Below are 81761 nucleotides of genomic sequence, written 5' to 3'. Positions count from 1 at the left end.
CCCCCGCCCCCCCCCCCGCGTCGGCGCCCCCCGCCCCGCCACAACGACATCCAATCGCCCCCCTTGCGGGGGAGATGTCCGGCAGGACAGAGGGGGGTGTGAAGGATCACAGCGCTGACAATCTGCGTGGTTGACCTAATCAGTCATCCAGCGGATAGGTCCGGCCCAAATATACCCGCCCGAGAAACTCCGATGACCACAGACACCAAATTCCACCCCGACACCGCCTGGCAGGCCGAAATTCGCGCCGGCGTGCGCCACGTGCGCGATCTTGCCTCCCTGCCGTTGTCGCCAGCTGAGCGCGCGGCGGCGCAAGCGGCGGCCGCGAACCACAAGGTGCGCGCGCCCAAAGCCTATCTCGACCTGATCGACTGGAACGACCCCGCCGATCCGATCCGGGCGCAGGTCATCCCATCACCGGGCGAACTGGAGGAGGTGGAAGGCGAGCTCGACGATCCGATCGCCGACCATGACTTCAGCCCGGTGCCCAGGCTCACGCATCGCCATGCCGACCGGGTGCTGTTGTTTCCGACCTATCAATGCGCGGTCTATTGCCGGTTCTGCTTCCGCAAGGAATCGCTAACCTCGATCGGCCGGGGCTATACGCGTGAGGCGCTGGAGCCGGCGCTGGCCTATATCGCCGACCACCCCGAAATCCGCGAGGTGATCCTGACCGGTGGCGATCCGCTCTCCTTGCCCGACAAGGCACTGGCCGAAATCTTCGCGCGCATCGAGGCGATCCCGCATGTGCAGCTGTTGCGCATCCATACGCGCGTTCCGGTGGCACTCCCGTCGCGCATCACGCCGGGGCTGGTCGATGCGTTGCAGGGCCGGCTGATGGTCACCGTCGTCACCCATTTCAACCACGCGCGGGAGATCACGCCCGCGACCGAGATAGCCTGCCGCACGCTGCGCCATGCCGGCTTCGTGCTGCTCAACCAGAGCGTTCTGCTCAAAGGCGTCAACGACACGGTCGAGGTGCTGGAGGAGCTCTGCCGCGAGCTGATGTACCGCCTCGGCGTCAAACCCTACTACCTGCACCATGGCGACCTCGCGCGCGGCATGGCGCACCGGCGCACGACGATTGCGCAGGGACAGGCGCTGACTGAAGCGCTGCGCGCGCGGCTGTCGGGCATCTGCAACCCCGTCTATGTGCTCGACCTGCCGGAAGGGGGCGGCAAGGTGCCGATCGGGCCTTGCCATGTCGAGGGACGGGACGGCGAGAACTGGCGGCTGCGCGGGCTCGATGGCGAGGTGAGGGCGTATACGGAGGTCGTTGGCCAATAGGGCTGCGCGCTACCGTGCGTTTTTCTCGACAAATGCCAGCACCACCACGCGCGGGGCAACGCAGTAGGCGAGGCTGGCCTTGCGGCCCGTCTTCGTCGTCGCGCAGCCTGCGTTCAGGTCGATGGTGATGTCCTCATAGCCCAGCACCTTGCGATCGAGCGGATAGACGGCCTTGTAGACGGCTTCCTTGGCGGCAAAGAGGATGCGGCCGGCAAGATGCCGGTCGGCTGCGTCCGTGCGGTCCGCGGGCGTTGTCACGAGCGCCAAAATGTCATCCGGGAGAGGCTGCGCGGGCTCGACGTCGATGCCGAGCGAGGCGATATCGCCAATCGGGGCAACCGCCGCCACGGCCATGTCGTCGTCGTGCGCGAGCGAACCGGTTATTCCGTCAGGCCAGACCGGCGCGCCGGTTGGCGAGCGCAGGATGGCGACGTCGCCAACGCCAAGCTCCGCCAGCAGTCCGTGCGCGATCCACCGGGCCGCGCCGCTGGCGCGCCGCATGCCAGGCTGACGCGCGGGGATGGAATGCGCTTCCCCAGGCAGCAGATGGGCGTCGTCGCCGTCGCGGATCATCCGGCATCCGATCCGGACTCCCGATGGTGCGATGGCGGCGATCGCTTCGGCCAAGGCGATTTCCTCGAGCAGCCGCGTCACGGCCCTTGCATCCCTGCCGGCAAAGCGAGATCGGCGATCATCTCTCCGTCCTCGTCGAGCCCTTCTTCGATGAAACCGGCGCTGCGATAGAGGTTTCGCGCGGCCTCATTGTCCGGTTCGTAGCAGATCGAGACGTGGCTGATGTGGCCGAGCCCCTGGATTTCGTCCAGCACTTCGCGCAGCGCGGCCTTGCCGTAACCTTTGCCTTGAGAGGCGCGGTCGATCATGAAGCGGTAGATGCGCGCCTCGTCGTCATCCTCGGGCGCCTCGTACATGAGGAAACCGACGACACGGGTCCCGGCCATGACGACGCGTGGCCGCGCGTCTTTGTCGGTTTCGGCTTCTTCCAGCGACTCCGCATTGCCGGCGACGAAATCCCTCTGCTCCGGAGCCAGTTCCAGGGCCGTGACCAGGGCACGGTTGGCCTCGGTCACGGCAACCAGACGGATGTCTCCGGTGTTCAAGCCGATACCCTTTTTCAAGCCGATGCCCTGGCCTATGCCTTGGAGCCATCGTCGGTGATCGGTTCGACGAAGCGATGCAGCTTGGCCGGGTTGCCACGCCATATGGAGTTGGGCTCCAGCTCTTCGCCCTTCATGACGAAGGAGTCGATATCGACCACCGAGCCTTCGCCCATCACCACGCCGTAATGGACAAAGGCTGAAGGTCCGAGCGTGCAGCCCTTGCCGATGCGGATGAAGTCGGACTTGAACGCGCCTTCCTCCAGCGAATGGGCCTGGATGACGCAGCCCTCGTTGAGGGTGGCGTCGTCGCCGATCTCCACCAGCGAGCGTTCGGTCAGATTGCTGCCGCCGTCATAGACACGGCTGCCGATCTTGACGCCCAGCATGCGCAGGATCATCGGGCGGAACGGCGTGCCGGCGAACAGGCGCACGATCGGCGAATCCGCCAGCTTCCAGTGGCGTTCGTGGCGCCAGAACGTGACGTCGTAGATCGTCGTCATCTGCGGCTTCAGCCGGCCGAAACCAAGGCTCGCCCGTTCCACGAAGATGTAGAACGGAATGGTGATCGCCGAGGTCAGGAGCACGGCGACGAACAGTGCGACTTCAGCCCATTCGGTATAGTAGTTCAGCGCCCGGTCCCAGATCGCTAGCGTGGCGAACAACATGATCCATTGCGTTGCCACGAACAGCAGGATCGTCACCAGATTGTGGCGGTTCTTGTGCGGGATGCGCCGGCGCCGGTCGTCCTCGTCGATGCCGGCGATGAGTTCCTTGTCGCGGTTCACCATGCGCGGGATTTCAAAGGCAGGCGAACCCAGAAGCCCGACATTCTCGCGCAGCGGCCCGTCGATGGGGATCATCACCTTGGTGCCGAGCAGGACGTTGTCGCCGGTGCGTCCGTCCGGCGGATAGTAGATGTTGTTGCCGAGATAGTTGCGCTCGCCGATCCTCGTCGGCTCGAGCCGGAAGGCGGAGGCGGATTTGTGCATGTTGATCATGAACAGCCCGTCCGACACCATGGTCTCGGTGCCGATCTCGCACAGAAGCGGGTTTTCGTGCTGCTGGTTGGAACCGAAATTGGAGCCGGTCTGCACCACCTTGTTGAGGTTCCAGCCGATGGCTCGCATGTAGTGCACGATCGCCGAGCTGTCGCCGGCCAGCAGGCCGAGCACGCGGGAGTTGCTCGAGAATTCGGCGACAGTCTGCAGCCAGTAGCGGAAGCCGTACAGCGTGTAGGTGCGGCCGGGCTTCAACAGCAGGCTGACTAGGCGCGGCACCAGCGTCGCCGCCAGAAAGGATGCGGCCATGTAGCCGAACAGCGTAACCGTGGTGCCGATCGCGACGACGCCGATGGTTTCCTGGTAGTCGTCGCCGACATTTTCCCAATAGCTGTGGAACAAGAGCGGCAAGGGGGTGACGATGGCAAACAGCCCGATCAGCTGAACCGCTTCGAACAGGAAGCGCCGGATGTTGGACGGATCGACATTGCGCACCTTGCAATAGTCGGCCGTGGTCGGCACGGCCGGCGACCCATGCCAGCGTTCGCCGTCGGGGATGCTTTGGCCGCGGTGCAGCGAGGACGAATGGCCGAGCTGGGCGCCGTTGCCGATCCGGGTGTCGATGTCGAGCGTGGAGCCGACGCCGACAAAGGCGTCGCGGCCGATGGTCAGCGGCCCGGTGTGGATATAGCCGGACTGCGCCCGGAAGCCGAGAATCATCGATTCCTTGCGCAGGATAGTGTTGGCGCCGATCGAAATGAGATCCGTGCAGACGGGCACGGATTTCGATTCGATGACGGCGTTCTTGCCAAGCTTGGTGCCGAGAAGCTGCAGATAGATGCTGTAGAGCGGGCTGCCGCGGAACAGCACGACGGGCGCGGTGCGGATCAATGTCTTGACCACCCAGAAGCGGAAGTAACGCACGCCCCAGATGGGAAACGCCTCCGCCTTCCAGCGGCCGACGAGCACCCATTTGGCGATGACGGCAAAGCCCGACATGCCGAAGAACACGGCGGCCGAAAGCGCCACGCACCTGATGTACAGCTGCAGCGGATCGTCGAGCGCGTCATACATCCAGTTGAGGCCGTCATTGACCGCCCACAGGGCGCCATAGCTGTAGAGCGCGTAGAACAGCAGCTGTGCGGCGCCGCAGGTCCAGTAGGCGAAATTCGAGGCCCGGCGGGTGAGGACGGGCTCGTTGGTGGCCGTCGTCATCTCGTCCGCCACGCCCAGATGCAGCGCCAGCCGCGCCACGGTCGGGTGGAGATAGATGTCGCGCATCGACGCCGTCGCCCATTCCTTCCTGGTGCGCAGGCGGGCGCAGAAATGCGCCATCAGCAGCGAGTTGGCGCCGAGATCGTCGAAGAAATTGTCCTCGACGGACACTTCTTCGAATTTCAATACGGCGGCCAGCGCGTCGGCCAGGAAACGCTCGTCGTCATTGCCGGGCGCGACCATGGCGCGATCGCCCGAAAGCCGCACGCTTGTCGGCTTCGGCAGCTGGCGCAAATCCACCTTGTTGGAAACCGTCATCGGGATGGCCGGCAGTTCCTCCAGATAGGAGGGCACCATGTAATCGGGCAGGCGCCGCTTCATGGTCCTGGCGAGGTCCGCGCGCGAAATCGCCTTCTGGCCGGCCTTCGCTGCGAAATAGGCGACGAGTTCGACGCGGCCGGGCTCGATCTCCCAGGTGGTGACCGCGGCCTGCGCGATTTCGGGCTGGTCGAGCAGCACCGCCTCGATCTCGCCGAGCTCGATGCGGTAGCCGCGGATCTTGACCTGGGTGTCGATGCGGCCGTTATATTCGATCTCGCCCTGGTCGTTGATGCGGCCAAGGTCGCCGGTCCGGTAGATGCGCTTCGACGGGTTGTTCGGCAGGCCGACGAAATCGGCGATGAATTTCTGTCCGGTCAGGTCCGGCCTGTTGAGATAGCCGACCGCGAGCCCGATGCCGGCAATGCCGATCTCGCCCAGTTCGCCCGGCTCGGCGAGCTGCGGCAGCGAAGCGTCGAGGATGACGATGGAGTAGGTCGGCAGCGGCGCGCCGATGGTGACGGGACTGTCCGGCGTCAGCGCGCCCATTGTAGCGGTGACGGTCGCCTCGGTCGGCCCATAGGTGTTCAGGATCTGCCGCCCCGGCTTCGACCAGCGCACCACCAGATTGTGCGGGCAGGCCTCGCCGCCGACCAGCAGCGTGCGCAGGCTGGGCACATCCGATGTCATCGACGACAGCAGCGTCGGGCTGCAGGCGATGCAGGTGATGTCATGGAGCCGCAGGAAATCGGCCAGCTCCTCGCCCACCAGCGGCATCTGGCCCGGTGCCGGCACCACCGTGGCGCCGGCGACGAACGGCACCCAGATCTCTTCGGAGGAAAAGTCGAAGGCGATGGTCATGCCCTGGTAGACGCGATCGCCCGGCCGGTAGCCGTAGGAGGCGGCGGCGACGCGGATGAAATTGACGAAACTCTGGTGCTTGATGACGACGCCCTTGGGCTTGCCTGTGGTGCCCGAGGTGTAGAGGATGTAGCAGGTGTCGTCTGATGAAGCGGCCTTCGCATTCGGCTTCAGCGGCGCGCCGGACTCTTTGGAGATCTCGGCGGCCGCGCTGTCGATCAGCAGATGCGGAACCGGCAGCTGACCGGCGCGCGACGCATAGGCGGCGATGGTGACGATCAGGCTGACGCCGGCGTCTTCGATGATGAGCGCCATCCGCTCCTCGGGAAAAGCGGTGGCCAGCGGCACGAAGGCAGCGCCTGCCTTCATCACGGCGAGCAGCGCGACATAGGTCTCCGCCGAGCGGTCGAGGATGAGCCCGACGCGGTGGCCCGGCCGCACGCCGCGCTTGACCAGCAGGCGGGCGAACTGGTTGGCCCGGCTGTCCAGTTCCCGATAGGTCCAGACACGCCCGTCGGAGATCACCGCCGGCAGCGCTGCGAACATTTCGGCGAGCTGCTCGAAGACGGTGTCGAGCCGCTCGCCGGGCAGGCCGTGCCGGGCAAAGTCGGCGCCCGTCAGGATCTGCCCGCGCCTGGCTGTCGCGGGGGCCGTTCTTACCAGCGCATCGACACCTGCCAGGCCGCTTTCCAGCCCCGATCGTTCCGCGTCCAGTTCGGCGATATCGACACCGTGATCCATTTCCATACTTTCCCGTCCAGGCCGGGCATCGCCCGGCACGGCCATTTTTCCAGTTGTTGTGGGAGCTTATGCCATCCGATCTTTTCGGCAGTTTTTCCGAACTGTTGAATATTGTTTCTGAACTGTGTCTGGGCGCTCTTTTGAGCCTCCCTTGGCGGCTCTCGCCGGGCGCGCTCGGCGGCACGCGAGGGCGTGCACCCGGCGTTTTTCTGGAACCAGCCTTGAGGCCCCGCATTCTATGAGCAGGGACTTAAGGAGCGTGTCGTGAAAGCGGTTTTGGGACTGGTCTGCGGCTTCGTGCTGACCCTTGCGGTCTTTGGCAGCGGACTGGGCTTCGCCGCTTGGCTGCTTGCCGCGAAGCCGCCGCGCCAGGCAACGGCCACCGTCAGCGTGGCGGAGCTGTGGACCAAGAAGGCGCGGCCGGTGAACAAAGCCGGGCAGGGCCTCCAACGCCTGCCGGCCAAACAGTCCGCGCCGCCCGACATCCCCGCCAAACCGCAGGAAACACCGCCCGACCCCACCGTCACCGGCGCCATCGCGCCCAAGACGACCGAATTGCCGCCTCCGCATCTCGCCTGGTGCGCCAGCCGCTATCGCTCCTACCACCCGGACGACAACAGCTATCTCTCCTACAGCGGGCAGCTGCGCCCCTGCATCTCGCCCTATCTCGAAGCCGCCGGCCAGCTCGTCCAGCCCACTGCCGACGATGGCGACGAAAACGGCGCCGGCCTGGGCGTCTATGTTGCCGACGATGGCGGCGCCGCACTTTCGGCCGACCATGTCGATTACTGCTTCAGCCGCTACCGCTCCTATCGCCCGGAAGACAACTCCTACCAGCCATACTCCGGCGGGCCGAGACGGCAATGCCAATAGAGCCCGCGCGCCGCAGGCAGGCGATCCGATCGCGCGGATTTTCCGGAGCGTTCGCATTGGCGCGACGTTCAACCCTGACCTAAGGAGGACTGACCATGAGCGACGACCGGGACGACAGAATTCGTGAGCGCGCCTACCAGATCTGGGAACGGGAAGGCCGCATGCAGGGCGACCCCGAACGGCACTGGCACCAGGCCGAGGCGGAGATCGACCGCGAGGCGGCCCTGCCGCTGACGGCGGACGATGCGCTGCCTGAGACTGGCGAGGTCGCCAGCACCGACGTGCTGGAGGTCGAGGCGCTGGCGGTGCGCACCGGCATATCGGGCGACGAGGCACAGGAACTGCTCGACCGCCTCGGCAACGACCGCGCCGCGGTGGAGCAAGCCGCCCGCAGCCTCAAGGCCAAAAGGCGGCGAAACCCCGATGAGGGACTGGCCAAATGATCGAAAGCTGAAGGACGGAAATACCGGCTCCATTCACTCAAGAAGGGCGAAAACGGCGACGCCTCATCATCTTCGGCTCTGTCGCCAATCTTTTTCGCCATGGCCAGAGCCTTGGACTGGTCGTGAGCACGGCCCGCCAACGCGGCTTCTCGAAACGCTCAGGTTGCGACGGGCTGGTCGGTCATCACTTGCGCTGGACCGCGAAAGCGAAAGCCCGCGCCTCTGGCGGAGGACGCGGGCCGATCGGACGGCCGATCTTCGGCAGGCGGTGGAGGGCACCACCTGCCGCACACATCAACAATTAGCTATGACTAATGTTCCGTCAAGCTGGATCTACTTTCGTTCAAATGTCGGCCTTGACTGCGATTGCGCCGCTGGCCTGGGAATGCATGCGTCCGGCGGGCAGCTTGCGCCAGTGACGATAGGAATTTATTCTTGACCCGTGAGGGCAGTTATGCTACATTTCTATCTATGGTGCTGATTTGCGCCAGTGACCCGCCGCACAGGTGGGTTTTTTGCGTTTTGGCTGGCGCTGCGCCAATTTTCAATGTTGCCAGCGCGAGGTGATCGTAGTTGCGCAACATCGCGAGCACAGAATACCCGGCACTAGCGTAGAGCGTTACGGCGACCCAGCAGCAGAGCGATGCCCAACGCCGGAAGCGTCGCCACCGCGACGGCGAAGAAGACGAATTGCAGCCCGGCCGACGCGGCGACCAAGCCGAGCGCTGGACTGCCGAAGCCGAGCGCCACGTCGAGGAAGACGGTGTAGAGTCCCATGGCCAGGCCGCGGCTGCGCGACGGAAGATGGCTTACTGCCTCGGCACCGAGACCGGGATAGACCAGCGAGTAGCCAAGGCCAGTGAGACCCGCTCCAATTGCGGCGACAACAGGCCCGGTCGCAAGCCAGATCAGCATCAGCCCTGCGGCCTCGACGGCGACGAAGATCACAGCGACGCGTGCGCCCCCAAGCCTGTCGGGCAGGTGGCCGAAGCACAGCCTTGCCACGATCAGCGCCGCGGCATAAGCCGTGAAGGGAAGCCAGATCGGCTGCCATCCCCGTTCGGCAAAGAGCAACGCGGCAAAGGCCAGGATCGCGCCATAGCCGAGGCTGCTGAAAGCTGCTCCCACTCCGGGAAGCCAGACCGCTTGAGCCACGCTCGTCCATGACTGCGGCACGCTGCTCGCGGCGGTGCTGGTGCCACGCATCGGCAGGATGGCAAGCAGCGTCGCAAGCGGCAGGACGATGGTCGCGAGTGCGATCGCGGTGAAACCGCTCGCCGCATAAAGCGCAGATCCGACCGGCGCTCCAAGCGCGAGCGCCGCAAACATCGCCGTGCCCACCCAGGCTATGACTTTTCCGGAGTTCTGTCCGCCCGCAAGGGAGAGGCCCCAGGCGACGCCGCCGGTGATGATGAAGCTCTCCGACGCGCCCAATACCGCCCGGCCGGCGAAGAGCGCCGATGCGGACGCTACCGGCCGGTCGAGCAATGCCAGTGAGCCGAGGTAAAATAATCCCGCCAGGGCAGCGGCAATGAGGCCGACGACGACGGCCCGCTTGCCGCCGCGCCCATCGGCATAGTTTCCGGCCCCAATGCGCGACAACATCGAGGCGACGAACTGGCTGCCCGTCACCAGTCCGACCGCGAAGGGGCCGAAGCCGAGTTGCTGATGAAGATGCAGCGGCAGGACGGGTAGCGCCAAGCCGATCAGAAGGAAGCCGGCGAAGACAGCCGCCATGATTGGCACCAGTTCCGCCATCGCTCCATTTCGGTCTGAAGTCCCCGCCACTTTGGCCATCGGCAACACCTTGAACCCAACAGTTCAGATCAGTAGCGTTCGTAGGTCACACGCCAGCCTTCGGCCGGATTGTCCGGCGTGAGGACCAGTTTGTTGTCCGAGACTTCGAATTTGCGTTTCATGCTCTTCCCGACAAGGTTGCGGACTAGGGAGGACTCGATCGTGATGACGAAGGTCTTGTCCTGGTCGTTGATGGCGACGGGCCCGTAATAGGCTTCGTAGCCATTCGCTGTGTAAGGCGTGTCCGGCGCCTTGGCGTCGGGGTTCTGGGCCTGCACCGAGAGGGAGCCGGCCTCGGTGAAGATGACCTGGCCGGAATACGGCACTGGCTTGAGGTTTCCCTCGGCACCGGCCTCGAGCGACCTCATGCGCCATGCGCCAATGATCGGGGACTCTTGCGAGAACGCCGGCGTGGCAACGGAAAGCGCAAGCGCAAGGGCGGCGATCTTCGATCTCATAGTCATATGTCGTTGTTCCTTTTCTGATTTGGCGGGGGGCGGACAGGCCGTCCGCCCAATCTTCGCTCACACGGAAAGCATGACCTTGATGGCACGCCGCTCGTCCATGGCGCGGTAGCCTTCAGCGACCTCTGCCAACGGCAGCTTGAGGTCGAAGACCTTGCCGGGCTTGATCCTGCCTCGCAGTACACGGTCCATCAGGTCGGGCAGGAAGCGGCGCACTGGCGCTGGGCCGCCCATCATGCGCTTTTGGCCGAAGAATAGTTTTTGGCCGTCGAAGCTCACGCCATGCGGCACGCCGACATAGCCGATGGTGCCGCCGGGACGAGAGCAGGCCAGCGCCTGGTCGAAGGATTCTCCCGTGCCGACGCATTCCAGCACGGAGTCCGCGCCGACGCCCTTGGTGAGTTCCTTGATGCGCGTGACGCCTTCCTCGCCACGCTCGGCCACAATGTCGGTGGCGCCAAACTCGCGGGCGAGCTTTTGGCGGCTGGCGTGCCGGCTCATGGCGATGATGCGCTCGGCGCCCATCTCCTTGGCCGCAAGCACGCCCATCAGGCCGACCGCACCGTCGCCGACCACCACCACCGTCGATCCTTCTCGGACCTCGGCCGCGTCGGCCGCATACCAGCCGGTGCCGAGCACATCGGACACAGCCAGCAAGTCAGGGATGAGTTCGGCCGGCGGCACCTCGGCGGTGGCGACCAGTGTGCCATCCGCCAACGGCACGCGAGCGTAAGGCGCCTGCGCGCCCGACATGAACTCGCGCTGCACACAAGACGACTGGAAGCCGAAGCGGCAATGCGGGCAGGTATTGTCGGAAAGGCAGAACGACCCGACGACGAACTGGCCGGGACGGACCGTGCGCACCTCTGCGCCGACCTCGACGACGATACCACAATATTCGTGGCCCATGTGCATCGGGCCGTCGACCGGCTGCAGCCCGCGATAGGGCCACAGGTCCGAGCCGCAGATGCAGCTTGCCGAGAGCTTGATGATTGCGTCCGTCGGCCGCATGATTTTCGGATCGGCGATTTCCTCGCAGCGGATGTCGCCCGGTTTGTGAAGAATGGTTGCGATCATTTTGGTTCCTTTCGAGTGGAGAGAATCAAGCGCCGTAGTCGGCGTCGCTGACATGTTCCAGCCAGTCCACGACCTTGCCGTCCTTGACCTCCTGGAGGGCAATGTGGGTCATGGCGGTCAGAGGCGACGCGCCGTGCCAGTGCTTCTCGCCGGGCGCGAACCAGACGACGTCGCCGGCACGGATTTCCTCGACCGGACCGCCCTCGCGCTGCACGCGGCCAAGGCCGGAGACGACGATCAGCGTCTGGCCGAGCGGATGCGTGTGCCAGGCGGTGCGGGCGCCAGGCTCGAAGGTCACCTGTGCGCCTTGGACTCGCCCGGCATCGAAGGGATTGAAGAGTGGATCGATCCGCACCTTTCCGGTGAACCAGTCAGGTGGTCCCTTGCCGGAAGGCCTCGTGCCAGCGCGAAGAATGTCCATGGTGATCTCCTTTGCGTCCTCAAATGCGTTCGATGCGAAGCGGGAACTCGCCGCGAATGTGCAGGGCCTGCTCGCCCTCATCGAAGCGGCCGATCCTGATCAGCCCGGGATGGCGATAGTCGGCGTGGAACATGGCCAGATTGCCCCAGGGCATGAAATAGCACAGGTCGTAGGGCTGCTCGTTGGCGAACGGGCCACTTCCCTCCTCAGTCAGCTTGCGCGGCAGATAGGCGATCTTCTCGTTATGCGCGTAGTCCTCGATCTTGAGGTCGAGCGGCAGCATGGAGAAGAAGTCGCGCGCTGAGGGATTGTCGTAGAGCGTGGCGGTCATGATGCGGCCGTTGAAGGCCATCCTGATCTTCATGTCGGTTGGCTCCTGGCTGATCGAGGCTTTGCCTTCTTGGCTGGCGGCTGCGCGAGGCAGGGCCGCGACCGCGAGCGCGGCGCCGAGCAATGTCCGGCGGCTGAGCGGCGCACGCTCGATGGTCATGGCAAAGACTTCCGGGTCATATGCGATGCGGCAAGGGCGGCGAGCGCCGATCCGCAGAGCAGCACTGCGCCTAGAGTGAACGCTCCCCACCAGCCGACTGTATCGAAGAGCGTGCCGCCGATTGCGGCGCCGCCGGTGATGGCGAGCTGGATGACGGCTACCTGCAACCCGCCGCCGGCCTCTGCGTCGTCCGGCAGCGTTCGGCTGAGCCACGTGCCCCAGCCAACGGGCGCGGCCGTGCCGAAGAAGCCCCAGGCAACCAGCAGCAGTGTTGTGGGACCCGGGAGTGCACCGAAAGCGATGAGTGCAGCGGCCAGCGCGGCCATGACCAGCGGGATAGCGATGAGGATGCTGAACAGGCGCGTGCGCAAAAGCCGGCCGACGCACCATGTGCCGAGCACCCCCGCCAGCCCCATCGCCAGCAGGACCGCCGAGAGGGCAGCGATGTCGAGCCGGGTGACGCTCTCGAGGAAGGGCCGAAGATAGGTGAAGAGCGCGAACTGGCCCATGAACAGCATCATGATCGACGCCATGCCGATGGCGACTGAAAGACGACCGAGCAGCGCCAGCGGATTGCCAGGACGCTTCCTCCGGCGCGGGGGCAGCGCCGGCAGGCTGGTCCACTGCCAGGCCAGCGCCAGGAGCCCAAACGGCACGACGAGGAAGAAAGCGCCGCGCCAGCCGACATAGGCGCCAAGAAAGCTGCCCAGCGGCGCCGCGATGGTGGCCGCAATGGCATTGCCCGCGTTTAGCATGGCGAGACCCTTCGGAACCATGTCTTGCGGCACGAGGCGCATGACGATCGCGGTCGACATCGACCAGAACCCGCCGATCGCGATGCCGAGCAGTGCCCGGCCGACCATGAGGAACGCGTAGTTCGGCGCGAAGGTCACAGCCAAACCGGACACGATGAGGAGGAGGGTGAAGCCAGTCACGACCAGTCGGCGGTCGATGCGGCGCGTGAGACCGGCGACCAGCAGGCTGGTCACGACAGCGAAAACGCCCGAAATCGAGATCGCCTGTCCCGCGTGGCCCTCGGTGATGCCGAGATCGGACGCTAGCGGCGACAGCAGGCTGACCGGCATGAATTCAGACGCGATGAGCACGAAAACACACAGCGCCATCGACAACACCGCGCCCCATGCGGCGCGGTCTTCAACAAGCCTTGTGTCGTACGTCGTTTCCACAATCGGCATCCTTGCAAGGCGACCGGGTGGATCAGCCGCCAATCCCTGTCGCGATGCCAGAAGATATTGCAGAGGAACCCATTTTATTAGGCTAAGTAATCCGCATGGACTTATCTGTTCGTGATATAAATGCCCAACGGGAGGTGCCCTATGCAGCGCGATGGCATGAAGGATCTGCTATGGTTCGTGGCGGTCGCGCGGGAGCGCAGCTTCACCAAGGCGGCGGCCAAGCTCGGAACCTCGCAGTCGACCCTGAGTTCGACAATCAAGGAGCTTGAAGCTCGTCTTGGCGTCCGTCTGCTGACACGTACGACGCGGAGCGTCGCACCAACCGAGGCCGGCGAGCGACTTTTCCAGTCTCTTGTTCCCCGCTTCGAGGAAATCGAAGCCGACCTTGCAAGTCTGGTGGCCTTTCGCGACAAGCCCTCCGGAACGGTCCGTATCACGCTGTCCGACCATGCGCTCCAGACGACCGTCTGGCCGAAGCTGCAGCCCTTGCTCAGCGACTATCCTGACGTGTGCGTCGAACTCTACAGCGACAACGGCATGAAGAACATTGTGGAGGAGCGCTTCGACGCGGGCGTGCGGCTAGGTGAGAGCATCGACAGGGATATGATCGCGGTTAGGATCGGGCCGGATTGGAGGCTCGTGGCCGTGGCTTCGCCGGAGTACTTTTCCCGCCATCCGGTTCCGACCGCGCCCCAGGACCTGGTCGATCATGACTGCATCAATATGCGGCAGGCGACGTTCGGCGGATTATATGCCTGGGAATTCGCCAAGCAAGGCCGCGACCTTCGTGTGCGGGTGGAAGGCCAGCTCACCTTCAATTCGTCCATCCCCATGATCGAGGCTGCGATAAGCGGTTTCGGGATCGCCTATGTCCCGGAAAACCTCGTCAGCCACCATATCGCCACGGGATGCCTTAGGCTCGTGCTTGACGATTGGAGTCCGCCATTTGCTGGCTATCACCTGTACTACCCGAGCAGGCGACAGCTCTCGCCTGCGATGGCGATGATCGTCGACGCGCTTCGTCATCGCATCTGACCCCCAAGATTGCGCATTGGCAAATGGGGTCCCGCGCGCAAAGCTTTCGTGGCGCGCTGCTGCCTCAAAAACCCGCAGCGCATTGAGTGAAGGAAACGGATCGACTGTCACTGCCTTGGCGTTGGCTGACCTTCCAACTTCTCGCAAATTGGCCCTCATCCCCCTCCCATTAACCTTTCATTAACCATTCCCTCGCTAGCGTTTACCTCTCAGTAAGGATTCGCCAGCCGTGACCTTTGCCGCCCCCCTCGAGGCCAAATCCATTCGCTTTCGTGCCCGTTCTTTCGTCGCTTTCACGCTGACGCCCGAAGCGCCTTTGGACGTGTGGCTTGAGGGGCTCGATCACTGGATCGGCAACTCGCCCGGCTATTTTGCCGGGCGGCCGGTGGTGCTTGATCTCAACACCTTGAAGCCCGATGTCGCCGCGATCGAATCGCTGGTCGACGTGCTTGGCCATCGCGGCATTCGTGTCTATGCCATCGAGCTCGACGGCCACGCCGCACTCGCGCCCAACCTGCCGCCGGTTTTGGTCGGTGCCAAGGAGGCGACGACGGATGGGTTGCTGCCCCGCGAGGCGCGGGCGGAGGGTTTCGACAAGGCCGAGGGCAAGGCGCCTGAACAGCACGCCGATGCGGGCAGCGCGGGCAAGGCCGGCGTCGGCAAGGTTGACGCAAGCAAGGCGGGCGATAGCGAGCCGCAGGTTGAAGCTTCGGGCACGCTGATGATCAAGGCGCCGATCCGCTCGGGCCAGGCGATCGTGCATCCGCATGGCGATGTCATCGTGCTCGGTTCGGTCGCTTCCGGGTCGGAGATCATCGCGGCGGGCTCGATCCATGTCTACGGCACGCTGCGCGGGCGCGCTTCGGCGGGTGCGCTGGGCAACAGGGGCGCGCGCATCTTCTGCCGCAAGAACGAGGCGGAACTTCTGGCGGTCGACGGCTGGTACGTCACCGCCGAGGAGATGGAAGGCGTTTCGCGCGGCAAGCCGGTGCAGGCGTTTCTCGACGGCGACGCCTTGCGGGTTTCGACGCTGAGCTGACATTCGTTTCGATATTGGGGCGGCCGATGGTCGCTCGACCAAAAACAAATGAACAACAACGGAGGCTTTTCAATGGGCAAGGTAGTGGTGGTCACCTCGGGCAAGGGGGGCGTCGGCAAGACGACCTCGACGGCGGCCCTTGGGGCGGCCGTGGCCAAGACCGGCAAGAGGGTGGCCTTGGTCGACTTTGACGTCGGCCTGCGCAACCTCGACCTGATCATGGGCGCCGAGCGGCGCGTGGTGTTCGACCTCGTCAACGTCATCCAGGGCCAGGCGAAACTCTCGCAGGCGCTGATCCGCGACAAGCGGGTCGAGACGCTGTTCCTGCTGCCGGCCTCGCAGACGCGCGACAAGGATGCGCTGACCGAGGAGGGCGTCGGCGAAGTCATCGACAAGCTGCGCTCGGTGTTCGACTACGTGTTCTGCGACAGCCCGGCCGGCATCGAGCGCGGCGCGCAGCTCGCCATGCGCTTTGCCGACGAGGCGGTCATCGTCACCAACCCGGAAGTGTCGTCGGTGCGCGATTCCGACCGCATCATCGGCCTGCTCGACGCCCGCACCTTGCGGGCCGAGCAGGGCGAGCAGATCGCCAAGCATGTGCTGGTCACGCGCTACGATGCAGCGCGCGCCTCGCGTGGCGAAATGCTGTCCATCGATGACGTGCTGGAAATCCTGTCGGTGCCGCTGCTCGGCATCATTCCGGAAAGCCAGGACGTGCTGCGCGCCTCCAACCTCGGTTCGCCGGTGACACTGTCAGAGCCGCTCAATGCGGCCGCCAAGGCCTATATCGACGCTGCCAGGCGGCTGGAGGGCGAGGAATTGCCCGTCATCGTGCCCTTCGAGCGCAAGGGCTTCCTCGATCGTCTTTTGGGAAGGAGGGCGGCATGAACCTGCTCGACATCTTCAAGCGGCGCTCCAGCGCCCCGGTGGCGCGCGAGCGGCTGCAAGTGCTGCTCGCTTACGAGCGCCGCAACCGCAGCCAGCCAGACCTCGTCTCCATCCTGCGCGAGGAGATCATGGCCGTCATCGCCAAGCATGTGCAGATCGACCAGGATTATCTGCAGGTCTCGATGGACCGCGGCGAGACCATGTCGACGCTGGAAATCGACATCCAGATCCCCAACAAGAGCGCCGTGCCGCTGGCCATGGCGGGGTGACTTTACCTCCCCCTTGTGGGGGTCCGAAGGACGGGCGAGACCGGTGGCTCGCCCCGGCAAGTCGATCCGCAAAGCGGATCGGGGTGGGGGTTGGCGCCAGCACCCCCACCCGGACCTGCGGTCCGACCTCCCCACAAGGGCGAGGTGGGGAGCCCAGTCCGCTCCCTCCGCGTGTGGAGCGGCTTCGCCTGCCATCGTTAGGACGTTGATAAGCATTTGGTAATAAAAAGCCGGAAATGAGATGCTGGCTCGATTTGACATGCGCAATGCTGTCGTTCTCGGCGGAGCCATGACATGCGTATCAAGAGCCAGATCATTCTCTCCATGGTGGCCGCCGCGGCCCTGATCGGGCTGGTCGGCGGCGTTGCGATCTTTACGCAGATAGCGGCGACCAAATCGTTGGGGTTGACCGAAGCGACCAACGTCGCGCGGGAATTGGCCGACACCATCGTTTTCAAATCATCCGATGGGACGCCTTCGCTGCTCGAGCGGCCCGAGGCGCTCAAGCAATTAATGGAGCACCAGCACCGCCGCCTGCACCGGGATTTCCTGGTCCTCGACAACAACAAGACCATCCTTGCCCATGCCGCCGACGAAGAGCACCAGGTCGGCGACAAATTCGGTCACGACCCCGGCAACGAAATAGGCCAGACCTTGGCGGACGGCATTCCGCGCAGATTTGTCGACCCGGAGGAAGTGAACGCCATACTGGCCGTTCCGATCGAAAATCCCGAGGATACGATCATCGGCGCCGTGCTGCTGGAATATGACCCCGTTCTGCAGGCCGCCGAACAAAGCACCAACAGCCTGCTCTGGCTGGTTGGCCTCAGCGCGACGGCCGCCGTGCTGGTCGCGGTCGGCTTTGCATGGCTGCTGCTCCGTCGTTTCAGCTCTGGCCTCGGGGACATGATGCGCGGCATGGAAGCGCTGGCGAAAGGCAACGCCATGACGCGCATCAGCCACGCCCGCAACGATGAATTCGGGCAGCTGGCCGATGGTTTCAACACGATGGCGGACCAGCTTGCATCGGCGCGTGCGCATGTCGAGGACATCGTCGAGACGGCTGCCGAAGGCATCGCGGTTCTGAACGGCGACGGCCGCGTCGCCAGCGCCAATCCAGCGGCGGCAACGATGATCGGGCGGCGCGCCGACAAGATCGTCGGGCAGCAATGGGATTCGGTGCTGACGGTTCGCGACCCCAGAGGCGGTGCGTTCGCCGCTGGCGCTTCTCCCATCGAAATGGCGTTAGCCACGGGCCGGCAACACCAGGGCGAAGTGCGCCTGACCAGATCCGACGGCTCGCATCTGCCGGTCATCGCCAGTTGCAGTCCGCTCAGCAGGTCCGAAGGCGGCCTGGTCCTCACGCTCAACGACATCAGCGAGCTGCGCCGCGCGGAAGGAGTGGTCAACGAGCGTGCCGATCAGCTGGCGCTCCTCAACCGCGAGCTGCACGACAAGTCCGAGACCACGACCCGTCTGGTGAAGCTTGGCGAACTGCTGCAGGCCTGCGTCACCTTCCCGGAAGCGTTCTCGGTGGTCGGCACGGCCATGGCCGAGTTCCTCGGTGGCTTGAGCGGAACCGTCCACTTGACCAGCGCGTCGCGCAACCTGGTGGAAGAGATGGCGCATTGGGGCGACGTCCGCTCGAGCGCCACGCAATTCGCGCCGGAAGACTGCTGGGCGCTCAGGCGCGGCCAGGAACATGTCGCTGGCCCCGGCATGCTCACGCCGCGCTGCGCGCATATCACCGAGAACGGCAAGAAGGGCTATGTCTGCATGCCTCTGGCGGCCCAAGGCGAGACGCTGGGCATCCTTCATCTGTGCGAGCCGAATGCGGCCGAGAAGCCACAATGGCTGACTGAAAGACAGCAGATCCTGCGCGGTGTCGTCGACACGCTGGCGCTCGCCCTGGCCAATCTGCGCCTGCGCGAGACGCTGCGGCAGCAGTCGATCCGCGATCCGAACACCAGTCTGTTCAACCGGCGATATCTCGAGGAGACGAGCAGCCGCGAACTGCGCCGGATGGAGCGCTCGGGCCAGCCGCTGGTGATCATCATGCTCGATGTCGACCATTTCAAGCAGTTCAACGATACGTTCGGCCACGAAGCCGGCGATCTCGTCCTGAAGCAGGTCGCCGCCACCTTGATCGAGCACGCCAGGGATAGCGATGTCGTGTCGCGCTACGGCGGCGAGGAGTTTGCCCTGGTCATGCCGGGAAGCTCGGTCCAGGAAGGTGCCGAGCGGGCGGAAGCGCTGCGCCAGGCAATCAGGAAGCTTCATTTGACGCATCGCGGCCGAACGCTGGGCACCGTCACAGCCTCGTTCGGTGTCGCCGCCTACCCCGAGCATGGCGTGGGCTGGGCCGAATTGACCAACGCCGCGGATCACGCGCTCTACGAGGCCAAGGGTAGTGGGCGCGACCGCGTCGCCATCGCGCTGGGCAACGCGTCCGGCGAGCGACCTCCGATCCAGTTGGTACCAGCCCCGAAAAGCAGCTGAAACCGTTTGGGGTAGAGACTCGGCCCGGCCCGCGATAGTCATCCTGCGCCTGCCAAGAGGGATCAGGCAAGTTCTCTCTGCCCTCGAGGTCTCGCGCGCGGGCTCTTCCTGAGCGGCCGCGGTCTTGCCGTCCTTCAGACCTCCACACTGTCAGAGGATCCGGCTCTTTTCGGCTGCGGCATTGGTTGTTCGGGCTATTTCAACCCCCAAATGTCCCAAATTTACCTTTGTGCCGACGGGGCTTCCCCTGCGCAAGCAGCGGATGTAAGGATATATTAGCAATTTGTTAAGTTCGAAGCGAGGTATGCGTAAGGGGAGTTTGGTGATGAACTTCAGAGGCCTGATCAAGCGTGCTGAAGACGTGGATAAAGCGATCCAGGACCTGCAGATCGATTTGGCGGACGCGCTGGATGCAAGTCTCGACGCCAACGACCTGGTGCCGTCGGAGAGCGACGATGTGCCGGATGCCCAGGCGGCAGCTGATGACGGGCCACCCCAGGCCGACGCGGCAAATGACGACAACGCCAGGAAGGCCGACGCTGCGGGCGATGCGGACAGTTCCGAAACCGCGCCACGACTGACGGCCCATACACAGACCCGGCTGGCTGCATTGAGCGCCTTCGAAGGTCTCTTCCATGACGCCAGGGACTATCTGGAGGAGATCAACGACAAGCTGTCGGAGATCGGCACCTCACACCATCTGACGCGTGAATTCCTCAACATCCTGCACAGCGACATCCTGCGCGCCAACGAGCTGGAGGTTGCCAATGCCGCTCTGGCCGCCGAACAGAGGGCGCTGTCGGAGAAGCTGCACGATGCGACGAGAAAATTGCGCGAGCGTGACGGCGCTTTCGAAGCGCTGCAGCAGCGCGAGACAAGCCTGGTTCAGGACCGGGAGACGCTTCGTGCGGCACTTGCCGCGGTAAGGCTGGAACTGGTGGAGACAGCCAATGCGAGCGCCAAACGTGAAGCGGAGTTCGGCGACATCGCCAAGCGGCTGACCGCCAGGACGGTCGAGGCCAACAGGCGCTTGCGCGAAAGCAAGATGCTGCGCGAAAAGCACGTCAACCTCTCGATCGAACTCGACAAGGCGCTGAAGCGGGAATCGCAGGCGCGCCACAGGCTCGACGAGCTCTCGACGATCCATGCCAGCGAAGCAGCGCGGCTGGCGGAGCTGCTGGCCGCGCTCGGCAAGAGCGACAAAGAGGAGATGCGGCTCCAGAAGTCGCTCGAGGCCGCACAGGCGAAGCTGTCGGAAACGAACGAAGCAGCACGCATGATGGAAGGCGACAAGGAAGCCGAGCTGGCTCGCAGCCAGGCGGAAATGCGCGGGTTGAGCTCGGAGATCCAGAACCTGCAATCGCGGCTGGAGCAAACCTCGACCGAAAACAGCGAAGCCGCAGGCGAGATCGCCAGGCTCAAGAGCGAACTGAACGATGCCTTGGCCGAAAAGAAGATCGCCGATGAAAGATTGTCCGCGCTGACCCAGGAGAGCGAAAGCGACAAGATGAGTCTTTCCAAGGTGAACGCCAACCTTTCTCAGCTGACGCTGCAACAGGCGTCCGAACAGATACAGTTCGACGTGCAGAGGCAGGAATGCGAGGACCTCAAAGCTGAAATCGCATCGCTCAATGCCCGCATCAAGGAACTGCTGCCCTACGAGCGGCTCCACAAGGCCACCAATGGCAGGCCGCGCGAGGACGGCGTGGTCGAGATAGCCGGGGCGATGGCGAAGAAAGCACGGACGACGGGCAGGCGGCGCATGCGCAGGAATGTTGGCGCCGCTAGCTGAAGTGTGGCGCTGAAGGGCTTCAGGCGACCCGCTTCAGGTCTTTGTTTTTGTGCATGGGAGGCCGGCACCTCACCCGGAGAGTAAGCCCAATGGGGCACCGGCCAGGCGGATCGACAGGTCCGCCGCACAGACAAGGTAGCGCGCCTCGGTCCTGCACGGCATTGGTGCGATCACGGAAGGTGCCAGCGGCACTTCCCGAAGCTTCTGATTCGAACCTTTGCGACGACCCGCCGGCCGGAGGCTGCAAACACGCCGGGAAACGATCGCGGCCGGCCCGGTGCCTCCTCAGTCGAGCGGCTCGTGCTGATAAAGCTCGTCCATGCTGAGCGAGGCCAGGGCGCCGAAAGGGGCCTGCTTTTTCACGCGGCCGCCGCTCAGGATGACCACGTCGTCGCAGAACGAGATGGTGCTGTGGTGGTGGCTGATGACGATGGTCGTGCGGCGGCCGGCTCTCGACTTCAGGGTCTCGACGATGGCCGCTTCCGACAGCCCGTCCACCGCATTGGTGGCTTCGTCCAGGATGAGGAGATCGGGATCGCGGACCAGGGCTCTCGCCAAGGCGATCCGCTGCCTCTGTCCCGCCGACAGATTGACGCCCCTGTAGCCGACCAGCGTCTCGTAGCCCTGAGGCAGCCTTTCGATGAACTCGTGCGCTTCGGCCAGTCTTGCGGCGGCCTCGGCGTCGCCGGCTGTCGCCGTATCCTGCCCGTAGGTTATGTTTTCAAAAATGCTGCCATCGACCAATTCCAGTTCCTGACTGGCCAGGGCGATGTGCCGTCGCCACTGGCTGGCGTCGATCCCGTCGAGCGGCGATCCATCGACGAGGATGCTGCCAGTGTCCGGTTCGACGAAGCGGCACAGGAGATTGACGATCGTCGTTTTGCCGGCGCCCGAGCGGCCGATCAGCGCCGTCGAGCGGCCGCCGCGGATTTCGAATGTCGCCGCATGCAGCACGACCTCGCGCCGGTCCGTACCGGAATAGGTGAATGTCACATCGTCGAACTTGATGCCCTGGCGCAGGCCGTGGAACGGCTCGTCGCCTTGCGGCGGTTGCGGCTTGCCGGCGGGATCCAGCAGCCATGTCACCTCTTCGAGCGATCCGCTCAGGCCCTGCAGCTGGCTCCACGACCCCTGCAGGGCCCGCATATGCGGCTGCAGCCTGTAGAGCAGGATGACGAAGGCGATGATCAGCGGGAAACTCACCTGCGCCAGCCAGGCGCCGATCACCACCGCCAGGAACAGCATGGCGTGGAGAACCTCCGTCAGCGGCGGCAGCGCTCCCTGGCGCACGAGCAGCGCGAAGGAGGCGCGGCGAACCGCATCCGACGCCGTGTCGAATATCGCCCTTTCCCGGTTCTCCTGTCCGAAGATGCGGATCAGCCGTCCGGCATGCACAAGGTGAAGCATCTGCGAGGCGAGGTGGCCGTTGCGCGAAGCGACGCTGCGGCTGGGCTCCTTCAGATTGGCAGAGAGGATGGCGTGCGCGATCTGGACGAGCGCCAGTCCGAGCGTGACCAGCAGCGTCATGCGCCACGAAAGCAGCAACAGGAAAGCCAACAGGATGATGGCGGCCGATGCGCTGACGATGGCCGACAGCATGATCTGGATCGCATCGGAGGCCCGCCAGGACTCGTTGGAGATGATGTTGAGCAGGCGTCCGGGGCTTTGCCGCAGGAAGAATGGGTAGCCGACCCGCAACAGCTGCTCCGACAGGGCGCCACGGATGGAATGGCTTGCCTTGCCGGAGATGAAGGTCGTCAGCAGCGTGTTGGCGAAGGCGAAGACGTTCTTCAGGATGATCGAGCCGAGGATGGCGACCGAAATGACGATCAGCCGGTCGCGCTCGCTCAAGCCCGATCCGACATGCTGGAGGACAGCGGAGAAGCCGCCCATTCCGGCCGCATCCCCATGTCCCATGATGATGCCCAGCAATGGGATGATCAGGCCGATGCCGAACCCTTCGAGGACGGCGCTGAGCAGGCCGAGTACCACCACCGCCGGAAGCAGGCGCAGTTGCCGCTTTCCGAACGCCCGGAACAGCATCGGCAGGTTTGGCGGCAGCATTGGCATTATTGCGTTTCACCTCGCCTGGGCATTGGCTTGCTGATCTTGCCGCACTGGCTCGGCCCGCGGCCGTCTGGCCAGCAGGAGAACCGCGAACCTGGCCGCGCCGAGCAAATTCATGGCGACGATCGGCCAGTGCGGCAGGTTGAGTTCACGATCGAAGGCGGGTCCTCCCGCCAATTCCCTGATAGCCCCTCTTGCGGCCCAGTAGAAATGGCGAAGCAGCCAGGGCGCGTGGCGAACATGCTTCAGGCAGAGTCCGCCATTGCCCAGGCTGTAGTCGCGGTGCAGCTTCTCGATGGCTTTGCGATCCCGCCGGCCATGATGATGGAATATCGTCATATCAGGCACATACTCGACTGCGATGCCGAGCAGCATCGCGCGCACGAGATAATCGGTATCCTCGGCCGACCGCAATGGTCCGCCGGCGCCGAAGCGTTCGTCGAAATAGCCGATGCGGGCCGCGACATCGCGGTGCATCGTCATGTTGCAGCCCAGCACGAAGCCGCCGGGATGAACATCTGGCGTCAGCCGCTCGCGCGCCCACGACCGCTTGATGGTGAACGGCAAATCCCTGGCATCGCCAAGCTCGACACGTCCGCCCCGGATGAGCCATTGTTCCCCGGACGCATAGTGTCGCTCCAGATCGCGCAGGTAATCGCGATGGACCGCGCAGTCATCGTCGACGAAGACCAGCACACGGCCGCGCGCGCGCCTCAGCCCGGCGTTGCGCGCGGCCGCCAGCCCGGGGCGCGGCTCGCAGACCGGCGTGAACGGAATGTCCGACGCAGCGGCGATGCTGGCCAGGCGTTCGGCCGTGCGGTCGCTCGAACCGTTGTCGACGACCACGAGTTCGGCGGCGAAGCCGGCATGTGCGCGGCACGCGGCTTGCACCGACTTGATACAGGCATCGAGCACGGCGACGCGGTTGCGCGTGCAGATGATGAAGCTGACTTCCGGCGCCGATCGTTCCGGGCGGGGACCGGCCGGGGCAGGGCCAAGCGCCGTCGAACGATCGCGCTGCAGAGGTTGGTTGGCTTTGACGATCATGCCTTTAACTCAACCGATGAGACGCCAGAACCGCCGCGGCGGGCGCGGATTTGAAGAAGTACGCCATGGCATCGGCTTGTCTGGCGGCCGACAGCGAGGCGAGGCTGAGCCAGGGCGCCCAGGCGCCGGGCCGCAGCGCATATTGCTCGCGGCGCCGGATGACGTTCCATTTCGCGGTCCGCGTCAGCAATTCATGCGTCAACGCCGGCTGCTTTTTGTCGGCGACGAGCTGGTAGAGGAAATAGAACAGGTTCAGCGCGCCAGCCTCGAAGCTCGGCCGCGTCGCCGCCGGCAGCGAGCGGATTTCCTCCTCCAGCGCGACGATGAAGCTGGCCGCACGGGCGACCGTGTCGTGGCTGACCGCATCGCCGATGTCGCGCAGGTCCCGCGTGGCCTGCGCCAGGCCCTCGCGCTCGAGGTTCTCGGCCACGATGCGCAAATGCGTCCTGCGCATCTCCTTGACGTGCCGGCTGGTCACGCTTGCCTCATGGACGCGGTAGACGACCAGGTTTTCGGGCATCATGGCTGCCGGGTAGCGGCTGGCCAGCCGCCTGAAAAGATCGAAGTCCTCGGCGTGCCTGTAGGTCTGGTCGTAGTGGAGAACGCCGTCGTCGATGACCTTCCTGTTGTAGACGACCGTCGGGTGCATGAAGATCGTGAAGAACATCGCCAATACAGGGATGCGGCCGAACTGGAACACCGGATCCGGCCTGCCGATGGCGATGCGGCCGCGGATCAACATGTCGACGCCGGCGCCGCAGAAGCCCAGTTCGGGCCGCCGCTCGAACAGCGCCACCTGGCGCGACAAACGCCAGGGATAGGCGACGTCGTCGGCGTCCATCCGCGCGACCAGTTCGCCCCGGGCGAGCGCCAGCCCTTCGTTGAGCGTCGCGACAAGGCCGCGGTTTTCACGCGAGACGATCGAAATGCGGCTGTCGGCCTTTTGGCAGCGCTCGAGTATCTCGAGCGAATTGTCGGTCGAACCGTCATCGATCGCGATGATCTCCAGGCGGCCGTAATCCTGCCGCAGGATGCTTCCCAGCGCGGCGGCGAGATAGGGGCCGGCATTGTAGACCGGCAACAGGACGGAGACGAGCGGCGCGGCGGTCATCGTCTTGTATCCGTGCGCTGGAGTTCGAGCGCCGGTGTGCGGTCATCCGGCGGTCCGACGGCCGCCGTCGCGAGCCAGCCGCCATGGCTGCCCTGTGCGGGGCGGGTGCGCGCGACATAGGGGAAGTGGCGCTTGAGGCTGTTGAGCGGCCTCTCGAAAACCACCCAGGAAATCCAGGCCGCGACAATCGTGGCGGCGCCCGCGACCAGGAATCGCCCTGGCCCTTGCTCCGAGACGTTGAGCGGAATCCAGGGCTGCGCCTTGACGGCGAGCGACAGCAATATCGGATGATAGAGATAGACGCCGTAGCTGATGCGGCCGAGGCCAAGCAGCGGCGGCAGTTCGGCAAGCCTGCCCAGGATGCCGCCAAGGCCGCGCGAACAGGCGGCTACGATGACCATCAGTGGCACCAGGGGCAGGACTTCTCGCAGCACCCAGCGGGCCCATTCCAATGTCGGATCGGCGGGCTCTGGGACTAACCACTCAATCGCCAGGAATGCGGCGGCGAAGGCAGGCCAGCCCAGCCGCATCCAGTGCGGCAGGCCGGCGCCCCTAAAATGCCAGCAGGCAAGCAGCGCGCCCGAAGCCAGCGCGTCCATGGATGCCGGCGGCAGCAGGTCGCGCGACAGCGCCGGCGTGGCAGTGATCGGCCAATAGAAGCGATAGGCCAGCGACAGTGCGATGACGGCGATGCAGATGGCCTCGAAGCGGCGGCGTGGGGCCAGCAGGACGACCAGCGGCCAGGCAAGATAGAACTGCTCCTCGATGCTCAGGCTCCAGAAATGGCCCAGCACCCAAGGGTTCCAGTTATTGTGCTGCGCATACCAGAAGTTCGACAGATAAAGCGCATGCCAGACCAGCGATCCTCTGGATTGATCCAGGTCAACCAGCCAGACGAAACCCAGGACGGCAAAATAGGGCGGGAATATCCGCAACATCCGCCTGATGTAGAAGGAGCGCAGCGCGGGGCCGGTTTCGAATTCGGTGGCCGAACGCGCCTCCAGCAGCAGGCGCGTGATCAGGAAGCCGCTCAGCACGAAAAACAGCCGCACGCCGATATGGCCCCAGAACGAAGGTCCCTCCGCGAAGAAATGGGAATACAACACCATCGTTACGGCGATGGCTCTCAACGCATCAAGTTGGATGTCACGGGCGCTTCCCATCAGCGGCTTCCGCGGCATTGATGTCCGCGACGTATCCGCCAGCCGGTCGTTTCGGGCACCAGGCGGACGAGATCCGCCAGGGCACCGGCACCGTCAAACCTTCGCTTTGCGGGTCCGATCGCGGCGAGTCCGATCGGGCCGGGCTCGAAATCGACGGACGAACAGCACAAGTTGGTCAACGTGCCGGAATCCTCCACAGCGTATGTCCAGTCGCAACGAACCCCAAAGGAATGGTTCGGCCACCCTATTGTGCGGCGCAACACAAAAAATCTACCGGGATGAAATACTTATGTGAGCAAGCGCTAAAGATTCCTGCTTCGGCTGATTGGGAGGACGTCGTAGGCTGACGCAATAAGATAGGCCTAATCATTTGTTAAACCAGGCGAAATTTCGGAGTCTGTATTTTTTGCCGAGTGGATTGGCTCTGGTTGCGCCGAGAAATGGGCTGGAACCATTGGCTTTGCGCGGTGCAGCATCGTCGCCGTCTTTTTCTTGCCGCAAGGCTCACTGCTCCCGAGGCAGGCCTTCCGTCCAACGGGAACTCGCACGTAACGCCCCTCACACTGCCTCGAACACCACCGTCTGCTCCAGTCCGCCGCCCCGGCGGTTTTGCAGCGTCACGATGCCGCCGTAGCGCTCGATGATTTCCTTGGCGATGGCGAGGCCAAGACCGGCTCCGGGAACGGATTGCAGGCGGCCGGGGTCGACGCGGAAGAAGGGCTCGAACGCCTTGTTCAGGAGTTCCGTGGGTATGCCCGGGCCATGGTCAGATATGGTCAGCACGGCGCGATTGTCGGCTGCGGCCAAGTCGATGCGGCACGCCTTGCCATGGGTGGCGGCGTTGACGATCAGGTTGCGCAAGGCGCGGCGCAGGCCAAGCGCGCCGGCCCGCACGCAAACCTTGTCCAGGTGCCCGATCGAGACGGCATGGCCGAGCGATACCATCTCGGCTTCGATATCGCGCACCGTCTTTGCCAGGTCGACCGGTTCGACGGCGTCCTGGTTCACTTCTTCGCGCACCAAGCGGATGGCGCTATCGGCGATGCGGTCGAGTTCGTCGAGGTCGTGAAGCCATTTGTCGCGTTCGTCGTCGAGGAATTCGGCGCGCAGCCGCATGCGCGTCATCGGCGTTCGCAGATCATGGCCGGCGGCGGCGACCAGCCGCATTCGGCTTTCCATGGCGGTCCGCAGCCGCGACGAGAGCTGGTTCAGCGCATGCGCGGTGGCCTTGACCTCGGCCGAGCCCACTTCCGGCACCGCCGCCAGGACGCCATCCGATCCGATCTTGGAGACGGCGGCCTCCAGCATCTCGAGCGGGCGGATCAGCACCGAGGTGAAATAGACCGACACCGCCGTGGCGCCGGCGACGATCAGCGAGATCCAGCCGGCCAAGACCAGCCATTCGCGCCTTGGGGGCTTGAGATGCGGCACCTCCATGATCGCCCAGCGGCGGTCAGGCAGGTGCATCGATGCGATCTGGCCGGGTTCGTCCGTCTTCTCGTTGACGACCGCCGGAAAGTCGAGGCCACGGCGGTGCAGGATGTCGTTGAGCATCGCCGTTTCCGCACGAGCCACCTTGCCGCCCGCCGGATGGTCGGCGAATTGCACCCGCAGGACGTCGGGGATCGGCCCCGGCAAAAGCCGCACCACCAGTTCCATCTGTTGGGCAATCCAGGGCACGGTCAGTTCCGGCGGCGGTCCGCCGCCGCGCACGCTGATGACGGCGGCCGTCGCCAGGCCGACGACGCCGACGATCGAGGCGACCAGCAGCAGGATGAGACGGCGGCGCAGCGAGTTCACGCGTGGCTCTCCACGGTCTCGACGCGCGCGGTGAGTTGGTAGCCGCCATTGCGCACGGTCTTGAACAGCGGCCCGTCGCCGGTGTCGGAAAATTTCCGGCGCAGCCGGCTCACCAGCACATCGACCGAACGCTCCAGCGGGTCGCGCTCGCGGCCTTGCGTCAGGTCGAGAAGCTGGTCGCGCGATAAAAGCCGGCCGGGGCGGTCGAGAAACACCTGCAAGAGGTCGAACTCGGCGCCCGTAAGGTCGACGGCCACGCCTTGTGCATCCGTCACCTTGCGGGTGTCCGGCTCCAGCCTGTAGCTGGCGAAGCGGTAGATTCGCGCGCGGGGCGAGGTGGGCGTCTCCTCGGGCGTCGAGCGCCGGAGCACGGCGCGGATGCGGGCAATGAGCTCACGCGGGTTGAACGGCTTGCCGAGATAGTCGTCGGCGCCGAGTTCCAGGCCGATGATGCGGTCGACGTCTTCTTTCAGCGCCGTCAGCAGGATGACCGGGATATGCGGCTTGCGGTCACGCAAGACCCGGCAGATATCGAGCCCCGAGCCGTCCGGCAGCATGACGTCGAGCACGATCAGGTCGAACTGGCCCGCGCCCAGCCTCTGCTCGCATTCGCGCCGGTCCGCCGCAGCTGTGACACGAAAGCCCTGGCTGTCGAGATAGCGCTGGAGAAGCGTCCTGATCTCGCGGTCGTCGTCGACGACGAGGATATGGGGTTGTGACTGCATGACCGTGCCCTTGCCTTGGCCGCGATTATAGGGAGAGCCGCATCCAAGCGGCACGGAAAATTGCAACTGAATGTTTCCGGCAGGCCGTGGGAAACATTCAGTTACAAATTGCCCTCTTGCGGAAATCTTCGGCAATACGCCGACGCGAAGCGGACAAACACGCTTCCTATCCTCTCATTTGTCCGAAGCATGAGAGAAAGGAACACCGTCATGCGAAGCAGACTTCTTGCGCTCGGCCTGTTTTCCGTCGCCGCAATTCACCCCGTGCTGGCGGCACAGCGCGATCCGGGTGCCGCCCCCGGCGAGCCGCCACCGGTCATGGCCCAGCAGAGTGGGGCAATGCAGGATGGACCCGATCATGGCCCGATGGCCGGACCCGGCCCGCACGGGCCGATGCGGCATGGTCCGCAGGGTTTTGGCCCGCGAGGTTTTGGACCGGAAGGCTTTGGCCCCCGCCGCATGGGTCCGCCGCCGGAATTCATGCTGGCCGCCCGGCTGGCCGCGCTCGAGACCCGCGTCGGCATCCGCTCCGAACAGCTCGACGCCTGGCGCGACTACACCAGCGCGCTGCAGGCCGTGCTGGCGCCGCCACGGCCCGATCATGGGCGGCCCGGTGGTCCTGATGGCTCCGGCGGTCCTGAAGCGAAGGGCTCCGACTCAGCCGGCCCTGACGGCAAGCGCGATCCCTTCGCCTTCCAGGAAAAACTGGCCGACGACGTCACGGCCCGCGCGGTTTCGGCCGGCAAGCTGAAAGACGCGATCGCGGCACTGCGCGCCAAGCTGACGCCCGAACAGCTCGAAATCCTCGCTTCGGCGGAACGTCCCCACGGACCACCCCCCGGTCCCTGGGGCGGTCCGCCGGATGATGCAGCCGGCCCCCGAGGTCTGCCCAACGATGGCAGTCCGCCGCCCCAGCCCGGGAACGGCTGAGAACTCTGACCGGCTGCGCCGGCCGGCCCGGTACCCAACCCGTTCTCGGGCCGGCCGGTCTCTTTCAGGGATGGCGGGCGTATCTTCGCCATCCCTGTTTTTCAAATCATGCCCAGTTCAAATCAACGGAAGCACGACAATGTGGGAAGCCATGATACTGCTGCGGCTGCTCGCGTCCGCCAGCCCGAGATTGTCACTCGACCATGCCGGACGCGGTCTTCCGCTGTCCGGACGCGGTCTTCCGCTGTCCGGACGCGGTCTTCCGCTGTCCGGACGCGGCCTGCCACTGGCTCTGCCGGCCGACACGCTGAAGGGCGCGATCCGCCTGCGCTTCGCCGCCTGGCGGCTGTCGCTTCCGCTCTCGCAGCCGCTCGACAACCATGGACATCATGACCGCAAGATCGCGTGAACTCCGGCAAGGCGCTTGGCATGTCCTCGCTGATCGGCATAATGATGTTGGTGGGCATCGCGGCCAGCTACTCGACCTTCGAGCAGCTCCGGCCGACGAGAAGGAACGCGACATGAGCCGCTTCGAAGCATTGCTCGTCGCCGCCCGCCGACGGGTGCGGCCTATCATCATATGGATCGGCATGCCCTCGACCAAGCGGTCCATTGCCAGCGCGTACGCAACTCCAGGGAAAGATCCAGGCCATGATTTCAAAGTCTAGCCAGCCTCGTTTTTCGGCGCGCCGTCTGGCGCCCTGGGCCGCGATGTTCGCCGCCACTCTTCTGCTGGCGTCCTGCTCGCAGGAGGGCAGCGCCCCCGCCGGCATGGGCGCGCCCGGCAAACCGGAAGTCGGTGTCGTCACCTTGCATCCGCAATCGGTGGCGATCACCGCCGAGCTGTCGGGACGCACGGCGGCCTCGCTGGTTGCCGAGGTGCGCCCGCAAGTGAACGGCATCATCCAGCAGCGCCTGTTCAAGGAGGGCAGCGAGGTGGCGGCTGGACAACCGCTCTACCTCATCGATCCGGCGAGCTACAAGGCGTCGTATGACAGCGCGGTCGCCGCACAGCAGAAGGCGCAAGCGGCGGTGCCCACCGCACAGGCCAAGTTCGACCGTTATGCCGGTCTGTTGAAGCAGAACGTTGTTTCCAAACAGGATTATGACGATGCCGCCGCCACGCTGGCACAGGCGCAAGCCGATGTCGCCTCGGCCAAGGCCAGTGCCGAGACCGCGCGCATCAGCCTCGACCGGACCTCGATCACCGCGCCGATCGCCGGGCGCATCGACAAGTCCACGCTGACGCCGGGTGCGCTGGTGACCGCCAACCAGGACACTGTGCTGACGACCATCCGTGCCCTCGATCCGATCAATGTCGACGTCACACAGTCGAGCACCAACCTGCTCAACCTGCGCCAGGCGATCTCGGAAGGGCGGCTGAAGTTCAGCGGCCCCAATGTCAGCGTCAAGCTGAAGCTCGAGAACGGCACCATCTACACACAGACCGGCAAGCTGGAATTCGCCGGCGCCAATGTCGACCAGACCACCGGCACCTTCGCGCTCAGGGCCGAATTCCCCAATCCAGACCGCCTGCTTTTGCCCGGCATGTATGTGCGGGCGCTGGTCGAGGAGGGCGTCGCGCAGAATAGTTTCCTGGTGCCGCAGCGCGCCGTCAGCCGCAACACCAAGGGCGAGGCCACCGCCATGGTCATCAATGCGCAGGGCAAGGTCGAGACGCGCGTGCTCGCAGTGCGCAACAGCGTCGGCAACAACTGGCTGGTGGATTCGGGTGTCGGCGACGGCGACCGCGTCATCGTCGAGGGCATGCAGCTGGTGCGCCCCGGCGGCGACGCGACGGGCGTCGAAGTGACGATCGACGAGACGACAGGCGAGGTCAAGGACCGCGGGCAGGGCACTTCCGCCGCGCCCGCCGCGTCCAACGCTGCCAAACCGGCGCCTGCCGCCGCGGCCGGGAACTGAGCGATGTCCGTATTCTTCATCAACCGGCCGATCTTCGCCTGGGTGATCGCCATCGTGATCATGCTGGGCGGGCTTCTGGCGCTCACCTCGCTGCCGATCTCGCAATATCCGCAGATCGCGCCGACCACGGTCAATATCAGCGCAACCTATCCGGGCGCCGACGCGCAGACCGTCGAGAACTCGGTGACCAAGGTCATCGAGCAGGGCATGACCGGCATCGACAATCTCGACTACATGACGGCGACGTCGACCTCGACCGGTTCGGCCTCGATCACGCTGACCTTCACCACATCAGCCGATCCCGATACCGCCCAGGTGCAGACGCAGAACAAGCTTCAGCTGGTGCAGTCGCAGCTGCCGCAGGTGGTGCAGAGCAACGGCATCACCGTCTCCAAATCCTCGACCGGCTTCCTGATGGTCATCGGCTTCGTGTCGACCGACGGCAAGATGAACTCGACCGATCTCGCCGACTATGTCGATGCCACCGTCAACGACACGCTGAAGCGCGTCGAGGGTGTCGGCTCGACGCAGCTGTTCGGCTCCGGCTATGCCATGCGCATCTGGCTCGACCCCGACAAGCTCGCCAAATACGCCCTGATGCCGAGCGACGTTGCCTCGGCGATCGAGGCGCAGAACACGCAGGTTTCGGCCGGCCAGCTCGGCGGCCTGCCGGCGCGCAAGGGCCAGCAGCTCAATGCCACGGTGACGGCCAAGAGCCGGCTGCAGACCGCCGAACAGTTCCGCAACATCATCCTGAAGAGCCAGACGGACGGCTCGCTGGTACGCCTCAACGACGTCGCCACCGTCGAGCTCGGCGCCGAAAGCTATACGACGCAGGCCAATTACAACGGCAAGCCGGCGGCGGGCGTCGCCGTCAATTTGGCGACCGGCGCCAATGCCATCAACACCGCCGAGGCGGTGCGTTCGACGATCGCCCGGCTGAGCTCGACCTTCCCGCAAGGCGTCGAGGTCGTCTATCCCTACGACACTTCGCCTTTCGTGCGGCTGTCGATCGAGGAGGTGGTCAAGACGCTGGCCGAAGCGATCGTGCTGGTGTTTCTGGTGATGTTCATCTTCCTGCAGAATTTGCGCGCCACCATCATCCCGACGATTGCCGTGCCGGTGGTGCTGCTCGGCACGTTCGGCGTGCTGTCGCTGTTCGGCTATTCCGTCAACACGCTGACCATGTTCGCCATGGTGCTGGCGATCGGCCTGCTGGTCGACGACGCCATCGTCGTGGTCGAGAATGTCGAACGCGTGATGCAGGAAGAGGGCCTGCCGCCGAAAGAGGCGACGCGCAAGTCGATGCACGAAATCACCGGCGCGCTGATCGGCATCGCCACCGTGCTTTCGGCCGTGTTCGTGCCGATGGCTTTCTTCGGCGGTTCGACCGGCATCATCTACCGGCAATTCTCGGTGACCATCGTCTCGGCGATGGTGCTGTCCGTGCTGGTCGCACTGGTGCTGACGCCCGCACTTTGCGCCACGATCCTGCGGCCGCCCAAGGACCATGCGACGCAGACCGGTCCGTTCGGCTGGTTCAACCGCGTCTTCGATCGCGGCACGCTTGCCTATCGCGACGGCTCGCACGGCATCATCAACCGGTCCTGGCGCTTCCTCGTCGTGTTCCTGGCCATCGTCGTTGCCGTGGGCTGGATGTTTGCCCGGCTGCCGAGTTCGTTCCTGCCGGAAGAGGACCAGGGCATCCTGATCACCAGCGTACAGCTGCCGGTCGGCGCGACGCAGGATCGCACGGAGCGCGTGCTGGGAGAGGTGACCGATCATTATCTCAATCAGGAGAAGGACGTCGTCGACGGGGTGTTCACCGCCTCCGGCTTCGGCTTCGGCGGCGCAGGGCAGAATGTCGGCATCGCTTTCGTGCGGCTGAAGGATTTCGACCTGCGCAAATCGCCGGCTTCGGCCGCGCAGGCAATCGCCGGCCGGGCGATGGGCGCGTTTTCGAAGATCAGGGATGCTCAGGTCTTTGCGCTTGCGCCTCCCGCCATCCAGGGGTTCGGCAACACCAACGGCTTCGACTTCTACCTGCAGGACGTCAACGGCGCCGGCCATGACGCGCTGATCCAGACGCGCAACCAGCTTCTGGCCCTGGCCGGGCAGAGCAAGGTGCTCGCCAACACAAGGCCCAACGGGCAGGAAGACCAGCCGCAATTCTCGGTCGACATCGACCAGGAAAAAGCCAGCGCGCTGGGCGTCAGCCTGGCCGACATCAACAACACGCTTTCCACCGCCTGGGGCAGCGACTACGTCAACGACTTCATCGATCGCGGGCGGGTGAAACCGGTCTATCTGCAGTCGGACCCGAACTTCCGCATGCAGCCGGAAGATTTGGACAAATGGCAGGTCCGCAATGCCAGCGGGGCAATGGTGCCGTTCTCGGCCTTTGCTTCCAGCCATTGGACATTCGGTTCGCCCAGGCTGGAGCGCTACAATGGGTCGGCGGCGGTCGAGATCCAGGGCGCGGCGGCCACGGGCATCAGCTCGGGTGCCGCCATGGACGAGATCGACAAGCTTGTCGCGCAACTGCCCGCCGGCTATTCCCACGAATGGACAGGGCTGTCGCACCAGGAGAAGCTTTCCGGCAACCAGGCACTGTCGCTCTATGCGATCTCGGCACTGGTCGTGTTCCTGTGCCTGGCAGCACTTTACGAGAGCTGGTCGATCCCGTTCGCGGTCATGCTGTCGGTGCCGATCGGCATCTTCGGCGCGCTGCTGGCGGCGAGCCTGTTCGGCCAGTCCAACGACGTCTATTTCAAGGTCGGCCTGCTGACCACGATCGGCCTTGCCGCCAAGAACGCCATCCTCATCGTCGAGTTCGCCATCGAGCGGCAGACCGCCGGGATGGGTCTCGTCGAGGCGACGCTTGAGGCGGCGCGACAACGATTGCGGCCGATCCTTATGACGTCGCTGGCCTTCATCCTCGGCGTGCTGCCGCTGGCGATCGCCAGCGGTGCGGGCTCCGGCGCGCAGAACTCCGTCGGCATCGGCGTCATGGGCGGCATGATCGCGGCGACCGTGATCGGCGTCTTCCTGGTGCCGCTGTTGTTCGTCACCGTGCGGCGCATCTTCAAGGGCAGGGCGGTCAAACCAGATACGGGCGAGACGCCGGTGACGGCCAACCAGCAATAAGGAAAACTTCACATGACAGGCTTGGAACGTGGCTCGGTGGCCGCGAGGCGGCTCCTTGCGCCTATGCTTACCACTGTCCTGCTCGCGGGATGCGTCGTCGGTCCGGATTATCAGACGCCGATATTGGCGATGCCTGCAAGCTGGAGCGGCCAGAAGCCGACAAAGCCTGCCCAGCCGGCGCAACTGTCGAAATGGTGGCAGCGGCTGCGCGATCCCGAGTTGAACACGCTTGTCGAGGAAGCGGTTGCCGGCAATCTCGATGTCGCCACCGCCAAGGCCAGGATCCGCGAGGCGCGCGCCAGCTATCGCCAGAGTGCAGGCACGTTGCTGCCGTCGGCCGAGGGCTCCGGCTCGGTCTCCCGCAACAAGTCGTCAGAAGCCACGTCTGGCTCTGATGCCACCTACAGCGAGTATCAGGCCGGCTTTGACGCCAGCTGGGAACTCGACCTGTTCGGCGCCAACCGCAGGGGCGTCGAGGCCGCGCGCTACGGGCTGGACGCCTCGCAGGAGGAACTGCGCTCGACGCTTCTCACCCTGGTCGGCGATGTCGCTTCCTATTATGCCCAGGCGCGCGGCTACCAGGCCCGCATCGCGCTCGCCCGGCGCTCGGCCGCGTCGCAAAGGCAGACCGCCGAACTTACCCGCACCATGGCGCAGGCGGGCACGGCGACCGCCGCCGATGTCGCCAAGGCGATGGGGCAGGCAGCGAGCACCGAAGCCGCGGTGCCGACGCTGGAGGCAAGCTATGCCCAGGCCGTGCATCGTCTCGCGGTGCTGGCCGGCCGGCCGCCTGCCTCGCTCAGCGAGCGGCTGAAGCGGGTCGCCCCGATCCCTGCACCACGCCTGCCGATGCCCACCGGAATTCCCGCCGACCTCCTGCTTTCGCGGCCCGATTTGCGCATGGCGGAGCGCCAATATGCGCAATACACCGCCAAGATCGGCCAGGCAGAGGCCGCCCGCTATCCCTCGGTCAGCCTGACGGGAGACATCAGCACGGCGGCGCTGAAGCTTGGCGATCTCGGCAAGAATTCGTCGATTGGCTGGTCGTTCGGGCCGACGCTCAGCGTGCCGGTGTTCAATGCCGGCCAATTGCAGGCCGCCGTCGAGGTCGCCAAGGCGCAGCGCGATCAATATTTCATCGCATATCGGTCTTCGGTGCTGACGGCGCTCGAGGATGTCGAGAATGCGCTGGTGCTGTTGTCGCAGGAGCGCATCCGGATCGGCAAGCTCGCCTCGTCGGCGAGGTCCTATGGCGAGGCGGCAAGTCTCGAAGGCACGCTCTACAAGGCCGGCGAGACAAGCCTTCTCGATGTGCTCGACGCCCAGCGCTCTCTCTACTCGGCCGAGGACTCGCTGCTGCAAAGCCGCGTCCTGCTGGCGACCAACTACATCGCCCTCAACAAGGCGTTCGGCGGCGGTTGGGACGGCGCGGTGGACAGTGCCAAGCCTGAGATCGTCGACGTCAGGACCGCGCCAAGGCTGGCGTCGAAGCCGGCCTCCTGAGCGGGCCTCGGTCAAGTATTTCGACGCGGCTACGCAGATTTCGAGATTGTGCGACACACCGCTCGTGGCGGCGCGTGAAATGCCGGCTCGTGCTTTGGCGATGGCGGGGAGATCGCATCGCTGTTATTGATGGTGATCACACAGCACAGGCGTCGCAGATGACATCCGATACACAGAAGGCCGAAGCGGTCGGGCAGCTGCTCGAAACGCCGGACCTTGCCAGCGCGCTGGAAAGCGAACAGTTCAAGAAGTTCCTCGACCAGGTGCCGATCGCCATTGCCGTCTCCGACCTCGGTGCGAAGGAGCGTGTCGTCTATGCCAATCCGGAATTCGAGAAACTGTCCGGCCTCAAGGCGGCGACGCTCGCTCGGCAACACTGGGCGGCGCTTTCCGGCACCGGCCTGCACAAGCAGAAGGGCCGGCCGCTGTTCGAGGCCGTGGTCGAGGACACCGATTTCATCGGCACGTTCCGGCTGGAGCGGAAGGAAGACCAACAGGCGATCGTCGACGTCTATTCCAATGTCATCGAGGACGACAATGGCAAGGCCTGCTTCCGGCTGGTGGCGCTGGTCGACGTCTCTGCCCATGGCGAAACCGAAGATGCGCGATCGATCGATGAGCGCATCCGCGAGAAGGACACGCTGCTGCGCGAACTGCAGCACCGGGTGAAGAACAATCTGCAGATGATCACCGCACTGATCCGGATGGAGACGCGAAACGCGGCCGAGCCGGACCAGAAGCGTTTCGAGAGGCTGGCAGGGCGCGTCGACGCGCTGGCGATCCTCTACCAGACGCTGTCGGGGGACGATGGCAAGGATGAGGTCGATCTCGGCGTCTATCTCAGCCAGATCGCGTCGGCGGTGATGAACTCGCATGCGGTCGAGGGCATCCGCCTCGACATGAAGGTCGACACCTATCCGGTGTCGATCAATGTCGCCATGCCGACCGGACTGGTGGTGAACGAACTTTTGACCAATGCGCTCAAACATGCCTTCCAGGGGCGAGACGGCGGCACGATCACGCTGCACAGCATCGTCGACGGTGATGGCTGCCGCATCGTGATCGCCGATGACGGCATCGGCCTGCCGGACGGCGAGACCTGGCCCAAGAGCGGCAAGCTCGGCGCGCTGATCGCCCGCTCGCTAACCGAGAATGCCAGGGCGGAGTTCGACGTGAAGTCGAGCGCTGCCGAGGGTACGCGGGTCACCATCGTCTTCAAGCGCTCGGCTGCCACCGCCTAAAGCGTTGTCGTTGCGCTCTCACACCTACAGGATCATCTCCAGCTATTCCTTGTCCGCCGCGGCAATGAACGCTTCGCGGCCCGGGAGGCTCATAGCGTGCCTGCAGTCCTTGCCCCAGCAGCCAGTTGCGGCTGCCTCACGACAGGTCGGCCGGTTCGCCCTATCTCCATGCCGCCGGTCGGGTTTGGACCCGGCGGTATGGAGGATGGGATCACGTGACATCGACGCCGATTGCCAGTCGCGAAGCAGCGCCCTTGCCGGTCGCGGCACTGATGGGCGCCATGGTGTCGATCCAGATCGGCGCCACCTTCGCCAAGGGCCTGTTCCCGCAGATCGGCGCGCAAGGCACGACGACGCTCAGGCTGGTCATCGGTGCGCTGATGCTGATCGCGGTGCTGCGGCCCTGGCAGATGCGGCCCTCGCGTGCCACCATGCCGTGGCTGGTCGCCTATGGGGTGACGCTCGCCGCGCTCAATCTCCTGTTCTACGCAGCGCTGGCCAGGATTCCGCTCGGCATCGCGGTGGCGCTGGAGTTTACCGGCCCGCTTCTGGTGGCGACCTTGAGCTCGCGGCGCGCCAGCGACTTTGCCTGGATCGCGCTGGCGGTGGCCGGCATCCTGCTGTTGTCGCCCTTCGTTCATTCCCTCGCGCCGCTTGATCCGATCGGGGTGATGCTGGCGCTGGCGGCCGGCGGGTTTTGGGCGCTCTACATCGTGCTGGCCCAGAAGGCCGGCGCGGAGCTTGGCACTCGCACCACCGCCTACGGCATGGCGATCGCCGCCGTGCTGGTGCTGCCCTTCGGCGTGGCACAGGCGGGAACCGCGCTGCTGGCGCCGTCGATCCTGGTCAGCGCGCTGCTGGTCGGCCTGTTTTCCAGCGCGTTGCCATTCTTCCTTGAGATGGTGGCGCTGACCCGCATGCCGGCGCGCATCTACGGCACGCTGACCTGCCTGGAGCCGGGGCTGGGCGCACTGGCCGGCTTCCTGTTCCTGCATGAAAGCCTGACCGCAACGCAACTGGCCGGGATCGCAGCCGTCGTTGTCGCCGCCTTCGGCACGGCGCTGACATCACGGCCGCCGGTTCCATCGCCGGAGTAGGGTGGGGCGGAGTAGGGTGGGAGGGATATGCGGAATCGTGCCGTAAAGCCGGTCCCGTCGCCGACCGCCGTTCGGGCGTTGCCTTTGTCCGGCCGGCGCGCTTCGTTGCTGTTCAGAACTTGATGCCGAGATCGACCTTGGCGCCCTGATCGACCGTGCCGCCACCGAACTGGCCGGAATAGGACACACCGAGCGTCGCGTTGGCCGACATGTTGAAGTCGAGACCGGCCTCGATGACGGCGCTGTCCCTGGCGATCGGCACGCCGGCGATGCTGAATTGATCGCCGCCGGCGAAGGCGAAGCTGGAGGTCGGCGTGACGTCGCCGAACGCGTGGCGCCAGCCGAGCATGCCGCGCGCCGTGGCGTTCATGCCGCCGAGCGCGAAATCGGTCGAACCGCGCAGGCCCAGCGTGGTGAAGGTCGCATCATCGTTCGAGCCGGCGCTGGCCAGTGCCGCATCGCCACCGTCTTCGGTGAAGCCATCGGTATGGACGCTGACATAGGCCAGATTGGCGAAGGGCTCGAACTTGAATTGTCCGGCATCGGCCCGGTAGGCGAGTTCGCCGAACATTTGCGCGGTGCCGGCATCATAGTCGGCCGACAACCCATCCGTGAAGCCGTTGAAAGCAACCGAGCGTTTGGTCGAAAGGCTGCTCCAGCTGTAGGCAGCACCGGTACGGAAAGCGATGGCGCCCCAGTTGGTGCCACCATAGAGGCCGAGATGATAGCTGTCGCTCTTGCCCGAAGAGTTGCGATCGTCGGCGTCGAAGCTCGAATGGCTGTAGCCGCCGAGCAGGCCGACGCGCCAGCCGCCCACCAGCGTGTCGGCGCCGGCCAGCAGGCCGCCGGTCGAACGATCGAAGGCGGCGGCGTTGCCGTCGCTGTCGGTATTGCCCCACGACCCAAAGGCCTGGCCCCAGACGGCGAAACGGTCGGTGTCGGCCGCGACCATTTCGGGGCCACCTTCGCCATAAGCCATGACCGGCAATGCGGCCGCGCCAACATCGCCGAAAGCGGACATGATACGATTGGTGACTGCGTCGCGAACGAAGCGGCTGTCCTCGACCAGCATGCCCTTGGCCGAGGCGTGGATTTCGCCAGACAGCTGGTCGAAAGCAGCGCGTGCAGAAGCTGCTGTCGGCAGCGCCAGAAGGGCGTCATGGATAGGATTGCCGGCCTCAAGGCTTTCAGCGCCGCCGCCGGTGGCGATTTGGTTGGGTGTCAGCCCGATATCGGTGAAGCCGTACACCAGCACATCGAGATAGGCATTGTTCAAGTCATAGGCATCCGTCACCGACAGGAACGCGGTGCTGGTGATCCCCGTCACAGAGGCGAACTCGCCGGTGAGTCCCAGATCGGCGGTCAGCACGGTGTAGCGGCCGGCGGTGATGCCTTGCGCCGTCACCGCCAGGGTCGAGCCGGTGATGGTGGCAGTGCCGGTGGTGTGAAGGAGATCCGACTGAAGTGCGGCGTTGATGTCGACGGCGTAGGTCGAACCGGCCGCCAGAGCCACAGTGGCGGCAAGCTCCGTGCGGTCGCCGGCGCCGCCATCCTGCATGGTGAGACGTCCGGCATTGGACAGCAACTCGAGCCCGCTGAAGGTGGTGGTCTCCTGCGTTGCGCCATTGCTGGCGGTTCTGAGAGAGGCTGCGGCTGTATTCGTCACGGTGTCGATGCCGGCGCCGAACAGGCTGGTGCCGCCGGTTGTCCAGGTAGCGTGGTTGGTCAGGAGGTCGGCATAACCGCCAAGCTCCACCCGGCCGGTCAGTGCACCGCCATTGAGAATTGTCGTGGCACCATCAGAGGTAGTGATGGCCAGCGCCGCGGCCGTCAGGGCGGTGTTGTGCGTCGCGCCGGAAAGGGTGATGCCGATCGCATTGCCGCTGTTCGATTGCGCCGAAATCGCGGCGATATCGCCTTCGACCGTGCCGTTGGTGATGATGCCGATCGCGCCCGTGCCGTTGTTGAGGGTGCGGATGCCGGTGGTCCCCGAGACATCGCCCGCGGTCACGTTGACCGCACCCGAGCCCGCTGCCTTGGTCTGCCGGGCGATGATGGCCGTGTTGCCGGTGGACGCCACGTCGCCCGCCGTTATGGTGACGGCGGCGCCGGCCGACTGCGCATAGATGCCGTTCCCGCTGGTCGCGGTGACCGGACCGACCGTGGTCACCGTGGTCGAGCCCGATCCGAAGTTCTCGGCGTCGATGCCGAACCGGGCGTCGATGGAGCCGTTGGCGGTCACGTCGATGTTGCCGGTCCCCGAAGCGTTGAGGATCGCGGCCACCATGCCGGCATTGCCCGCCTGGAGGTTGCCGTTGGCGACCTCCGTGATATCGGCGGTCGTCGACTGGGTCTGGACGTCGATGGCGTCCTTGCCCGCGGTGAGTGCGGTCACCGCGCCCGTGGTGACGCTGATGTCGCCGCCGGCCGCCGTATCGCGCACGACGAAGCCTTCGCCGCCGGTGGAGCTGCTCGCGCCGGAGATGTCGACCGTGACCGTGCCCGAGCCGTTGTTCTGGATGGTCGCAGCGTTGCCGGTCCCGCCGACGAACCCGCCGGCGCCGGTGACGCTGATGTCGCCCGCACCGCCGGTGCCGCCGGTCAGCGACAGGCCGATCGTGGCGCCGGTCACCGTGTCGGCGACGCTCACGCTCACCGCGCCGTTGCCGGTCGCCTTGATGCCCTCGGCAAGTGTGCCGGTCACCGTGCCATTGGCGGTGATGCCGATCGCGCCGGTGCCGTAGTTGGTTGCCTCGATGCCGGTCGTCCCCGAGACATCGCCCGCGGTCACGTTGACCGCACCCGAGCCCGCTGCCTTGGTCTGCCGGGCGATGATGGCCGTGTTGCCGGTGGACGCCACGTCGCCCGCCGTTATGGTGACGGCGGCGCCGGCCGACTGCGCATAGATGCCGTTCCCGCTGGTCGCGGTGACCGGACCGACCGTGGTCACCGTGGTCGAGCCCGATCCGAAGTTCTCGGCGTCGATGCCGAACCGGGCGTCGATGGAGCCGTTGGCGGTCACGTCGATGTTGCCGGTCCCCGAAGCGTTGAGGATCGCGGCCACCATGCCGGCATTGCCCGCCTGGAGGTTGCCGTTGGCGACCTCCGTGATATCGGCGGTCGTCGACTGGGTCTGGACGTCGATGGCATCCTTGCCCGCGGTCAGTGCGGTGACAGCGCCCGTGGTCACCGAAATGCCGGTGCTGGTCGCGACGTCGCGGACAGTAATACCTTCGCCTGCCGCCGAAAAGATATTGCCGGAGACGTTAATGTCTATCGAGCCGACACCGCCGGTCTGCGTCGCATCGAACGCGTTGCCGCGCCATGGTTGATGATGTTTCCACCCGTGTAGGTGATGGCGCCGCCAGCCGCCGAGACCGACAGGGCCGCCGTGCCGCCCGCGGTCGGCGTGTTGCCGGCATCGACGCTGATCGTGCCATTGTTGGTGACGGTGACGCCGCCGGTGTCGGCGTTGGAAACCGCAAGGCCATAACCGCTCACCGTCGTTCCCGGATCGACGGTGACGATGACTGGTGTGGGCAACAAGTTCTGATAGTTGCGGTCGTTGGGTGCGTCAGCGGGAAATGTCGTGTCGGTGGTGGAGGTCGTGTCGCATTGGACAGTGACGGCACCGACGAGACAATCCGCCCAGGCTTGGCCGGACGCCAGCAGACTCACGCCCGCGGCCGCAGCAATCCCGATGGCGGATCGCAGCGCAAGCTGGCTCGCCTGTGAACGCAGGTTGCTCTGTCGGGCTGAATTCGAGGGGGTCTGGCTTAGGTCCGAAGGCCTAAGACCGGCGGAATCTTGAACACGCCCCATGATTTGCCCCTCGCAGCCAATTCATGCGACCCCGGATCAGTCCGGGGCTGACTTGCCTGATAGAAATCTCTAATGTGATGCTTGGAGTTATGTCAACTGAGTACCTGAGAAAATACCAAATACAAAACGTTCCATTCCAAACTCTTCTTCGAGGAACAACTAGCAACGCTATCGTGCAGACGTCACTGTGAGCTTCTCAAATTTCGATTTCGAATCGCTGAACGTCGTACGGGAGTGGTTCAGTTGCGAGGGCGGTGTTTTATTTCTGGAATCAACCGGCCAAATCTAAAAAACTTAAGTCAACCCTTGTCCAGGGCGGCACTGAAGTTGTCACCTGGCGCACAAGTATTTCCGGCTCTGGACAGATCGTGATCTGGTCCAATACGGTGCGTGTCGAAATGAAGACTGCGATTCTGGAAAAGGCCGGTCGTCCCTTGCAAAAGAACGTCTTCTCATCGGCGGATTTGCCGTCGCATCTGGATTATCGCGCGCGCTTCGCGCTTGGCAGGACATTCGCCGGCGATGGTGAAGAGATCGCCGCCGGCAAAAGCGAACGTCGAGGTCGGCGTGACATCACCGAAGGCATGGCGTCAGCCGAGCATGCCGCGCGCCGTCGCCTTGATTCGCCGAGGCCCAAATCGGTGGAAGCACGCAGGCTGAGCGTGATGAAGGTGGCGTCGGTGGTTGAATTCGCGCTGGTCAGCGCCGCAGATCCGCCCGTTTCGCTGAAGCCGTCGATCGGCCATCGCATTCGGAGGCGCCATTGATCGCCGCCGGATCTCGGCTTTTGACGGAGAGGTAATCGGAATCGAGTCGTGTGTAGGTTTCCGGGTCTCCGGTTCTATCTGGCGCTCGTCGGCGTGTAGCCGAAGCGGCGGCGAAAGCAGCGATTGAAGTACGACACATCGCTGAAGCCACTGGTCATGGCAATTTCGCTGACGCGCATCTCGCCATTCTGTCTCTGCGAAAGCATTTTGTGGGCCGTCTGCAGGCGCAGTTCGAGAACGCGCTCGGAGAAGCTGATACCCGACTTCTGCAAAAGATTGTGAACATAGCGCGCCGACAGGCCGAGTTCCTGTGCGACGCCTTGCGCCGAGATGCCGGGCTTGGCGAAATTGTCCGCGATCTTCACCAGGACCGCTTGCAACCTGGCTGCCCGCAGACCGCGCAAGCCGGCCAGTTCGGCAACCTCACCCTTGGCACCTGTCACCAGACCGATCAGATCGACGATCGTTTCCGTCGCGTGCGCAATAAGATCGGGCGAGATGAGAGGGCGGCCGGTTTCAAGAAGTTGGCAATAACGCTTGAGAAGATCGAGAGCTTCGTTCTCGGCGCCGATCTTCAACGCCAGCCTGTCGTCGATCTGCGGGAAGGCCCGTGCGAGGACGCTGCGCGGGACCACCACGTTTGTCCACACATTGCTGTCGGCGCCGGCCATTTTCAGCGCTTCCGATGCTGTGACCAGCACCGCTTCTCCCTGCCCGACATCATAGTCGCGGCCGGCCTGGACGCCGGTCAACAGTGTGTCGGATTTGTTGATCAGCAGGAGATAACCGCCGTTGCCGTCATCGGCGATATTGCTCGCGTTCCTCGTCGCATGCTTGATCGTTCCGGACATCTGGCCAAGAACCAGTGATCCGACAGCTGTGGCTTCGATCGCAGTTTCGAAAGGCAGGTTGTCCGACATGCCGTATTCGACCGACCATATCTGCGCGACATGGATGTCTTGCCAGAGGGAAAATCGATCGCGATCATTGAGATGCGACGGCAGTTGAGCCGATGAAAACACCGTCTTTCGTGACAATGGAACACCCCGATACCCACAGCTTCAGAGAATATCGAAACGAAATGTTTCCTGATCCTGGAACATTGATCGTTTGGCGTTCAACTGATCGAATTAGATATATAATCCAGCATGATCACGCATGGCGTCACCCGAAAGTATGACGCGGCAAATCCTCCGAGGTGAGATTGCCTCTTTTACAACGAACGGCGGCCCGCCCATCCGGGGAGGTGGGCACGTCAGGAAACTGGGGGCGTGGTGGAGAGACTGAGCAGCGAGGTCCTTTCGTCGATCATCGGCGATATCTACGATTGCGTTTTGAATCCGGAAGGCTGGGCCGGGGTAATGATCCGGATCACGGAGGCTGTAGACGCAGCCTATACCACCGTCGCGCTTGCCAGTACTGCCGGCAATCATGGCCGCTTCGCGGCCCAATCGCCCTGGGATCCCGTGCAAATGCGCGTGCTCCAGGAGGACTATGACTTTGACGCAATTCCCGGACTGAAGGCCGCGGTTGTCGGCGACATCGACACACCCGTTGCGACGCTGTCGCATATGAGCGAAGCCGAACTCCAGCAGACGCCATTTTTCCAGAATTGGGCCAAACCGCAGGGATTGCGCGAAGCCTGCATCACCAAATTCGTCCATACGCCGGACCGGATCGGGCTCATGGGCTGCACTACGCGGGCCGACAGGGGAATCATATCAGCTGAAGAACAGCGCTTCCTGGCATTGCTCTCGCCGCACCTGCGCCGTGCGTCGCTGATTGGAGATCTGCTCGATCAGGCCCGCGTTACCGCCGACCTTTACCGCCAGGCGCTCGATCATCTCGCCGTGCCTGTCGTGCTTACCGGCGCCAACGGAGCAATCCTCCATGCGAATGGGGCTGCCGAACGGATGTTTTCGCTGCAAGGGCCCATTTTTTCCAGGAACGGTCTGCTCCAGGTGCAGAATTTGGCGGTGGCCCGCGCCCTGCTGGATGCAATCGCCAGTGCCGCGAGCGCGGATGCCTCGCTTGGCTCCCGCGGTATAGGCCTGCCCATTTCGGCCCCAGGTCAGCCGCCCGCCGTCGCCTATATATTGCCGTTGACCGAAGGAACCGCTCGCGCTGCTTTCCGGCCCGCATGTGCCGCCGTCTTCGTTTCGACCACGACGTCTTCTTCTCCACTCCCGGAAGCCGTTCTCGCCACTCTGTTCGACCTTACGCCCGCGGAGGCGCGGGTCCTGCTGCGCATCGGCAGCGGATTGTCCGCGTCCAAGAGCGCGCTGGCGCTCGGTGTCGGCGAAAACACTTTGAAGACCCACCTCAACCGCATCTTCGCCAAAACCGGCACGAGACGCCAAGCCGATCTCGTCAAACTCGTTTCGGAGATAGGCACGCCGCTGGCAGCTCAGTGAAGGGCGCCGATCGCCGGGGACCCAACATCCTCGTCGACGCGCACCTCGATGAACGCGCGCCAGCCGTAGCGGGAATGGTTGCCGTCAGGCTCCGCGCTGGGCAGTGCCAGCTGGTGTCATTCGACTGAGGCTGAATGGCCACACCGGCCGAAAAAGCGTGGCATTGCATTTCAGGACAATTCGCGTGCGGCCCAGCCCAAGACACGTCCGACGGACAATGCGACATCGGGGCGGCGACAACACCGGATCTCCGCGAGGCATTCGCGGCGGGGACCACAACATTCTTGGGGCGGTAGACAACAATGAAAACTCTTCTTCTCGCAACGGCCTTGATTCTCGCGCCGCTCGGTATGGCGTGTGCGGCTGATATCAATGAGGTTTCGCCTGTTGCATCCGGCTACGACTGGTCCGGACTCTATGCCGGCGTCGACATCGGCTACGCGGCCGGAAAATCCAATCTGTTCATCGCCGGCGGCGGACTGGGCGGGGCCACCGATCTCAATGTCTCCACCGATCCGAACGGATTTATCGGCGGTGTCCATATAGGCGCCAATTACCAGATGGAGAACAGCTTCGTGATCGGCGCCGAGGCCGACATTGTGTACAGCAATATAGATGGGCTGACGGCCCTCGACGCCGGCGGCGGCGGTGTCACCACCTTGCTCAAGAGCGAACTCAAATGGTCGGGGTCGGCGCGGTTGCGGGCCGGCTATGCTTTCGATCGGACCTTGCCCTACATCACTGCCGGCGTCGCCGCGGCCAAGTATGAGCTTATTGCGGTCAGCGCCGGTGGCCCTGCCGCCGAAGTAACGCTCCACAGCGACAGCCATGTCGGCTGGACCGTTGGCGCCGGCATCGAGCACGCCTTCACCGACAAGTGGATCGCTCGAGCCGAATATCGCTACTCGGATTTCGGCAGCCAGGACCTCTCGGTAGCCGCCGGCCTGCCCACGGAAACCCATGTCGACCTCCAGACGCAGGATATCCGGGTCGGGCTCAGCTACAAGTTCTGATTGCTGGTGCTACAAATCTCCCTCGGGAGATGGCCGGCAGGCCAGGGGCGGCGGGGCTCGGCCTGCTGCCGCAGACGGGGTCGGCGCACTACACGCGGCGACCCCCCTCTGTTGCCTCTGGCGACATCTCCCTCGAGTGGGAGATCAGCCACCGCCCTCAGATTAGCTTCTCCAGTGTGATCGGCAGATCCCTGATCCTCTTTCCCGTCGCATGGAACACCGCGTTGGCAATCGCCGGCGCCACGCCGACAATGGCCAGTTCGCCGACGCCTTTGCCGCCGAGCACGGAGGAATGCGGGTCGGGGATGCCGACCGAGATCACCTCGATGTCGGGAATGTCGGCGTTGGTTGGCACGAGATAGTCGGCGAGGTTGTTGTTGACGACGCGGCCGTGGCGGCGGTCGACGATGCCCTCTTCCAGCAGTGCCTGGCCGATGCCCATGATGATGCCACCCTTCCACTGGCTTTCGGCCAGCTTGGGATTGTAGAGCCGGCCCGAATCCAGTGCCGACACCACGCGTGACACGCGCACCGTGCCGAAATCCTCGTCGACCCGCACCTCGATGAAATGCGCGCACCAGGAGTGGCGGGAATAGTCGCCCTCGGTGTGCGGCACCGACATGGCGATGGTGGTGTAGTTCTTGTAGCGATCCTCTGGCGTCGAATTGGCCGGCATGGTGTCGCCGGTGGCTTCGATGTGGTCGCGGCCGACGCTTTTGAGCAGTTCGGCGATCGAGACATCGGGACCGTCGCCGCGCGGCGAGGCGATGCGGCCGTTGGCGACGACCAAGGTGTTGGCCTGCAGCGCATAAAAGGGCGAGCGCGGATCGCTGATGGCGAGGCCGATCAGCTGGTCGAGCGCCGAGGTCGCCGCCTTGTAGACCGCACCCGTCATGACGCCGGCAAGCCGCGAACCGCCGGTGACGCCGGCGCGGGGGAAACGGGAGTCGCCGAGCTTCACCACCACGTCGTCGGCTCGCACGCCGACCGTTTCGGCGGCGGTCTGCGCCAGGATGGTGTAGGTTCCTTGACCCATGTCGATCGACGAGCTTTCGACCTCGACCGAGCCGTCGGCCAGGATACGCACGATCGCCTCGCCATAGGCGCGCCGAACCGGATAGGTGCCGGCTGCGACTCCCCAGCCGATCAGCTGGTTGCCGTCGCGGATCGAGCGCGGTTCGGGCGAGCGCCTGGCCCAGCCGAAGCGCTCCGCGCCTGCGGCAAAAGCCTCGCGCAACTGTCTGGTCGACCAGGCTTTCTTGGCATGCGGGTCCTGTTCGGCATAATTTCTCAGCCGAATCTCCAGGGGGTCGATGCCGACCTCGTAGGCGAGTTCGTCGATGGCGCTTTCGATGCCGAAGGCCGAAGGGTTTTCGCCCGGCGCGCGCATGGCGCCCGGCACTACCGAATTCACCCGCACGACATTCTGCCTGGAGGAGAAATTCGGCGTCGCGTACATGATCGAGATGACCGATCCGAGCGGCTCGACCCACATGCCGTCCATCGACGTCTCGTTGATGCCACGATGCACGATCGACTGGATTTTTCCTTGCGCGTCGGCGCCAATCGTCACCGTCTGGCGCGTCGCCGCGCGGCCACCATAGCCGGTAAAGGTCTGCGGCCGCGTCATCACCAGGCGCACCGGCCGGCCGAGCATTCTGGCGGCACATGCGGCCACCGCGCCATGGCTGAGCGCCAGCGCCTTGGAGCCGAAGCCACCGCCAATATAGGGCGAGACCAGCCGCACATTCTCGAACGGCACGCCGAACCATTCGGCATAGGTGCGCGCCATCCCGTCCAGCCACTGGCTCGGCTCCCATACGGTGAGCTTATCGCCTTCCCAGCGCGCGATCAGCCCATGCGGCTCTATCGGCGCCTGGTATTCGCGCGGCGTGTTGTAGGCGGCGCAGATGCGGACCGGTGCCGACGCGAACGCACCTTGCGCATCGCCCCATTCCTTGGTCATGGCGTCGATCGGGATGCCGTCGCCGGCCTTGACATCGCTGAGGTCGACGATGGCGGGCGTCTCGTCATAGCTGACCTTGACCAGTGCTGCCGCCGCCACCGCCTGTTCGAAGGTCTCGGCGACGACAGCGGCGACATGCTGGCCCGAAAAAGTGATGTCGCGCGCAAGCGGGCAATAGGGCTTGTCGGGCGGCGGTGTGCCGAACCAGTCCGCCGCGGTCCTCAGGCTGATGATGGTGTCCGGCGTCAGCACCTGCAGCACGCCGGGCGCCGCCTCGGCGGCCTTGGTGTCGATCGCGCGCACCTTGCCGGATGCAATCGTGCTCTCGACCAGTACGGCGTAGGCGAGGCCTTCGAGCTGCTGCTCGACGGCGTATTTGGCCGCACCCGTGATCTTGGCCGGGCCGTCGACGCGCGACAGCCGGCCGCCGACGGCTTCGGCAAAAGCGCCGTCGGACGCATCGCCGTGTCTTCCGACGTGAACGGTGCTTGCGATGTGAACGGTCATGCCGTTTCTCCCAATTTGAGGATGGCGCGCGCGACGACGCGCGGCGCGAGCTCGATCTTGTAGTGGTTGGCGCCATGGTCGACGGCGCCTTCGACAGCGAGCAGGCTGGCGGACCGCACGGTTTCCGGCTCCAGCGCCTTGCCCTTCAGCGCGTCTTCCACGGTCCGCGCCCGCCATGGTTTCGTCGCGACACCGCCGAGTGCGACGCACAAATCGCGGATCGTTCGGCCGTCAGGTTCGAACTCGATACCGACCGCCGCGCTCGCGGCGGCAAACTCATAGGATTGCCGGTCGCGGATTTTCAGGTAGGTCGACCGCCGGGCAGCGGCCGAGCCGGGGATTTCAATGGCGGTGATCATCTCGCCCGGTTCAATCGCATGTTCCCTATCCGGCGTGGTGCCGGGCAGCAGGAAAAAGTCGTCGACAGGATCTGGCGCTCGCCCAGATGCACGATCGCATCGAAGGCGACCAGCGCCACGGCCAGGTCACCCGGATACATGGCGATGCAGGCCTCGCTGGTGCCGAGTACGGCATGGCCACGGGTAACGCCGCCGATCGCCGAACAGCCAGAGCCGGGCTCACGCTTGTTGCAGGCAGGGAAATTCGCGGGATCGCGGAAATAGGGGCAGCGCGTGCGCTGCATCAGATTGCCGCCGATGGTCGCCATGTTGCGGATCTGCGCGGAAGCCGCCTGCCACAGGGCTTCCGACACCGCAGGAAAGCGGCTCTTGATGTCGGCATGGTCGGCGACATGGCTCATCCTGGCCAGCGCGCCGATGGTGGCGCCGCGTTCGTCCACCTCGATGCTGTCCAATCCCTTGAGATGAGCGATGTCGACCAGTGTCTCGGGCTCGGCGACGCCGCATTTGGCGAGATCGATCAGCGTGGTGCCGCCGGCCAAGAGCATGGCGCCGGGCAGGGCGGCCGCCTGGCGTGCCGCATCGACCGAGCTGGCGCGAAAATAGGAAAGGTCCCTCATGATGCGACCTCCAAGGCGGCTTGGCGAATGGCGGCGACGATGTGCGGATAGGCGCCGCAGCGGCAGAGATTGCCGGCCATGTATTCGCGGATCTCGTCGTCGGAGCCGGCATGGCCTTCCCGGATGCAAGCGACCGCCGACATGATCTGGCCCGGCGTGCAATAGCCGCACTGGAAAGCGTCGTGCTCAAGGAAGGCAGCCTGCACGGGATGCATTTCGCCCTCCCGTGCAAGCCCCTCTATGGTGGTGACGGTGCGGCCCTCGACCTGAGCGGCCAGCGTCAGGCAAGCCAGTACACGCTCGCCGTCGATATGCACCGTGCAGGCGCCGCACTGGCCGTGGTCGCAGCCCTTCTTGGTGCCGGTCAGGCCGAGCCGGTCGCGCAAGGCGTCGAGCAGCGTGACGCGCGGCTCGAGTTGCAGATCGTGATGATGACCGTTGATATCGAGATGAACTGGGATCGTTGTTTTGGTCATGGGCGTCTGGCTCCAGTGCTTGACGCGAAGTCGGTTGACTCATGTTGGCCGGCGGGACCTCGCGCCGGCTGTGCGGCCCTTCGCTGCCGCTCCCTGTCCTTCGGGCGTTCAGCCCCTTAAAAAGGTCCACTGGACCTTTTGATCCGCCCGAAGGCAGACCGGGCTTTCACCGTTCGTCGGACGGGAGCCAAGCAATTGGCTTCCCGTCCGCTAGGCGGACCACTCCTCACCCCAGCAGGTCCTCGATGCGGATCGGAAAGCGCCGCGGCCGCACGCCGGTCGCATGCCAGACTGCATTGGCGACGGCGCCGGCCGTGCCGGTGATGCCGATTTCGCCAACGCCCTTGATGCCGAGCGCGTTGACATGAGGGTCGTCCTCGTGGACCAGCAGCGCCTCGACCGACGGAACGTCGGCATTCACCGGGACATGATATTCGGCGAGGTTGGCATTCTGGATCCGGCCCGAGCGCCGGTCGGTGATGGCTTGCTCATTCAGCGCGAACGAGACGCCCCAGATCATGCCGCCATAATACTGGCTGCGCACCAGCCTGGGATTGATGATCCGCCCGGCGGCGAACGCGCCGACCAGCCTTGTGACGCGGATCTGGCCGAAATCCGGATCGACCTTCACCTCGGCAAACACGGCGCCGTGCGCGTGCTTGGCATAGGTCTCCTGGGATGCCGGGTCGGGAGCGCCTTTGCCATGGCCCTCGATCTCGGTGAGGCCCGCGCGCTTGAGGATCTCGGCATAGCTTTCACCGCGGCTTTCATCGTCGCGCCGATAGAGGTGGCCGCCGCGCGCCAGCACGCCTTCATTGCCGGCGCCGAACAGCGGCGAGGCCTCGTTGCCGGTGGCGAGATCGGCAAGCCTGGCGATGACGGCGGCACCCGCATTGTGGATCGCCATGCCGGCCGTCGCCGTGTGGCCGGAGCCGCCGGCAATGCCTGCATTGGGCAGGTCGGAACTGCCGGCCCTGAAATCGACCTGGTCGATATCCAGTCCCAGTCCGTCGGCCGCGATCTGGGCGAAGGCGGTCCAGGCGCCTTGCCCCATGTCCTGCGCGCCGGTCTCCATCAGGCCGCTGCCATCGGCCCTCAGCACCGCACGCGCTTCGGCCTGGAACATGAGCGCTGGAAAGGTCGCCGTGCCCATGCCCCAGCCGGTGAGGAAACCGTCGGCGTCGCGCATCAGCCGAGGCTGAAGCGGGCGGCTCGCCCAGCCGAACGTCTCGGCCGCTTGCCTGTAGCACTCGCGCAGCGCCTTGGAGGAAAACGGCTTGCCGGTCATCGGCTCGACCTCGGCATAGTTCCGCAGCCGGAACTCCAGCGGGTCCATGCCGCAAGCGTGTGCCGCCTCATCGATGGCGCTTTCGAGTGCGATCGAGCCGGTGGCTTCGCCGGGCGCCCGCATGAACAGCGGCGTACCGGTGTCCAACCGCACCGCATCGTGCGAGGTGGCGATGGCCGGGCTGGCATAGAGCGTGTGCGAGGCATCCGCCGCCGGTTCGAAGAAATCGTCGAACGTGCTCGACGCAGTCTTGGCGTGATGGTCGAGTGCCGTCAGCCGCCCTTCGCCATCCATGCCCATGCGCAGCGTCTGGCGCGTCGGCGCACGGTGGCCGACCGGGCCGTACATCTGCTCACGCCGCAGCACCAGCTTGACCGGACGGCCGACGAGGCGCGCCGCCAGAATGCCGAGCACCTGCGGCCCGGAGATCATGCCTTTCGAGCCAAAGCCGCCACCCAGGAACGGGCTCCGGATGTGGACGTTTTCCGGCGCGATGCCGAACAGGCCGGCGATGCGGCCCTGCGCCATGGCAAGGCCCTGACTCGGCGTGTCGATCGACAGTGTGTCGCCATCCCAGGCGACGACGATCGCATGCGGCTCCATGGCGTTGTGGTACTGGGCCGGCGTCTCGTAGGTGGCCTCTATCCGCGTCTTTGCGGATTTGAGGCCGGCCTCGACATCGCCCTTGTGCTGCACCGCCGGACCGCCGACACCGACACCGCGCGGCACGAAGCTTTCAGCGCCGTCGAGGCCAACGCGCGCCGGCAGCACTTCATAACGCGGCGACAGCAGCGCCGCCCCCTCGGTCGCCGCCTCCAGCGTCTCGGCGATCACCACGGCGATGCTCTGGTTGGGGTAGCGGACCTGATCGTTTTGCAGCAGGTCGAGCCGGAACATGAAGGGATGGTCCTTGGCATCCGGATCGGCGGCGAGCGCCGGCCGGTTCTTGGGCGTCATCACCTCGACCACGCCCTGGTGCGCCTTGGCCGCCTCGATATCCAGCGCGGCAACGCGGCCGCGCGCGATGCTAGAGACAGCGAGCACGGCGTAAAGCATGCCGGGCGGATGGTTGTCGGCGGCATAGCGCGCGGCTCCGGTGACTTTCAGAAAGCCGTCGCGACGGGTCAGCGGCTGGCCGATGCTGGAACCCTGCCGGGCATGGGCGGGTTGCTGGTTGAGGCTGAGTTCAAGCGTCATGGCGCGCTCCGGGAATGTTCGAGAACGGGGAGGCAGGAAGGGCAGGCAGCCGCTCGGGCGTTCCCGCCTGGGCAGACATCAGCGCCCTGACCACGATGCGTCGGGCAAGCTCGATCTTGAACGCATTGTCGCCGGATGGGCTGGCATCGGCCAGGGCGGCCTCCGCCGCACTGGCGAAGTTCACCTCGTTGGCGTCCGCGCCAAGCAGGACGGCTTCCGCCGTTCGTGCCCGCCACGGCTTGGCCGCGACGCCGCCCAGCGCCAGCCTTGCGGCGCGGATCTTGCCGTCATCGACGACGAGCGCTGCCGCGGCCGATACGACGGCAAAAGCATAAGAGGTGCGTTCGCGGACTTTCAGGTAACGGGCATTGGCGGAGAAGGAGGCCGCCTCCGCCGGCAGGCGCACTGCCACGATCAGGTCGCCGGGCTCCAGCGCATTCTCCCGTTGCGGCGTTTCGCCGGGAAGCCGGTGGAATTCCTCCAGCGTCACATGGCGCCGGCCCTTCTTGCCCTCGATCTCGACCACCGCATCGAGCGCCACCAGCGGCACGCAGAAGTCCGACGGATGGGTGGCGATGCAGGCATCGCTCCAGCCGAGCACGGCGTGCAGGCGGTTCTCGCCTTCCAGCGCGTCGCAGCCGGCGCCAGGCTCGCGCCTGTTGCAGGCGCTGGCGGTGTCGTAGAAATAGCTGCAGCGCGTGCGCTGCAACAGATTGCCGCCGACGGTCGCGGCGTTGCGAAGCTGAGCCGAAGCGCCCGACAGCAGCGCCTCGGCCACCGCCGGATAGGATTTGGCGAACGCCGGATCGTAGGCAAGGTCGGCATTACGGACCAGCGCACCGATGCGCAGGCCACCATCGTCCAGCCGTTCGATGCGGTTGAGCTCCGGCAACCTGGAAATGTCGACGATACGCTCGGGACTGGTGATGCCGCCTTTCATCAGGTCGAGCAGATTGGTGCCGCCGGCGAGATAGGCCGAGCCCGGCTCGGCTGCCGCGGCGATGGCGTCGGGGATGGTGGCGGGCCTGATGTAGTCGAAGTCTCTCATGCCGCGGTCCTCCGGTCGGCTTTGACAAGCTGTTGCTGGGCTTCCAGGACGGCCTCGACGATGCCGCCATAGGCCGCGCAGCGGCATATGTTGCCGCTCAGCCCCTCGCGGATGCGTTCGGGATCGTCGCCGGCCTGTCCCTCGGCGATCAGGCCGAGCGTGCTCATGATCTGGCCGGGCGTGCAGAACCCGCACTGGAAGCCGTCATGGGCGATGAAGGCGGCCTGCACAGGATGCAGTTCCTCGCCGTGGGCGACGCCTTCGATGGTCAAGACTTGGGCGCCGTCATGGCTGACCGCCAGCGCCAGGCACGAGTTGATGCGCTTGCCGTCGACCAGCACCGTGCAGGCGCCGCACTGGCCGCGATCGCAGCCCTTCTTGGTGCCCGTGAGATCGAGCCGCTCGCGCAGCAGGTCGAGCAGGGTTACGCGTGGATCGACCTCCAGTTCGTGTTTGTGTCCGTTGATGGTGAGGGTGATGGGAAGGCTGGTCATGGGCGTCTGGCTCCAGTTGCTTGACGCGGATGGGATTGAACTGGTGCCTTGCCGCAGAAGGGCAAGGTAACCGTTCGGTCAGGTCTTGACGGCGAAAGCGGAGATGGCAGCGGGTCTCCCGCGAGGCAGGCGGGCAGGGGAGATGTCGGCTTGCGTGTTCGAAAGACGTGACATACCGGTTCCCCTGATTATATGATAAAGGTGCTCCACTAAAACGGAGGCGCCTCCGTTTATTACGTGGTGGCTGACCCGGCCGGGTTCAAGCCCCCTGACACGATGTGGAGAAAAATTGGCCAGCGAGCCGTCCGCCATTGCTGAACAGAAGGCCGAGGCCGTAGACGCAAAGCCGCTGCGCGCCGATGCGCGGCGCAACCGCGACCGGCTGGTCGAGGTGGCGGTGTCAGTCTTTGCCGAGCGCGGAATCGATGGCTCGCTGGAGGAGATCGCGCGCCGCGCCGGCGTCGGCATCGGCACGCTCTACCGGCATTTCCCGACGCGCGAGCATCTGGTCGAGGTGGTCTATCGCCGCGAGGTGGAGGCGCTGTGCGCGGCCGCCGGCGAGCTTGCCCAAAAACATCCGTCCGATGTCGCGCTGGAACAGTGGATGCAGCGCTTCGTCGACTACATCGCCACCAAGCGCGGCCTGGCGACCAGCCTGCGCATTGTGCTCACCACCAATTCGACGCTGTTTTCCGACACGTTCGGCCGGGTGTCGCAAGCCTTGCGACGACTGGTCGAGGCGGCGGTGGCCGACGGCACCATCCGCGGCGACGTCGACGCTTCCGACGTGCTGCACGCGCTGTCGGGCATCTACTCGGCACCCGACACCCCGGAATGGCGCGACCGTTCGCGCCGGCTGGTCAAGCTGCTGATGGACGGGTTGCGGTTCGGGGCTGCAAAGGCGCAATGAGGCGACGAGATTCCGGCGGTGCAAAACCACACCTGTCGATAAGTTGAGGGGACCCGATGTATGTAGGCCGTTCCTACAAAATAGTGGATTTCGCGCTCTGGTCGCGGCGCAGCGTCATCTACATGGTGGTGGTGAGCGGACTGGCCGTGGCGGCCTACCGTTTTCCGGGCATCGCCGGGTTCTCGGTGCCATGGTCGGTGGTGCTGGTGCTTGGCACCACCGTATCACTCGTTGCCGGGTTCAAGAATTCGCAGGTGTTCACCCGCAGCAGCGACGCGCTGCAGGCTTTTACGCAAATTACGGCCAGCAGCCGGTTGTGGTCCAATTTCTGCAGGGATTTCCTCGACGCGCCGACGGCCAGACAGCTCATCTATCGCCACATCGCCTGGATGACGGCATTGCGTTTTTCCCTGCGCCGGCCGATGCCATGGGAATCCATGGCGCGGGCCGCCAATATCGAATACCGGCGGCGCTACCGTATCCATGAGGATGCGAGCTCGGTCGCCAACGAGCTGGCTCCACTGCTCGCCGAACAGGCCGAGGACGTCCTGAAATCGCCCCAGCCGGCGATAGCCCTGCTCGAACTGCAATCTGTCCAGGTCAATGCGCTGTTCAAGGACACAAAGCTCCCTCCTCAGATCTATGGCGAACTGACCAAGCTGATCCGCGACTTCCATGACCAGCAGGCGCGCTGCGATCGCATCAAGAACAATCCCTATCCCAGGCAATACGCCATCGTCAGTTCGATGTTCGTGATGATCTTCTGCACGCTGCTGCCATTCGGGGTCGTTCCCGTCTTTGCCGATATGGGCAAACTGGGTGGCGCGCTCGGGTCGATCGCAATCTGGCTGACGATCCCGTTCAGCACGCTGCTGGGCTGGGCTTACATGTCCCTCGACCAGGTCGGCGAAAGCAGCGCCAACCCATTCGAGGGCAACGCCAACGACGTTCCGATCTCGCAGATATGCCGCGACATCGAGATCGAGTTGCGCAGCGGGCTCGGTGAGGCCGACCTTCCCAAGCCCCTGCTGCCGGTCAACGACATCGCGACCTAGGCAGAATCACGACGAAGGCACGGACCCGACGGTCCCCTTCATCGTGCTGCTGGTGGAGAGTGCTCAAACTTCAAGGCAGACCTTGCCGAAATGCTTTTGGGATTCGTAGTGCGCGAAGGCGGTGGCGATGTCCTGCAGCGGAAAATGGCGGTCTATGACGGGCTTCAGCCTGATAGCCTCTATCGCCCGGATCATATCCTCCTGGTCGGCCCGGCTGCCGATGGAAATGCCGCTGATGCGGATCTGGTTGGAAAACAGGGCGGGGATAGACACTTCCGCCGCAAAGCCGGTCAGGACTCCGACCAGCGCGATGTGACCGCCCGTTCTGCAGGCCGCAATGGACTGCGCCAGCGTGGCGGGTCCGCCGACCTCGATCACGTGATCGACGCCGCGTCCGTCGGTCAAATCCCTGGCCTTGCGGCCCCAGTCCGGGACGGACTTGTAGTTGATGATGGCGTCGGCTCCGAGGCGCTTGAGCCGCTCCAGCTTCTGCTCGTCGGATGAGGTGGCGATGACCCGGGCGCCGGCGGCTTTGGCGAATTGCAGCGCGAACAGCGATACGCTGCCCGAACCGAGGACCAGCACCGCGTCGCCCGGCCTCACCTTGCCGCACACAACCAGGCCGCGCCAGGCAGTAACGCCGGTGCAGGTGAGCGACGCCGCCTCGACATGCGTATAGCCTGTCGGTGCCCTAGTGAAAGCGTGCGCCGGCATGCAGACATACTCGCTGGCGAAGCCGTCGAAACTGTCTCCCGGAATATCGCGCCGGGTCGAGGGCATCATGTCGCCGCCCAGCCACCAGGGATAGAAGACGCTGACGACGCTGTCTCCGGGCTTGAGTGCATCGACACCGTCGCCGAGGGCAATCACTTCGCCGGCGCCGTCGGAGAGTGGAACGCGGCCGTCGGCGAGAGGCATCTTGCCTTGCACGGCAAAGTCGTCGCGCATGTTCAACGCGCAAGCCCGGATCCTGACCAGCACCTCGCCCGGCCCTGGCTGGGGCGGATCTTCCTCGACCAGGTCGAGATTGCCCAAGCCGCCCGGCGCTCTCAGCCTGACCAGTCTCATTGTCTTCTCCGATTTGTGGGGTGTTTGGAATTGGAACGGCGCGCTGCGCCTAGCGGACCTGCCTGCCGGAAATCACCCGCAGCCAGGGCGCCAGATGGAATGCGCTCATCAGCAGATACATCGCGGCCATACCCGTGAGCGGCGAGGCGTTGGTGCCCATGCACTGCATGGCCGCATCGCCGCAGAAGATGCAGGTGAGCAGCGCCATCACGGCGAAGGTCGGTGCCGCGGCAAGGCAAAGCCAGTCGGCCAGCCCGAGGGTGGTGGCTTCCGGGATCGCGCTGCCGGCACCTGTGTGGATATCGCTCATGGTCTTGATCCCTGATGATTATGCCAGCCCCGACTGGTTCCTCTCCTCACGGAGCGGGGACAGGAACCCAGGCTGGACAACCGTTACTGCTCGCCCTTGTCGCGGAATGCAGCTTCGCCGGCAGCAGACACTTCTTCCCATTTCTTGTCGGCCCCGGCGTCGTAATTGTCGTGCCAGTTCCACCAGGAGTAGAGCGGAGTCTGTGGATAGCCCTCAGGCGAGTCTTCCCAGATTTCCTGGCGGCCGAGCGGCGTCGCGTCGAGATAGCTCCAGACGGTGCCCATCGCCTCGTCGCCGCGGCTGTTGATCAAGTAGGTGCGGAAGATGCGGTCGCCGTCATGGATGAAGACGTTGTGGCCGTGCCATTCGTCGACGCCGAAGTCCTTGTCGAAACTGTCGGTGATTGTGTACCACGGCATCTCCCAGCCCATCCGCTGCTTCAGCCGCGCAATGTCGGCCTGCGGGGCACGTGAAGCGTAGGCAAGCGTAGTGTCGCGGGCATTGAGATGGGCGAGGTGGCCGACCTGGTCGGCGCCAAGGGAACAGCCGCGGCAGGCGTGATCTGGCCAGCCATGCACGCCGGGCTCGAAGAAGGCGCGGTAGACGATCAACTGGCGGCGGCCTTCGAACAGATCGAGCAGGCTCGCTTTGCCGTTCGGCCCCTCGAACACATAGGCCTTGTCCACTTCCATCCAGGGCATGCGCCGGCGCTCGGCGGCCAATGCGTCCTTGGCGCGCAGCGTTGCCTTTTCCTTCACCAGCATCTGTTCGCGGGCGGCTTCCCAGTCCTGCCTCGAAACGATCGGCGGGGTCTTCATTGCGATGTGCTTGGTCATTGGTCGTCTCCTTTGCCAGTCTGTTGCCGCGCGGTTGCGACGTGTGGTTGCTTGCCGTGAGCTAGAATAGGGCGGTCAATCGCGGGGATGGGAGTTACAAGTGTGACGGGATTTGAAAGAGCCGGCCCGCCGCAGCAGGGGTGGCGCATCCGCTCAGTGCCCCCGACAGTGTCGTTCATCGCGTGGTTCTCCCTTGTTGTGCCGCTGCCGATACGGCTTGCTGGTTGGCGGCCATGACTTAAGTTAGGGCGCTGAGCGCTGGGGGTGGGAGTTACAAGTGTGACGGGATTTGAATGGATTCGCTGATCACCGCCGCGGCACTGGCGCTGGCCGGAGGCGATCCGCTCGGCGCGCTGGACCGCGTTGCCTTGCGTGAGGATGCGCCGGCGCTGGCGCTGCGCGGCATCGCGATGGCGCAGCTCGGCGATCTTGATCGCGCCAAGGCGCTGCTGCGGCGTGCCGCGCGTGGCTTCGGCTCCAAAGAGGCGGTGGCGCGCGCCAGATGCGTCGTCGCCGAGGCCGAGATCGCGCTGGTTTCGCGTGACCTCGGCTGGCCCGCCAAGGCTTTGGATGCGGCGCGGGCGACGCTGGAAAAGCATGGCGACCGGCTGAACGCCGCGCATGCCGGCCACCTCAAGGTGCGGCGTCTGCTGCTGATCGGCCGTCTCGATGAGGCTGAAGATGTGCTGGCCGGGCTCGATCCGATGCCGCTTCCGCCGGCCTCGAGGGCCGCGCACGAGCTCGCCGTCGCCGGCATCGCGATGCGGCGCCTCAAGACGAAGCCGGCGCGCAGGGCGTTGGAGTGGGCACGCCACGCCGCCCGCCGGGCCGGCATTCCGGGCCTGATGGCAGAGGTCGACAGCGCTTTCCTGGCGCTGGACACGCCGGCGGCGCGGCTGATCGCGGCTGGCAATCAGCGCCCGTTGCTGCTTGAGGACGTCGAGGCGTTGCAGGCGTCGCCGGCGCTGCTGGTCGATAGCTTTCGCTACGTCGTGCGCCAACAGGAGAAAACGGTCTCGCTGGCAACGCGCCCGGTGCTGTTTGCGCTGGCCCGTACACTCGCCGAAGCGTGGCCAGGCGATGTGTCGAGGGCGAGGTTGATCGCTGAAGCCTTCGGCGGCAGGCACGCCGATGAATCGCATAGGGCGCGGCTGCGGGTCGAGATCGGCCGGCTGCGCGCCGAATTGCGCGGGCTGGCCGACATCGGCGCGACCAGCCAGGGCTTCGCGCTGGCGCCGCGCCACGCACGCGAGGTGGTGGTGCTGGCGCGGCCGATCGAGGAGCGGCACGCGGCGGTGCTGGCCTTCCTTGCCGATGGTGAATCCTGGGCGAGTTCGGCGCTGGCGCTGGCGCTCGGTACCGGCCAGCGCAGCGTGCAGCGGGCGCTGGAGCAGCTTGGCGAGGCCGGCAAGGTGCAGTTTTTCGGTCACGGCCGGGCGCGCCGCTGGATGACGCCGCCGGTGGCGGGATTCACGACCACCTTGTTACTCCCGGCGCCGCTGCCGAGTGGTTAGTAAGGCACATCAGATCATCTCGTGAGGATAAAGACATGAAACATTCAAAAGCCGAAATCCTGCGCGAATACGGACCCTTTGCCGATGTGGAGAGGGTGCATGGGGTGAGCTTTGACGGCAACAACGTCTGGTTTGCCTCGGGCGAGAAGCTGAACGCCTTCGATCCGGAAAGCGGGCAGGCGCTGCGCTCGATCGATGTCGCGGCACATGCCGGCACCGCTTATGACGGCCAGCATTTCTTCCAGCTTGCCAATGACCGCATCCAGAAGATCGACCCAGATACCGGCCAGGTGCTGGCGACCATTCCGGCGCCAGGCGGCGGCGGCGATTCCGGGCTGACCTGGGCCGAAGGGACGCTGTGGGTGGGGCAATACCGCGAACGCAAGATCCATCAGATCGACCCGGAGACGGGGGCGATCCTGCGCACCATCGAATCCAACCGTTTCGTCACCGGGGTGACATGGGTCGAGGGCGAGCTATGGCACGCCACCTGGGAAGGCGAGCAGAGCGACCTGCGCCGCGTCGACCCGCGATCAGGCAAGGTTCTCGAGAAGCTCGACATGCCGGCCGGCATGGGCGTGTCGGGGCTGGAATCCGATGGCGGCGACCGCCTCTATTGCGGCAGCACTTCGGCCGGTGTGGTGCGGGCGGTGCGCCGGCCGCGATGAGATTGCGGCTGACGCCGAGATCACGGCTGCAGGCGCACTTCACACGGCAATTTGTCCGCTGTCGGGTGGTCGTCGCACCCTGTCGGACCTAGATAGGCTGTGCACCGGGCAGAACGCCCGGACCCGCTTTGCAAAGGATCCCCCATGCCCGAACAGATTGCATTGAACGACGGCTCCGCCATTCCCCAACTCGGCCTTGGCGTGTGGCAGGTCGACCAGGATATTACCGCCGAGGTGGTGGGTTGGGGCATCGAGGCCGGCTATCGCCTGATCGACACCGCCGAAGGCTACCAGAACGAGGAAGGGGTCGGAAAGGCGATCCGCAGCGCCAGCGTGTCGCGGGCTGAGCTGTTCATCACCTCGAAACTGCGCAACGGCGCACACCAGCGCGATGCGGCGCTACGCGCCTTCGATGACACCATGGCCAAGCTCGGCATTGAGCAGATCGACCTGTTCCTGATCCACTGGCCTGTGCCCAGCCAAGACAAATATGTCGAGGCCTGGAAGACGCTGGTCGAACTCCGGCAGGCCGGCCGCATCAAGTCGATCGGCGTTTCGAATTTCAACCCGGACCATCTGGAGCGCATCATCGCGGAAACCGGCGTGACGCCCGTCGTCAACCAGATCGAGCTGCATCCCCAGTTCCAGCAACGCGGTGTCAGGGACTTTCACACCAAGCACGACATCCGTATCGAAAGCTGGAGCCCGTTGGGCAGCGGCCGGCTGCTCGGCGATCCGACCATTGCAGGCATCGCCAAAAAACATGGCAAGTCCGTCGCCCAGGCGATCATCCGCTGGCATCTCCAGGAGGGGCTGATCGTCATTCCAAAGTCGATCCGCCGGGATCGCATCGCCGCCAATTTCGATGTCTTCGATTTCGAACTGGATGCGCAGGACCTGCAGACGATCCGCGGCATGGATTCGCCCGAAGGCCGCAACGGGCCCAACCCCGCCACGGCCGCGTTCCTGTTCTGAGAGGAGCAGGTTAGAGACGCCAACCGTGGAGTTGCCAATCTCCGGCCTCTCCGCGCTCTTAAATCCCGGACCCATCCAGCTGCTGGGCGTCTTCGCCTTCCCACGGCGCCGGCATCGACGCGCGGCTGAGGTTGGCCGTCGGCAGCGGCATCCAGCACTTTAGTTCCGGGTCAGCGTATTCGATAACGCGCCCGGGCGAGGAGTCCGATGCGCGCCAGCCTTCCGAGGCGAACTGGTCGGCACGCGACCAATAGGCGAGGTCGACTTCCGCCGGCCCCTGTTCGGACGGGCGCACCGTGACCAGGATCCGGCTGCCATCCTTCGGCGCCGTCGACATGTGCCGCCACCGTTCGGGCTCGTCCATCGCATTTCTCCTCGTACTCCTAGCGTTGGATGGAGTGTCGCCTCGTGGTCCGAAGGGGTCAACCCAAAGTTTCAGTCAGGCATCGGCTGATGACCCTGCAGACGGTGCCTGCACAGTTGTGCGCAACACGCCGCAGGCGGTCATGCGCGCTCGACGGGCCGTGACCCAGTTGATAAGCCCGTCTGCGAAGGAGCGCCTGAGTCGAGATGACCGTTGCGATCGAGATGGGACAGACGACCGCAGGCGCCCCGGCGAAGCTGGATCTTGAGGAGCTGCTCGCGACGCGCCTTTTGGTGCAGGGCAATTCAGGCTCCGGCAAGTCGCATCTGTTGCGGCGCCTGCTGGAGCAGAGCGCGCCCTGGGTGCAGCAGACCATCATCGATCCCGAGGGCGACTTCGTTTCGCTGGGCGACCGTTACGGCCATCTGGTGATCGATGCCGAGCAGCATACCGAGCGCGGCCTGCAGGCGGCCGGCGAGCGGGCGCGCATGCATCGCGTCTCCACCGTGCTCAATCTCGAAGGGCTCGACGCCGAGAACCAGATGCGGCGTGCCGCCGCCTTCCTCGGCGGGCTGTTCGAGGTCGCCCGTGACCACTGGTACCCGATGCTGGTGGTGGTGGATGAGGCGCAGCTGTTCGCGCCAGCGGTGGCCGGAGAGGTGTCGGACGAAGCGCGAAAGCTCTCGCTCGGCGCCATGACCAATTTGATGTGTCGTGGCCGCAAGCGCGGGCTGGCCGGCATCATTGCCACCCAGCGCCTGGCCAAGCTCGCCAAGAACGTCGCAGCCGAGGCGTCCAATTTTCTCATGGGCCGCACCTTCCTCGATATCGACATGGCGCGTGCCGCCGATCTTTTGGGCATGGAGAGACGCCAGGCGGAAGCGTTCCGTGATCTGGAACGCGGGCAGTTCATGGCGCTCGGTCCGGCGCTGTCGCGCCGTCCGCTGGGGCTGCGCATCGGCCCGACCGACACCAGCCCGCGCAACGGCACGCCGCGGCTCATGGCAATGCCGGAATCCGCGCTGGAAGATGCACGCGCGATCATCCTGGCGGCGCCGCCCCCCGAGACGGTGCGCACGCCGCGCCGCCCGGCGTCGCCGGACCTGCTCGACCAGCTGATGGCGGCCAAATCGGCGGCACTGGAAATGCGCCCCGAGCCGGCGGAGCCACAAATCAGCGCCGAGGATCTGGCCGAGCGTCGTGAGCGCGTCGACCGTGTGCTGCGCGCCATCCTGGCGCAGCCCGATGCGGGTTTTCGCGTGATCGGGGTGCTCTATCAGGAATTCGTGGTCCGCTGCCGCATAGAAGGCCTCGCGTCGGTTGTGCCGGACCTGCCGGAGTTCCGCCGCATGCTGACGCGCGCCCGTGCCGGCCTTGGTTCCGAGACGACGCAGGATGACGCGTGGCGGGACGTTTCTGTCCGCGCGTCGCTGCTGCCCGACGACATGCAGGGCGTGTTCATGATGATCGCCCGTGCGGCGAAAGAGGGCTGGCCGTGCCCGAGCGACGCCGCGATCGCCCGCGCCTACGGCTCGCACTCGCTGCGCCGCGCCCGGCGCCTCTTGACCTATATCGAGGAGCAGGGGCTCATCGTCTGCCAACTCGACGGGACAGGCCGGCGCACCGTGACGCTGGTCGAATTGGCCTGGGCCACCGCACCGGGAGATCCGAATGCCGAGGAGGTGGAGCAGGGGAGCCTGGCGCTGTGAGGCGGGGCGGGCGCTTTGAGCGAATGTGGCGATAGGCTTTTTCAGTCACCGTCATCGCGGCCAATTTTTGACGGCAACGGTGAAATCGCCGACGCCGAAATGCGCCGTGCAGGGCGCTTGCGTTTCGCTGGCGCTCATCGGTTCGCCCCGATCACCCACTGTTCCTGGTCGACGAGCGTGCCGGTCATCGGCCCGGCAGCATCCGAAAGCAGGAAGACGGCGAGGTTCGCGATGTCGCTCGTCGAGAACAGGCGGCCGAAAGGTTGCGAGGCGTTGGCGGCATCGAGCCAGCCCGGCCCGTTATCCAGCGTGTCGGCCTGCATGACGCGTTCGGCCGGCGTGTCGGTCCAGCCGACATTGATGCCGTTGACGCGGATGCGATCGAAGCGATGGGCGTTGGCGGCGTTCTTGGTCAGCGTGGCCAGCGCGCCCTTGCTGGCGGAATAGACGGCGAGCTCCGGCGAGCCGCAATGGGCGTTGATCGACAGGATGTTGACGATGGCGCCGCCCTGACCGCGCTTCTTCATGTCGGCGATGGCCGCCTGCATGAGGAAGAACGGTGCCCGCGCGTTGACCGCGAACAGCGAGGCCCAGCCGTCGAGATCGGCATCGAGGAACGAGGCCCGGTCGGTCAGCCCTGCGGCGTTGACCAGCGCATCGATGCGGCCGAAGCGCTCGATGCACGCTTGCGCCAAAAGGGCAGGGGCGGCCGGGTCGGCGAGGTCGGTGGCGACGAAGAGCGTTGGTGTGCCAAGCTGCGAAAGCTCCGCCGCCACCGCATCGCCGCGGGCCTTATCACGCCCGGTGACGAGCAGGCCGCCGGCGCCGGAACGCGCCAAGGTCTCGGCGATGGCGCGGCCAATGCCTTGCGTCGAGCCGGTGACCAGCGCCACCTTGCCGTTGAGCTGAAGCTCCATTCCTCTCCCCCGCATCGCATCTGGTTTCAGGCTAGCGCGGCACGATCGTTTTACAACATGGAAATTGGAAATTTTGGAGGGGAGGCTGTTGGCTGTCGCGGTGCGTGGGGCCGGCGAGAGCCTGCCCTAACGCCGCCGCTCCAGGCGAAGCAGGAGCGGCGGCCGTCGCAAAGACCCTAGTGGACCGTGATGATGCCCTCGACGGCCCGCCATTCCGAAGGCTGGATGAGCCGGTGATGAGCAACGCGGACCGAGTGCAGCGGGCCGTCGAGCTCGCGCTCCCAATATTGGAGAAAGCCCTTGAACTCGGGAAAGGCCGGAGCGAGATCATAGTCCTGCCAGACATAGAGCTGAAGCAGGCTCGGATGATCGGGCAGGTGATAGTGGATTTCGGCCGTCGTCAGGCCATAACCTTCCATTTGCAGGCGGAATTCGCTGCTGACCGTATCGACCATGTCTTTCTCCTTCTCTCTCCGTTCAGGCATCCGCCTGAACTCGCCCGATGCCAGGCCGGTCTGCCGGTCCCTCTACAAACAAACTCCGCGAGAAGGTCAGGGGTTCCGAGAATAGTCGCGCCATAACAGTGCCTTGGCCTTTTTTCTGCTCGATGTAAAAATTTTTTGGCGGGGCTCTTGAAACCGAAAAACGGCAAAACTAGCTCGATATGCGCCCGCGATGCCTGACGAAGGGTCGCGGCGGTCCGCATCGGTCCGATATTGCCGGTTCGGTGCGGAGGAACCTCAAAAACCTGTTTGTCCACGAGGAGAACGACATGGCGTTCCGTCCATTGCATGACCGTATTCTGGTCCGCCGCCTTGAAGCCGAGGAGAAGACCTCCGGCGGCATCATCATCCCCGATACCGCAAAAGAAAAACCGCAGGAAGGCGAAGTGCTCGCCGTCGGTCCCGGCGCGCGCGACGACAGCGGCAAGCTTGTCGAACTCGATGTCAAGGTCGGCGATCGCATCCTGTTCGGTAAATGGTCCGGCACCGAGATCAAACTCGGCGGCGAGGACCTGCTCATCATGAAGGAAAGCGACGTGATGGGTGTCATCGATGAGATCGCCGAAGTGAAGAAGGCCGCCTGACGGCTTCTTTCGTATCCAACCAGTCAAGGAATGCTGCCTAGATAGAGGAGTGATCCAATGGCTGCCAAAGAAGTGAAATTCCATACCGAAGCGCGCGAGAAGATGCTGCGCGGCGTCGACATCCTTGCCAATGCGGTGAAGGTGACGCTCGGTCCCAAGGGGCGCAATGTCGTCATCGACAAGTCGTTCGGCGCGCCGCGCATCACCAAGGATGGCGTTACCGTCGCCAAGGAGATCGAACTGGAGGACAAGTTCGAGAATATGGGCGCCCAGATGGTGCGCGAGGTGGCCTCCAAGACAAACGACCTTGCCGGCGACGGCACGACGACCGCAACCGTGCTTGCACAGGCGATCGTCAGGGAAGGGGCCAAGGCGGTTGCCTCGGGCATGAACCCGATGGATCTGAAGCGCGGCATCGACAAGGCGGTCGACGCGGTGGTCGCCGAGCTGAAGACCAATGCCCGCAAGGTCACCCGAAACGACGAGATCGCGCAGGTCGGCACAATCTCCGCCAATGGCGATGCCGAGATCGGCCGTTTCCTCGCCGAGGCGATGGAGAAGGTCGGCAATGAAGGCGTCATTACGGTGGAAGAGGCCAAGACCGCCGAGACCGAACTGGAAGTCGTGGAAGGTATGCAGTTCGACCGCGGCTATCTCTCGCCCTATTTCGTCACCAACCAGGACAAGATGCGCGTCGAACTCGACGAGCCTTTTGTGCTGATCCACGAGAAGAAGCTCTCCAATCTGCAAGCGATGCTGCCCGTGCTCGAAGCCGTGGTACAGTCGGGCAAGCCGCTCCTAATTATCGCCGAGGATGTGGAAGGCGAGGCGCTTGCCACGCTGGTCGTCAACAAGCTGCGGGGCGGCCTCAAGGTCGCGGCTGTCAAGGCGCCAGGCTTCGGCGACCGCCGCAAGGCCATGCTGGAAGACATCGCTATTCTCACCGGCGGCACCGCGATCTCGGAAGATCTCGGCATCAAGCTGGATAATGTGACGCTGCAGATGCTGGGCCGCGCCAAGAAGGTGGTGATCGAGAAGGAAAACACCACCATCGTCGACGGCGTCGGCCGCAAGGAAGAGATCCAGGGCCGTGTCGCACAGATCAAGGCGCAGATCGAGGAGACCACCTCCGACTACGACCGCGAGAAGCTGCAGGAGCGGCTGGCCAAGCTCGCCGGCGGCGTTGCGGTGATCCGGGTCGGCGGCTCGACCGAGGTCGAGGTCAAGGAGCGCAAGGACCGCGTCGACGATGCGCTGCATGCGACCCGCGCGGCCGTCGAGGAGGGCGTGCTGCCCGGCGGCGGCGTCGCGTTGCTGCGGGCAGCAAAGGCGCTCGATACCGTGCAGACCGACAATGCCGACCAGAAGACTGGTGTCGACATCGTGCGCCGTGCCATCGAAACGCCTGTCCGGCAGATCGCCGAGAATGCCGGCGCCGAAGGCTCGATCATCGTCGGCAAACTGCGCGAGAAAACCGAATTCGGCTGGGGCTGGAACGCCCAGACCAACGAATTCGGCGATCTCTACGGCCAGGGCGTGATCGACCCGGCAAAGGTGGTGCGCACCGCTCTCCAGGACGCGGCATCGGTCGCCGGCCTGCTGGTGACCACCGAGGCGATGGTGGCCGAGAAGCCGAAGAAGGAAGCCGCCGCCCCGGCAATGCCCGCCGGCGCCGGCATGGACTTCTGAGGTCGCGGCCAATCCGCCCGCTCCCCTGGCGGGGAGCGGGCGTCAGTCGAAGAGAAAGTGGAGGTAAAGATGGACGCAATGGCTGGCATCGAATCCGTACCGGCTCCTACGCACCAAGCGAAGGAATTCCTGGCCTATGAAACAGAATGCAGGAACGTGCTGAACCCGCTGCTGGCAGGGCTGCTCGACATGGCTGAAGCCGCCGGCTGGAATCGGCGAACCGCGGCGTCGGCACTGATGTTCCTCGCAGCACAGCAAGTGTCGGCAACATCCGAGGTATCCGCCGGCAGCGGCTGAACGGAAATCGGCCAGTCCATTCACCTATCCGCGGCGGGCCGTGCTGCCCGGTGTTCGGTCCGCTGCAGGCCCTGAACAATCGAGAGGAGGCACAAGCCATGAATCGCGGGCAATTTGAGGAACCGGTCACACTTCTGGTCGGAATGGGCTTTCCGAGGAAGATCGACAGCGTGATGGAAGCCTATGCACTGCTGCAGGACTGGCCGAGCGCCGGCCGCAACGGCGCCCATGCCGTCGCGCTCAACGCTTGCAAGGCGGGCATCGTCGGCGAGATCGATCCGGAGACGGTGCGGGCCACGCTGATCAGCTTCGCGCGCCGCCACGACATACTGGTGCCTGATATGGTTACGCCGCTCGCGACGGCGGCCGGTGGTGCTGTGCACGAGGTGAACTGACGGATGCGGCGCTTCAACAGCGCTTGCAGACCATGTTCTTGAGATAAGCCAGGCGAACACGGAGACGCCGGAATTCCTTCCCGGGCGGGCGGCATCGTCGTCGGTCAATTGAGCGAACGTGTCAGCAAGACTGACCTGTTCTGCCCGAATAACGCCTCTGAGCGCCGCCTCCCGGTTAAAAAAGTATCATCCGTTGTCTTGAATCGTGGTGGCGCCTGTTGTCATGAGCCGGTACCTTGGCTCTTGAAATGCAGAGCCGAAACCAATTCGGCCGGTTTAGGGAATTGGGCCGAACGCGGCAAATATCCGTGCTGGCCTGGGAGGAAACGGACATGGAACCGGACCTGGAAGTAGTCCAGATACGACGCGGTGAGTCCTTCAAGGCGTGGTCGCATGGCTACCCCTTCCACACGGTGCGTTGGCACTTCCATCCCGAATATGAACTGCATCAGGTGATCTTCACCAACGGACGCTATTTCGTCGGCGATTTCATCGGCGAGTTCGAGCCGGGCAATCTGGTGCTGACCGGGCCGAACCTGCCGCACAACTGGGTCAGCGACATCCCCAGGGACAGCTCGATCCCGCTGCGCGGCCGCATCATCCAATTTTCCGAAAGTTTCATCGGCGATGCCATGCATGTGCTGCCGGAGCTGGCGGGGCTGGGGCACCTGCTCGAAGCGTCGCGGCGCGGCGTGCTGTTTTCCAGCCGCACCAGCAAGGCGCTGGCGCCGCTGATGGAAGAGATGATGCAGGCGCAAGGCGTGCGCCGCATCGAGCTGTTCATGATGATCGCCGGCCTGCTCAGCCGCGCCCAGGAATTCCAGCTTTTGGCCAGCGCCAGCTACCGGCCCGATCCCTCCGGCTACATGACCGCCGGCATGAACAAGGCGCTCGCCTATATCAGGGAAAACCTGACGCAGCTGTTCGACGAGGCGGATCTCGCCGCCATCGCCGGCCAGTCGACCGGCGCCTTCTCGCGCTCGTTTCGCCGTCACACCGGCATGTCGCTGGTGCAGTATGTCAAACGGCTGCGCATCAATCTCGCCTGCCAGATCCTGATGAGCGACGAGCAGGCCTCGATCACCGACATCTGCTACGAGGTCGGCTTCAACAATCTGTCCAATTTCAACCGGCAGTTCCTGGCGGAGAAGGGCATGCCGCCCTCGCGCTTCAGGCGCCTGCTGGCCGACAACATCAACGCGGGCAAAGCCGCTTAACGGAGGAGCCAGGGAGGAACCAAGGGAGGATTTTTCTTTTGCATGACGACGTGAGCCGCGTGGAGCGGTTCGCGATAGAGAACGCTTGTCTCGAATTCCTCCGTCGGCGGAGGTTGTCGGCGCGGCTCGAAAGGCCGGCGCCGGGTCCCGGTTCCCAATGCAGTTTGGGCGAGGGCGGATGGGTGTCTTCAGACCAAAGCAGTCAACGACCTTCTTACAACCATATCAGAAACGGAGAAGACCGAATGACCAAACTTTCATCTTCATTGAAGTCTGCTGGCAAGTCCGCCGGCGTGGCAGCCCTTGCGCTGTCGCTGCTGGCCGGCACCGCCGCGATCGCCAGGGCCGCCGAAGTTACCGACGCCACCGTCGCCTTCCTGATGCCCGACCAGGCCTCGACCCGCTACGAGCAGCATGATTATCCCGGCTTCGCTGCCGAGATGAAGAAGCTGTGCCCGGGCTGCAAGGTGCTCTACCAGAATGCCGATGCCGACGCCTCGCGCCAGCAGCAGCAGTTCAACTCGGTGATCTCGCAGGGCGCCAAGGCGATCGTGCTCGACCCGGTCGACTCGACCGCCGCCGCCTCGCTGGTCAAGCTGGCGCAGAGCCAGGGCATCAAGGTCATCGCCTATGACCGGCCGATCCCGACCGCGCCGGCCGATTTCTATGTGTCGTTCAACAATGAAGGCATCGGCAAGGCCATCGCCGATTCGCTGGTCGAGCACCTGAAGGCGCTGAAGGTCGATCCGGCCAGCGGCGGCGTGCTGCAGATCAACGGCTCGCCGACCGACGCGGCGGCCGGCCTGATCAAGAAGGGCATCCATGCCGGCCTCGACAACAGCGGCTACAAGATCCTGGCCGAATACGACACGCCGGAATGGGCGCCGCCGAAGGCGCAGCAATGGGCCGGAGGCCAGATCACCCGCTTCGGACCAAAAATCCTCGGCGTCGTCGCCGCCAATGACGGCACCGGTGGCGGCGCCATCGCCGCCTTCAAGGCGGCCGGCGTCGATCCGGTGCCGCCGGTGACCGGCAATGACGCGACGATCGCGGCACTGCAGCTGATCATCGCCGGCGACCAGTACAACACCATCTCCAAGCCGAGCGAGATCGTGGCGGCGGCCGCCGCCAACATCGCCATCAAGCTGCTTTCGGGCGAAACGCCGAAGGCCGAGATGACGCTGTACGACACGCCCTCGCAGCTGTTCACGCCGGCCGTGGTGACGCAGGAAAACCTGAAGGCCGAGATCATCGACAAGAAGATCAACACCGCGGCCGAGCTCTGCGTCGATCGTTACGCGGAGGGCTGCAAGAAGCTGGGCATCGGGAACTGACCGCGACCCTTGCCCGCTCCGCTGTCTGGCCGCCCACGCGGTGGCCAGACAGCGCTCAATCCATGAACCGGTTTTGAAAGGCTTCCAGGCATGATCGATACCGCGGACGAACCGGTTCCGGCAGGCGAGCTGGTGCTCAGCCTGCGTGGCGTTTCGAAGAATTTCGGCGCCGTGTCGGCGCTCACCGACATCGATCTCGATGTCCATGCCGGCGAGGTGGTGGCGCTGGTCGGCGACAATGGCGCCGGCAAGTCGACGCTGGTCAAGATCCTGGCCGGCGTGCATCAGCCGAGTTCGGGCACCATTAATTATCGCGGCAAGCAGGTGACGCTTGCAGATCCAAGCGCGGCTTTGACGCTCGGCATCGCCACCGTGTTCCAGGATTTGGCGCTGTGCGAAAACCTCGACATCGTCGCCAACATCTTCCTCGGCCGTGAGCTCAGCCCGCTGCGCCTGGACGAGGTGGCGATGGAGGTGCGCGCCTGGACGTTGCTCAACGAGCTTTCGGCGCGCATCCCCAGTGTCCGCGAAGTCGTCGCGTCGCTGTCGGGCGGCCAGCGCCAGACGGTGGCGATCGCCCGCTCGCTGCTGCTCGAACCCAAGCTCATCCTGCTTGACGAGCCGACGGCGGCGCTAGGCGTGGCACAGACGGCGGAAGTGCTCAACCTGATCGAGCGGGTGCGCGACCGCGGCCTCGGCGTCGTCATCATCAGCCACAATATGGAAGACGTGCGCGCCGTCGCCGACCGCATCGTCGTGCTGCGGCTTGGCCGCAACAACGGCATCTTCTCGCCCGACGCCTCGAACCAGGAACTTGTCAGCGCCATCACCGGCGCGTCGAACAATTCGGTGTCACGGCGCGCCGAGCGCAGACAGGCCAGGCACGAGCAAACCCAGGAGCCACGCCCATGAGCCGTGAAGCCGAACAGGCGGCCTCCGTGCCGCCGCAGCTCGACCGCGCCGATGTGCGCGTCAAGCATGAGGCGGGGCTCGGCGGCGCCATCCGTAGGTTCTTCGACCGGGTCCGCTCGGGCGATCTCGGCTCGCTGCCGGTGATCGTCGGGCTGGTCATCATCTGGACGGTGTTCGCCAGCATCAACCCGATCTTCCTGTCGAGCAGCAATCTGGTCAATCTGCTGTTCGATTGCTCCACCGTCGGCGTCATTGCGCTCGGCATCGTCTGCGTTTTGATGGTCGGCGAGATCGACCTGTCTGTCGGTTCGATCAGCGGCTTTGCCTCGGCGATGGTGGGCACGCTGTGGGTCAATCAGGGCTGGCCGGTGGCGCTCGCCATCCTCGCCGCTGTGGCCGTCGGCGGCTTCATCGGCGCGCTCTATGCGCTGCTGTTCAATCGGCTCGGCATGCCGAGTTTCGTTTCGACGCTTGCCGGCCTGCTGGCGGTGCTCGGCCTGCAGCTCTATATCCTCGGCTCGACCGGCTCGATCAATCTGCCCTATGGCTCGAACCTGGTGAATTTCGGCCAGCTGCTGATGATGCCGAAATTTGTTTCGTTCGCTCTGGCGGCCGTGCCCGGCATCGTCATGCTGGTCACCGGCCTGCGCACCGTCGCGCGCCGCCGCGCCGCCAATCTGTCGGCGCCGTCGACCGGCGGGCTCATCACGCGGGCGATCGTCATCACGGTCATTCTCGAACTCATCGTCTTCTATCTCAACCAGGCGCGCGGCATTCCGTGGATGTTCGGCCTCTTCGTCGGCCTGGTCATATCAATGCACTACGCGCTGACGCGGACGAAATGGGGCCGCTCGATGTCGGCGGTCGGCGGTAACCGCGAGGCGGCAAGGCGCGCCGGCATCAATGTGCGACTGATCTATTCGAGCGCCTTCGTGCTGTGCTCGATGCTGGCCGCTTTCGGCGGCGTGCTGTCGGCGGCCCGCCTTGCCTCGGCCAGCCAGCAGGCCGGCACCGGCGACGTGAACCTTAACGCCATCGCGGCGGCGGTCATTGGCGGCACCAGCCTGTTCGGCGGCCGCGGCAGCGCCTATTCGGCATTGCTCGGCATCATCGTCATCCAGTCGATCGCCAGCGGCCTGACGCTGCTCGATCTGTCCTCGTCGCTTCGGTACATGATCACCGGCGCCGTGCTTGCCATCGCAGTTATCGTCGACTCGCTGGCACGCCGCTCGCGTGTTTCCCATGGCCGGGCCTGAACCCATCAACAGGAAGCAAGACATGAGCGAAGAACTGTCCGGAAAAGTTGCCGCCGTCACCGGCGCGGCATCAGGCATCGGCCTCGAATGCGCCAGGCATATGCTGGCGGCGGGCGCCACCGTGGTGCTGGTCGACCGCGCCGAAGCGACGCTGACCAAACTGTGCGCCGAGCTTGGCCCCAAGGCGATCCCGCTGGTGATCGACCTGATGCAGCCGGCAAGCGTCGCCACCATGATGCCGCAAATCCTGGAGAAGGCCGGCCAGCTTGACATCTTCCACGCCAATGCCGGCGCCTATGTCGGCGGCGAGGTGGCGACTGGCGATCCCGACGTCTGGGACCGGATGCTCAACCTCAACATCAATGCCTGCTTCCGCTCGATCCAGGCGGTGCTGCCCCACATGATCGAACGCAAGACCGGCGACATCATCGTCACCAGTTCGATCGCCGGACTGGTGCCGGTAGTGTGGGAGCCGATCTACACGGCCTCCAAGCACGCCGTGCAGGCCTTCGTCCACACGGTGCGCCGGCAGGTCGCCAAGCACGGCCTGCGCGTCGGCGCCGTGGCGCCCGGCCCGGTGGTGACGGCGCTGGTCAGCGATTGGCCAAAGGCGAAGCTCGAGGAAGAACTCGCCGCCGGCGGCCTGATGCAGCCGCGCGAGGTGGCAGAGGCGGTCATGTTCATGCTGACCCGGCCGCGCAACGTGACGATCCGGGATCTGGTGATTTTGCCGCAGAGCAATGATTTGTGAGGCAGTAGGGAATGGGCAATAGGCAATAGGGAAGATGTAGACACAGTCTTACAGGCCCCGCTCAAAAGTGCTTCGCGCGTCCTATCCTACTAACTAATCGCTTACTGCCTACTGCCTATCCCCTATTCCCTGAACCGGAGGTTCCTCATGCCCCATTATCTCGGCATCGATGTCGGCACCGGCAGCGCGCGGGCCGGGGTGTTCGACCACACCGGCACCTTGCTCGCCTCGGCCAAGCGGGACATCGAGGTCTGGCGCGAGGCCGGCGACATTGTCGAGCAGTCGAGCAACGACATCTGGCGGGCGGTGTGCGCGGCCACGCGGGAAGCGGTCGCTCAATCGGGCGTGGCAGCTGAGGCCATCGCCGGCATCGGGTTCGACGCCACTTGTTCGCTGGTGGTGCTGGGCGAGGGCGGCGTGCCGCTGCCGGTAAGCAAGTCCGGCAATTCGGAACGCAACATCATCGTCTGGATGGATCACCGCGCGGTCGAGCAGACGCGCCGCATCAACCGCAGCGGCGAGGCGGTGCTGAACTATGTCGGCGGCGTCATCTCGCCGGAAATGGAAACGCCGAAACTCCTTTGGCTAGCGGAAAACCTGCCCGACACGTTCAACGCCGCCTGGCAGTTCATGGACCTCGCCGATTTCCTCACCTGGCGCGCGAGCGGCAGCCTTGCCCGCTCGGTCTGCACGGTGACTTGCAAATGGACCTATCTGGCGCATGAAAGCCGCTGGGACGAGGCCTATTTCCGCACCATCGGACTAGGGAGCCTGGCCGACGAGGGGTTCGCGCGCATCGGCACGCAGATCGTGCCGGCGGGTGCCGCACTTGGCGGCGGGCTGACCGCGCAGGCGGCTGCGGACCTTGGCCTGCGCCCCGGCACGGCCGTGGCGGCGGGGCTGATCGACGCGCATGCCGGCGGTGTCGGCACGGTCGGCGCGCGCGGCGCGTTCGGCAGCGTTCTGTCGCGCATGGCCTATGTCTTCGGCACCTCGGCCTGCACCATGTCGTCGACCGCCGAGCCGGCCTTCGTCGACGGCGTCTGGGGTCCGTATTTCTCGGCCATGGTGCCGGGCCTGTGGCTGAACGAGGGCGGCCAATCTGCGGCGGGTGCGGCCATCGACCATCTGGTGCGCATGCATCCGGCGGCCGTCGAAGCGACAGCCAAGGCGCAGGCCGAGGGGCTCAGCCTCAGCGCCTGGCTGTCGCTGCAGGCGCAGAGCCGCAACGGGGCAGCGGCGACGCCGGCCTTGGTCGGCGGCATCCATGTCGTGCCGGAATTCCTTGGCAACCGCGCGCCTTTCGCCGACCCGGACGCACGCGCGCTGATTGCCGGGCTCGATCTTGACACCAGCCTCGACAGCCTGGTCGGGCTCTATGTCGCCGGGGTCTGCGGGCTGGGCTACGGCGCGCGCCAGATCGTGCGGGCCGAGCATGACAAAGGCATTGCCGTCGACACCATCGTCGTCAGTGGCGGCGCCGGGCAAAGTCCGTTGGTGCGCCAGCTGCTTGCCGACACGACCGGCATGGTGGTGGTGGCGTCGACCTCGCCGGAGCCGGTGCTGCTCGGCTCGGCGATGCTGGGCGCGGTCGCCGCCGGTGCTTACAAGGATCTGACGGCGGCGATGGCCGGCATGTCGGAACTCGGCGAAGTCTATCATCCCGACGCTACCTTGGCCGGCTGGCACGCCAAGCGCTTTGCTGCGTTCGAGCTGCTGCAGCAGGCGGGCAAGGCCATCCGAGGCTGAAGCGAGCGGCTCCTGTCGGGCTCTGTCAGGAGCGTGGCGAACACCGCTTGGCGATGATGCCGGAAGCTGGCAGCTTTGTTCTGTCGTGGACCCTCCTGCGGCTTGCGAAGAGGGCAGGGCGACAGGAGCAGGAGGCCCGATGGCAGACGACAAATCGCCAGCGCCATTCGCATCGGACAGTGTGCCGTGGACGGAATGGTCCGATGTGCCGCGCTTCGGCGTGCGCTACCGGCATTTGTCGCTGGCCGCGCTTGGCGAAACCTATCATGTCGGCGTGGCGATCGAGGAGTTGCCGGCGGGCAAGCAGACCTCGCCGGCGCACTACCACATTTCGAGGAGGAGCATGTCTTCATCCTCGAGGGGACGCTCACCGCGCATGTCGGCAATGCCGCCTATGTCATGAAGGCCGGCGACTACATCTGCTTTCCGGCAGGTGCAGCGGCGGGGCATTGCCTCATCAACACCAGCGACGCACTCTGCCGCTACGTCCTCGTCGGCGAGCGCAACCCGAACGACGTTGTCGTCTACACCGCCTCCAACAAGGTGCTGGTGCGCGCCTTGGGCAGCCGTGCGATCTTCGATCTCGCGGCGACCCGAACCTACTGGGACGGTGAGAGCACCGGCCTCGCCGCCGGCGATCCGTTGCCGTCGGATGTGACGGCCGGTGTCACCAAGGCCCCGGCCGCGCCGATCCCGCCGGTCGCCAGCGATGCTGTCGAGTGGAAACAGGAAGGCGAGGGGGCGCGGTTCGGTGGTCGGTCCAAACACCTCACCTGTGCCGCCTTGGGACGGCCCGACTACCATGTCGGCGTGCTGATCGAGGCGCCGGCCCCCGGCATGCGCCTGGCGCCCAGGCACTACCATATGCTGGAAGAAGAGCATGCGCTGATCCTGGAAGGGCAGGTGACGCTGCTGCTTGGCGAGGCGCGCCACGAGATGAAAGCCGGCGACTATGTCTGCTTTCCGGCCGGCCTGGCGGTTGGACATTCCTTCCTCAACAGCGGTACGGGACCGTGCCGCTATCTGATGATCGGCGAGAAAAACCCCAACGAGGTCTGCGTCTATCCCGATTCCAACAAGATGGCGGTCGACGCCTTGCGCCGGCGCGACGGCATTTTCGATATGGCCGGGGTTAGGCGGTATTGGGATGGCGAAGCGTAGAACTGAAAGTGTCGATATCCGACTCAAATAGCCGCGCTCTGAACGCGAGAACCGTTCGGAGATAGGCGTTGTTGCCACCCTACCTGGGTGACGCTAGTCTGGTTCGGGCACTTCAACGGGGGAGTTGGCGGGGATGCTCCTGCCATTCTTGCGATGGCCTTCACGCTATCACCGCCGCCTTGGCAGGCTGAGATGGGTGGCTTTGTTCGCGCCGTTCATTCTGTTGTCGGGCTATATCGTCTATGGCTTCGTCGGCATTCGGTTTGATACGCCTCTCTCGGTGCTGAGGCACCTTGCCGCGTTCCCGAACTGCACGGCCGCCCGCAGGGGCGAACCTGGCTATTGGCCGACTCACGATGCCGACCATGACGGCATAGCCTGCGAGCCCTGGCACGGGGCAAGCCGACGCACGGGGCAAGCTCCACTGGCGTTCGGGTCCATCGTTACTCGCGTACCGGCCCATAGCCTTTGCCTTGGCTTCACAGCTCCTTCTCCGCCAGTTCCCTGAATTCATCCGGCACCGAGCGCGCCGCCTCCAGCGCCACCGTGCCATAGCCGACCGCCTGTTTGCCGAAGCGTTCGCGGATATTGTCGATGGCGCGGTCGGCGTCAAAGCGTGCCAGGCCTTTTCGGGTGCCGGGCCTCTGCTTCTCGTCGGCGAGATCGAGCGGCAGTTCGAGCTGTAATTCGAAGCTTTCCTCGAGATGCGAGACCGAGATCGCCAGCAGCGAGATCGTTCTCTCGTGGGGGTTGTCGGCAAGCACGCCGCGCACCAGATCGCCGGCGATCTCGGCCAGCATCGCGGTCGCCGAGATCGGCTGGTCAAGCGTGATCGAGCGGGTGACGGCGCTGAGATCGGCAAAGCGCACGCGCACCGTCACCGTGCGGCCGGGCCGCGCCTTGGCGCGCAGCCGGCTGGCGACGCGGTCGGCCAGATGCAGCAGGGTTGGCACGATGACGTCAGCTACGGCGGGCTTGCGGCCAAGCGCCGATTGCGCGCCGGCCGAATGCGCCCGGCGCTTCGTCTCCAGTTTTCGCGGGTCGCGGTTCCATGACAGCGCGGCGAGCTTTTCGCCGGCGGCGGGGCCGAGCAGCCGCGTCAGCGCGCCGCTGCGCGTCCTGGCCAGCTGGCCGATGGTCTCGACGCCGATTTCCGCCAGCCGCGCTTTGGTCGCCGAGCCGACGCCCCACATCAGCCCGACCGGCAGGTCGTGCAGGAAAGCGAGCTCGCTGCCGGGTTCGACGACCACCAGCCCATCGGGTTTTGCCACCTGCGAGGCGATCTTGGCCAGATGCTTGGTGCGGGCGACGCCGATCGAGATCGGCAGGCCGAGTTCGGCGCGTACCCGGCTGCGGATCGTCGTGGCGATCTCCTGTGGGGAGCCGAACAGATGCGTGCAGCCGGCAACGTCGGCAAAGGCCTCGTCGATGGAGATGCGCTCGACCAATGGCGTAAAATCGTCGAGCACCTTGATCGCCGCGTCGCCTAGCCGCTGGTAATGGCTGAAATTGCCACCGACGAAGATCAGATGCGGGCAGAGTTCGCGCGCCTTGCGCCCGGGCATGCCGCCGCGCACGCCGAAGGCGCGGGCCTCGTAGGAAGCGGCGAGCACGACACCGCCGCCCACCGCGATCGGCTTGCCGCGCAGCGACGGATCGAGCAACTGCTCGACCGAGGCGTAGAAAGCGTCGAGATCGGCATGCAGGATGGTGGCTGTCGTTTCCATCCCGACCGCACATCCGCAGTTGCTGATAGATTGGAACAAATAAAGAACAAAGATGGATCATTGTCAAGGGAAGGGCGATTTGTGCGGCAACAGCCATGCCGGTTCCGCCTGAACGCAACCGCCTAGACAATATGCTCCGCTCGCAGCGCCGCTTTCATCCTTTCCAGCGCCGCTTCGCCGCCTGCCGCCAGTTCGTCGGCAATCCTGGCCAGCTTATCGTCGGCCTTGCGGTGCTTGCTGCCCCAGGCGCCGAGCGTCGCCAGCACCGGCAAGAGGTCGATGCCTGCTTCGGTCAGCCGGTAGACGGTTCTCAAGCCATGCGTCGGGTCGTCGCTTCGGGTGAGGATGCCCTCCTCCTGAAGCGTTTGCAGTCGCTCGGCCAGCGTGCGCGAGGAGATGCCTTCGTCGGATTGCAGGAATTCGCGAAAGTGCTTTTTCCCGGCGAAGACCATGTCGCGGACGATGAGCAGCGTCCAGCGGTCGCCGATCAGTTCGAGTGACAGGTTGATCGGGCAGCCGGACTTTTCGCGCGTCGACATCTATGGTTCCATTTTTAAATCACTTTACTATTGACATCGTTTTGGCCTTGCGTCAACGGTTCCAAATGTAAACTGTTTTGCGATGGCCCTGAGGAGAATGACGGTGAAAAAGCTGGTCCTGCAGATGCAGATGTCGGTCGACGGCTTTGTCGGCGCCAATGAGGACCATTCCTGGCAGCTCTGGGAGTGGGGTGACGAGAGCGCCTGGGACGGTGCGCTGAAGCAGGACTTTAACGCCGTCTTCGCAGGCGTCGATACCATCCTGCTCAGCCGCAAGATGGCGCAGGAGGGCTATCTCACCCATTGGGGCAATGCGGCGAAGAAGTTTCCGCGCGATCCGTTCTACGCCTTTGCGCAGCGCATCGTCGACTCCCGCAAGGTGGTGCTCAGCAACAAGCTCAAGCAATCGGCCTCGGAGCCGGCTTGGGAGCGCACCAGTGTGGTCAGCGGCGACCTGCCGCGCGAAGTCAATGCGCTGAAAGCGGGCGAGGGCGGCGACATGGCGGTGTTCGGCGGCGCCGGTTTCGCGTCGGCGCTGATTGCGGCCGGGCTGGTCGACGAGTTCCAGCTTTTCATCAACCCGGCGGTGCTGGGTGCGGGCCGCCGGATTTTTGATCAGGGCGGTTTTAGGAACCTGCGGCTACTCGGCTCGAAGGCCTATGCCTGTGGCATGGTGGTCAGCCGCTATGCGCCGGCGGGGTGAGGGGGACCTCCATCTTCTCCCTGGTCACTTCGCATCGTGAAAAATGATCCCGACCGTGTGGCGCATGCCTGAGCGCAACCGGCTGACGCCATGGCGCAGGTTGACCCGGTAATTGCCTTTGGTGCCCTGCACCGGCCGGTTGTGGACGGCGAAGACAACGGCGTCGCCCTGGCGCAGCGACACCACTTCGACCCGGCTCTGCATGCGCGGGCGCTGCTCGGTCAGGGCGAACTCGCCGCCGCTGAAATCCCGGCCCGGTTCGGAGAGCAGGATCGCCACCTGCAGCGGAAAGGCGAGGTCGCCATAGAGATCCTGGTGGAGGCAGTTGAAGTCGCCAGGCACATATTGCAGCAGCAGCGGCGTCGGCCGTGACTGGCCGGCGGCATGGCACTGATCGAGAAACGCGGCGTGCGTCGCGGGATAACGCATGGCCTGCCCCATGCGCTCGTTCCACCGATTGGCGACCTCGGCCAGCCTGGGGTAGAGCGCGCTGCGCAGGCCACCCAGGAGGTCGGGCAAGGGATAGCGGAAATAGCGGTACTCGCCCTTGCCGAAGCCGTGCCTGGCCATATGGATGTGGCTGCGGAAATATTTCTCATCCGAATAGAGGTCGGCGATCCGCCGGCACTCCTCGGGCGACAACAGCTTTTCGATCACGGCACAGCCGAAGCCGTCGAGTTCGGCGGCAAGGGCCGGCCAGTCGTAACCGGCGACGCGTGTCTCGGCGGCTTCGATCACCGATCTGGCAATTTTGGCATGGGCATTCATATCGTAGCCTCCTTGTCGAGCAGGGCGCGTTTGCGTTCGACACCCCAGCGGTAACCGGCCAGTGAGCCGTCGGCGCGGACGACACGGTGGCAGGGAATGCCCAGCGCGATCGCGTTGGCCGCACAGGCGGTCGCCACGGCGCGGGCGCCATTCGGCTGGCCGAGGCGGCGAGCCAGTGCGGTGTAGCGGATGGTGGCGCCGCACGGGATGCTGCGCAGCACATCCCAAACCTGTTGCTGGAATGGCGTGCCGTGGCGCATGTCGAGCGGCAGGTCGAGGCCGACGCCGGGCATTTGGATGAAGCGCGCGATTGTCGCGAGATCGTCGCGCAGTGCGGCCTCGTCCTCGACCAGTATCTTGTCGGGGAAGCAATGGCCAAGGTCCCGCTCCAGCGCGTCGGCGTCCGAGCCGATCAGGATGGCGCAGACGCCGATCTGGCTGCGCGCTGCCAGGACGTCGCCGATTGCGGATTCACCGATGGCATAGCTTATGGTGTCGAAGGCATTGGGGACGCTCGCCGGCGGCGCCATTTGGGTTTGCATGAGGTTCATTGCGTTTACTCCTTTGTCTGTGCGTGAACCCTACAGGGACGGCTTCTCGCGCTCACTCCGGTGCTTGCTTTCAAATTCGAATTTCGAAGGTAGGTGAACCGTTCTACGCGACACGAGTAACAGCGACCTCGCCGAGCAAAAACACCTCACCCGTCAACAACCGCAGCTCGATCTCGCCGGCCGCGGTGCGGCTCCATTCGGCTCTGCCGTGATCGACCATCTCGCCAATGGCCGCCATCACCAGTAACTTAGAGCCTTCGGCGCGCCGGCTGCCGGCAGCTTGGGTCCGGCTGGTCGTATCGGTGGTGGGAGACCTTGCCATCGCGCGCATTGCCGGTCCTGGTCAGGCCCGAATTGACCGGTTGGCATTGTCGGACGCCGCCTCACGCTCCAGCAGTGCGCGCTTGCGCTCAACGCCCCAGGCGTAGCCGGACAGGGCGCCATCCCTGCGGATCACGCGGTGGCAGGGAATGGCGACGGCATGATTGTTGGCGGCGCAGGCGGCGGCGATGGCGCGGGTTGCCTTCGGCGCACCGATGCGCTGCGCGATCTCGGCATAGGAAACCGTGCGGCCGACGGGGATGTCTTGTAAAGCCTGCCAGACACGCTGCTGGAAGGCGGTGCCGCGCACGTCGAGCGGCAAATCGAGACCGAGCGCCGGAACCTCGACGAAACCGACGACGCGGGCGACCAGCGCCTCGTAGTCGCTGTCGCCGCCGATCAGCCGTGCCCTGGGGAAACGGTCCTGCAGGT

At 64.9% G+C, this 81761-nt stretch carries 74 protein-coding genes and 1 pseudogene (1 of these 75 only partly in view); 39 read left to right on the top strand and 36 right to left on the bottom strand.

Features of this window, described 5'->3' with window-relative positions:
* Window positions 1-192: 192 nt before the first annotated feature.
* A complete protein-coding gene (locus NKI69_RS16870) occupies window positions 193-1287 on the top strand; it encodes a KamA family radical SAM protein (protein WP_352722098.1) in 1095 nt (364 codons plus the stop codon).
* A 9-nt stretch (window positions 1288-1296) separates the two neighbouring features.
* On the opposite strand, the gene NKI69_RS16865 is transcribed toward NKI69_RS16870, so the two are convergent.
* From NKI69_RS16865 to NKI69_RS16855, 3 genes are read right to left on the bottom strand one after another with little or no spacing between them, the layout of a single operon-like run.
* Complete coding sequence (locus tag NKI69_RS16865; RefSeq protein WP_352722096.1) at window positions 1297-1941, bottom strand: 4'-phosphopantetheinyl transferase family protein; 645 nt, start codon at window positions 1939-1941, stop codon at window positions 1297-1299.
* Window positions 1938-2405: a GNAT family N-acetyltransferase gene (locus NKI69_RS16860; RefSeq protein ID WP_245486381.1), complete on the bottom strand. Its 468-nt coding sequence runs from the start codon at window positions 2403-2405 to the stop codon at window positions 1938-1940. Before NKI69_RS16860 ends, NKI69_RS16865 begins: the two co-directional genes overlap by 4 nt.
* A 32-nt stretch (window positions 2406-2437) precedes the next feature.
* Window positions 2438-6544 carry a Pls/PosA family non-ribosomal peptide synthetase gene (locus NKI69_RS16855; RefSeq protein WP_352722094.1) on the bottom strand — a complete coding sequence of 1369 codons (4107 nt, stop codon included), beginning with the start codon at window positions 6542-6544 and terminating at the stop codon, window positions 2438-2440.
* 258 nt (window positions 6545-6802) lie between these two features.
* On the opposite strand from NKI69_RS16855, the gene NKI69_RS16850 reads away from it, so the two are divergent.
* Window positions 6803-7411: a BA14K family protein gene (locus NKI69_RS16850; protein ID WP_352722092.1), complete on the top strand. Its 609-nt coding sequence runs from the start codon at window positions 6803-6805 to the stop codon at window positions 7409-7411.
* A gap of 95 nt (window positions 7412-7506) precedes the next feature.
* Window positions 7507-7854, top strand: coding sequence for a DUF2934 domain-containing protein (locus tag NKI69_RS16845; protein WP_352611119.1), 348 nt, complete (start codon window positions 7507-7509; stop codon window positions 7852-7854).
* Window positions 7855-8460: 606 nt separating this feature from the next.
* Here NKI69_RS16845 and NKI69_RS16840 read toward each other — a convergent pair.
* From NKI69_RS16840 to NKI69_RS16815, 6 genes are read right to left on the bottom strand one after another with little or no spacing between them, the layout of a single operon-like run.
* A complete protein-coding gene (locus tag NKI69_RS16840; RefSeq protein WP_352554582.1) occupies window positions 8461-9651 on the bottom strand; it encodes an arabinose transporter in 1191 nt (396 codons plus the stop codon).
* A 29-nt stretch (window positions 9652-9680) separates the two neighbouring features.
* A complete protein-coding gene (locus NKI69_RS16835; RefSeq protein WP_206535327.1) occupies window positions 9681-10115 on the bottom strand; it encodes a lipocalin-like domain-containing protein in 435 nt (144 codons plus the stop codon).
* 60 nt (window positions 10116-10175) lie between these two features.
* On the bottom strand, window positions 10176-11192 hold the full coding sequence (locus NKI69_RS16830; RefSeq protein WP_127296952.1) for a zinc-dependent alcohol dehydrogenase family protein: 1017 nt from the start codon (window positions 11190-11192) through the stop codon (window positions 10176-10178).
* A gap of 25 nt (window positions 11193-11217) precedes the next feature.
* Window positions 11218-11613, bottom strand: coding sequence for a (R)-mandelonitrile lyase (locus NKI69_RS16825; protein WP_352722089.1), 396 nt, complete (start codon window positions 11611-11613; stop codon window positions 11218-11220).
* 19 nt (window positions 11614-11632) lie between these two features.
* Complete coding sequence (locus tag NKI69_RS16820; RefSeq protein WP_352722087.1) at window positions 11633-12103, bottom strand: cyclophilin-like fold protein; 471 nt, start codon at window positions 12101-12103, stop codon at window positions 11633-11635.
* Window positions 12100-13299, bottom strand: coding sequence for an MFS transporter (locus NKI69_RS16815; protein WP_352630327.1), 1200 nt, complete (start codon window positions 13297-13299; stop codon window positions 12100-12102). Before NKI69_RS16815 ends, NKI69_RS16820 begins: the two co-directional genes overlap by 4 nt.
* 141 nt (window positions 13300-13440) lie before the next feature.
* On the opposite strand from NKI69_RS16815, the gene NKI69_RS16810 reads away from it, so the two are divergent.
* The 6 genes from NKI69_RS16810 to NKI69_RS16785 all read left to right on the top strand — a co-directional run bounded on the left by NKI69_RS16810 (window position 13441) and on the right by NKI69_RS16785 (window position 20821).
* On the top strand, window positions 13441-14334 hold the full coding sequence (locus NKI69_RS16810) for a LysR family transcriptional regulator (protein ID WP_352611126.1): 894 nt from the start codon (window positions 13441-13443) through the stop codon (window positions 14332-14334).
* 229 nt (window positions 14335-14563) lie between these two features.
* On the top strand, window positions 14564-15373 hold the full coding sequence (gene minC / locus NKI69_RS16805) for a septum site-determining protein MinC (protein WP_352722084.1): 810 nt from the start codon (window positions 14564-14566) through the stop codon (window positions 15371-15373).
* Between the two features lie 72 nt (window positions 15374-15445).
* Window positions 15446-16261: a septum site-determining protein MinD gene (minD, locus tag NKI69_RS16800; RefSeq protein WP_031213651.1), complete on the top strand. Its 816-nt coding sequence runs from the start codon at window positions 15446-15448 to the stop codon at window positions 16259-16261.
* On the top strand, window positions 16258-16530 hold the full coding sequence (gene minE / locus NKI69_RS16795) for a cell division topological specificity factor MinE (protein WP_024501686.1): 273 nt from the start codon (window positions 16258-16260) through the stop codon (window positions 16528-16530). The genes minD and minE overlap by 4 nt, the downstream gene beginning before the upstream one ends.
* 294 nt (window positions 16531-16824) lie before the next feature.
* On the top strand, window positions 16825-19029 hold the full coding sequence (locus NKI69_RS16790; RefSeq protein WP_352722083.1) for a sensor domain-containing diguanylate cyclase: 2205 nt from the start codon (window positions 16825-16827) through the stop codon (window positions 19027-19029).
* A gap of 325 nt (window positions 19030-19354) precedes the next feature.
* Window positions 19355-20821: a coiled-coil domain-containing protein gene (locus NKI69_RS16785; RefSeq protein WP_352611131.1), complete on the top strand. Its 1467-nt coding sequence runs from the start codon at window positions 19355-19357 to the stop codon at window positions 20819-20821.
* A gap of 285 nt (window positions 20822-21106) precedes the next feature.
* Here NKI69_RS16785 and NKI69_RS16780 read toward each other — a convergent pair whose 3' ends face one another.
* From NKI69_RS16780 to NKI69_RS16755, 6 genes are all read right to left on the bottom strand, one after another.
* Complete coding sequence (locus NKI69_RS16780) at window positions 21107-22891, bottom strand: ABC transporter ATP-binding protein (RefSeq protein WP_352722081.1); 1785 nt, start codon at window positions 22889-22891, stop codon at window positions 21107-21109.
* Between the two features lie 9 nt (window positions 22892-22900).
* The gene (locus NKI69_RS16775) at window positions 22901-23935 is read right to left on the bottom strand and encodes a glycosyltransferase family 2 protein (RefSeq protein WP_352722079.1); all 1035 of its coding nucleotides are present in this window, start codon (window positions 23933-23935) and stop codon (window positions 22901-22903) included.
* A 4-nt stretch (window positions 23936-23939) separates the two neighbouring features.
* On the bottom strand, window positions 23940-25046 hold the full coding sequence (locus tag NKI69_RS16770) for a glycosyltransferase family 2 protein (protein ID WP_352722077.1): 1107 nt from the start codon (window positions 25044-25046) through the stop codon (window positions 23940-23942).
* Complete coding sequence (locus tag NKI69_RS16765; RefSeq protein ID WP_352722075.1) at window positions 25043-26209, bottom strand: acyltransferase family protein; 1167 nt, start codon at window positions 26207-26209, stop codon at window positions 25043-25045. Before NKI69_RS16765 ends, NKI69_RS16770 begins: the two co-directional genes overlap by 4 nt.
* Window positions 26210-26767: 558 nt before the next feature.
* Window positions 26768-28009, bottom strand: a complete 1242-nt coding sequence (locus NKI69_RS16760; protein WP_352441812.1) for an ATP-binding protein — start codon at window positions 28007-28009, stop codon at window positions 26768-26770.
* Window positions 28006-28734 carry a response regulator gene (locus tag NKI69_RS16755; protein ID WP_352722073.1) on the bottom strand — a complete coding sequence of 243 codons (729 nt, stop codon included), beginning with the start codon at window positions 28732-28734 and terminating at the stop codon, window positions 28006-28008. The genes NKI69_RS16760 and NKI69_RS16755 overlap by 4 nt, the downstream gene beginning before the upstream one ends.
* Before the next feature lie 210 nt (window positions 28735-28944).
* On the opposite strand from NKI69_RS16755, the gene NKI69_RS16750 reads away from it, so the two are divergent.
* The 7 genes from NKI69_RS16750 to NKI69_RS16720 all read left to right on the top strand — a co-directional run bounded on the left by NKI69_RS16750 (window position 28945) and on the right by NKI69_RS16720 (window position 38575).
* Entirely contained in the window at window positions 28945-29664 is a 720-nt protein-coding gene (locus NKI69_RS16750) for a hypothetical protein (protein WP_352722071.1), read from the top strand.
* A 139-nt stretch (window positions 29665-29803) separates the two neighbouring features.
* Window positions 29804-30073, top strand: a complete 270-nt coding sequence (locus NKI69_RS16745; RefSeq protein WP_352722069.1) for a hypothetical protein — start codon at window positions 29804-29806, stop codon at window positions 30071-30073.
* 242 nt (window positions 30074-30315) lie between these two features.
* Window positions 30316-31587 carry an efflux RND transporter periplasmic adaptor subunit gene (locus tag NKI69_RS16740; protein ID WP_128305727.1) on the top strand — a complete coding sequence of 424 codons (1272 nt, stop codon included), beginning with the start codon at window positions 30316-30318 and terminating at the stop codon, window positions 31585-31587.
* 3 nt (window positions 31588-31590) lie between these two features.
* Window positions 31591-34734 (top strand): efflux RND transporter permease subunit, encoded by a 3144-nt coding sequence (locus NKI69_RS16735; RefSeq protein WP_352722067.1) that lies wholly within the window; start codon window positions 31591-31593, stop codon window positions 34732-34734.
* Window positions 34735-34746: 12 nt separating this feature from the next.
* Window positions 34747-36237: an efflux transporter outer membrane subunit gene (locus NKI69_RS16730; protein ID WP_352722065.1), complete on the top strand. Its 1491-nt coding sequence runs from the start codon at window positions 34747-34749 to the stop codon at window positions 36235-36237.
* A gap of 158 nt (window positions 36238-36395) precedes the next feature.
* Entirely contained in the window at window positions 36396-37478 is a 1083-nt protein-coding gene (locus NKI69_RS16725; RefSeq protein WP_023814325.1) for a sensor histidine kinase, read from the top strand.
* A 215-nt stretch (window positions 37479-37693) separates the two neighbouring features.
* Window positions 37694-38575 carry an EamA family transporter gene (locus tag NKI69_RS16720; RefSeq protein ID WP_031213978.1) on the top strand — a complete coding sequence of 294 codons (882 nt, stop codon included), beginning with the start codon at window positions 37694-37696 and terminating at the stop codon, window positions 38573-38575.
* 112 nt (window positions 38576-38687) lie between these two features.
* On the opposite strand, the gene NKI69_RS16715 is transcribed toward NKI69_RS16720, so the two are convergent.
* Both NKI69_RS16715 and NKI69_RS16710 read right to left on the bottom strand, forming a co-directional pair.
* Window positions 38688-41765 carry an autotransporter outer membrane beta-barrel domain-containing protein gene (locus tag NKI69_RS16715; RefSeq protein WP_352722062.1) on the bottom strand — a complete coding sequence of 1026 codons (3078 nt, stop codon included), beginning with the start codon at window positions 41763-41765 and terminating at the stop codon, window positions 38688-38690.
* 83 nt (window positions 41766-41848) lie between these two features.
* The gene (locus NKI69_RS16710) at window positions 41849-42253 is read right to left on the bottom strand and encodes a hypothetical protein (protein ID WP_352722060.1); all 405 of its coding nucleotides are present in this window, start codon (window positions 42251-42253) and stop codon (window positions 41849-41851) included.
* Window positions 42254-42651: 398 nt separating this feature from the next.
* On the opposite strand from NKI69_RS16710, the gene NKI69_RS16705 reads away from it, so the two are divergent.
* Window positions 42652-43164, top strand: coding sequence for a hypothetical protein (locus tag NKI69_RS16705; protein ID WP_155930641.1), 513 nt, complete (start codon window positions 42652-42654; stop codon window positions 43162-43164).
* A 74-nt stretch (window positions 43165-43238) separates the two neighbouring features.
* On the opposite strand, the gene NKI69_RS16700 is transcribed toward NKI69_RS16705, so the two are convergent.
* Window positions 43239-44201, bottom strand: coding sequence for an AraC family transcriptional regulator (locus NKI69_RS16700; protein WP_352722057.1), 963 nt, complete (start codon window positions 44199-44201; stop codon window positions 43239-43241).
* 234 nt (window positions 44202-44435) lie between these two features.
* On the opposite strand from NKI69_RS16700, the gene NKI69_RS16695 reads away from it, so the two are divergent.
* Window positions 44436-45578, top strand: a complete 1143-nt coding sequence (locus NKI69_RS16695; RefSeq protein WP_352722055.1) for a helix-turn-helix transcriptional regulator — start codon at window positions 44436-44438, stop codon at window positions 45576-45578.
* A 302-nt stretch (window positions 45579-45880) separates the two neighbouring features.
* The gene (locus NKI69_RS16690; protein ID WP_023814333.1) at window positions 45881-46591 is read left to right on the top strand and encodes an outer membrane protein; all 711 of its coding nucleotides are present in this window, start codon (window positions 45881-45883) and stop codon (window positions 46589-46591) included.
* Between the two features lie 157 nt (window positions 46592-46748).
* On the opposite strand, the gene NKI69_RS16685 is transcribed toward NKI69_RS16690, so the two are convergent.
* The 6 genes and pseudogenes from NKI69_RS16685 to NKI69_RS16660 form a co-directional block, all read right to left on the bottom strand.
* Window positions 46749-49064 carry a xanthine dehydrogenase family protein molybdopterin-binding subunit gene (locus NKI69_RS16685; protein ID WP_023814334.1) on the bottom strand — a complete coding sequence of 772 codons (2316 nt, stop codon included), beginning with the start codon at window positions 49062-49064 and terminating at the stop codon, window positions 46749-46751.
* Window positions 49061-50043, bottom strand: a pseudogene (locus tag NKI69_RS16680) (FAD binding domain-containing protein). Before NKI69_RS16680 ends, NKI69_RS16685 begins: the two are co-directional and overlap by 4 nt.
* Window positions 50040-50519 carry a (2Fe-2S)-binding protein gene (locus NKI69_RS16675; RefSeq protein WP_023814336.1) on the bottom strand — a complete coding sequence of 160 codons (480 nt, stop codon included), beginning with the start codon at window positions 50517-50519 and terminating at the stop codon, window positions 50040-50042. Before NKI69_RS16675 ends, NKI69_RS16680 begins: the two are co-directional and overlap by 4 nt.
* A 226-nt stretch (window positions 50520-50745) precedes the next feature.
* Entirely contained in the window at window positions 50746-53004 is a 2259-nt protein-coding gene (locus tag NKI69_RS16670) for a xanthine dehydrogenase family protein molybdopterin-binding subunit (RefSeq protein ID WP_352722052.1), read from the bottom strand.
* Window positions 52994-54052: an FAD binding domain-containing protein gene (locus NKI69_RS16665; protein WP_352554559.1), complete on the bottom strand. Its 1059-nt coding sequence runs from the start codon at window positions 54050-54052 to the stop codon at window positions 52994-52996. Before NKI69_RS16665 ends, NKI69_RS16670 begins: the two co-directional genes overlap by 11 nt.
* Window positions 54049-54546, bottom strand: a complete 498-nt coding sequence (locus NKI69_RS16660; protein WP_023814339.1) for a (2Fe-2S)-binding protein — start codon at window positions 54544-54546, stop codon at window positions 54049-54051. The genes NKI69_RS16665 and NKI69_RS16660 overlap by 4 nt, the downstream gene beginning before the upstream one ends.
* 289 nt (window positions 54547-54835) lie before the next feature.
* Between NKI69_RS16660 and NKI69_RS16655 the strand changes: the two genes are divergently transcribed.
* Together NKI69_RS16655 and NKI69_RS16650 are read left to right on the top strand one after the other, a co-directional pair.
* The gene (locus tag NKI69_RS16655) at window positions 54836-55456 is read left to right on the top strand and encodes a TetR/AcrR family transcriptional regulator (RefSeq protein ID WP_352611149.1); all 621 of its coding nucleotides are present in this window, start codon (window positions 54836-54838) and stop codon (window positions 55454-55456) included.
* A 56-nt stretch (window positions 55457-55512) separates the two neighbouring features.
* A complete protein-coding gene (locus NKI69_RS16650) occupies window positions 55513-56511 on the top strand; it encodes a bestrophin family protein (protein ID WP_352611150.1) in 999 nt (332 codons plus the stop codon).
* Between the two features lie 63 nt (window positions 56512-56574).
* Here NKI69_RS16650 and NKI69_RS16645 read toward each other — a convergent pair whose 3' ends face one another.
* The 3 genes from NKI69_RS16645 to NKI69_RS16635 all read right to left on the bottom strand — a co-directional run bounded on the left by NKI69_RS16645 (window position 56575) and on the right by NKI69_RS16635 (window position 58725).
* A complete protein-coding gene (locus NKI69_RS16645; RefSeq protein WP_352722049.1) occupies window positions 56575-57579 on the bottom strand; it encodes a zinc-dependent alcohol dehydrogenase family protein in 1005 nt (334 codons plus the stop codon).
* Between the two features lie 49 nt (window positions 57580-57628).
* A complete protein-coding gene (locus tag NKI69_RS16640) occupies window positions 57629-57889 on the bottom strand; it encodes a hypothetical protein (RefSeq protein WP_352722047.1) in 261 nt (86 codons plus the stop codon).
* Between the two features lie 83 nt (window positions 57890-57972).
* On the bottom strand, window positions 57973-58725 hold the full coding sequence (locus NKI69_RS16635) for a DUF899 domain-containing protein (RefSeq protein ID WP_031213983.1): 753 nt from the start codon (window positions 58723-58725) through the stop codon (window positions 57973-57975).
* A 293-nt stretch (window positions 58726-59018) separates the two neighbouring features.
* Here NKI69_RS16635 and NKI69_RS16630 point away from each other — a divergent pair, with 293 nt between their 5' ends.
* From NKI69_RS16630 to NKI69_RS16620, 3 genes are all read left to right on the top strand, one after another.
* On the top strand, window positions 59019-60239 hold the full coding sequence (locus NKI69_RS16630; protein ID WP_352722045.1) for a helix-turn-helix domain-containing protein: 1221 nt from the start codon (window positions 59019-59021) through the stop codon (window positions 60237-60239).
* 35 nt (window positions 60240-60274) lie between these two features.
* A complete protein-coding gene (locus NKI69_RS16625) occupies window positions 60275-60907 on the top strand; it encodes a Vgb family protein (RefSeq protein WP_352722043.1) in 633 nt (210 codons plus the stop codon).
* 144 nt (window positions 60908-61051) lie between these two features.
* Window positions 61052-61882 (top strand): aldo/keto reductase, encoded by an 831-nt coding sequence (locus NKI69_RS16620; protein ID WP_352674184.1) that lies wholly within the window; start codon window positions 61052-61054, stop codon window positions 61880-61882.
* A 58-nt stretch (window positions 61883-61940) separates the two neighbouring features.
* Here the strand turns inward: NKI69_RS16620 and NKI69_RS16615 are convergent, their stop codons facing one another.
* On the bottom strand, window positions 61941-62246 hold the full coding sequence (locus NKI69_RS16615; RefSeq protein WP_013530714.1) for a hypothetical protein: 306 nt from the start codon (window positions 62244-62246) through the stop codon (window positions 61941-61943).
* Window positions 62247-62452: 206 nt separating this feature from the next.
* Between NKI69_RS16615 and NKI69_RS16610 the strand changes: the two genes are divergently transcribed.
* Window positions 62453-63955: a helicase HerA domain-containing protein gene (locus tag NKI69_RS16610; protein ID WP_127297074.1), complete on the top strand. Its 1503-nt coding sequence runs from the start codon at window positions 62453-62455 to the stop codon at window positions 63953-63955.
* Window positions 63956-64089: 134 nt separating this feature from the next.
* On the opposite strand, the gene NKI69_RS16605 is transcribed toward NKI69_RS16610, so the two are convergent.
* On the bottom strand, window positions 64090-64872 hold the full coding sequence (locus NKI69_RS16605; RefSeq protein WP_352722041.1) for an SDR family oxidoreductase: 783 nt from the start codon (window positions 64870-64872) through the stop codon (window positions 64090-64092).
* A 176-nt stretch (window positions 64873-65048) separates the two neighbouring features.
* Entirely contained in the window at window positions 65049-65327 is a 279-nt protein-coding gene (locus NKI69_RS16600; RefSeq protein WP_352722039.1) for an usg protein, read from the bottom strand.
* Window positions 65328-65644: 317 nt separating this feature from the next.
* Between NKI69_RS16600 and NKI69_RS16595 the strand changes: the two genes are divergently transcribed.
* From NKI69_RS16595 to NKI69_RS16535, 13 genes are all read left to right on the top strand, one after another.
* Window positions 65645-65959: a co-chaperone GroES gene (locus tag NKI69_RS16595; protein ID WP_128305759.1), complete on the top strand. Its 315-nt coding sequence runs from the start codon at window positions 65645-65647 to the stop codon at window positions 65957-65959.
* Between the two features lie 57 nt (window positions 65960-66016).
* Complete coding sequence (groL, locus tag NKI69_RS16590) at window positions 66017-67648, top strand: chaperonin GroEL (RefSeq protein ID WP_352722037.1); 1632 nt, start codon at window positions 66017-66019, stop codon at window positions 67646-67648.
* Between the two features lie 69 nt (window positions 67649-67717).
* Window positions 67718-67945 (top strand): hypothetical protein, encoded by a 228-nt coding sequence (locus NKI69_RS16585; protein ID WP_352674188.1) that lies wholly within the window; start codon window positions 67718-67720, stop codon window positions 67943-67945.
* A gap of 98 nt (window positions 67946-68043) precedes the next feature.
* Window positions 68044-68340, top strand: coding sequence for a DUF982 domain-containing protein (locus tag NKI69_RS16580; protein ID WP_031214038.1), 297 nt, complete (start codon window positions 68044-68046; stop codon window positions 68338-68340).
* A gap of 332 nt (window positions 68341-68672) precedes the next feature.
* Complete coding sequence (locus tag NKI69_RS16575; RefSeq protein ID WP_031214037.1) at window positions 68673-69557, top strand: AraC family transcriptional regulator; 885 nt, start codon at window positions 68673-68675, stop codon at window positions 69555-69557.
* A 245-nt stretch (window positions 69558-69802) separates the two neighbouring features.
* Window positions 69803-70891 carry an ABC transporter substrate-binding protein gene (locus NKI69_RS16570; protein WP_127270010.1) on the top strand — a complete coding sequence of 363 codons (1089 nt, stop codon included), beginning with the start codon at window positions 69803-69805 and terminating at the stop codon, window positions 70889-70891.
* 90 nt (window positions 70892-70981) lie between these two features.
* Window positions 70982-71803 carry an ATP-binding cassette domain-containing protein gene (locus tag NKI69_RS16565; RefSeq protein ID WP_023814428.1) on the top strand — a complete coding sequence of 274 codons (822 nt, stop codon included), beginning with the start codon at window positions 70982-70984 and terminating at the stop codon, window positions 71801-71803.
* Window positions 71800-73059 carry a sugar ABC transporter permease gene (locus NKI69_RS16560; protein ID WP_352611155.1) on the top strand — a complete coding sequence of 420 codons (1260 nt, stop codon included), beginning with the start codon at window positions 71800-71802 and terminating at the stop codon, window positions 73057-73059. The genes NKI69_RS16565 and NKI69_RS16560 overlap by 4 nt, the downstream gene beginning before the upstream one ends.
* Window positions 73060-73081: 22 nt before the next feature.
* Window positions 73082-73810, top strand: coding sequence for an SDR family oxidoreductase (locus NKI69_RS16555; RefSeq protein WP_352611157.1), 729 nt, complete (start codon window positions 73082-73084; stop codon window positions 73808-73810).
* Window positions 73811-73957: 147 nt separating this feature from the next.
* Window positions 73958-75559, top strand: coding sequence for an FGGY-family carbohydrate kinase (locus NKI69_RS16550; protein WP_352722033.1), 1602 nt, complete (start codon window positions 73958-73960; stop codon window positions 75557-75559).
* 139 nt (window positions 75560-75698) lie between these two features.
* Window positions 75699-75962, top strand: coding sequence for a cupin domain-containing protein (locus tag NKI69_RS16545; RefSeq protein ID WP_352722106.1), 264 nt, complete (start codon window positions 75699-75701; stop codon window positions 75960-75962).
* Window positions 75911-76720, top strand: coding sequence for a cupin domain-containing protein (locus NKI69_RS16540; protein WP_352722104.1), 810 nt, complete (start codon window positions 75911-75913; stop codon window positions 76718-76720). The genes NKI69_RS16545 and NKI69_RS16540 overlap by 52 nt, the downstream gene beginning before the upstream one ends.
* A 133-nt stretch (window positions 76721-76853) precedes the next feature.
* Window positions 76854-77228 carry an excalibur calcium-binding domain-containing protein gene (locus NKI69_RS16535; protein ID WP_352722031.1) on the top strand — a complete coding sequence of 125 codons (375 nt, stop codon included), beginning with the start codon at window positions 76854-76856 and terminating at the stop codon, window positions 77226-77228.
* Here NKI69_RS16535 and dinB read toward each other — a convergent pair.
* Entirely contained in the window at window positions 77200-78447 is a 1248-nt protein-coding gene (gene dinB, locus NKI69_RS16530; protein WP_023813871.1) for a DNA polymerase IV, read from the bottom strand. The two genes, NKI69_RS16535 and dinB, sit on opposite strands and share 29 nt — an antisense overlap.
* A gap of 122 nt (window positions 78448-78569) precedes the next feature.
* Window positions 78570-78986 carry a winged helix-turn-helix transcriptional regulator gene (locus NKI69_RS16525; RefSeq protein WP_023813870.1) on the bottom strand — a complete coding sequence of 139 codons (417 nt, stop codon included), beginning with the start codon at window positions 78984-78986 and terminating at the stop codon, window positions 78570-78572.
* 103 nt (window positions 78987-79089) lie between these two features.
* Between NKI69_RS16525 and NKI69_RS16520 the strand changes: the two genes are divergently transcribed.
* Complete coding sequence (locus NKI69_RS16520; protein WP_352441786.1) at window positions 79090-79689, top strand: dihydrofolate reductase family protein; 600 nt, start codon at window positions 79090-79092, stop codon at window positions 79687-79689.
* A gap of 24 nt (window positions 79690-79713) precedes the next feature.
* On the opposite strand, the gene NKI69_RS16515 is transcribed toward NKI69_RS16520, so the two are convergent.
* From NKI69_RS16515 to ada, 4 genes are all read right to left on the bottom strand, one after another.
* Window positions 79714-80457, bottom strand: coding sequence for a 2OG-Fe(II) oxygenase (locus NKI69_RS16515; RefSeq protein WP_023813869.1), 744 nt, complete (start codon window positions 80455-80457; stop codon window positions 79714-79716).
* Entirely contained in the window at window positions 80454-81008 is a 555-nt protein-coding gene (locus tag NKI69_RS16510; protein ID WP_023813868.1) for a methylated-DNA--[protein]-cysteine S-methyltransferase, read from the bottom strand. The genes NKI69_RS16515 and NKI69_RS16510 overlap by 4 nt, the downstream gene beginning before the upstream one ends.
* Before the next feature lie 103 nt (window positions 81009-81111).
* A complete protein-coding gene (locus NKI69_RS16505) occupies window positions 81112-81339 on the bottom strand; it encodes a hypothetical protein (protein ID WP_023813867.1) in 228 nt (75 codons plus the stop codon).
* 12 nt (window positions 81340-81351) lie between these two features.
* Window positions 81352-81761: the end of a bifunctional DNA-binding transcriptional regulator/O6-methylguanine-DNA methyltransferase Ada gene (ada, locus tag NKI69_RS16500; protein WP_023813866.1), read on the bottom strand. It continues 703 nt past the right edge of the window; only the last 410 of its 1113 coding nucleotides appear in the window; its start codon lies off the right edge, out of view; it ends in the stop codon at window positions 81352-81354.

The sequence above is a fragment of the Mesorhizobium sp. M0491 genome (assembly GCF_040321265.1).
Lineage (GTDB): Bacteria > Pseudomonadota > Alphaproteobacteria > Rhizobiales > Rhizobiaceae > Mesorhizobium.
The sequence above is the reverse complement of the archived record's forward strand: the minus strand, read 5'-3'. Positions and strand labels throughout refer to the sequence as shown.

Bases quoted from the DNA above. Each gene is read 5' to 3' on its own strand.
- NKI69_RS16810 (WP_352611126.1), top strand. From the start codon at position 13,441: ATGCAGCGCGATGGCATGAAGGATCTGCTATGGTTCGTGGCGGTCGCG.
- NKI69_RS16735 (WP_352722067.1), top strand. From the start codon at position 31,591: ATGTCCGTATTCTTCATCAACCGGCCGATCTTCGCCTGGGTGATCGCC.
- NKI69_RS16730 (WP_352722065.1), top strand. From the start codon at position 34,747: ATGACAGGCTTGGAACGTGGCTCGGTGGCCGCGAGGCGGCTCCTTGCG.
- NKI69_RS16845 (WP_352611119.1), top strand. From the start codon at position 7,507: ATGAGCGACGACCGGGACGACAGAATTCGTGAGCGCGCCTACCAGATC.
- NKI69_RS16510 (WP_023813868.1), bottom strand. From the start codon at position 81,008: ATGAACCTCATGCAAACCCAAATGGCGCCGCCGGCGAGCGTCCCCAAT.
- NKI69_RS16595 (WP_128305759.1), top strand. From the start codon at position 65,645: ATGGCGTTCCGTCCATTGCATGACCGTATTCTGGTCCGCCGCCTTGAA.
- NKI69_RS16740 (WP_128305727.1), top strand. From the start codon at position 30,316: ATGATTTCAAAGTCTAGCCAGCCTCGTTTTTCGGCGCGCCGTCTGGCG.
- NKI69_RS16820 (WP_352722087.1), bottom strand. From the start codon at position 12,103: ATGACCATCGAGCGTGCGCCGCTCAGCCGCCGGACATTGCTCGGCGCC.
- NKI69_RS16775 (WP_352722079.1), bottom strand. From the start codon at position 23,935: ATGATCGTCAAAGCCAACCAACCTCTGCAGCGCGATCGTTCGACGGCG.
- NKI69_RS16660 (WP_023814339.1), bottom strand. From the start codon at position 54,546: ATGACCAGCCTTCCCATCACCCTCACCATCAACGGACACAAACACGAA.
- NKI69_RS16615 (WP_013530714.1), bottom strand. From the start codon at position 62,246: ATGGACGAGCCCGAACGGTGGCGGCACATGTCGACGGCGCCGAAGGAT.
- NKI69_RS16645 (WP_352722049.1), bottom strand. From the start codon at position 57,579: ATGAGACTGGTCAGGCTGAGAGCGCCGGGCGGCTTGGGCAATCTCGAC.
- NKI69_RS16610 (WP_127297074.1), top strand. From the start codon at position 62,453: ATGACCGTTGCGATCGAGATGGGACAGACGACCGCAGGCGCCCCGGCG.
- NKI69_RS16515 (WP_023813869.1), bottom strand. From the start codon at position 80,457: ATGAATGCCCATGCCAAAATTGCCAGATCGGTGATCGAAGCCGCCGAG.
- NKI69_RS16665 (WP_352554559.1), bottom strand. From the start codon at position 54,052: ATGAGAGACTTCGACTACATCAGGCCCGCCACCATCCCCGACGCCATC.
- NKI69_RS16525 (WP_023813870.1), bottom strand. From the start codon at position 78,986: ATGTCGACGCGCGAAAAGTCCGGCTGCCCGATCAACCTGTCACTCGAA.
- NKI69_RS16605 (WP_352722041.1), bottom strand. From the start codon at position 64,872: ATGGAGCTTCAGCTCAACGGCAAGGTGGCGCTGGTCACCGGCTCGACG.
- NKI69_RS16535 (WP_352722031.1), top strand. From the start codon at position 76,854: ATGCTCCTGCCATTCTTGCGATGGCCTTCACGCTATCACCGCCGCCTT.
- NKI69_RS16840 (WP_352554582.1), bottom strand. From the start codon at position 9,651: ATGGCCAAAGTGGCGGGGACTTCAGACCGAAATGGAGCGATGGCGGAA.
- groL (WP_352722037.1), top strand. From the start codon at position 66,017: ATGGCTGCCAAAGAAGTGAAATTCCATACCGAAGCGCGCGAGAAGATG.
- NKI69_RS16685 (WP_023814334.1), bottom strand. From the start codon at position 49,064: ATGACCGTTCACATCGCAAGCACCGTTCACGTCGGAAGACACGGCGAT.
- NKI69_RS16650 (WP_352611150.1), top strand. From the start codon at position 55,513: ATGTATGTAGGCCGTTCCTACAAAATAGTGGATTTCGCGCTCTGGTCG.
- NKI69_RS16635 (WP_031213983.1), bottom strand. From the start codon at position 58,725: ATGACCAAGCACATCGCAATGAAGACCCCGCCGATCGTTTCGAGGCAG.
- NKI69_RS16725 (WP_023814325.1), top strand. From the start codon at position 36,396: ATGACATCCGATACACAGAAGGCCGAAGCGGTCGGGCAGCTGCTCGAA.
- NKI69_RS16550 (WP_352722033.1), top strand. From the start codon at position 73,958: ATGCCCCATTATCTCGGCATCGATGTCGGCACCGGCAGCGCGCGGGCC.
- NKI69_RS16555 (WP_352611157.1), top strand. From the start codon at position 73,082: ATGAGCGAAGAACTGTCCGGAAAAGTTGCCGCCGTCACCGGCGCGGCA.
- NKI69_RS16790 (WP_352722083.1), top strand. From the start codon at position 16,825: ATGCGTATCAAGAGCCAGATCATTCTCTCCATGGTGGCCGCCGCGGCC.
- NKI69_RS16770 (WP_352722077.1), bottom strand. From the start codon at position 25,046: ATGACCGCCGCGCCGCTCGTCTCCGTCCTGTTGCCGGTCTACAATGCC.
- NKI69_RS16870 (WP_352722098.1), top strand. From the start codon at position 193: ATGACCACAGACACCAAATTCCACCCCGACACCGCCTGGCAGGCCGAA.
- NKI69_RS16765 (WP_352722075.1), bottom strand. From the start codon at position 26,209: ATGGGAAGCGCCCGTGACATCCAACTTGATGCGTTGAGAGCCATCGCC.
- NKI69_RS16690 (WP_023814333.1), top strand. From the start codon at position 45,881: ATGAAAACTCTTCTTCTCGCAACGGCCTTGATTCTCGCGCCGCTCGGT.
- NKI69_RS16585 (WP_352674188.1), top strand. From the start codon at position 67,718: ATGGACGCAATGGCTGGCATCGAATCCGTACCGGCTCCTACGCACCAA.
- NKI69_RS16630 (WP_352722045.1), top strand. From the start codon at position 59,019: ATGGATTCGCTGATCACCGCCGCGGCACTGGCGCTGGCCGGAGGCGAT.
- NKI69_RS16750 (WP_352722071.1), top strand. From the start codon at position 28,945: ATGCGAAGCAGACTTCTTGCGCTCGGCCTGTTTTCCGTCGCCGCAATT.
- dinB (WP_023813871.1), bottom strand. From the start codon at position 78,447: ATGGAAACGACAGCCACCATCCTGCATGCCGATCTCGACGCTTTCTAC.
- NKI69_RS16625 (WP_352722043.1), top strand. From the start codon at position 60,275: ATGAAACATTCAAAAGCCGAAATCCTGCGCGAATACGGACCCTTTGCC.
- NKI69_RS16640 (WP_352722047.1), bottom strand. From the start codon at position 57,889: ATGAGCGATATCCACACAGGTGCCGGCAGCGCGATCCCGGAAGCCACC.
- NKI69_RS16565 (WP_023814428.1), top strand. From the start codon at position 70,982: ATGATCGATACCGCGGACGAACCGGTTCCGGCAGGCGAGCTGGTGCTC.
- minE (WP_024501686.1), top strand. From the start codon at position 16,258: ATGAACCTGCTCGACATCTTCAAGCGGCGCTCCAGCGCCCCGGTGGCG.
- NKI69_RS16600 (WP_352722039.1), bottom strand. From the start codon at position 65,327: ATGGTCGATACGGTCAGCAGCGAATTCCGCCTGCAAATGGAAGGTTAT.
- NKI69_RS16745 (WP_352722069.1), top strand. From the start codon at position 29,804: ATGTGGGAAGCCATGATACTGCTGCGGCTGCTCGCGTCCGCCAGCCCG.
- NKI69_RS16545 (WP_352722106.1), top strand. From the start codon at position 75,699: ATGGCAGACGACAAATCGCCAGCGCCATTCGCATCGGACAGTGTGCCG.
- NKI69_RS16830 (WP_127296952.1), bottom strand. From the start codon at position 11,192: ATGATCGCAACCATTCTTCACAAACCGGGCGACATCCGCTGCGAGGAA.
- NKI69_RS16815 (WP_352630327.1), bottom strand. From the start codon at position 13,299: ATGCCGATTGTGGAAACGACGTACGACACAAGGCTTGTTGAAGACCGC.
- NKI69_RS16580 (WP_031214038.1), top strand. From the start codon at position 68,044: ATGAATCGCGGGCAATTTGAGGAACCGGTCACACTTCTGGTCGGAATG.
- NKI69_RS16560 (WP_352611155.1), top strand. From the start codon at position 71,800: ATGAGCCGTGAAGCCGAACAGGCGGCCTCCGTGCCGCCGCAGCTCGAC.
- minD (WP_031213651.1), top strand. From the start codon at position 15,446: ATGGGCAAGGTAGTGGTGGTCACCTCGGGCAAGGGGGGCGTCGGCAAG.
- NKI69_RS16620 (WP_352674184.1), top strand. From the start codon at position 61,052: ATGCCCGAACAGATTGCATTGAACGACGGCTCCGCCATTCCCCAACTC.
- NKI69_RS16825 (WP_352722089.1), bottom strand. From the start codon at position 11,613: ATGGACATTCTTCGCGCTGGCACGAGGCCTTCCGGCAAGGGACCACCT.
- NKI69_RS16835 (WP_206535327.1), bottom strand. From the start codon at position 10,115: ATGACTATGAGATCGAAGATCGCCGCCCTTGCGCTTGCGCTTTCCGTT.
- NKI69_RS16855 (WP_352722094.1), bottom strand. From the start codon at position 6,544: ATGGAAATGGATCACGGTGTCGATATCGCCGAACTGGACGCGGAACGA.
- NKI69_RS16675 (WP_023814336.1), bottom strand. From the start codon at position 50,519: ATGACCAAAACAACGATCCCAGTTCATCTCGATATCAACGGTCATCAT.
- NKI69_RS16785 (WP_352611131.1), top strand. From the start codon at position 19,355: ATGAACTTCAGAGGCCTGATCAAGCGTGCTGAAGACGTGGATAAAGCG.
- NKI69_RS16570 (WP_127270010.1), top strand. From the start codon at position 69,803: ATGACCAAACTTTCATCTTCATTGAAGTCTGCTGGCAAGTCCGCCGGC.
- NKI69_RS16575 (WP_031214037.1), top strand. From the start codon at position 68,673: ATGGAACCGGACCTGGAAGTAGTCCAGATACGACGCGGTGAGTCCTTC.
- NKI69_RS16780 (WP_352722081.1), bottom strand. From the start codon at position 22,891: ATGCCAATGCTGCCGCCAAACCTGCCGATGCTGTTCCGGGCGTTCGGA.
- NKI69_RS16670 (WP_352722052.1), bottom strand. From the start codon at position 53,004: ATGACGCTTGAACTCAGCCTCAACCAGCAACCCGCCCATGCCCGGCAG.
- NKI69_RS16505 (WP_023813867.1), bottom strand. From the start codon at position 81,339: ATGCGCGCGATGGCAAGGTCTCCCACCACCGATACGACCAGCCGGACC.
- NKI69_RS16755 (WP_352722073.1), bottom strand. From the start codon at position 28,734: ATGCAGTCACAACCCCATATCCTCGTCGTCGACGACGACCGCGAGATC.